Consider the following 113,833-nt stretch of genomic DNA (forward strand, 5'->3'; position numbering starts at 1 on the left):
CTCGTTTTCAGGATGAGTCATTTGGAGGACGCTGATAGTCGCATCATGGAGGCTTGCCCACGCGTTGTGGCAGGGTGATCACGGCCGTGCGCGAACCACACGCCACCCCACAGGTCGTGACCGGATCAAGTCGACAGGAGGTCATACGCATGAAGGCACGGTCGTTGGTGTTCGACCTGTTCGGCGACTATCTGCGCTACCGAGGTGGCGAGGTCCGACTGCGTGCGCTCGTCGCGCTGATGGAGTGCTTCGACGTCCCCGAGGCGACGGTCCGCGTGACAGCGACCCGGATGCGTAAAGAGGGGTGGCTGGACAGCAGGCGAGAGGGACGGGAAACCGTCTACGCGCTCACAGACACGGCATGGGAACTGCTCGACGAGGGGCGCGCCCGGATCTTCCAGCGGGCACGCGGCCCCTGGGACGGCCAGTGGCACATGATCGTCTACTCGGTCCCGGAGACCGAGCGCACACTGCGGGAGCAGTTGCGCAAGAAGCTCGCCTGGTTCGGCTTCGGCCCCCTCTCCTCGGCGATCTGGCTCAGCCCGCACGACCGGACCGACCACGTCCTGCGCGCCTTTGCCGACACCCCCGCCGCACAGCTGGACACGTTCCGCTCCCGATCGAAGGGCCTGGAGGCCGACCGGGACATCGCCGGACGCGCCTGGGAACTGGAGAAACTGAACCGCGACTACGCCGAACTCCTGGAGATCTACCGCCCGCGGCTGACCGAGTACCGGGCCGGGGCGCTTCACGGGCCGGCGGCCCTGACGGAACGCATGCAGCTGATCCACGACTACCGGCTCTTCCCGTTCCGGGACCCGGACCTGCCGCCCGAACTCCTGCCGACCGGCTGGCACGGACGCCTTGCCCACGACGTGTTCCTTGAGGCGCACGGACTTCTTCGGCATCCCGCCGAGACGTACATAGACGAGTTGATCAGCAGGGCCTGACCTGCACCGCACAGGCGCAGCACCTCGATTAGTTTCAACCTCTGGACGACCGTCGCATTTTTGACGTACGTTGGTGTTGCCTCGTCATGGCGGCGAAGTTACGCGGCCATGACGAGGTCCGGACGGCAAGGAGCGTGACGCCCATGCCTCAGCGCCAGTGCGGCATCCCCGTCGCTTCGCGACGCCACGACCGGGATCTTCAGCGCACCGCCCGGCGCCGGTCCTGCGCTCCGCCCGCACGCGGCCCAGACGGCCGTGGCGACCCATAACTCTCGTACCTCTCGTACCTCTCGTAAGGAGGCGACGATCGCATGACGACAGCCCAGCTCCCGCAGATCACCGAGGAAGAGAAGGCTCAGCTCGACGATCTGTACGCCCGCTTCGCCGAAGCCCACATGACTCCGCTGTGGACCCAGATCGGCGGGCTGATGCCCACCAGCCCCCGCCCCGACGCGGTGCCCATGCTCTGGCGCTGGTCGACCCTGCTGCCGCTGGCCGAACGTGCCGGTGAGCTCGTTCCCGTCGGCCGTGGCGGCGAGCGCCGCGCGATCGCCCTGGCCAACTCGGGGTTGCCCGGCACGCCCTACGCCACACCGACCCTGTGGGCCGCGATCCAGTACCTCGGCCCGCGCGAGGAGGCTCCCGCGCACCGGCACACGCAGACGGCGTTCCGCTTCGTGGTGGACGGCGAGGGCGTGTGGACCAATGTGGAGGGCGACCCGGTCGCCATGCGACGCGGCGATCTGCTGCTCACCCCCGGCATGCACTTCCACGAGCACCACAACACCTCCGACAGTCCCATGGCGTGGATCGACGGCCTGGACATCCCGCTAGTGCGCCAGATAGACGCCGGCTTCTTCGAGTTCGGCCCCGACGAGCTGTCCACCCGCGCCACTCCCGACAGTTCGCGCAACGAGCGGCTGTGGGGGCACCCGGGCCTCACTCCCGTCGGAGCTCCCGCTCCCAAGGCGTCGCCGTTGATGGCCTACCGGTGGGAACACACCGACGCCGCCCTCGCCGCACAGCTTGAGTTGGAGGACGAAGGACACCCCGGCGTCGTCGAGCCCGGCCACGCCGTGGTCCGCTTCACCAACCCGGCCACCGCCGGTGACTGTCTCTCCACCATGCGCTGCGAGATGCACCGACTGCGCTCCGGTACCCGCACCGCGCTGACCCGTACGGCCGGCTCGTCGGTGTGGCAGGTATTCGAGGGCTCCGGCACCGTCACGGTCGGCGACGACACCTACGAGGTGGGCAAGGGCGACCTGTTCGCGGTGCCCTCCTGGGCGGGCCTCTCCTTCCGGACCGACACTGGTCTCGACGCCTTCCGGTTCTCCGACGATCCCGTTTTCGAGGCCCTCGGCCTCGCCCGCACCTCCCGAGAGGCTGTCGCCCCGTGAAACTCGCCACCATCCGCACCGCCTCCGGCACCGCCGCCGTCCGCGTCGACGAGGACGCCGCGGTCGAACTCGGTGCCGTCGACCTCGGCGCCTTCCTGGCCCGGCCCGACTGGCGGGACACGGCGCGGACCGCCGACGGGCCCCGGCACGACCCGGCCGGTCTCGACTACGCGCCTCTGGTCCCCAACCCGGAGAAGATCTTCTGCGTGGGCCTGAACTACCGCACCCACATCCTGGAGATGGGCCGCGAACTGCCGCAGTATCCGGCGCTGTTCGCCAAGTTCGCCCGCGCCCTGGTCGGCGCGTACGACCCGGTCGTGCTGCCCGCCGGATCCGAACAGGTCGACTGGGAGGCCGAGTTGGGTGTCGTCGTGGGGGCCGAGGTGCGCCACGCCGACCGTGAAGAGGCCGCCGCCGCGATCGCCGGCTACACCGTCGTCAACGACGTCACCGCCCGCGACTTCCAGTACCGCTCGGTGGAGTGGCTGCAGGGCAAGACCTTCGAGCGCTCCACTCCGGTCGGTCCGTGGCTGGTGACCAACTCCGAGCCCGGCGAGATCTCCTGCGAGGTCGACGGCGAGACCATGCAGCGGGCCGACACCGCCGACCTGGTCTTCGACGCCGCCGCGCTCGTCTCGTACATCTCGCAGATCATCACCCTCGTCCCCGGCGACATCATCGCCACCGGCACCCCCGGCGGCGTCGGACACGCGCGCAAGCCCGCCCGCTACCTCGCGGAGGGCTCCAAGCTCGTCACCCGGATCGAGGGTGTCGGCGAGCTGAGCAACACCCTGGTCAAGGAGCAGTGACGCCATGCGTATCGCAGTGGTGGGCGGTGGGCCCGGCGGGCTGTTCTTCGCCGCTCTGATGCGGCAGGCCGATCCGTCTGCCGAGGTCACCGTGTTCGAGCGCAATCGCGCCGACGACACCTTCGGTTTCGGCGTCGTGTTCTCCGACCGCACTCTTGAGGCCATCCACGAGGCCGATCCGGTCCTGCGCGAGGCGCTCACCGAGCACGGCCGGCACTGGGACGAGATCGAGGTCCGGCTCAAGAGCGAACGCGTCCGCTGCGGCGGAAACGGCATGGCGGCGGTCGTACGCCGCACGCTGCTCCTCCTGCTCCAGGAGCGGGCCCGTGATGTCGGAGCCGGCCTCAGGTTCTCCACCGAGGTGACGCTCGACGACCTAGGCGGCTACGACCTCGTCGTAGCTGCGGACGGAGCGGGATCGAAGATCCGCGAGGAGCTCGGCCCCGGCCTGGGCACAGAGGTGGAGACAGCCACGGCGAAGTTCATCTGGTTCGGCACGGACTACCTCTTCGACGGGCTCACCTTCGTCCATGAACGCAGTCCGGACGGCGTCTTCGCAGTCCACGGCTACCCGATCTCCGACTCCTTGTCGACCTTCATCGTGGAAACCGACGAGGAGTCCTGGCGGCGCGCCGGGCTGGACGAGTTCGATGTCACCCAGCCGCCCGGCGTGAGCGACCTGAAGTCCAAGGAGTACCTGGAGAAGCTGTTCGCCGAGCAGATCGAAGGCGGGCAGCTGCTGACGAACAACTCCCGGTGGGGCAACTTCCGCACCCGGCGTACCCGGCACTGGCACACGCTCGATCCCCGGCCGGTCGCCCTGCTCGGCGATGCCGTGCACACCGCGCACTTCTCCGTGGGCTCCGGCACCAAGATGGCGATGGAGGACGCGGTGGAACTCGCACGTGCCCTCACCGACCATCCCGGCGACCTGCCCGCGGCGCTCGCCGCCTACGAGCGGACGGCCCAGCCCTCCGTACGCAAGATCCAGGACTCGGCGCGTCCCAGCCTGGCTTGGTGGGAACACTTCGGCCGCTACTACGACACCTTCCAGCCGTGGCAGTTCGCCTACCACTTCCTCACCCGCAGCATCGGCGACGCCCGACTGGCCCGTAGAGCACCGGAGTTCGTCGCCTCCAGCCACGGAGGCTGGATCACGGAGCACGGGACGGAGCCGTTGGAGACGCCGTTCGCCGGCGCCAACTGGAGCGCGCCGTGCCGGCTCGTCGATGTCGTGACCGACGTCGGGGGCACGCCCGTCGCCGTACGCGGAACGCCCGACCTGCCGCTGTCGGCCGGTCCGGTCGCCGGCGGCGGCTGGGGAGCGCTGCTGAAAGCTCCCGACACCGAAGCCGGGCTGGTCGAGGTGTTCGCGCGGCTCGCCGGGCTCCCCGGTCCGGACGGCCCGGAGCTGGTGGCCGTGCACGGTGGTACGCCGCTCACCCGCACCCTTGTCTGCGAGCGGGCCCGCATGCGGGAGAACCTCTCGGTCCTGTCTATCGAGCCCGAACCCGACCGCGACCTTGCGCTGACCAAGGTGCTCTCCGGCCGCGCCGACCTGGTGGGAGTCGCCCGGTGACCAGCACGCTGCCCACCGCTGTCAGCAGCGGTCTCCAGTCCTTGTTCGCCCCGCGCGGCATCGCCGTCGTCGGCGCCTCCCGCAACGCCGGGAAGCTCGGCGCCGCCATGGCCCGTTCGCTGTCCGGCTTCGCCGACGGCGGGAACTACCTGGCGCTCGTCAACGGCCGCGACGACACCATGTACGGTTCGGTCTCCGAGGCAGCCAGGTACGGGCCCGTCGACCTCGCGATGATCTGCGTTCCGGCGGCGGCCTGCCCCGACGTTCTGGCCGAGGCAGCCGCCGCCAGAGCGGGTGCCGCGGTGATCTGCGGCGGAGGCTTCGCCGAAGCGGGTGGGCCCGGTGTCGACTACCAGCACCGGCTCGCCGAAGTGGTCCGGGCCACGGGCATCAGGCTCCTCGGTCCCAACACCAGTGGTTTCCTCGCACCCCACGCCGGAGTGATCGCCAGCTTCGTCCCCGGGGTCGCCCAGGTCAGGCCCGGGAAGGTGGCCGTCGTCGCGGCGAGCGGCGGCGTCAACCACGCCCTGGCGTTCGCACTGACCGAGGCCGGCCACGGGCTCAGCCTCGCCGTGGGGCTCGGCAACGGTGTGGACATCACGGCGCCCGACGTCCTGGACCACCTGGCGGACGATCCGGAGACGGGCGCCGTCGCCCTGCACATCGAGTCGGTGCCCGACGGCCCTCGGCTGGTCGCGAGCGTGCGTCGGCTCGCCGCGCGGCGTCCGGTCGTCGCCCTGGTCGTGGGCCGGCACGACGTCGGTGCCTTCGCGGCCTCGCACACGGGAGCCCTCGCCACGTCCTGGCGCACCACGCGGGCCGCCCTGGCCCAGGCCGGCGCCGTGCTGGTCGACGACGAGCGTGAACTGGTCGACGCCGTGGGTGCCTTGGCGGTCACGCGGGCCCGGCCCGGTGCCGACCCGGGCGTCGGAGTGGTGACCGCGCAGGCCGGCCCGGGTCTGCTGCTCCTCGACGATCTGCGGGGGCGCCGCGCCCGCGTCCCGGAACTTACGGCCGGCACACAGGCCACCCTGGCCGGGCTGCTGCCGCCGCTGACCTTCCAACGCAACCCCGTCGACACCGGCCGCCCCGGTCCGGAGCTGGGAGCCGTCCTCACCGCCGTCGGCGCGGACCCGGGCGTCGACGTGATCGCCGGGTACGCGCTGCACGAACCCGACGCCGTGGACATCGTCGCCGCCGCGCGCGAGGGCAGCACCGTCGGTGTCCCCTTGGTGCTGGGCCTCGGCGGAACCGGTGAGGCGGTGGTACGAGGACGCAGGGCACTCCTGGAAGCAGGAATCGCCGTTGCCTCCGACCCGCGCGGAGTCGCAGCCGCTACCGCGGCCCTGCTGACGGACGCACGCGCCCGAAACCGCACAGCGCCCGCGACCGACCACACCGTCGTGCCCACCGGCATCACCGGCGGACACGACGAGGCCGAGGCGAAAGACCTGCTCGACCGGCTGGGAGTGGCGACGATGCTACGCCGGGCCTGCTCCGACCGGGCCGCCGCCCACACCGCGCTCGCCGAACTGGGCGGCTCCGTGGCGGTCAAGCTCCTCGACGCCGCAGTGCTGCACAAGACCGAGATCGGCGGTGTGCATCTGGGCATCACGACGCCCGCCGAACTGGACACGGCGCTCGACAAGCTCGATGCCGCGGGGGCGCGCCGCTACCTCGTCGAGTCGATGGCACCAGCGGGGGTCGACCTGGTCGTCGGCGCGCGCCGCGATCCCGTGTTCGGCCCCATCGTGCTGCTCGGCCTGGGCGGTACGACAGCCGAGGCACTGGCCGACGTCGCCATCCGACTCGCCCCACTCGCTCCGGCCGAGGCCGCCGCCATGCCCGAGGAGCTGGCCGGGCGGGCGCTGCTCGCCGGCTGGCGCGGCGGTCCCGTACTGAACCCCGACGACCTGGCCCGGACGGTTGCCTCCCTGGGCACCTTCCTGGCCGCCAACCCGCACCTCGACGAGGTCGAGATCAACCCCTTGCGTCTCACCGCGGACGGCCTGGTCGCGCTCGACGCCGTCATCATCACGAGGGAGGCCGACGATGCCCACCCCGATAGCTGAGAACACCGTCCCCTGGCCGGACGCGGCGGTAGCCCGCTACGTCGCCGAGGGGTACTGGGCGGGGGTGCCTCTGGGCACCCTGCTCCAGGAGGTCGCGGACCGGATGCCGGACGCCCCGGCACTCGTGGATCCCGTCGCGCTCGGCGGCGCCGGCGTCCGCCTCACCCACGCCGAACTCGCCGCACGGGCCGACGCCGCCGCCGTACGGCTACTGGAGCTGGGCATCGCGGCGGGCGACCGGATCGTCGTACAGCTGGGCAACGGCTGGGAGTTCGTGGTCCTCACGCTCGCCTGCCTGCGCGCCGGCATCGTGCCGGTGATGGCCATGCCGGCCCACCGGCGCGCCGAACTGGCCTATCTGGCCAGGCACGCCGAGGCGGTGGCGATCGCCGTGCCGGACGTCATGCGCGACTTCGACCACCAGGCACTCGGACACGAACTGGCCGCCGATGTGCGCGCCGCCACCGGCGCCGACTGGCACGTCCTCGTCGCCGGAGACGACATCGCGCCCGGCAGCATCGATCTCCGCGCCCTGTGCGGGCCCTCGCAGGACACGAAGGCCGACCGCGCACGCCTCGACGCGGCTGCCCCGGCACCCAGGGACGTGGCCGTCTTCCTGCTCTCCGGGGGAACCACCGGCCTGCCCAAACTCATCGCCCGCACCCACGACGACTACGCCTACAACGCCCTGGCGAGCGCGGAAGTGGCCGCTGTCGGGCCGGACGCGATCTACCTGGTCAGTCTGCCCGCGGGGCACAACTTCCCCCTCGCCTGTCCAGGCATCCTGGGCGTGTTGCTGGCAGGCGGCCGGGTCGTCACCCTGCCCTCCCCGGAGCCCGCCCGCGCCTTCGCCACCATCGCGACTGAGGGCGTCACCCACACCGCAGTCGTTCCCGCGGTCGCCGCCCGGTGGATGGAGTACGCGGCCGAGAACGGATCAGCCGCGCTCGCGAGCCTGCGGGTGTTGCAGGTGGGCGGGGCCCGGTTGGCGGATGAACTGGCGTACAAGGTGAAGCCGGTGCTCACGGCAACCCTCCAGCAGGTCTTCGGCATGGCCGAGGGACTGCTCAACTACACCCGGCTCGACGACCCCGACGACATCGTGTGCACGACACAGGGCCGACCCATGTGCCTGGCCGACGAGGTACGGATCGTCGACGCGTTCGACCAGGACGTCCCCGATGCGCAGCCCGGCATGCTGCTGACCCGCGGCCCCTACACGCCTCGCGGCTACTACAAGGCGGCCGAACAGAACGCGCGCGCCTTCACCCCCGACGGCTGGTACCGCTCCGGCGACATCTGCCGCCGCACCGCGGAGGGCAACCTGATCGTGGAGGGACGGGACAAGGACATGATCAACCGCGGTGGGGAGAACATCTCCGCCGAGGAGGTGGAGAACCTGGTCTATCAGCTTCCCGCCGTCAGCCAGGTCGCGGCCGTCGCCATGCCGGACCCGCGACTCGGCGAGCGCGTCTGCCTCTACGTCGTCCCACGGCCCGGCGAGACCGTCACGCTGGACGAGGTTCGTGACCTCATGGAGAAGATCGGAGTCGCCCGGTTCAAATTTCCCGAGCGTCTCGTGGTCGTCGACGAGTTGGCGTCCACCAAGGTCGGAAAGATCGACAAGAAGGCACTGCGGAACGACATCGCCGCGCGCCTGGCCTCGGAGGCAACGGTATGAGCGGCCCGCACAATCTCGAACTGACCCTGCCCTGGATGCGCGAGGGTACCGCCCGCTTCCTGGCCGCTGTCGGCAAGTTGACCGACGACGACTTCAAGTCGCCGAGCAAGCTGCCCCAGTGGTCCCGCGCCCACGTCGTGGGTCACCTGGCGCACAACGCCGAGGCACTCGGCCGACTCGCGGCCTGGGCCCGTACCGGCGTCGAGACCCCGATGTACGCGAGCCGCGATCAACGGGCCGACGAAATTGCCGAGTCGGCGACCCTCCCGGCTTCCGAACTGCGATCCAGGGTCACGGCGACCGCCCGAGACCTGGATGACGCCCTCCTCTGCCTCGACACCGGGCAGTGGAACGCCCAAGTACGAAGCGCGCTGGGCCGGGCGATTCCGGCAGCGGAGATCCCTTGGATGCGCGTCCGGGAGGTGTGGCTGCACGCCGTCGATCTCGATAGCGGTGTCTCGGTCGACGACCTGCCCTCGGGCGTGGTCGACGCGCTCCTGGACGACGTCACGGCCACCCTTTCCCTGAAGGACGCATGCCCCGCGCTCGTACTTGCGCCGACCGACCGCCGCGACACCTGGCGGATCGGAGCTGCGCAAGCCGACGGCTCCGGATCAACCGCCGAGCTCAAGGCGACGGCAGCGGCCACGGTGAGCTGGCTGACCGGCCGGATTCCGTCCTCGGAAATGCGGCAAGGACTGCCCGTGCTGCCTTCCTGGCTGTAGATCGGCGGTGGTCGGGGCGGTTAGGCCGGCCGGGTGCCGTCCAACCCTCCCGACAGGCAGGGGCTCTCGCAGCCGATCACGAAGACCTCCCCCTGGTCCTCGACCATGCCGGCATGCCCGTCGAACGCACACAGGACGCCCTCGGCCAGTGGAGGCGCGATCTCGCCGCGGTGGCCGCCGAGCCGAACACCATGGTCAAGATCTCCGCCCTGGGTACCGACGGCCTTCCCCGTCGACGAATCTGTATCCGATCTGCGGCCGTCTCTCCGACGCCTTCGCCGAGGTCACCGCCGTGCTCGACCGAACAGAACAGGCGCATCTTTCGACGGCTCGGCGCGTCAGTTCTACCGCGCCGAGGTGATGTCGAAGGCCTTCAACGCGGTCTTCCCTCGCATGGACCGACGGTCCAAGCCTGTGCCGACGCTGGGGAGGCCGTCGTCACCGGTCAGCATCACGACCTGAGAGAAAGGGACTTGACGCCCTTTCAGCGCAGGTAGACACGACCGGGGTCGACATCCCGGCGCAGCAGGCACAGTTCGTTCTCGGTCGGGGGCGCCACCGTGGCCACGGTTCCGGCGACCCGTAGGTCCCAGCCCGTGGCCGCACGGACCTGGTCCACAGTGACCCCGGGATGTATGGCCACCAACTGGAGTTCTTCGCCGGGGCCCTGCCTCGCGAGGATGCCCAGGTCGGTGATGACCCGGGTGACACCCGCACCGAGCGGACGGATTCCGTCGGCCAGGGCTCGGTCCGGTCCCGGTGAGGTGCAGAAGTCGAGCCGGTCGGGCAGCGAACGGGGCTCGTGGCGACGCATCACGATGAACACCTCACCGGCGTTGGCCATGACCTCCATCGCGCCACCCGAACCCGGAAGTCGGACCTTCGGATGCCCCCAGTCACCGATCACCGAGGAGTTCAGGTTGCCCCACCGGTCGATCTGGGCCGCCCCCAGGAAGCCGACGTCGATGTGACCGCCCTGCAGGACGTAGCCGAAGAGCGCGGGCATGGCCAGCACCGCTTCGGCGTCCGTGATCAGCACGGAGTCGGCGATGGTCTCGGGTAGGTGGGACGGGTGCGCTCCGCACACTCCCGACTCGTAGACGATCTCCAGCGTGGGCGCGACCGTCAGATGAGCCAGCGATGCGGACAGGGTCGGAAGACCGATACCGGCGAAGACGGTTCGCCTGCCGACGAGTTCACGCGAGGCGACGACGGCCAGCAGCTCCGAGGAGGTGATGGACCCGGTAGCGGCTTCCTCTGGCGGGGCGTTCATGTCCGGTGCTCCTCGGCTCGTCGTGCCCGTTCCGCGCATGCCGCTCGTACGGGGTCGGTGCTCGGGTCGGTCACAGCCGCCGCCCGTAGTTCACCGGGAGGCTCAGAGCCTCACCGACGGCGAGACGCGAGTCGAACTCGCCCTGGAGCTTGGCCAGGTACTCCGCGTGGTCGCGTGTGCCGTGGATCCACTCGGCCATCCAGTTCTTCAGGCGCACCGGGTCTCCGCTGATGTGCGACCAGGACCGGTAGAAGGCGTTGTCCCGGTCGTAGTACCCCTGCGCGAAGGAGGGATGGGCTCCCCGAGGACACTCGACGACCGCATCCACGGCGTGCGCGGGAATGACGGTCCGGTTCGGGTCGGACCGTACGACTTCGTCGGCGACGATCTCCTCCACTACGACGACGGCTCTACGCGCGGCGAAGACCGCCTCGGCCTGAACTCCGGTGAGCCCCCAGACCTGTGTGTTCCCGGCACGGTCGGCGCGCTGGGCGTGCACGATCGTCACATCGGGGTTGACCGGCGGCACCACGTAGATCTGCTCGGGTTCTCCGTCCGGGCCGGCGTAGGGCGACGTCACCTTGCGAATGGCCGGGTTGACCGACGGCAGGTCACTCCCGGCGTAGGAGCGCAGCGGGTACAAGGGCAGACGCTGGGCTCCCGCGAGATAGCGGCACACCATGCCGTAGTGGCTGTACTCCTCGAACTCCAACGGCTCGGGTACTCCCCTCTCGATCCGGCGCCGCAACTCCCCCAGTGATCCCGCCGAGGAGTTGCCGACGAACGAGGAGACCAGCTTCGAGACACAGCCACCGGCGAGCATCTGGTCCACGACGATGTCGGCGGTCATACGGACGACGGTGAGGTTCCTGCGCCCCTGCCGGATGATCTCGTGGCCGGCCGCGGTGGGGATGAGGTGGGTGAAGCCCTCCAGGCAGACGGTGTCGCCGTCGTGGACAAAGGAGTTGATCGCTTCCCGCATCTCCATCGTCTTGTCCCTGGCAGAGCGCGCGGCCTCAGCGGGCAGGGCATCCGGTCCCATGAGGTGCTCCTCGGCGTGGACGAGTGGTCCACCACACCTTGGCACCACTCATTGAGTAGGGTCCAATACCAAATTAGAGTCACACTGAGACTACGAATTGATATATCGAAAGCCGCAAGGACGGGAACGGCCATGGAACTGCGCCACGTGACAGCCTTCGTCGCCGTGGCAGAGGAACTGCACTTCGGGAGGGCCGCTCAGCGGCTGCAGATGGCCCAACCGCCACTCAGTCAGCAGATCCGGCGTCTGGAGAAGGAGCTCGGGGTCCAGCTGTTCGAGCGCAGCACCCGGTCGGTCCGGCTGACCAGCGCGGGCCGCTCCTTCCTGGAACCGGCGCGGGCTGTCCTCGCAGGCGTCGACATCGCACAGCGTGCGGCCCGGGCAGCCGGCCGAGGCGAGTACGGGCGAGTCACCGTGGGCTTCGCGGGCGCTTCCAGTCACGAGAGCCTGCCGCTCCTCACGCGGGCGCTCCGAGCGTCGCATCCGGGGATCGAGCTGATCCTGGAAGGGCAGACGTACGCGAATGTCGCCCTGGCGCGGGTCGCGGAAGGATCGCTCGATCTCGGCTTCGTCCGCCTTCCGGTCACCCGGCTCGGAGTCTCCACTCGTGTGATCGCCGAGGAGCAGTTGGTGTGCGCGCTCCCCCTCGACCACCCGCTGGCGGAATCCGAATCGATCCCGGTCGCCGCTCTGGCCGACGAGCCGTTCGTCAGCTTCCCCGGCAACGCCGGCTCGTCCCTGCGCGACGCCACCTTCCGCACCTGCGAGACCGCCGGGTTCACGCCCAGGGTGGTTCAGGAAGCGCCCGACTCCTACACCATCCTCGCCCTGGTGGCCGCAGGAGTGGGAGTGACGCTGACACTCACTTCGTGCCGACACATCCAGCAGAACGGCCTGGCCTACCGCCCGCTGGCGGGATCGGCCGTACAGCTGCAGGCCGCGCTGGCCTGGCGTACGGACAATCCGTCCGCGCCCTTGCGAACCGTTCTGTCCGTGGCTGCCCGAGCGCTGCCCACACCTCGGCCGCCCATGGACCGAGGCGCGGGTCCGTCACGTCAGACGTCGTTCGACGCCAGCTCGTAACGCACCGTCTGGGCCCTGATGAGGCCGTCCCGGATGACGAAGGTGTCGACACCGTGGGTCGCGCTGGTGTTCGCCGACGTCGCGGTCCATTCCAGGAAGAGAACCTCGCCGCCGAAGAGGGTGGTCTTCATCTCCCAGTCGGCCTTCGGGAGATCGGCGAACAGCCGGGTGAAGCTCTCCCGGACACCCTCCTTGCCACGCAGGACGCCCTTCGGCGTGACGACCACCGCGTCTTCCGCGAAATTGGCGGCAAGCTTGTCCAGATCCTCGGCGACCAACGCCGCACCATGACTGGCGTAGACCTCTTCGGGGGTACGGGTCTGCATCTCTCGCTCTTCCATCGGAACCACTTCTGTCTGAGGTCTGTTCGCGAGCTGACGGGTCGCGGACACTTGCCTCCCCAAGATACATCGAATCGCTATAGGCATCGAATCGATGTATACAGGCATCGAGCTCTCCGACGACTCGGTCCCGTCCTTCCGCAGCCACGCCTACCTCGTGCCCTACGAACGCCGCGCCGACGGATCCGCTCATCGAAGGCGCGAGCAGGAACGCCCGGGTGGACGATCAGAGTTCACCTTGGCCTGTCGGTGCAACTGGCCTGCCGGGTGCGCCCCACGTCGAGATGGTCGTCAGTATCCGGTGATCCCGTCCTGCAGCCGGGCACGGACAGGTCGACCTGCACCCAGTCCATGCCCTGCCGAGGCGGAACGCCCCGCTCCCCTGTCAGCCGCTCACCGTCCGGAACAACCGGCCGGTCTCCTCGCCCGGGTCCCTCGGGACGGTGTATCCCGTCTCGTCGCGGATCTCGTCGAAGTGGTCCCGGACGTCCTCCATCGACAGGGCCGGGTTGAAGTAGCCGTCCGTTCTGCCGACGAAGAACCGCGAGACGTGACCGGCGCCCACCGTGTACATCTCGCCGGAGACGGGACAGTCCTCGTGTGCGAGGTAGGCGACGGCCGGCGCGACGAGCGCCGGATCGAGCTTGTCGACGAAGGACTTCATGCGTTCCACGGTCATCGCCTGCCCGGCACGCCCGGGCTCTCGTTCGGGCTCTCGTTCGGGGGTCTTCCCCTGTTCTCCGGTCCGCGTCATGGACTGGGTGAGCATGCGGGTGAGCGCGATCGGGGCCACGGCGTTGACCTTGATGCCGTAGGCGGCCCCCTCGGCGGCCAGGACGCGAGTGAGGCCGATCAGGCCCGTCTTGGCGGCGCCGTAGTTGCTCTTGTTCGCGGTGCCCAGGAGTCCGGCTGCCGAGGTGGTGTTGACCAACCGGCCGTAGCCCCGCTCCCGCATGACGTCCCAGGCCGGCCGGGTGACGTAGAACGCGCCCTTGAGGTGGACGTCGAGGACGGGGTCGAGCAGTTCGGCCGTCATGTCGTGGAACGGTGCGTCGCGCAGGATGCCCGCGTTGTTGACGAGGATGTCCACGCTGCCGTAGGCGTCCAGGGCGGTACGGACGACGGCATGACCTCCCTCGGGTGTCGCCACGCTGTGCGTATCCGCCACCGCCTCGCCGCCCAGGTCGCGTATCTCCCGGGACACGCTCTCGGCAGGACCTTCGTCCGTCCCCTCGCCCGCCGTCGACCCGCCGGTGTCGTTGACCACGACACGTGCTCCGCGCGATGCGAGCAGCAGGGCGTACTCCCTGCCCAGCCCGCCGCCCGCGCCGGTGACGACCGCGACCCTGCCGTCGAACCCGAGGTCGGTCATGCGTGGTCCCAGGTGACCGGCATCCGCTCCGGACCGCGCGTGGACACGCCCGACTTCCACATGACGTCGTCCGCGGAGTCGGCGAACCGCAGACCCGGCAGCCGGGTCAGCAGGGTGTGGAGGGTGACCTGGAGTTCCATCCGGGCAAGGGGTGCGCCGAGGCAGTGGTGCGCTCCGTGGCCGAACCCGATGTGGGGGGCCTCCTTGCGCGCCAGGTCGAGTTCGTCAGGATCGGTGTAGACGGTCTCGTCCCGGTTGGCCGAGGACCTGTCGACGACCACGGGCTCGCCCGCGCGCACGGTCACGCCGCCCAACTCGACGTCCTCCAGGGCGTAGCGCGGCTGCGAGCTGCCCGCTCCGGCGGGGATGTAGCGCAGCAGTTCCTCCACCGCCCTGGGCACCAGGTCGAGGTCGGCGCGCAGGGCCGCGAGCTGGTCGGGGTTGGTGAGCAGCAGGTAGACGAAGTTGGGGATCTGTGTAGCGGTGGTCTCGTGGCCGGCCACGAGGATGGTCTCCGCCATCGTCAGCAGTTCCTCCTCGGAGAGGCGGTCCTCGGCGTCGCGGGCGGCGACGAGGGCGGAGAGGAGGTCGTCCTGCGGCTCCGAGCGCCGCTCGGCGGTGAGGCCGGAGACGTACTCCCTCAGCTGTGCGCGAGAGTCGGCCACCTGCTCCCGGGTGAACTTGCTGGTGGACAGGTAGGCGTCCGCCCATCGGCGGAAGTCGCCGCGGTCCTCGAAGGGCACGCCGAGCAGTTCGCACATCACGGCGATCGGCAGCGGCAGTCCGAAGTCGCGCACGAGGTCCGAGGGCGGGCCCTCGGTCAGCATCGTGTCGACGAGTCCGTCCGCGATCTGCTGGACGCGCGGCCGGAGTTGGTCGATGCGCCGCATGGTGAACGCTTTCGCCACCAGCCTGCGCAGCCGGCTGTGCTCGGGCGGGTCGAGGCTGATCATCGCTCCGGCGCCCGCCGGGTAGGGGCGGGAGCGGGGCTGGTCCCGGCCGACGGCGGCGGCCCGGCTGAAGCGCGGGTCGCCGAGGACGACCTTGACGTCCTCGTAGCGGGTGGCCAGCCAGGCCGGTTCGCCGTACGGCAACTGGACGCGGCACAAGGGCTGTTCGCGCCGCAACGCGGTGTAGAGCGGGTCGAAGTCGAGCTTCTCGGTGGCGAACGGATAGGCCCGGGGTTCTGTGACGGTCATGGGTGCCTCTCGGTGCGGTCGCGGTTCACCAGGTGACGGGCAGTTCGTGGACGCCGTAGATGCTCATGTCTCCGCGGAACCTCAACTCCTCGAAGGGGAGCGCCAGTTGGAGGTCCGGGAGCCTGCGCAGCAGGGTGGGCAGCGCGATCTCCAGTTCCGCGCGGGCCAGGATCTGTCCGATGCACTGGTGGGTTCCGTGGCCGAAGGCGACGTGTCCGCGGACATCGCGGCCGATGTCGAACTCGTCGGGTTCGGCGAGGAATTCGGGGTCCCGGTTGCCTGCGGGCAGATTCATGACGAGGCCCTCGCCCGCCTTGACGAGCTGGCCGCCGATCTCGACGTCCTCGACGGCCACGCGGGCGACCAGGCTGTGCACGATGCTCAGGTGGCGCAGCAGTTCCTCCACCGCGCCCGAGACCACCTTCGGGTCGTCGGTGTCCCGGATACGGGCGAGGTCGTCGGGGTGGCGGAGCAGGAACAGAGTGCTCAGGGCGATCATGTTGGCCGTGGTCTCATGGCCGGCGTTGAGCAGGAGATGGCCGTTCATGGCCACCGTGTCGCGGTCGATGTCCCCGTTCGCGACGTGTTCGCCCAGCAGCCGGCTGATCAGGTCGTCGCCGGGCTCCGCCTCCTTGCGCGCCACCAGTTCCCGCAGGTAACCGAACAGGGCCCGGCTCGCGGCGGTCCGCTCCTCCTGCGGGCGGTGCAGGCTCATCATGACCGACGTGTACTGCTGGAAGAGCTCGTGGTCCGCGTACGGCACTCCGAGCAGCAGGGAGATCACGAAGGACGGCACCGGCAGCGCGAAGTCCCGCACGATGTCCGCCGGTTGGCCCTTGGCGATCATCTGGTCGAGGAAGTCGTCCACCATCTCCTGGATGCGCGGGCGCATGGCCTGGACCCGCTTGACGGTGAAGTCCTTGGTCAGCATGCGGCGCAGCCGGGCGTGTTCCGGGTCGTCCATCCGCGGGAAGATCGGCGGCGCGCCCTCGCCCCGCTCCTCCCCCTGCAGCCGGCCGACGATGTCCGCGCTGACCCGGGGATCGGTCATGGCGGCCTTGATGTCCTCGATCCGGCTCACCACCCAGACCGTGTGGCCGTTCCACACCGCCCTGCGCAGCCCCTCCCCCTCCCGCCACTTCGCGTAGTCGGCCGGGGGGTCGAAGGGACAGCGGGCGGAACGCTCACCGGGATAGACCGGAAGATCAGCCGTTTCGTTCGCGTCGGTCACCGTGCTCATCGAGGCTCCTGGGTCGGTTCGGACGGGTTCTCACCGCTCTGGATCTCCGCCCTCATCCCGGCCAGCCAACCGCGCTCCGCGTCGATCCGGGCGATCCCGTGATCTAGCGCCAGGCGGCTCCAACGCTCCATCCGCACGGACGCCAGCGCGGCGACACGGTCGCGGTTGCGGACCAGCACCCAGTCGCGGGCCTCAAGTACGCGGAGTTGTTCCTCCGGGCTCAGCCAGGCGAAGTTCACCAGCCGCGCGTGGAACTCGCGCGACTGGTCCGCTCCCCCTTCGGGGAGCTCGGCCAGCATGTCGTGCAGGACTTCCCGCCCGACGTCGGTGATCGAGTAGACGTGCCGCGGCGGCTTCGCCTGCTGCTCCTCCGAACTGCGCAGCACCGCCCCGCCGTCTACGAACTGACGCAGCCGTGGGTAGAGGGAGTTGTTCGACAGGGAGTGCCCCGTCGCCGCCTCCACCTCCCTGCGCAACTCGTATCCGTGACGCGGCCCGCGGGCCAGCTCGGCCAAAAGGAGGATGTCGATCCACATACCGGTTACCGTAACCTAGGTCTCCGTAACCTAGCAATCGACACTCGCCCGACTCCGCCGAGAACGAGGACGAAAACCATGCATGTGGAAGTGGAACTCGACGAACCCAAGTGCGTCGCCGCCGGCCAGTGTGTCGTGGCCGCTCCGGACGTGTTCGATCAGCGGGACGAGGACGGGGTCGCCGTCCTGCTCGACGACCGGCCCGGCCCGGATCTCCTCGACGGTGTGAAGGAAGCCGCGGCGCTCTGTCCCGCGGCGGCGATCCGCCTGGTGGAGCGGTGAGGCGGATCGTGGTCGTCGGCGCCTCGGCCGCGGGCCTCGCGGCGACCGAGACGCTGCGCCGGGAGGGCTACGACGGGACGCTGACCCTCGTAGGCGACGAACCCCACCCGCCCTACGACCGTCCGCCCCTGTCCAAGCAGTTCCTCACCGGACAGTGGGACACAGGACAGCTGGCCCTGCGCACCGGGGCCGACCTGGACGCTCTCGGTCTCGATCTGCGTCTGGGCGTCGCCGCGACCGGACTGGATCCGGCCACCCGGTCGGTGCGACTGGCGGACGGTTCCACGGTGTCCTACGACGGTCTCGTCATCGCCACCGGAGTACGTCCCCGCCGGCTGCCCGGCAAAGACACGCAGGTACTGCGGTCGCTCGACGACGCGCTGGCGCTGCGGGACCGGCTGGGTCCCGGACGTCGGCTCGTCGTGGTCGGCGCCGGGTTCCTCGGCGCGGAGGCCGCGGCCGCAGCCGTGGGTCTCGGCGCCGACGTCACGCTGCTGGAACCCGCGCCGGTGCCCCTCGCGCACGTGGTGGGCCCCGAGGTCGGTCAGGTCCTCACCCGGGCCCATCTGGAACGGGGTGTGGACTTGCGTACCGGGGTGACCGTGTCGGAGGTGACCGGCACCGGAGTGCTCCTGGCCGACGGCGAACTGGTCGAGAGCGACGCGGTGCTGGTCGCCGTCGGGTCGCGGCCCAACACCGAGTGGCTGGCCGGCAGCGGGCTCGCCGTGGAGGACGGTGTGTCGTGCGACGCGTACTGCGAGGCGGCCCCCGGGATCTACGCGGCCGGGGACGTGGCCCGCTGGTACAACCCGTTGTTCACCGCCTCGATGCGGATCGAGCACCGTACGAACGCCTCCGAACAGGGCATGGCCGCCGCCCGCAACCTGCTCGCCGCACCGGAGGCACGCAAGCCGTTCGCGCCGGTGCCGTACTTCTGGTCGGACCAGTACGACATGCGGATCCAGGCATACGGACATCTCCGCAGTCATGACGAAGTCGCCGTGGTGGAAGGCGACTTGACGGGGCGTCACTTCGTGGTGGCGTACCGAAAGGACGACCGCCTGACCGGGATCCTGGGCGTGGGCGTCACGCCGAAGGTCCTCCGTGGCTGGCGGCAGGCACTGGCCGCGGGCACCTCATGGCACGAAGCAGTGGCGAACGAGACCCGCACACCGCACACCGCGGTGGGCACCGCGACCGTGCCGACGCGATGAGCCCCCACAGCACCCCCACCCCCGCTGCGTGGCCACCGGTTCCGGTCACGCACCCCGCACAAGCGACATCGGCTCTTCCGCGCTCCGCCCCCACACTCCGGAGGCCTGACCCATGTCCATCCCCTCGCCCCTGACATCCGAGGCCGAAGCCTCCGGCGGACGGAACGTGAACGTCCTGGTGACGGTTCTCGCCTTCACCGGCATCGCCGTGGCACTGGTGCAGACGCTCATCATCCCGATCATCCCCCACCTTCCCGAGTACCTGCACGCCTCCGCCGCCGACGCCGCCTGGGCGCTCACCGCCACCCTGTTGTGCGGCGCCGTCGCCACCCCCGTGATGGGCCGCCTCGGCGACATGTACGGCAAGCGCCGCATGCTGCTCATCGGCATCGCCGTACTGGTCACGGGCTCCGTGATCTGCGCGCTCAGCGAGTCACTGACCACGATGATCATCGGCCGCGCGCTGCAGGGCCTGGCGAACAGGGTCATCCCGCTCGGCGTCAGCATCCTGCGTGACGAGGTGCCCGCCGAGAAGCTGCCCGTGTCCACCGCTGTGATGCTCGGCTCCCTCGGTGTCGGCGGCGCTCTTGGCCTGCCCGCGTCCGCGATGATCGCCGACACGTTCGACTGGCACGTGCTGTTCTGGACGTCGGCCGCTCTGGGCGCGGTCGCTCTCCTGCTGGTCCTGCTGCTCATACCCGAGTCCAAGGCGCGCCCCGGCGGACGCGTCGACGTCCCGGGCGCCCTGGGCATGGGCATCGGTCTGGTCTGCCTGCTGCTCGGGGTCTCCAAGGGTGCCGACTGGGGCTGGGGCAGCGGCACCACTCTCAGTGTCTTCGCCGTGGCCCTGATCGTCCTGCCGTTGTGGGGCTGGTTCGAACTCCGCACCCCGCGGCCCATGGTGGACCTGCGTACCAGCTCGCATCCCCAGGTCCTCTTCACCCACCTCGCCGGGGTCGCGTTCGGGTTCTCGCTGTTCGCGCTCAACCTCGTGCTGCCACAAGTGCTCCAGCTACCGAAGATCACGGGCTACGGGCTGGGCGAGTCCCTGGCCACTGCGGGCCTGGCCATGGCCCCGCAGGGTCTGGTCATGATGGCCGTGGCCCCGTTCTCCGCCCGGGTCACCAGGACCCGGGGGCCGAAGACGACCCTGATGATCGGCGCCGTGGTCGTGGGCGTGGGCTACCTCCTCATCATGGTGCTGATGTCCGCCACCTGGACGCTGATCCTGGCCTCCTGCGTCGTCGCCATGGGTGTCGGCTTCGGCTACGCCGCGCTGCCGACGCTCGTCATGGACTCCGTGCCCGCCTCCGAGACCGCCGCGGCCAACAGCCTCAACACCCTGATGCGGTCCATCGGCACCACCACCTCCAGTGCCGTGGCCGGTGTACTGCTCGCCCATATGACGATCGATTTCCACGGCATCGAGGTTCCGTCCGAGAACGGCCTGCGTGCCGTCCTTGCGATCGGCGTCGGTGCCGCCACCGTCGCGCTGGCCGTCGCCTCCTTCATCCCACGGCGTCGCCCCGAAGCCGCTCTCCCTCCGGCGAACGCCCTTGCCGAGAAGGTCGGCCTGAGTCCGCTCCCCGACGTCGACTGAACCATCGCGGTCCGATGGCGGCGGGGCCCGACGCCGGCATCGGACCGGGCACTGTCCCGGAGCAGGTCGGCATTCCGGTCCGACCCGGACCGTCACCGCCGAGGCGTCTCCAAGGCGGATCCTGGCCGTCGTCGCCGAGGGGGCGCCTCACCTTCCGCACCTCACGGACGCCGTGATGTGCGGCGCGAATCAGACCGATGTCCGCGTCGCACGCTGAACGGCGGGATGCCAGTCGGGCCACCGATGCGTTGCTCCGACTGGCACCGGCCTCCTTCAGGACGGCCTCACCAGACCGGTGTCGTAGGCGAAAATGACGGCCTGCACCCGGTCGCGGGCTCCGATCTTGGCCAGGATCCGGCCGATGTGCGTCTTGATGGTCGACTCGGACAGGCAGAGGCCCTCGGCGATCTCACTGTTCGTCAGACCGGCCGCGATATCGGTCAGCACCTCGCGCTCGCGCTGGGTCAGCCCGGCCAGGCGCGGATCCTCGCCGGGGCCGCGCAGGGGGAGGTGCGTGGTGAAGACCTCCAGCAGGCGGCGGGTCATCGCGGGCGCGACCACCGCGTCACCGGCCGCGACCGCGCGGATTCCCGCGAGGAGTTCGTCCGGGCGGGCGTCCTTGAGCAGGAAGCCGCTCGCGCCGGCGCGCAGCGCGCCGTACGCGTACTCGTCCAGGTCGAAGGTGGTGAGCACGAGCACCCGGGAGCGACCGCCGGAGGCGAGGATCTGACGTGTGGCCTCGATGCCGTCCATGCCGGGCATGCGGATGTCCATCAGCACCACGTCCGGGTGCAGCTCGGCCGTCCGGCGCACCGCCTCCGCGCCGTGTTCCGCCTCGCCGACCACCGTCGTCTCCGGACTGCTGTTCAGCAGCATCCGGAAGCCGATGCGCTGCAGCGGCTGGTCGTCGACGATCAGCACCGTGGTCACGGGCACTCCTGAACTCCGGTCCGGTCCTTGGGGGCCGAGCGGGCACGCGCCGTCTGTGGATCGGTCTTCGTCCGCCCGTCGTGGTTCATGGGGAGCACAGCCCGTACGGTCCAGCCGCCGGCCCTGCGTCGGGAGACCGCGTGGCCTCCCACAAGTGCGGCGCGCTCCCTCATGCCGATCAGGCCCTGCCCCGGGGTACGGCTCCCGCCCGCGCGGTCCGGTGTCGCCTCCTCCACCGGTGGGCCGGTGTCGTCGACCTGCACCACGACCTCACCGGCACGGGCGTCGGCCGTCACCGCGACCCGCGCGCGGGTGCGTGGTCCGGCGTGCTTGAGGCTGTTGGTCAGGGACTCCTGGACGATCCGGTACACGGCGAGCTGAAGGCTCGCGCTGAGCGAGCCGAGGTCGCCCGAGGCGGTGTAGGTGACGGTCGGCCCGGCCGTCCGGATCCGCTCACACAGGGCGGCGAGTTGGGCGGTACCCGGCTGGGGGTGCAGTTCGGCGCCCGCGGCGTCGTCGGGCAGTCCGACCCGCAGCGCGCCCAGGGCGCGGCGGAGTTCTCCCAGAGACGTACGCCCGGTTTCGGCGATCGTCCGCAGGACTTCCGGACCCCGCTCCGGCTCCAGCTGGGCTTCGGCCGCGCCCCCGTCGGCCAGACCGACGATCACCGCCAGGGTGTGTCCCACGATGTCGTGCAACTCGCGAGAGACCCGCGCGCGTTCGTTGGCTGCGGCCAGCAGCTCACGTTGCTCGCGCTCGACTTCCAGGGTGGCGGCCCGCTCGGCCAGCGCGGCCAGCTGGGCCCGGCGCATCCGGCCGGCCAGGCCGAGGGCCGCCGCCGCGGTGGCCGCGCACAGCACGAAGAACAGGGACACCCACGGCTGAGAGTCCAGCGGCTGGACCCGGAAGGCCAGCAGTGCGCACACCGGCGCCGTGGCGATTGCCATGTTCCGCAGTGCCCGCGGGGAGGCGTACCGGCCGGCCCCGTACAGGGCGATCATGAGGCTGAGGTCGCTGCGCAGCGCCAGTCCCGCCGCCCACTGCGCCGCGCAGACCCCGAGCACGACGCCGAAGACCGCGAGCGGGGCGCGCCGCCGCCACACCAAGGGCAGCGCCAGCGCCGCCGCGTTGATGACAACCACCCAGGCCGCGACTCCCTGCACCCCGAACAGGCCGCGCTCCTCCTGCTCGAAGAGGTCGGCGATCGCGGCGGCCAGGACGCCCGCCGCGAGCAGCGAGTCCAGCACCTGCGGACGGGCCCGGTCCGCGGCGCGCAGGCGGATCCAGCCACTGGCCAGCGGCTGGTCCCACACGGGTTCGGCTACGGGGTTCATGGTGCGGCCTCGCGCAGGGTCGGTGGAGCAGGGATGCCGTCCGGTACGCCTGTCAGCTGTCGGAATGGTTCACACGGTACGCCGCCCCCACCACCACGGCCGTCACCCAGCCGAGCAGGACCAACAGGCCCGTACCGGGGCTGAGCATCGTGCTGTCCGTGTGCAGGGTGAAGACCGACTGGCCGGCGTTGGCCGGCAGGTACGGGGTCACGTCCGTCTTCCAGTTGCTGGGGAGCAGGTCGAGGAAGACCGGCATCAGCATCAGCGCACCGACCAGCAGACAGATGCCGCCCGCCGCGGAGCGCACCAGCATGCCCAGTCCCGCGCCCAGTACGGCCACCAGCGCCAGGTAGAGGGCGGCACCGAACAGGCAGCGCAGCACGCCGCTGTCCGACAGGGTCAGCGCGATCGGCTTGCCGGACAGGAAGCCCGCGCCCGCCAGGAAGGAGGCGACCGCACCCGCCGCCCCGACCACGAACACCACGCCGAAGTAGATCAGGCACTTTGACCAGAGAACCGGCAGGCGCCGGGGCACCGCGGCGAAGGTGGAGCGGATCATGCCGGTGGTGTACTCCCCGGCCGTGGCCAACACACCCAGGACACCCACCACGAGCTGGGCCAGGGTGATGCCGTCCAGTGACAGCGCGACCGCGTCGTGCTGGTCGGCGTGGACCGGGTCGTAGCGGTAGGCCGCCACCATGCCGATGACCACCGTGGCCAGTACGGCGACCGCGAGCGTGATCCAACTCGACCGCAGGGAGAGGAACTTCGACCATTCCGAGCGCAGCACCCTGGGGAAGGTCACCTTGTAGCGGGGGTTCGCGGTCGTGGTCGCCGCGGGGGTGGATGTGGTCTGGACGCCGGTCATGCCGCGACACTCCCCTTCGTTTCCGTGTCGGTGCTGCTGCGGTACTCGACGGCGTCATGGGTCAGGGCCATGAACGCCTCCTCAAGGGAGACCGCCTGCTGGGTGAGGTCGTAGACGGCGATGCCCGCGTCGGCGGCCAGGCTGCCGATCTCGCGGGCGCTCAGCCCCGACACCTGCAGGGTCTCGGTGCCGATCTCGCCGGTGACGGTGACGTCGGGCCCGGCCAGCAGCGCGCGCAGCCGCTCCGGGTCCGAGCTGACAACCTTCACGCTCTCGCCGCCCGCCTGCTCCACGAAGGACGCCACCGTCGTGTCGGCGAGCAGCCTGCCCCGGCCGACGATGACGAGGTTGGTGGCCGTCAGCGCCATCTCGCTCATCAGGTGCGAGGACACGAAGACGGTGCGTCCCTCGGCGGCCAGGCCCTTGAGGAGGTTGCGGATCCACAGCACGCCCTCCGGGTCGAGGCCGTTGACCGGCTCGTCCAGCATCACCGTCTGCGGGTCGCCCAACAGTGCCGCCGCGATGCCCAGGCGTTGCCCCATGCCCAGCGAGAAGGAGCCGGCCCGCTTCTTGGCGACCTTGCCGAGGCCGGCGAGTTCGATCACCTCGTCCACCCGGCGGCGCGGAATGCCATGGGTGTACGCGAGGGAGAGGAGGTGGCTGTAGGCGGAGCGGCCGGGGTGGACGGACCTGGCCTCCAACAGCGCGCCGACCTCCTGCAGCGGTGCGGTGTGCTGGGCGTAGTGCTTGCCGTTGACCGTCACACGGCCGCTGGTGGGCGCGTCGAGGCCGATGATCATGCGCATGGTCGTGGACTTTCCCGCCCCGTTCGGGCCGAGGAAGCCCGTCACCACACCCGGCTCGACGGTGAAGTCCAGGTCGTCGACAGCCGTCTTGTCGCCGTAGCGTTTGACGACGTGATGGATCTCTATCATCGGCGGGTTTCCCTCCACGATCTCGACCGGGCGCGCCGGGGATCCCGGCTGCCTTGCCAAGAACGCTAGGTGTGCCGCGACCGCCGCCGACGGCACCACGATGCCGACCCGATCACCGTCGTTCGTCCTGCGGTACTAACCGCTGTCGTCCGGGAGTAGCACGCTGTGCGCCGGTCGCGGGCACCACGTGCGAACTCCGGGTCTGCGCGGTCGACGCCTCTCTGACGGTGGGCGTCACCGGGTGCGTCAGCGCAGTCGGTACTCGCGCAGCTTCCGGTAGAGCGAGGAGCGCGAGATCCCGAGTGCCGTCGCGGCGGCAGCCTTGTTGCCGCCGTGCTCGCGCAGTGCGGTCGCAATGGCGTCCGACTCCGCGGTCTGCATGGCGGTCAGGTGACCGCGGGTGACCTCGTGGAGCCAGGCGGGCGGCAGGTCCGCCGCCGTGACGACCGGCCGGTTCTGGCGGGTCAACCATCGCCGGAACTCCTCCAGTTGGCGGTGGTTTCCGGGCCATGGGTGGCGCTGGACCGCCTGGATCGCCTCGTGCGAGAGCCTCGGCATGCCCACTCCCTGGTCGACCAGCCGGGCCAGGGCGTCGTCCGTGCGCTTGCGGAGTGGAGGAATCTCGAAGGTGAGCGGCGGGAACTGGTCGACGATTGCGCGCGGCAGCAGGTCGTTGTGGAATGCGGCGGCCGAGACCGTAGCCGCGAGCCGCAGGTCGGATCCGTCGATGCGCGGAGCACGGTCCAGGATCGTCGCGAGGGCTCGGCACGTACGGTCGTCGAGGTCGTCGAGGTGGGCGAGGACGAGGAGTTCGTCCACATGCTCCACCAGCGCACGGGCATCGGCCAGCCACTGCTCGTGACCGACCTCGTCGACCGTGGCACAGTCGAGTTCGCGGTATGCGATATCTGAGTCCGCGACCGCGGCCCGCAGGGCGGCGCGCTTACCGGTCCCGTGCTCGCCGACGACCAGAAGCCGGTCGGTCGTGGACGCGGTCGAGCGCAGTTGGGCGACGACTCGGATCCAGGGGCGTTCCTGGCGCCGCGGATCGCGGGCGCGCGTCGGCGTCGGCCGGACCACCGCCGAGGCGGGCATCTCCTCGGCGACGACCACGGCTCCGACCAGGACGCCGCCTCGGTGCACGGGGCGGCACACGGTGACCCGTGACCCGCTGGAGAGTTCGAGTCCGATGACGTCGTCGGGCCCGTCCTCGATCCGCTGCCACAGCGCCGAGTGATCAAGATCCATCGACGTGGCGAGGGAGTTGGCGATGACCACGTCCGCGCTGACGACCACCACCGCGCTCCGGGTACGCCGACGCTCGGCCAGGAAATGGCGCAGCATCTGGCGCTCGTGCATCGAGGTCTCCCCGTACAGCTCCTCCTCTATGTCGTGCGCCAGGCGAAGCAGGGTCGGTGCCATCAGAGGACTGGCGTGCTCGACAAGGCTGGCGACGCTGAGCACCCCGGTCACCCGGTGGGTGACCGGATGCCGGATGGGTGCCCCCGCGCAGGCGAAGTCGTGCAGGGCTTCGTTGAAGTGCTCTGTGCCGTTGACCGTCACGGCCCGAGCGGTCTCCAGGGCCGTGCCCAGGCCGTTCGTGCCGATGACGTCCTCGGACCAGCGGGTGCCGATCACGACGCTGCTGCGGTTCAGGCGGGAACGCAGCCGGCTGTCCTCGTCCCAGCGCCAGAGCAGGGTGCCGTCCGGCGCGCTGAGCAGGAGGCTGGTGTTGGCGCCGATCAGAACGTCGGCCATGGAGGTGAGAACGGGGATGGCGACCTTGGCCGTCCGGCTGTCGAGGCTGGGCTCGCCCTCGACGCACGGAACGCGGTCCGGGTCGACCCCGTTCAGCCGCGACCGCCGCCAGGACTCGACGATCTCGGTTCTCACCATGAGAGAGCCCGCTTCATCACCGGCGGAAAGGCCACGATGGGTGTCGATCACTGCTGGCCCCACCTTCCTGCCGCGGCAACGACGCTGTCACCTCTTCTCACACAACCACGAAGCGCATGCGCCGTCCAATACCAATCAAATACCCACTCATCCGCCGTCGGTAATAGTCGGACGAGGGAACTCCGGGCGTGGAAGCGGAGCTTCGGGCATGGACGCGCTCTTTGTCAGAGTGCGGCATAGACGATCATCCTGTTGCCCCAGGGATCGCTGATCACGACCCGGCGCTCGTGCGGGCCGTCGGCCGGGCCCTCGACGACCTGGCCGCCGACCGCCCCGAGCCGGTCGAGGAACTCGGCGATGTCGTCCACCTTGAAAGCGGCTGCCGCGACGCCTGCCACGTCCTCCGTGTCCGCGGCGACGGCGAAGGTGCTGGGCCCGGCGTCGAAGGCCGCGTAGCGCTCGCCGTCCACGAAGCGGGTGGGGAGTCCCAGCACGGTGCCGTAGAACTCGACGGCCTCGGAGACGTCGTCGACCGGGTGGACGACCTGGCGCAACTGCGCTCCAGGTACCGCGGACGGCGACGCGGCCGGGCGCCTGGGTGAGTCGTGTGTGGTCATGACCCCAGTCAACCGCCGCTTCAAGGGCCTGACTGTCCGCTCTTGGCACACCTCGGGGCGTCCCAAAGTTGCACAACCGTCGGCGGCCGGTGCGTGTTTCAGTCGTCACTGCGCGGCACCAAGCGACGCGTGCATCAACCCTCAACGAGGAGGACATGGCGATGGCGCTGAAGTTCGGGACCTTCATGGCTCCCTTCCACTGCCCCCCGGGCCAGGACCCGACCACGGCCTACGAGCGTGACCTGGCCGTCATCCAGCACATGGACAGGCTGGGCTTCGACGAGGCCTGGATCGGCGAGCACCACTCGGCCGGCCATGAGCTGATCCCGGACCCGATGTCGTTCATCGCGTGGGCCGCGCCGCAGACCAGGTACATCAAGCTCGGCACGGGCGTGCTCTCCCTGCCGTACCACAACCCGTTGTGGGTCGCGGACCGTGCGCTCTTCCTCGATCGTCTGCTGCGCGGCCGCTTCATGCTCGGCCTGGGCCCGGGCGCCCTGCCGACCGACGCCACCATGATCGGCATCAGCCTTGAGGAGCAGCGCACGGCGTTCGAGGAGGACGTCGACGTACTGATGGCCATCCTCCGGGGCGAGACCGTGACCGCGAAGACGAACCGCTACAACCTGGTCGACGCGCACACCCAGTACGCGCCGTACAGCGACTTCGAGATCACGGTCGCCGCGATCGCCTCCCCCACCGGCCCTCGCATCGCGGCCAAGAACGGCATCCATCTGATGTCGGTCGGCGCCACCAACCGGAGCGGCTTCGACGCACTCGCCCTGCACTGGGACGTGATGGAGGAGCGGGCGCCGCTGTTCGGCCACACCCCCGACCGGACCAAGTGGCGCCTGTGCGGCCCCATGCACCTCGCCGAGACCAAGGAGCAGGCCATCGAGGACGTCCGGTACGGCCTCGACGCCTGGTGCGACTACACCCAGGACGTGCTCGCCGCTCCCCACTTCCGGGCGGCGGGCAAGACCTTCGAGGAGCGCATCGAGTGGCTCAACGAGAGCGGCCTCGGGGTCATCGGCACCGTGGACGACGCGATCGCCCAGATCGAGCGGCTCGAAGGCCAGTCGGGCGGTTTCGGCTCGTTCCTGCTCATCCACCACGAGTGGGCCAGGCACGACGCCACGCTCAAGAGCTACGAGCTCTTCGCCGACCACGTCAAGCCGCGGTTCCAGGGCAGCGCGGACCGTCTCCTGCGGTCCCGGGACTACGCGGTGTCGCGTTGGAACGAACTGGACCAGCGTCAGGCCGACGCCATCCAGGCGGCGACCGCACGTCACGCCGAGGAGCGCAAGGAATCGCAGGGCGCCTCCGCCTGACCCTCCTCGCAGGCACCGCAGGAAGGAACAACAGAGATGATCCGCCTCCAACAGGTGACCTGCGGGGAGCAGTTGCGCCATGCCTTCGGGGCGTTCCCGTCCGGGGTCGCGGCCCTCTGCGCCCGCGTGGACCGCGTCCCGACAGGCATGGCCGCCAGTTCGTTCACCTCGGTCTCCGTGGATCCGCCACTGGTGTCGGTGTGCATCCAGAAGACGTCTTCGACGTGGCCGGTCCTGCGCGAGCGGCCACGGCTGGGACTGAGCGTGCTCTCGCAGTGGCATGACGTCGCGTGCCGCCAGCTCGCGAGCAAGCAGGGCGACCGTTTCGCCGGCGTCGAATGGGACGCGGGACCGCACGACAGCATCCTGATCCGCGGTTCGAGCGCGTGGATGGAGGTCTCGCTCTACGACGAGGTCGAGGCCGGCGACCACCTGATCGCCCTGCTGGAGGTCCAGGGCCTCGACACGGCTCCGTACACACCGCCGCTCATCTTCCACGCCAGCCGGTTCCGCAAGATCGCGCTGACACTCGACGAGGAGCAGCACACGAGCGCGGAGCAGTGGTGAGCCGCGCCTGCGGCGTCATGCCCGTTCCGCACCGAGATCCCACCGACCTGGAGGACCACAGAGGTGTACGCAACCGTTGATCCGATCACAGGTGCCGTCGCGTGCAAGTTCGCGACCCTGACGGACGCCGAGGCGGGCCAGGCCCTCGTCGCGGCCGCGACGGCGTATCGGACATGGTCCGCGACACGGCTCTCCGAGCGGGCCGCGGTCCTCGCGCGCATGGCCGCGCTGCACCGGCAAAAGGCCGACGAACTCGCCGCCCTCACCACGCAGGAGATGGGCAAGCCCGTCGCGCAGGCGCGGGCCGAGGTCGAACTCGCGGCCTCGATCTACGAGTACTACGCCACCTCGGGTCCCGACCTGCTGAGGGACGAGGTGCTCGACATCGCGGGCACCGGCAAGGCGTTGGTCCGCACCGCGCCCATCGGTCCGCTGCTCGGCATCATGCCGTGGAACTTCCCCCTCTATCAGGCGGCCCGCTTCGTCGCCCCGAACCTGCTGCTCGGGAACACCATCCTGCTGAAGCACGCGCCCAACTGCCCACAGCTCTCCCTCGCGATCGAGTCCGTCGCGGAGGAGGCGGGCGCTCCCGCCGATGTGTACCAGAACGTCTTCGCCACGCACGAGCAGATCGCCACGATGATCGCGAGCCCTCTTCTGCAGGGGGTGTCGCTCACCGGCTCGGAACGCGCGGGCCGGGTGATCGGAGCGCTCGCGGGGCAGCACCTGAAGAAGTGCGTGCTGGAACTGGGCGGATCCGACCCGCTGATCGTGCTGCCCCGAGCCGACCTGGAGCAGGCGGTTTCCGCGGCGGCGATCGGCCGCTTCTGGAACGCCGGCCAGGTCTGCACCTCGATGAAGCGGACCATCGTCGCGGAGCCGGTCTGGGACGAGTTCGTGACCCGCTTTCTCGCGGAGACGGCGACCTGGCACACCGGTGACCCCGCCGACGAGTCCACCCGCCTCGGTCCGCTGTCGTCCGTCGCCGCGCGCGACCAGGTCGCCGAGCAGGTCCGCGACGCCGTCGCCAAGGGCGCCGAACTCCACCTCGGCGGGGAGGTGCCCGAGGGCCCGGGCGCGTACTACCCCCCGACCGTGCTCTCGGGCGTCACTCCGGAGATGCGGGCGTATCACGAGGAGATCTTCGGTCCGGTCGCCGTCCTCTACCGCGTCGACTCCACCGAGGCGGCGATCGACCTCGCCAACAGTTCGCCGTACGGCCTCGGCAGCGCGGTGTTCACCGCGGATCCGGCCGAGGCGGAATACGTCGCCGACCGGCTCGACGTCGGAATGGTCGGCCTCAACATGCTGGTCCGCAGCTCGCCCGAGATGCCGTTCGGCGGAGTGAAGAACTCCGGCATCGGGCGGGAACTCGGCCGGTTCGGACTCGACGAGTTCGCGAACAAGAAGCTGCTCCGAAGCCCCTGACCCGCCTGTACGCGCCGCACCAGAACATGGAGGTATCGATGCGCGCAGCCATGTACTACGGGAACAGCAAGATCGAGATCGCGGACGTGCCGGAGCCGTCCCCCGGCGCCGGCGAAGTCAAGGTGAAGGTCCACGCGAACGGCATCTGCGGAACCGATCTTCACGAGTACTACGACGGGCCGATCTTCATCTCCCCCCGAGAACCGCACCCGCTCACCGGCAGGGCGATGCCCGTGATCCTGGGCCATGAGTTCTCGGGAACCGTCGCCGAGATCGGTGGCGACGTCACCGAGGTGTCGGTCGGCGACCAGGTCACCATCGAGCCGATCTACCGCTGCGGCGAGTGCCGCCCCTGCCGCACGGGCCACTACAACCTCTGTACGAGCATCGGGTTCCACGGGCTCATGGCGGACGGCGGCATGGCCGAGTACACCGTCGTGCCCGTCAACCAGGTCCACCGACTGCCGGAGTCCGTCTCCCTCGGCCTCGGTGCCCTCGTCGAGCCCATGTCCGTCGCCTACCACGCCGCCGCTCTCGGTGGCGTCGGCAACCAGGACTCCGCTCTGGTCTACGGCGCGGGACCGATCGGCATCGGGCTCTGGTTCGCTCTACGGGGCATGGGGCTGACGGAGATCGACGTGGTCGAGCCGTCGCACGAGCGACGGGCGGCCATCGAGCGGCTCGGCGCGCGCACCCTGGACCCGGCAGCGGTGGACGTGCCGGCGCTGATCGCGGACCGTACGAACGGCGACGGCGTCGACGCGGCCTTCGACGCCGCCGGCGTGGCGCCGGCCGTGGAGTCCGCGCTGGCCTCCATCGGCGAGCGCCGCCCCCTGATCAGCGTCGCGATCTACGACCGTCCCCTGCCCACGCCGCTCCTCAGCCTCGTCCTCCGGGAACGGCGTATCCAGGGCACCATCTGCTACACGGCCGATGACTATCGAGCCGTCATGGCCCTCATGGCCCAGGGGCACTACGACACCACCGGCTGGGTCGACACCATCCCCCTCAGCGACCTCATCGACGGGGGCTTCACCGAGCTTCGCGCCGGGCGCCGGATGAAGCTGCTGATCGACCCGACCGCCTGACAACTCCCCGCGTGGCAAGGAGCGACAGCCGTGCGGGACGGCTGCAACGGCCGGCCATTCATCGTCTGGCCGGCCGCAAAGCGCCGCGGATCGGAGGCGTGGGCGCTACGCCGTCGTCAGGGGCAGCGCGGCGAAGGCGTGGTGTTCCCAGATGCGGCGGGCGGCCTCTTCTGGATACGCGGTGACCGTCGGTTCGGTGTCGAGGACCTGGACGAGGCGCGTCTCGGCGTCGTACGCGGGCCAGCCCGGGTCACCCGTGGCGGCGAAGGCGGTCCACGCGGAGCGGAAGCGTGCGGAGAGCGCCTCGGTCTCCGGCGAGGGAACGGGCCCGGTCAGCATGGCACCCAGGCCTCCGTACACACCGAAGGTCAGGGGTACGTCCAGGCCGTGACAGGCACCCAGAACGCCGCCGTTGGCGGGTGCGGCCCAGGTCAGCTCGTACACGTGCGCCCGGCCGCCGCCTGCCACCTGCGCCTCCGCGATGTGGAGGGACGGCATGCGGAACAGCCAGTCGGACTGGACCAGTTCGAACAGGTACTCCGCCGAGGCGTCCGGGAACGCGGCACGGTAGGCCTGCCCGCTCTCCGGCGTCGGTGCGAACAGGCCCAGCGCCATCGCCGCCAGGCCCTCGTCCACCTGCCCCAGCAGCCCGCCCAGCATGAGGAAGAGGCGGTACTCGTCCCGGTTGTGCCCGGCGATCAGCTCCACGTCCCGCGCGGCGCCGCTCGCGAGGGCCTGCCACGGAGTGGTGGGCAGGACATCGCCGTCGACGACGGGCGAGAAGGGAGTCGGGGTCAGGGCGACCGGACCCCAGCGGTCCACGTACCCGCGCATCCCGGCGGTCAGTGCGGCTCCTGCCTCGGGCAGCTTGCGCGGGTCCACGCCGGACAGATCGGCGACCGTCGGGCGCAGTCCCAGCCCACCCGCCAGGACCTCGGCGATGTCACCGGCCAGTGCGGTGGAGAAGAAGGTCCCCGGCACGCTCTGTGTGATCGCCCTCCGGAACAGACCCCGTGCCCGCGGCATGGCCAGCAGCGCGGCGATCGACCCGGCGCCCGCGGACTCACCGAAGACGGTGACCTGATCGGGATCGCCGCCGAAGGCGCCGATGTTCTCACGCACCCACTCCAGGGCGGCGACCTGGTCGAGCAGGCCCCGGTTCGCGGGTGCGCCTTCGATGAGGGCGAACCCCTCGATGCCGACCCGGTAGTTGAGGGTGACCACCACCAGGTCGCCGTCACGGGAGAGCCGGCTGCCGTCGTAGGCCGGGTCGTCGGCAGAGCCGAACTTGTAGGCGCCACCGTAGATCCACACCATCACCGGCCGTCGTGCGGCCGAGTCCGTCTCCGGTGTCCAGATGTTGACCGTCAGCCAGTCGTCATCCGCCGGAAGGCCGACAACGGGCCCGGCTTGGGGGCCCATCGGCTCCTGCGGAGGCGGCGGACCGAACGCGAACGCCTCCCGCACACCGTCCCAGCCCGCCACCGGCCGCGGTGCCCCGAACCGCGCCTCCCCCACCGGGGGCTGTGCGAACGGGATGCCCCGGAACACCTCCAGGCCACTTTCACGACGCCCACGGACCACGCCCGCCACCGTCCCGACCTCCGGGAACTCACCACTGCTCATCGACAACTCCTCCAAGGACTGGCAACCGGGCAGGCAGCCCGTGCACGCGATTCACATCAGGTCAGCGGGCGGGCCATGTAGCCGACTCTGTTGACGTCGGCCAATCATCACCGAACCACTCTACGCGTGAACAATATTTCGTCAGACGAACCCAGTTGTCGAGGGGCGCGAATGATTCTCGGTATCACCGCGTGACCTCGGGGGGCACATCACCCAAGTCGGCAGGAACGCTCATGGCCACATCGCGGCACAAGAAGCCGGAGAACATGAGGAAGCACTTCCATCCCTCGGCGGAGGCGATCGCCGAGGTCACCAGCCTGCTCGCACCCGACGAGCGCAGACGCTGACCTCGACACGACAGGCCCGCGACCAACTTCCGTCCGTCTCTACCCGCCAAAGATTCCGGGCCGAGCAGACGCCGGCCGCCGGGCTCGCCGCCCGGCGACGTCGCCGGTCGGCCTCGGCCGTCCCGAGCTTGTCAGGTCCCCGTCGGTGGTGCGCTCATCGCTGCCGTCAGGAACGTGATCGCCCAGCGCCGGGCCGCCTCGCCCGCTACCGGGGACAGGCAGGCCGGGGAGCGCTGCTGGTAGACCTCGACGCGGTCCACGGCCGTTACGGCGAGGATCCCCCGCATCCGGAACCGCAGCTCCTCCGGGGAAAGGCCGGGCAGCGCGCGCCCGAAGGCCGCCAGGTAGCGCTCACGGACCTCATCCTCGGCCGGACCGGTCCAGCTGCGCACCTCCTCGGCCGGGTCGCTGAGGATCGTCACGATCAGCCGGGACGTCCGGGCACCGCCCTCGTCACCGGCTGGCATCTCGTCGAACAGCGGCCCCGCGAATGCCTCCACCAGTTCGGTGACCGCAGGGTCCGGGGTCCTGGCGAGCAGTCGGTCCAGCCCTGCGCACTGCGCGGCGTTGATGGGCTCGATCACGCGGCGGGCGACCACGGCCAGGAGTTCCGCCTTCGAGCCGAAGTGGTACCCGACGGCGGCCAGGTTCGCTCCGGCGAGGTCGGTGATCGCGCGGACCGAGGTGCCGCGGTAACCGCGCTCGGCGAAGAGGTGTTCGGCCGCGTCGAGGATCTGGGTGCGGGTGTCAGGTGGCGCCATGCCTGCGTACACTACAGACGTTTGATTAAAACGAACGTATGACTGAAACGAACGTACGAAAAGGGTTGCCATGAAACTGCTCGTGTACGGCGCCGGGGTTCTCGGCAGCCTGTTCGCCGCCCGCCTGCATGAGGCCGGGCACGACGTCTCGCTCCTCGCCCGGGGCGAGCGCCTGGCCGCCCTGCGCCGGCACGGCGTGCAGCTCGCCGAGGAAGACAGTCCGGCCGTCAGGCGGGTACCGGTGCCGGTGGTCGAGCACCCGGCCGGCGGGTACGAGCTGATCGCGGTCTTCGTCCGCACCCATCAGGTGGACACGGTGCTGGAGTCACTCGCCGGTCTCGAAGGCGACGTGCTGTTCCTGCTCAACTGGGCGGCCGGCGCGGAGCCGCTGGGCGCGGTGATCGGCCACGAGCGGGTGCTGCTCGGCTTCCCCATGGCCGGCGGCACGATGGACGGCGACGTGGTCCGCTATCGCGCGGCCAACTTCATGACCCGCCGGGTTGCGATGCCGATCGGCGAACCCGACGGCCGGACCACCCCGCGACTGGAACGGATCGTGGAGGCGTTCCGGACCATCGGGATCAGCGCCAAGACCGAGCCGAAGATGGATGCCTGGCTCAAGACACACGCGGCGTTCGAGGTCCCGCTCGGGCAGGCGGTGCACACGGCGGGCGGCCCGGTAGCGCTTGCCGACGATCCGGACGCGGTCCGGGGCATGCTCCGCCTCATACGGCAGAACCTGGCCGCCATGCCGACGCCGCCGGTCCCTCGCGGGTTCGCTGCGTTGCGGACCCTGCCGGAAGGACTGCTCGTGGCCACACTGCGACACTTCCTGCGAAGCCCGACGGCCGTACACAGCGGACTCAGCAACGCCTCGCCCGCGGCAGCGGCCGAACTCGCGCGGCTGGCCGAACAGATGCGCGCCTATACAAAACGCTGAGAAGGCTTAGAAGCTGCTGTCTTTGCGGGTGTGATCGGTGCGTTTCCGCTGGTCGGGGATTAGCAGTGGTGATTCCGCGGGAGTTGTGGCCTGTCGGGTCGTCGCTCCCCGGGAGGTCATGAATGCCGTCAGTCGTCGGACTGCTGGAACAGCACGAGCTCGCCGCTCGCCGTCGACTCAACGGGCTGCGGGAGGAGGCCGACCGTATCCAGGCCGAACTGGCCGCGGCCGAGCAGGAATGGCAGGAGTGGGCGATTGCTCGCAGGCGGGTCGACACGGTGCTGGCTCCGGACGACGGCAACACCGTCGGCACGGAGGCCACCGAGGATCCGCGGGATGCGTATGCATCGCCGGAACCCCGGGATGCGGCGAAGCCGAAGTCGCAGGTGCCGGTGTGGCGTGAGGGGCTGGCCTGGGAGGTGCTGTCGGGGGACTACCAGCGCATCCTTACCGCGCTCGTGGACCGGCAGCGGCTCCGTCAAGAGGAGCTGACCTGCTGCGGTCGAAAGCGAAGCGCCCGGTCGCGCGGGGCCGGCTGGCCGAGCAACAGCCGGGCCGGTTCACTCTCGCCCCGGGGCTGGCCGGGCAAGACGGCGTGTCATGAGCAGGGTCATCGACCAGTAGACCATCGCTTCGGCGCTGGTGGTGCGGTGTTCGAAGTCGCGCACCAGACGGCGGCTTCGCATCAGGTGGGCGAAGAGGCGCTCGACGATCCACCGCTTGGGCAGCACTGTGAAGCCGCGCGTGTCGTCGTTGCGTCTCACGATCGCCAGGACCAGCGCGAGCGTGGTGAGGCAGTGGGCGACGAGGCTGCCGGTGTAGCCGCCGTCGACCCAGACCAGCTCCAACCGGTGGTGCACGTCGGCGACCTGCCCGAGCAGCACGCGAGCGGCAGTTCGCTCGCCGGTGTCCGCAGCGGTGACCATCACGCCCAGCAGGGCCGAGCGTGTCGACCACGACGTGCCGCTTGCGGCCGTTGACGAGTTTGCCGCCGTCGAAGCCGCAGCTGTCCGTTCCGACGACGGCTTCCGCCTTGACCGACTGCGAGTCGATCACACCGGCCGTCGGCTCCGCATCCCGCCCTAGCTGTTCTGTCCACGGAGGTTAGGGACAGCGGCTGGTTCTGGGAGCCGCGTTGGATCGTTCTCACGGCGCAGGCCGGGCACACGGCGGCGGCCGCCTCCGGGCAGGCCGATGTCCTTGGGGTCGACGAGGTCACGACGCGCTCGGAGGTAGTTGCCGAGATGGTTGGCGCTCACCTGCTCCACGGTACGAGGCATTCCGCCCCAGCCTGATCTGCCCCGTCGGCTGATGATCTGTGGCTGGGTTTCCTGGTCCTGGCACTACCAGTGTTGAGACGGCCCTGGCTGGGGAAGAGGCGCGGAGTGACCATGGCAGGGAAAGGCCATGCGGAATGTTCTGGTTTCCGCGTCCATGGCCCTATCTGGAAGGTGGCCGCAGTGAGCAGCCCCGAACAACGGAGTCCGGCCGTCGGCTTCATCGGCCTGGGAGACCAGGGTGCCCCACTCCGTCTCCTGCCCATCCGTCGTCCTGCTTTTCAGGACTCCCCTTTCGAGCGGAAGGTTCAGCAATGACCACGATCACCACCGCTGACGGCACGGACATCTTCTACAAGGACTGGGGGCCGCGCGACGGCCAGCCGGTGGTTTTCCACCACGGATGGCCACTGAGTGCGGATGACTGGGACAACCAGATGCTGTTCTTCCTGTCGCACGGCTACCGCGTGATCGCGCACGATCGCCGGGGTCACGGCCGTTCCACCCAGACCTCGACCGGACACGACATGGACACCTATGCGGCCGATGTCATCGCGCTGACCGACGCTCTCGACCTCCAGGATGCCTTCCATATCGGCCACTCGACCGGCGGCGGCGAGGTGGCAAGGTACGCAGCCCGCGCAAAGGCCGGACGAGTGGCCAAGGCCGTGCTGGTCGGCGCGGTGCCGCCGATCATGGTTAAGTCCGCTAATAACCCGGACGGCACGCCGATCGACGTCTTCGACGGGTTCCGCGCCGCGCTCACCGCCAATCGCGCGCAGTTCTACATCGATGTCCCCACGGGCCCGTTCTACGGCTTCAACAGGCCGGGCGCGGAGGTCTCGCAGGGCCTGATCGACAACTGGTGGCGCCAGGGCATGATGGGCGCGGCCAACGCCCATTATGAGTGCATCAAGGCCTTCTCCGAGACGGACTTTACCGAGGACCTCAAGCAGATCGACATCCCCGTTCTGGTCTGCCATGGCACAGGCGATCAGGTCGTCCCCTACGAGGACTCCGGACCGCTTGCCGCGAAACTCCTCAAGAACGGAACACTCAAGAGCTACGAGGGCTACCCCCATGGGATGCTGCAGGTCCACCCGGACGTCCTGAACCCCGACATCCTCGCCTTCCTGGAGTCCTGAGGGTGCTCGTGTTCTGTCCACGGAGGTTAGGGACAGCGGCTGGTCCTGGGAGCCGCGTTGGATCGTTACGTACTGAGGGTGTCGGTGAGCTGGGCCAGTTTCTGTGCGGAAGGACTACCGGGATCGGCGTGATGTACGACGAGGAGCTGGCCGTCAGTGCCAGCGAGTAGGAGTCGTTCGTAATGCAGCTCCAGCCGTCCCACCTGGGGGTGGTCCAGCTTTGAGGCGCCGGCACCTCGGGGGCTGACGTCGTGGCGCGCCCATAGGCGGCGGAAAGTCTCGCTCTCTGCGGAGAGTTCGTTCACCAGCTCCCCGACGCGTGGATCGCTCTCGTTCGAGCCGATGAGGGCGCGCAGACTGGCGACGGCGCGGATGGTCATCTCTCCCCAGTTGAGGTACAGGGAGCGCATACGCGGGTCGAGGAAAGCGGACCGTATGGCATTGGTGCCTGGCTGGTTGCTGGGAGCCAGTGCGATGGCCAGGGAGTTGGCCGTGAGTACATCCATGTAGCGGTTCAAGACCACCGCAGGGGTGCCCGCCCAGGATGTGCTGATCAGTTGCTGAATGCCGAGGGGAACGCGCTCGTCGTCCAGGGGCGGGCGGCTATGCCGTGGAGTGGGAGTGACGAGGGCGTGCAGGTGCCGGGTCGCGTCCAGGTCAAGCTGGAGGACGCGGGCGAGGGCGTCCAGCACGGCCGGTGAGGGGTTTTGGTCGCGTCCTTGTTCCAGGCGTAGGTAGTACTCGCTGCTGATGCCAGCGAGCAGGGCGACCTCCTCACGGCGCAGGCCGGGCACACGGCGGCGGCCGCCTCCGGGCAGGCCGATGTCCTTGGGGTCGACGAGGTCACGACGCGCTCGGAGGTAGTTGCCGAGATGGTTGGCGCTCACCTGCTCCACGGTACGAGGCATTCCGCCCCAGCCTGATCTGCCCCGTCGGCTGATGATCTGTGGCTGGGTTTCCTGGTCCTGGCACTACCAGTGTTGAGACGGCCCTGGCTGGGGAAGAGGCGCGGAGTGACCATGGCAGGGAAAGGCCATGCGGAATGTTCTGGTTTCCGCGTCCATGGCCCTATCTGGAAGGTGGCCGCAGTGAGCAGCCCCGAACAACGGAGTCCGGCCGTCGGCTTCATCGGCCTGGGAGACCAGGGTGCCCCTATGGCCCAGGCGATCGGGGACCGTGGTTTCGACCTCCACGTATGGGCCCGGCGCCCGACGTCGCTGGAGGCGATGGCCGGCATCCCGCACACCGCTCATGCCACGGTCGTCGATCTCGTGGCCGCCAGCGACATCCTGGCGCTATGCCTGCGCGATGACGGCGACATCTGGGACGTCCTGAACACCCCTGGGGTACGCGAGCACCTCCGGCCGGGGACGGTGGTCGTCAATCACGGCACCGGAGATCCGGGCGAGAACGTGACGATCGCCGAGTCGCTGTACGGCCTCGACGTCTTCTACCTGGATGCTCCGGTCAGCGGCGGCGGCCCAGGGGCGCAGGCCCGCACCCTGACCACGTTCGTCGGCGGCGACGCGGTCGCCTTCGATCGGTGCACACCGGTACTCGCCACCTTCTCCACCCGCGTCAGCCGCATGGGTCCGGTCGGGACCGGTCAGATGACCAAGCTCCTCAACAACGCGATGACGATGTCGAACCTGAAGAACGCCGTGGACCTGGTCCGCCTCGCCCAACAGCTTCACGTGGACATCCCGGCCCTCCTCGACGTGATCCGCGACAGCAGCGGTGGCAGCGCCTCACTGCGCGCGCTCGGCACCGTCATCACCCCCGAGAACGCCCTCCACCTGCAGGGCCTGATGCGCAAGGACATCGAGCACTTCGCTGACACCGTACGGGCCCACGGCCTCGACGCGGAGGAACTGCGCCGCCGTGCACTGGCCGGCGCCGACGGCCTGGTCGATGCGGTCACCCTCGCGACCTCACCAGCCCACCCGGCCTGTCCCTCCCCATGACCTCTCTGATGCCCTCCCCGCGCTGAGCCCCCGGGTACCTCCCGTCCCGCGCATTCTCGCGAAAGAAATCTGATCATGACTCGCATCACGACCCCCTTCGGCTTCTCCACTACGGCTGACGAAGTAGCCCGCGGCATCGACCTCTCCGGACGGCGGGCGATCATCACCGGCGCCACCTCCGGCATCGGCATCGAGACCGCCCGGACCCTGGCAGCCACCGGCGCCCAGGTGACGCTGGCCGTACGCAACACGGCAGCAGGTGAAGCAACCGCTGCCGACATCACCGCGACCACCGGCAACAAGGACATCCACGTCACCCGCCTCGATGTCGCGGACCGGGCTTCGGCGGACGCCTTCGTACAAGCGTGGGACGGGCCGCTCCACCTCTTGGTCAACAACGCCGGAATCATGGCCACGCCCGAACTCGAACGCACCCCCGAGGGCTGGGAGATGCAGTTCGCCACCAATCACCTCGGTCACTTCGCCCTGGCCACCGGCCTGCACGACGCACTAGCCGCCGACGGCGACGCACGAATCGTGGCTGTCAGTTCCAGCGGACATCTGATCTCCCCGGTGGTCTTCGACGACATCAACTTCCACTACCGCCCCTACGATCCGTTGCTGGCCTACGGGCAGTCAAAGACCGCCACCGTGCTCTTCGCCGTCGAAGCCACCCGCCGCTGGGCAGCCGACGGCATCACCGCCAACGCCCTCATGCCCGGAGCCATCGCCACCAACCTCCAGCGCCACACCGGCGGCCTCAGGACCCCGCCCGAGCGCCGCAAGACGCCCCAGCAAGGCGCCGCAACCTCCGTGCTGCTGGCCACCTCTCCTCAACTGGAGGGCATCGGCGGCCGCTACTTCGAAGACTGCAACGAAGCCGTCCCGGTCACCGACGGCAACGGCTGGGCCGGTGGAGTCGCAACCTACGCACTCGACACCGCCAACGCAGAACGCCTCTGGGAGGAGTCCCTCCGCCTCCTGTCCTGATCCCCTTCTCCACCCACTCGCGGTCGGTCGCACCAGCGCGCCCGGCCGCCGCTATGTGCTGATTCAGAAAGACGTTCATGCCTCACCGCAATGCGCCCCTGACCGAAACCGGCCGCCTCCGACTGGCTCTCTGCGTCATACGAGATGGCTGGCCGCTGAGACGGGCAGCCGAACGCTTCCAAGTCTCGCCCACTACCGCTAAACGATGGGCGGACCGCTACCGAGAGGAAGGCGAGGTCGGCATGCGCGACCGGTCCAGTCGCCCCCACCACAGCCCGCGCCGTACTCCGACCCGTATGGAGCGGCGCATCATCAAAGTCCGTGTTCTACGCCGCTGGGGCCCAGCCCGCATCGCCTACCTGCTCGGCCTCAATCCCTCCACCGTGCACCGAGTCCTCAGCCGATACCGCATCGCCCGCCTGTCGCACCTGGACCTTGCCACGGGACGCGTCATCCGACGCTACGAGCACACCGAACCAGGCGACTTGGTACACATCGACATCAAGAAGCTCGGAAACATCCCCAACGGCGGCGGCCATCAAGTGCTGGGCCGCCAGGTCGGCCGCAAGAACCGTATCGGCGGGGGCTACAGCTACCTCCACAACGCAGTAGACGACCATTCCCGCCTGGCCTACAGCGAGATCCTCGCCGACGAGAAGAAGGAGACCGCCTCCGCATTCTGGGCCCGAGCACAGGAGTTCTTCATTCGGGCCGGGATCACCGTCCAGCGCATCCTGACCGACAACGGCTCCTGCTACCGCTCACGCACGTGGGCAACCACACTGGCTGATGCGGGGATCGTGCACAAACGCACCCGCCCCTACCGCCCGCAGACCAACGGGAAGGGCGAGCGCTTCAACCGCACCCTCCTCGACGAATGGGCCTACACCAGGCCCTACCTGAGCGAGCAGGAACGCCGCGACGCGTTCCCCGTCTGGCTGCACAACTACAACCATCACCGGCCACACACCGCTCTGAAGGGGCTACCACCCGCCAGCCGCGTCCCCAACCTCTCGGGTCAGTACAGGCACTACCCGCCGCTTGATCCCGTTGTCCACGAGATACCGGATTGCATCGAGCATGGCCCGGTGGCGGTACCCCTCCGATCGGCCGCCCCGGCCACGCATCCAGCCCGGCACCGGAAGTAGCGGGCGGACCACGGCCCACTCCCCGTCCGTCATGTCCGTCGGGTAGCGAGGCTGCCGCGTCCCGTTGCCGGCGGCGTTTCCGAACCGGTGAGCCAGACAGTCGCACTCCCAGGTGACCGCGCTGGACTGCCCGGCCATCGGCACGCACGACTGCTGCACCAGGCCTCCTGCTGCTCGGCGATTCGACACCAACGAGCTGTTCAGGAGGCCCTGTTCCTATGCGCCCAGCGCCCCGCGACCACCCGATCGGGATTCCCGTTCGACGCGCATCTCTCAAAATCGAAAAGACAACAGCTTCTTACCTTGATCATTAACCTCGCTGCTGTTTCAGGCGGACGTGTTCGGTAAGGGTTTCGATTCGTTTCACGGTCTTCCCAGGTTCGTGACGTGGGGCTGACCTGCGGTTCTTCGAGCCGGGTGGGCGTCCGGGTCCGGGCTTGGAGGGTCTGGGCACGTCGGCGGGACGGGCGGTCTTCACGCGGAGGTGGCGGAACCCCCGGCGGACCCGGGCAGGGGTGAGCCGACGAGGCTGCGCCGGCCGCTCCCAGGGCCGACGAAGATCCTCGGCGAGGGGCCGGGCAAGGCGGAGTTGGGTGTGGGCGGCGATGATCAGCCACGTCCACAGGTCGGCCGTGTGCGGATCGCGGACCTTGGGGACGGTCCAGCCCAGGGTCTGTTTGAACAGCCGGAAGGTGTGTTCAAGATCGAACCTGCGGAGGAACGCCTGCCAGCGCAGGTCGATGTCTGCGCCGGTAATCCCGGTGCGTGAGGACCACAGCCACACCGGCTTCGGGTCGCGGTCACCGGGCAGGTGCTCAACTTTCAGCCGGATCAACGTGCCGTGGATCAAAGGGAGTTCACCGCAGTGGTCGAGCCAGGGGCCACGGGCCTGCAATCGGGGGTGCATCCGGTCCCAGGCGAGGGCTTCGGCCGTGCCGTAGCGGGTGGTGTCGCACGTCGTGGCCTGGTCGGGGGTGTGCCAGGACTCCGGCTTGGAGAAGGTGAGGACGCCGCCGTGCTTGCGGGGCTGTCCGCCGCGCGGGGTGGAGCGGCGTGGGCCGGCGTCCCGGAGCATGACGCGGTCCGAGCGGAGTCGGCCGACCAGCTCGACGGGCAGGTCGGCAAGGACGTAGGCGAGGCGGGTGACGTCGTAGCCGGTGTCCATGACGACGAGGATGTCCGCGTCGCCCGGCCGCCACTGCCCGGCATGCACCAGCCGGGTGATCACGTCCCGCAGCTGGGTGGCGGTCACCGCGGTGGCATCGTCGCACGGCCCCAGCCGGACCGCGTCCAGCACGGCCGTCCACGACGTGCGTCCCGTCTCCAGCGCGGCGACGAAGGAGTAGGGCCAGCCGGGGATGAACTGATCCGCGCTGCGGCCCCGTCCGTAGACGTGGCAGAACAGCAACTCCGGGCTGGTGGGGGCATCGGGCCGCAGCCAGTTGCTCACGTCCACCGCGAGGACGATCCGCCCGTCGGCGGCACGCGGCAGCGGCGTGGAGGCCAGCAGCCTGCGCAGACGGCGCGGTTCCACCCAGCCGTGGTTGACCGCGTCGTACATCGCTCCGTGCCCGCGCCGGTGCTCGGCCGTGAGCGTCAGCTCGACCAGCGAGGTGACCGGGCCGTCCGAGCACAGCACCGCGTCGGTGAGCTCGAAGAGCGCATCCGCCCGGGTGTAGAGGCAGTCGTAGAACTGGACACGAAAGTGGGACAGGACACCCAACGCGGCGTCAGTGGACTGTTCAGCGGCGAGACTCTTCACCAGCGGCCGTTCCTTCACGCGACGTTGCTCGACACCTCGAAGCGTGAAGAACGGCCGCCCTGCTGTCCCGGGAACGAACCAAGATCAGCGGGTCAGGTGAACGGCCGAGGTTAAACACCAAGCTTACTGAGCGTTTGGTCCGGTCTCGGCCGAGTCGGGGCCGTTTCCAGAGTCCTGCGGCGCCGGGGTGGCTGTGCTTGACGGGGCGGTCGACCCGTCCGCGACGCCCGGGAATCGTTTCGTTCCGACTGCTCCTGTCTGCTCCCAACACGCCCCCGAGCGCCGCCTTTTGACCGCTGGCAGGGCCGGCCGCGGTCGGCTACTTCGCAAACACGACCCCGCGCGGCCCCTATCCCAGAGACCTGTCGGACGCCCGCCGGGAACTGATTGAGCCCGTCCTGACATCCTGGCGGGACCAGCGCCGCGCCCGCGCACTGGACATCGGCCGACCGCCCGAACACGACCTGCGCCAGATCATGAACGCCATCCTGTACGTGGACCGCACCGGCATCCCCTGGCGCTACCTCCCGCACGACTTCCCGCCCTGGGCCACGACCTACGGGTACTTCGCCAAGTGGCAACAGGACGGGGTGTTCGAGCAGCTCACCGGCCTGCTGCGGCGCCTGGTCCGCGAAGCCGAGGGCCGAGGCGCGGAGCCGTCGGCCTGCGTGCTGGACTCCCAGACCATCAAGACCTCCGCCAACGTGCACCTCGCGGACCAGGGCACGGACGCCGGGAAACGGATCATCGGGCGCAAGCGCCACCTCGGCTGCGACACCCTCGGCCTGCTGCTGACCGTGCTGGTCACCGCCGCCAGCGTCTCCGACACCGCAGCCGGCGTGACCCTGCTGTCCCGCATCGCCGCCGCCCACCCGCACATCACGAAGGCCTGGGTGGACGCGGGCTACCGCACTACTGCCATCGAGCACGGAGCCCGCCTCGGCATCGACGTCCACCCCGTCCAACGCCCGCCCGGCGCCCGCGGGTTCACGATCATCCCGAGACGGTGGACCATCGAGCGCAGCATCGGCTGGCTCATGCACCACCGACGCCTCGCCCGCGACTACGAGACACACCCGCACCGCTCCGAAGCCATGATCCACCTCGCCATGATCGACCTCATGGCCCGCAGACTCACCGGCGAAGCCACCCCGAACTGGCGCGGAACCTGACCCGAAACCAAACACGAATCACCGGACCAAACGCTCAGTTAGCGCACTATCTGACATGGATGTTCCTCAACCCCCGCCGAGCAGGCCCACGGCCCGACTGCTGGGTCGTTCGTCACCACCCGCGCGACCCGAAGCCGCCACATCTCCTTCGGCCACGATCCGCACGTGTGCCCCGGTGCGGCCCTCTCCCGCCTGGACGCAGGAGTGGCCCTGCCGGCGCTTTACGCCCGTTTCCCCGACCTCGCGCTCGCGGTCTCCCGCCGTGAACTGCGCAACAAGCCTGTGGTGACGCAGAGCGACCTCTACGAGCTGCCGGTGCGGCTGCGGCAGCTCTTCCGAGATCCGCCAAGAGGAGGATTCCGATCCGCATAGGACACCGTTACAGTGACCTAAGTCTTCGTAACCTAAGGCGCTGTAAGTCCTGGTGTCGTCCCACGCCCTCCCAAGCCCCCACAGGAGTAGCGGTGAACACTCCGCCCGGAAGCCACGGCAGCATCGAACTCCCTTCCTTCCCCGGACTACGCTCGTCCGCCTGCCCCTTCGATCCCCCGGCCGAGTACACGCAGTGGCGTCTCGACACGGGGTTACCGCGCGTGCTGACCTCGCACGGCAGGACCGCCTGGGCGGTGACCCGCTACGAGGACGCCAGACTGGCGCTGGGCGACCCGCGGATCAGCGCGGACGTCCGCCGGTATCCCGTGATGGCGCCCAGCGCCCAGGACGCAGAAATGCCGCCGGCGTTCCCGCGCCAGGACGACCCCGACCACGCCCGCACCCGACGGATGCTCACCGGCGAGTTCACGGTCAAGCGCATGGAAGCGATGCGGCCACAGCTTCGCGATCTGATCGACCGCGTTCTCGAAGAGATGACCGCCGAGGGACGACAGCCGACCGACCTCGTGCGCGCCTTCGCGCTGCCCGTACCCTCGTTGGCGATCTCACTGCTGCTCGGAGTGCCGTACGAGAACCACGCGTTCTTCCAGGAGCACGCCGCCACCCTCGCTCGTCTCGACGCGAAGGAGGACGAAAGGACGGCCGCGCGGCGGGAACTCTTCGACTTCATCGTGGCGCTGGTGAAGCACAAGGAGCGCGAACCGGGCGACGACCTCATCAGCCGGCTGCTCGTGGAACGCGTCGCCACCGGAGAGCTGAGCCACGAGGAAGTGGCCATGATCGCCCAGATCCTGCTGCACGCCGGGCACGAGACCACGGCCAACATGATCGGTCTGGGCACCCTGGCCCTGCTGTGCGACCCCCACCAGGCCGCCCGGATCCGCGACAGCGACGACCCGGGTGTGGTCGCGGGCGCCGTCGAAGAACTCCTGCGCTATCTGACCATCGCCCAGGACATGGTGTGGCGGGTGGCTGCCGAGGACCTCACCATCGGAGGCCAACTCGTGCGAGCCGGGGACCTGTTGACCATCAGTCTTCCCGCCGCCAACCGGGACGGCTTCTTCCGGAACCCCGACGACCTCGACATCGGCCGCAACGCCCGCGGCCACCTCGCCTTCGGCCACGGCATCCATCAGTGCCTCGGACAGTCCCTGGCCCGCGTCGAACTGCAGGAGGCCTTCCCCGCACTCCTGCGGGCGCTGCCGGACCTTCGCCTGGCGGTACCGCTCGAAGAGGTCGAATTCCGGCACGACATGGCCACCTTCGGGGTCCACGAACTGCCCGTCCGCTGGTGACCTGATCCGCGGCGCCTCCCGGCGCGAGAGTTTCCCCTGATCGTCCATTCCGTACGGCCGTCGCAGGCGGCTCCCCCACACGGAGGCCTGATCCATGTCCCCCTCGAACCCCGCACTCGCCGGCACGGCGAAACCCGCCCACTTACGCACGAACACCCTGGTGGCGGTGCTCGCCTTCGCCGGGATCACGGACGCCCTGACGCAGGCCCTGGTCTTCCCGATCGTCCCTCGCCTCCCGCAGTACCTGAACGCCCCCGCGTCGGACACCGCCTGGACCGTCACGGTCATCCTGCTGTGCGGTGCCGTCTCCACACCCGTGATGGGGCGGCTCGGCGACATGTACGGCAAGCGCCGCATGCTCCTGATCAACATGGGGCTGCTGGTGGCGGGTTCGGTGATCTGCGCCCTGAGCGACTCCCTCACCCCGATGATCATCGGTCGCGCGCTGCAGGGCCTTGCGAACGGGATCATCCCCCTCGGCGTCAGCATCCTCCGCGAGGAGACCCCGGTCGTGCGCCTCCCCATGGCGACCGCCGTGATGCTCGGCTCTCTCGGGGTGGGCGCCGCCGTGGGGCTGCCCACCGCCGCGCTCATCGCCGACAAGGTCGACTGGCACCTGCTCTTCTGGATCGGCGGCGCCCTCGCGGCCGTAGCAACCCTGTTCGTCGTCCGGTACATACCCGAATCGAAGGTACGCACGGGCGGACGCGTCGACATCACCGGCACGGTCGGCCTGGCAACCGGCCTGGCATGCCTGCTCCTCGCGGTCTCCAAGGGCGAGGACTGGGGCTGGGACGACGGCACCACGCTCGCGCTGTTCGCCGCGGCCGCGATCGTCCTGCCGCTGTGGGGCTGGTTCGAACTCCGCACGCCGCACCCCATGGTGGATCTGCGCACCGCCGCACGCCCCCAGGTGCTGTTCACCAACCTCGCGGCGGTGGCGATCGGTTTCACGCTCCTGGCCATGCAGCTGGTCCTGCCGCAGGTCCTCCAGCTTCCGAAGGCCACCGGCTACGGGCTGGGTACCAGCCTGGTCGTCACGGGCCTGGTCCTGGCCCCACAGGGACTGATGCTGATGGCCGCCTCCCCGCTCTCCGCCCGCGTCACGAGGACCAGGGGGCCGAAGTTCACCCTCATGCTCGGCTCCACGGTCATCGGACTCGGCTACCTGCTCTCCATGGTGATGATGTCCGAGGTCTGGCAGCTCATCGTCGCCTCCTGCGTCGTCAGCGTCGGAACCGGTCTCGCCTACGCCGCCCTGCCCACGCTCATCATGGGCGCGGTGCCCCTGTCGGAGACCGCCGCCGCGACCAGTCTCAACACGCTGATGCGGGCGATCGGCAACACGGTCGCCAGCGCCGTGGCAGGCATGGTCATCGCCCACATGACCATCGGCTTCCATGGTGTCGAACTGCCCTCGGAGAACGGGTTGCGGGCCGTGCTGGCCATAGGTGTCGCCGCCGCGGCCGCGTCCTTCGCCATAGCGGCCCTCATTCCGCGCTCATGGGCGGCCAGCGCCACCCCGACCCCTCGTTCCGTCGTGGAGACAGCCGTGGGAGGGCCGACCCCTGACGGTGCCTGACGGTCGGCGGGAGGTCGAGTGGTGACGGTCCGTCAAGCACCGATCAGGGCCGCCGGGGGCCGCGGTCCCCGGCCCGGGTCTGCTCATGCGTCGGAGTGATCCCGTCGTTCCGTTGCGCGCCATCGGCGACCGGATCGCCGTCGGCACGGGTCGGCTTGGACAGGGCGTGCGCGTCCTGTCCGGCCAGCGGTTTCGCGGTGCGCGCCGCGACGTATGCGGTGCCCAGGGGCGCGAGGATCGCGGTGACCACAACGGAGGCGGCGACCAGCACCGTGGCGGAGGCGGCGGCTTCCCGGTAGGCCGGATTGACCTCGGCGACGATCGCGGGCACCACGATGGCGCTGCCGGCCGTCGTCGCCGCCGCGACCCCGGCCACACCGGTTCCGCCGGTGAGCCGGTCGACCGAGAAGAGGAACAGGCCCGTCCACAGGAACACGAACACGCCGAGACCGATACCGAGGACACCGGCCTTCCAGACGGCACCCAGGTCGATCGTGCTGCCCAACGCGAAGGCGATCAGGGGGACGAGACCGCCACAGACAGGTGAAAGCCAGTCGCGCATGCCGCGGTCGATGTTGCCCAGGACCGCGCCGACGACCAACGGCAGCACCGCACCCAGCATGGCCTGCCACGGGAAGGCGGCGAGTCCCGCCGCGCCCAGGGTGAGCATGGTGAAGAACGGGCCGGACTCGATGGACATCACGCCGTAGGCGGCAGCGTCCTTGGACCGGCCGAACTGATGCATCAGCGTGACGAACATGGTGCCGTTCGTGTCGTTCATCGACGCGACCAGAGCGAGCACCGACAACCCGGCGAAGGCGCCGGAGGAGATCTCGCCCTCTCCCAGGAACCTGGCCGCCACCACACCGACAACCAGGGCGCTGAGGATCTTCGCCCCCAGCAGGGACCCGCCCTTGATCAGGATCTGACCGGTGGATCTGAACTCCAACGTGGTGCCCAGGCACACGAAGAAGGCCGCGGAGAGCGGAACGGCCCCGGACAGCAGACCGCCGGTGAAGGAGCCGAAGAAGCCGCCGGCCGAGGGCCAGACGGTATGGCCGACGGCGCCGACGAACAGCGGGACCACCATGGTGCCGCCTGGTATCCGGTCGAGCGTGGCCTTGATGGGTATCTGCATGGCGTGCTCCCCTCTCTCGTCGAGGTGGAACGGCAGGGTGTGGGTCAGCCGCGTGTCCGCGCCGACCGCGGCCGGGCAAACGGGTGGTCTGAACGTGCATGGCGTCGCGGGGCAGACGGGAATGTGACGACAGGGCCTAGGCAGGAGCGACGCCCACCGTCATGCCGCCGCAGACGTAGAGGGTCTGGCCGGTGACGAATCCCGCCCGCCCGCTGAGGAAGAAGCAGGCGGCATGGGCGACGTCTTCCGGGGTGCCGACGCGTCGTACCGGCACGGACCGCACGATCGCCTTGGTGCGTGGCGCGTCGGCCGGATTGGCGCGGTTGAACAGTTCGGTGGCGATGGGGCCGGGACCGATGGCGTTCACGGTGATGCCGTGCTCACCCAGCTCCAGGGCCCAGACGCGGGTCAGTCCGATCAGGGCGGCCTTGGAGGCCGCGTACGCGGTCCGCAGTTCCTTGCCGAGCGCGGCGCGTGAGCTCATGTTGACCACACGGCCGAAGCCGGCCGCCTTCATTCCCGGCAGCACGGCCTGGGTGCACTGGACGGCGCAGCGCAGGTTGAGCGCATGGGCCGCGTCGACCTCGCCGAGTGTCGTCTCCTCCAGTCGCTGCGGGAAGACGGCACCCACGTTGTTCACCAGGCGGGTGACGGGCCCGCCGGCCAGGACTTCCGCCAAGGCGTCCGCGGTGGCGTCGGGGTCGGACAGGTCCGCGGTCACCGACTGACCGGCCGGCGCCCGGTCCCGGTCGATGACCGCGACGTCCCAGCCGAGGGAAAGTCCCTCCTCGACAATGGCGCGGCCGATGCCGGACGCTCCGCCGGTGACCAGGAGCCGTTCGGTGGACTGTGTCATGTCAGACCGTCGCAATCGGGGTGACCGGGGAGCCGGTGGCGCGGGGCAGGCGCAGAGGCGGTGCGGTGAGCAGGCAGCGTGAGCGACCCGTTCGGCGCAGGTGCCGGGCCAGGTCGGACAGCCACCACAACTCTCCGAGGTGGATGCCCAGTTCGAACAGGCAAAGGCGGTGCAGGGGCAGCACGGGCCGCCCCGGCTCCGCTTTCGGATCGGGGAAGGCTTCGACGGCGTGGTTGTCGGCCGCGATGGCCGCCACACCGCTGTCGCGGATCCATGCCCGCAACCGCGGGTCGCTCCCGTCCAGGACGGCGCAGTCACCAGTGGCGTCAGGCCGCGGTCGGCCGCTCCCGTCGATCAGGTTGCGGGTGAAGCCCGTGTGCAGGAGGAGGATGTCGCCCGCCTCGACCGTCACCCGGTCGAGGTCCAGGACGGCCGCGAGCTCCTCGTATCCGATGGCGGCGCGGGTGGTGCCGTAGTGGGCCTCAAGGTCGACGAGTACGGCGCGGCCCTGCACTCCGTGGCCGGCGAGGTGGCTGATGTCCACGGGACCGGCGTCGGAGCTGGAGGCCGTGCCCTGCGCGATGCCCTCGATGTCGGCGAGGCTGGCCGCGCCTGCCCGAGCGGCGCCGACCGGTCCGGTGACGTCCGTGCCCGCCCGCCATCCGTTGTAGTAGACGGTCTCGGGTGTGCCGTCGCCGTCGGCGTCGAAGCAGGCTCCGATGTGTCCGAGGGCGTCCCACTGGGTGGAGTACTGGGTGTGCAGGACGACCAGGTCGTCGTTGACGACGTCCGTGGCGCCGGGGTGGGCCACGCCCATGCCGCAGTTGAAGTTGACCGCTCCGGAGCGAAGGGTGGGACGGACCACCGGGGGAAACCGGTTCGGGCCCAGGACCGTGCCGCCGGGCTGGTCGAGGGCCAGCGACAGGCAGAAGGTGATGCCGTCGTGCACCTCGGCGAGCCCCTTGCGCACCTGCTCGGGACCGACCAGGTTCATCCGTCCCAGAACGTCGTCCGGGCCGAAGTCTCCCCAGGTGGAGCGGTCCGGTCTGGTGCGCCAGCGGTTCTCGGGCGTCCGTCCGGCGGGAGCGGTGGATGGGTGGGACACGGCGTCAGTCCATCAACTGGTGGATCTCGATCACGTTGCCTGCCGGGTCGGTCAGGAAGATCTGGTCCCAGCCCTTGACCGCCCACTCGCCGTAGTCGGCGAACGGAACGTTGTTTTTGGTCAGGTGCTCGCGCACCTCGGCGATGTTGTCGGTGCGGAATGCGAAGTGCCCGGTCAGCAGGGGGTTGATGGAGTGCCCCATGCGGGGACCGAGATAGGCCTGACGACGGCTGGCGTGGATCTGCAGTTGGTCGCGGCCGCCGTCGCCGGCCTCGAAGAAGGCGACGTTCTGCCGCCAGGCGCCCTCCCCCTGGGACTCGTCCTCGTCGTGACCCTCGTGGTCGATCATCGGCGGCAGGGGCGACATGGGCAGGCCGAGCACCTCCGAGTAGAAACGGTGCAGCTCGCCCATGTCGTCGGAACACACGTTCACATGCTGCAGACGAAGATCCATGCCGGTCTCCTTCTCCTCGGTTCCGCGATGCCGGGCCGAGAGCTCCTGCCCCCGGTGAGAGGCATCCTCGCCCAGGAGAATTAACGGGTCCAATACCAATCAGCTCATCACTTGTAACCTATGGATATTAATGAGGGGAGTGGAATCGTGGACTTGCGTGACCTGGAAGCCTTCGTGGCGGTGGCCGAGGAACTGCACTTCGGACGGGCCGCTGCCCGACTGCACGTTGCCCAGCCGCCCTTGAGCAACCGCATCCGGCGCCTGGAGACCGAGCTGCGTCTGCAGTTGTTCGAGCGCAGCACCCGTACCGTGGCGTTGACCGACGCAGGGGTGCGGCTGCTCGATCCGGCGCGTCGCACCCTCGTCCAAGCCGCCATGACCCGTGAGATCGCCGCGTCGATCGTTTCGGGCGAAGAGGGGCGCGTACGCACCGGCTTCGCGGGCGCGTCCAGCCAGCGTCTGTTGCCGCTCCTGGCCACGGCCGTGCGCCGCACCCACCCGCGCATCGAGCTGGTACTCCAGTCCCAGACCTACGTCTACACAGCCCTGGAGGAACTCCTCTCGGGTGCGCTGGACCTGGCGTTCGTGCGTCTGCCCATTGCCCATCCGGAGCTCAGTTCCCGCGCCGTCGAGCTGGAGGAACTCGTGTGCGCGCTGCCCGCCGACCACCCGTTCGCCGACCGCGAGCGCATCAGGCTCGGTGATCTCGCCCGGGACGACTTCGTCAGCCTGCCGCACGACCAGGGCTCGATGCTGCAGTCGACCATGGTCTCACTCTGTCACTCGGCCGGCTTCCGGCCGCGCATCGTCCAGGTCGCACCGGACTCCAGCACCGTGCTCGCGCTGGTCGCCGCGGGGGCCGGTGTCACCATCACGCTCAGCTCCGTGTGCCCCGTCCAGTCGGTGGGTCTGGTGTACCGGCCGTTGGAGGGCATCCGGCCCAGTCATCTGGTCTCCGCCCTCGCCTGGCGGACCGACAATCCGTCGACCGCCCTGGCGCGAGTCGTCGAGGTCAGCGAGTCGGCGCTGCCCACACCAGATTTTGACGGGTTGGGTATTGATACATCGCTCATTGGTATTGGCCAGGTTTAGATAGGCGGGCGTAGCGTCCCTGTCACCCGGAGCCCCGTAGACCAGGCGTCTGCACGAAGGAGCGATCGATGGCGACGCAGCGACCGGACCCGGCATCCACGACCGACGCCGGCACATCGTGCGTGACGGTGACCTTCGTCGGCGTCGGTGCGATAGGACTGCCCATGGCGTGCCGTCTGGCCGCCGCCGGATTCGCGGTCACGGCCGTCGACCCGAGTCCGCGGACACGCGCACTCGCGCAGGCCGTCGGCCTGCGGACCGCACCCGACATCCCGTCGGTCTCCCTGGGCGATGTCGTCCTGGTCATGGTCGCCACGGGCAGCCAGTTGTTGGACACCATCGCTGCCGCCACCGCCCGCGGCCCGCTGACCGGCCAGACCTGGGTCATCGGATCGACAGTGGGCCCCGAGGACGGGCGCAGGGCCGCCGGTCTGCTGGCCGACGCCGGTGCCCACGTCGTGGACGCCCCTGTCCTGGGCGGCGTACCCGGTGCCGAGCAGGGCAGGCTGCGTATTCTCGCCGCGGGCAGTCCGGCGGCGCTCGACCGGGTCCGCGACGTCCTCCGCCCCCTGGGCGAGATCGCCGAAGTCGGTGACCGGCCCGGCGACGGACAAGCCGTGAAGGTCGTCAACCAGCTGTGCAGTTCGGTGCACTTGGCCGCGGCCGCGGAAGCGCTCTCGCTCGCTTCCCGCCTGGGCCTGGACCCGGCACGGATCGTGCCGATCCTCAGCGGCAGCTCCGGTTCGTCCTGGTTCTTCGAGGACCGCGGCCCGCGCATGGCCACGCCACCCGTCGCCGAGGACGCGCTCACCCGCCTCGCGATCCTCGCCAAGGACAACGACCTGGTCGTGCGAGAGGCGGAGCGGGCCGGTGCCCGCGCGCCACTCGCCCGTGCAGCGGCCGGCCAGTACCGGCGAGCCGCAGAAATGGGACTCCTCGACCTGGACGACAGCCAGATCATCAGAACTTATCTCGCGTCGCAGTAGGTGGCGGCGCCTGTTCTGCCGTGCCGACGGACCCGTACGAGGTCTCCGCTCGCCGACGCCACACCGACCGGCCCTTCGACCGCTGCCGAGTCCGCGCTCGGTCCGCGAAAGGAAGACAATGAAGATCACCAAGATCGAAGCCGTCCCTTTCGCCATCCCTTTCCGCAAGTCGCTCACGTTCGCCAGCGGCGAGGTGCACGTCGCGGACCATGTCCTTGTACGCGTGCACACCGACGAGGGGCTGATCGGCACGGCGGAGGCGCCGCCACGCCCCTACACCTACGGCGAGACCCAGGAGTCGATCGTCGCGGTGATCGGCAAGGTCTTCGCGCCGCAGATCACCGGGCTGTCAGCCCTGGAGCGTGAGGTGATCCACGCGCGCCTGGATCGGACGGTGGGCAATCCGACGGCGAAGGCCGCGATCGACATGGCCGTGTGGGATGTCATCGGACAGGCCGCCGGAATGCCGGTCACCGAACTCCTCGGCGGCTGGTCGGACCGCATGCGGGTCAGCCACATGGTCGGCTTCGCTCCCACCGAACAGATGGTGACCGAGGCGGAGCGGGTTCGGGACACGTACGGCATCACCACGTTCAAGGTGAAGGTGGGTCGCCGGCCCTACCGGCTGGACGTCGAGGCGTGCCGGGCTCTGCGCACGGCGCTGGGCGACGATGTCGAGCTCTACATCGACGGCAACCGCGGCTGGAGCGCCTCCGAGTCCGCGCGCGCTCTGCGGGAGATGGACGATCTCGACCTGGACCTCGCCGAGGAACTGTGCCCCGCCGACGACGTGTTGGGCCGGCGGTGGCTCGTATCTCAGACCCGGATTCCCTTCGTCGCCGACGAGAGCGCACCCACCCCTGCCGATGTAACCCGCGAACTCCTGGGTGGCGGCGCGACCGCGATCAGCATCAAAACGGCCCGCACCGGCTTCACCACCTCGGCGCGCGTGCTCAACCAGTGCGAGGCGATGGGCGTCGAAGTGGTGATCGGCAACCAGATCGACGGGCAGATCGGTACGTTGTGCGCGGTCGCCTTCGGCGCCGCGCACCGGGCCACCACCCGCCGGGCCGGCGAGCTGTCCAACTTCCTCGACATGGCGGACGACCTGCTCACCGAGCCCCTGGTCATCGAGTCCGGAACACTGCGTGTGCGTGAGGGAACCGGCCTCGGGCTGACCATCGACAGCGACAAGCTGGCGCACTTCCGTCTGGACCGCTGAGGCGGGGCCCGGGTCCACGCCCCTGGCGAGAACCGCGCCTGTGGCGAAGGTTCCCCGGCAGTCGCTCAGAGCAGAGTGAGCTGGACGGGTCCGTTTGTGTCCCCCTGACCCTCCGGAGGCGTAACTCGCCACGGGTCGTCCTCCCTACGGACACGGATGCCGAACTCCTCGGCCAGCTGCGTCACCTGACGGACGATCCGCTTCTGGTACCACCTCGGTGCGTACGGCCCGGCGGCGTACATCTGCTCGAACCGAGGCGCCCAGGACGGGTGGTCCCGCCGAACACACTCCATGAACCACTCGCGGGCTCCCGGTTGCAGATACAACACCGCAGGCGTCAGCCACGCGGCACCGCTGGCCGCGATCGCGCGCACCGTTCGGCGCAACTGCCCCGAAGAGTCGCCGAGGAAGGGAATGATCGGCATCATCAGCACGCCGACCTCGATCCCGGCGTCGGCCAAGGTATGGACGGCGTCAAGGCGGGCCGACGGCGGCGGGGTTCCCGGTTCGGCCGTGCGCCACAGGTGGTCGTCGGTGAACCCGACGGACACCGCGACATGAACCCGGGTGACCTGGGACGCCTGCCGCAGCAACTCCAGATCGCGCAGAACGAGGGTGCCTTTGGTCATGACGGAGAAGGGATTGCTGCGGTCCCGGAGGGCCGCCAGGATGCCTGGCATCAGACGGTAACGGCCCTCGGCTCGCTGGTAGCAGTCGACGTTGGCGCCCAGTGCGATGTGCTCTCCGCGCCAACGGCTCGAACCCAGACAGCGGCGCAGCAGCTCCGGGGCGTTGGTCTTCACCACGATCTGCGAGTCGAAGCCGGGGCCCGCGTCCAGATTCAGGTAACGGTGACTGCCACGGGCAAAGCAGTAGGTGCAGGCGTGCGAGCAACCGCGGTAGGGGTTCACGGTCCAGTCGAAGGGCATCTCGGAGCCTTTCGGCACCCGGTTCACGATCGACTTCGCGTGCACCTCGTGAAAGGTGATGCCTCGGAAGTCCGGGGTGTCGAAGGTTCGGGTGCGGACGACCTGTATGCCGAAGAGTCCGGCGCCGCCGGCGGATTCGGTGAGTTCATCCCAGCGCACGATGCCTCCCTACCAAGTCCACTGCGCGAGTTCGATGTTCAGGTCGGGGCCGTCCCATCCAAGGCTGGAGCTGTGGCGATTCACCGCGCTCACCCTCGGCCGCCGGGCCGGGGCATCTTCCCGGAGGGCTCGCGGCTGGTCATGTCCTGTGCCCCTCAAGGTTTCCTCCGTTGCTCGGTCGGCGGGCAGGAACAAGCCGCGAAGGTGCCGTCTCCGGCAGGCGCCAGAGAATGGGCAGGGCCAGGAGAGCGACGCCGGCGACCATGATCCCGGGGACGAGACGCCATCCGGTGCCGTCGATCAGAGCCTGGGAGGCGTACGGCGTCAGGCCGCCGAAGATCGTCGTAGCGACCGTTGCCACGGCGAGCCCGCTGAGCCGACCGGCGACCGGGAACTGCTCCGGAGCGGAGGAGGCACCCACGGCGCTGACACCGCCCGCCACGAGAGCCAGGACCACGGCTCCGACGAGGGCGAGCACGGCATGTCCGCCGGTCATGAACGCGAACATCGCCACCGGCAGGACCAGCGACAGAACACCGAAGACCACGAGAGTGGGCCGCCGCCCGAGGCGGTCGGCCATCACACCGGCGAAGGGCGTGACGACGATGACTGCGGCGGAGGCCAGTGTCGCCAGCCACAGTGCGTCACTTTCCGCGAAGCCGCCCACGGACGTGAGGTAAGTGGGGACGTAGGTGATACCCACGTAATAGGTGATGGACCCCAGCGCGGAGATCGTGAACGTCCGGTACAGCGCCGGGCGTTGGGTTCGCAAGGTCTGCCTGAGCGGGCCGCGGTCGGCGCCGTGCGCCTGCTGGAGCTGCTCGAACGCCGGGGACTCCTGCATGGTGGAGCGCGCTATCAGGGTGCCCGCCGCGAGCAGGGCGCCGAAGAGGAACGGGATGCGCCAGCCCCAGGAGTCCAGCGCCGGGCCGCTGGTCAGCGCGGTGGTCAGGGCGGCTGCGCCGACGGCGAGGAGCGCGCCGACCTCACTGGCGGCGGAGGCCAGGGACGCGACGAGGCCGCGCCGCCGGGGAGGGGCGCCTTCGACGAGGTAGGTCATGACGCCGGTGTACTCGCCGCCCACCGAGAAGCCCATGACGCAGCGCAGCAGCAACAGCAGGACGCCCGCCGTGGAGCCGATCTGCTCGCGCGTGGGCAGCAGGGCCGTGACCAGCATGGCCACCGTCATGACGGACATCGAGGCCAGCAGGACCCTGCGCCGCCCAAGCCGGTCTCCGACGTGACCGAAGACCAGCGCGCCGAACGGGCGCATCACGTAGGCGATGGCGAAGACCGCCAGTGCGGTGAGGACGGACGAGGCTCCCGAGCCGAAGAACACCCTGGACAGCACGGTGGTCATGAACAGGTACAGCGTGAAGTCGTACCACTCGACCACAGTCGAGAACGCCGCGACCGCCATGGAGGAACGCGGCAGCCCGGCTGCGTGGCCCTCCTCGCGCGGCAGAGCGGGCGAGGTCACCGGCGGAACGGCGGCAGAGGATGAATGAAGGTCCATGGTTCGGGGCTCTCGGGGAGGTCGGCGGCGTCCCGGACGGGGCGCGCCTGCGGGGACGAGCTGAGCTGCGGGACGTGCGGGCCTCGACGGTGAGGCGAGCCGTCGTCGACCGTAACATCGATTCGATGTGAATATCGATTCGATGACACATGTGAGAAGATGGCCGCATGCTGGAACTCGCGATACTGGGCTTCCTGGCCGAGGGCCCCCTACCGGGCCATGAGCTGCGCCGACGTGTTTCGGACCTGACCGGCTACACCCGGCCGGTCAGTGACGGCACCCTCTACCCGGCCATCAACCGCCTCGCGAAGGCGGGCCTGCTGGAACGGCGGGCCGATCCGCGCGCGGGTGCAGGCCGCTACATGCTCAGCCTGACCGAGGCCGGCCGCGCCGACATGCTGGAGCGCCTGCGCAAGCCGGCCGACCACGAGATCACCGACTTCACCCGCTTCTACACGGTGCTGTCCTTCCTCTCGCACCTCCCTGACACCGCCGAACAGCACGCGGTACTACGCCGCCGCCTGGCGTTCCTGGAGGAGCCGGTGAGCTTCTTCTACGACGGTGACCGGCCCCTGCGCGCCGAGGAGGTCGCCGACCCCTACCGGCGTGGCCTGCTCCTCACCGCCCGCGCGACCAGCCGCGCCGAACGCGCCTGGCTCCGCGAGGTCCTGGGCGAACAACCGCCTGAGAACCCCTGAAAGACCCCGGAGGCACATCCATGCTCGCGTCCTGGTACGACCGGCAGGGCTCCGCCGCCGATGTCCTGCACATCGGTGAACTGCCCGACCCCCACCCCGGCCCCGGCGAGGTGCGGGTCCGCGTGACCGTCTCGGGCGTCAATCCCGGCGACACCAAGAAGCGGCGTGGCTGGCTGGGCTCCTCGATGCCCTATCCGAGGGTCGTCCCGCACAGCGACGCCGCCGGCGTCATCGACGAAGTGGGCGGCGGCATCGACGCCCACCGCGTGGGAGAGCGGGTGTGGGTGTACGGCGCGCAGTCCTACCGGCCCTTCGGCACCGCCGCCCAGTACACCGTCGTACCGGATCAGCAGGCCGTACGTCTCCCCGACCACCTCACCGACGAGCTCGGCGCGAGTCTGGGCATCCCCGGCATCACCGCTCACCGCGCCGTTTTCGCGGACGGCCCGGTCGACGGCCGGATCGTCCTCGTCCACGGTGTGCTCGGCGGCGTCGGCTCCCTGGCCGCCCAGCTCGCCCGCTGGGGCGGCGCCACCGTCATCGGCACCGTCCGCCATGGCGACGACCTCGCCCACGTCGACGCGACCGCCGTCTCCCACGCCGTCGCCCTGGATTCGGCCGACCCGGCGGCAGCGATCCGCTCGTACGCGCCGGGCGGCGTCCACCGTGTCGTCGAGGTGTCGCTGTCGGCCAACGCCGACCTCGACAACGCGGTCACCGCGCTCGACGCCGTCATCGCCGCCTACGGCACCCACGCCGACCGTACGGAACTCCCCTTCTGGCCTCTGCTGTTCAACAACGTCACCCTGCGGCTGCTCGGCAGTGACGACTTCCCCGCCGTGGCGAAGCGACAGGCCGCCCGTGATCTGACCGCGGCCGCCGCGGCCGGCGCCCTCACCGTCGACGTCGCGGACCGCTACCCGCTGGAGGACATCGCCAAGGCCCACGAACGGGTCGACGCGGGCGGGCGGGGCAGGGTGGTGGTCAGCGTCCCCGGGTGACGGGAGCACAGCCGATCGCCGCGTTTTCAGGGGAGGGGCATTAGTCCTGCGGTACTAATCGCGGCCCGTCGATTCGATGCCACAGGGGGCAGGAAGCGTGGAAACCCGCACCTAGCTTGAGATCAAGGGTCGATCAGGCCCTGCTCACGTAATGATCTCTTCTCCTGGTGGGAGTACCCCGTGGCCACCTTCCTCTATCGACTGGGACGGCTCGCCTTCCGGCGACGACGCCTGTTCCTGATGTTGTGGATCGCCGTCCTGGCCGCCGTAGGCATCGGCGCCATGAGTTCCACCGGCTCCACCTCGGACAGCTTCACGCTGCCCGGCACGCAGTCCCAGAAGGCCATCGACCTGCTGGGGAGGGAGTTCCCCCAGGCAGCCGCCGACGGCGCCGACGCGCGGGTCGTGATCGAAGCCCCGAGCGGGCAGAAACTGACCTCCGCCGCAAACAAGACCGTGGTCGAGTCCATGGTCGCGAAGCTCGAGAAGTCACCGCAGGTGTCGAGTGTCTCCGACCCCTTCACCAGTGGGCAGGTCAGCAAGTCCGGCAGCATCGGCTACGCCGGAGTGACATACAAGGTCGCCCAGGCAGACGTCAATGACGCCGCTCATGCCGTCCAGGACGACGTCGTCGCCCAGGGTGAGCAGGCTGGCCTCACAGTGAGCTTGGGTGGCGACGCCGTCAAGGAGAAGGCCGCCAGCAAGGCGGCGGAGCTGATCGGTCTCGCCGTCGCCGCCGTCGTCCTGATGATCACCTTCGGCTCGATGATCGCCGGCGGGCTGCCCCTGCTCACCGCGATTCTCGGCGTGGGTGCGGCCATCCTGTCAATCACCATCGCCACTCAGTTCTTCGACATCGCCTCGCAGGCCTCCACCCTGGCACTGATGCTGGGCTTGGCGGTCGCCATCGACTACGCCCTGTTCATCGTCTCCCGCTACCGCAACGAGATCCGCGACGGCCACGACCCCGAAGAAGCCTGCGGACGAGCCCTGGGCACCGCCGGCTCGGCGGTCGTCTTCGCGGGCCTGACCGTGATCATCGCGCTCGCGGGTCTGAGTGTCATCGGCATCCAGATGCTCACCTCCATGGGCCTGGGCTCCGCTTTCGCGGTCGCCATCGCCGTGGTGATCGCGCTGACGCTGCTGCCCGCCATGCTCGGCTTCGCCGGTACTCGGGTCATGAAGGGCAAGCTGCAGACCCGCCGCATGAAGGCGCTGGAGCGCGGCGAGGGCGAGTCGATGGGCGTGCGGTGGGCGAAGTTCGTCACCCGCAACCCGGTCAAGGTCCTGGTCACCTCGGTGATCGGGCTCGGACTGCTGGCCATCCCCGCCCTGTCGCTGCGTATGACGCTGCCTGACGACTCCATGAAGCCTCCGCACAGCACCCAGCGCCTCGCCTACGACACCCTCAGCAAGGGCTTCGGACCCGGCTTCAACGGCCCGTTGACCGTTGTCGTCGACGCCCGCGACAGCAACGACCCCAAGGCTGCCGCCGCGGACGCCACCGCGGTGATGGGCAAGCTGGACGATGTCGCATCAGTCCGTGACGCGGCCTTCAACAAGGCCGGTGACGTCGCCATCATCGGCGTCATCCCCGACAGCGCCCCCACCAGCCAGGCCACCAAGGACCTGGTCAAGAACATCCGCGACCACAGCGCCGCCCTGCAGAAGGACACCGGCGCCGACCTGATGGTCACTGGAACCACGGCCGTCAACATCGACGTCTCGACCAAGCTCGCCCAGGCCCTCATCCCCTACCTGGCCATCGTCGTCGGCCTGGCCCTGGTCCTGCTGCTGCTGGTCTTCCGCTCGATCCTGATCCCGCTCAAGGCGACGCTCGGCTTCCTACTCACCATCGCCTCCACCCTCGGCGTCCTGGTCGCGGTCTTCCAGTGGGGCTGGCTCTCGGACATCTTCGGCGTCGACCAGACCGCGCCCATCGTCAGCGTCCTGCCCATCCTGCTGATCGGCGTCGTCTTCGGCCTCGCCATGGACTACGAGGTCTTCCTCGTCACCCGAATGAGGGAGGAGTACGTCCACGGAGCCGAACCCACCCAGGCCATCATCGGAGGCTTCCGGCACAGCGGACGGGTAGTCACCGCCGCGGCGATCATCATGATCTCCGTGTTCTCCGGGTTCCTCCTCGACGACGCGGCCCTGATCAAGTCGGTCGGCCTCGGCCTCGGCTCCGCCGTGTTCTTCGACGCCTTCGTGGTCCGCATGACCATCGTCCCCGCGGTGATGACCCTGCTAGGCCGCCGCGCCTGGGCGCTGCCCAAGTGGCTCGACCGGATCATGCCCGACGTGGACGTGGAGGGCGAGAAGCTGCGCCAGTCGTTGGACACCGACAGCACGAGCACCGCGCCCGAACCTGTACTCGCAGGCGTGGCCGCCGGGGGCCACCCGGGCTCGGACAGCTACAGCTCCCCGCACACCTTCACCAGCGGTTCCGGCTCCGACACCTCCGATACTGCTGCGTCCACGTCGCCGCTTCCACGGCATCACCACGGCAGGACGCGGGGAATGTCCGGGCTCAAGCAACGTTTCGCACGCGCCGACGACGCCACCCCGCCCGGCGACACGAGCAAGTCGAAGGCCACAACAATGAGGGGGATACGAAAGAAGATGTTCCGCAAGCGCTGACCGGAACGAGCCGCAGCGACAAGCTGCCGACCACCGCCCGGTCGGCAACGGGAGCGGCCCCCTCCCACCGGCCGCCGCCCCAGCCCCGCCCGCCGGTCCAATCCCCCGGGACCGGCGGGCGGCCTCCCGACCTATGAAGGACCCCCGTGACCACACCGAGCGCCCCCGCGGCCCCCAGCCCGGACAACCGCCGGGTCCTGGAGACCCTGACCAGCGATTCCGAACAGCGTGTGATCGCCTCGGTCATCTTCCGGCTGGCAGCGCTGCGCCGGGCCGACCGGGCCCATCCCAAGGTCCGGTACTGGGGGGTGCCGGCCTTCTGCGCCGCGCTCGGCATCAACTCCTACCTCAATCCCTACAACACCGGCGACGTCCCGGCGCAGCTGGCGCTCATCGTCGCGTTCACCCTCCCCCTCCTGTGGCGGGAACGCCGGCCCATGCTGGTCTTCGCCCTGACCACCGCCGCCTCCATAGTGGCCCTCCCGCTGGGCGTGTTGACCGGAGCCGAGTCCGCACGGGTCGTGGCCCTCTTCAACGTCGGCCGCTACAGCACCCCCCGGCAACTCGCTCTAGCCGTCGGCATCACCACCGTGCAGCTCGGAGTGTGGGCCGCCGTCTTCTGGCGGGGCGGCCAGCTGGAACACGCCACACGCCCCGAGGTCGTGACCCTGTTGGCGATGACCGCGATGGCGGCGTTCGCCGCGCTGGGCCTGCTCAGCCGACTGGCCAGTGCTTATATCGACGCCCTGAGGAAGGAACGCGACCAGCAGGCCCGCCTGGCCATAGCGCAGGAACGTGCCCGGGTCTCCCGGGAGATGCACGACATCCTCGGCCACACCCTCGCCGTCATCGTCGGTCTCGCCGACGGCGCCGCCGCCCTCACCGAGAAGAAGCCGGAACGCGGGGCCCAGACTCTCCGCATCATCAGCACCAGCGGCCGTGACGCACTGGCCGAACTGCGCCGCCTGCTCTCCGTCATCGGCGAGGAGGACGACCGGCCGGGCGACATGCCGCTCGCCCCGCAGCCCGGCCTGACCGACCTCGACTCGCTGCTGGACCGCGTCCGCGCGGCCGGTCCCACCGTCACTCTGGACGCCCGCGGCAGCCTCACCGACCTGCCTCCCGGGATCCAGCTCTCCGTCTACCGCATCATCCAGGAGGCCCTGACCAACACCGTCAAGTACGCCGCCCCCGACACCTCGGTCCAGGTGTCCCTCACCGCCGACCCGGACGCCGTGCGCGTCACCGTCGAGGACACCGGCCCGTCCCGCACACCCTCGGCGAACCGTCCCCGCGCGGGCGGCGGCCGTGGCCTGGTCGGCATGCGCGAACGCGCCGCCCTCTACCAGGGCACCGTCACCGCAGGCCCCAACGCTCACGGCGGCTGGTCCGTCCGCGCCCTCCTCGTCCCCAGCCCGCAGCCCAACTCCCCGGAGAAGCACCCCTCATGACCACCGTCCTCATCGTCGACGACCAGGCCCTGCAACGGATGGGCTTCAACATGCTCCTGGAGGCCCAGTCCGACATGAACGTCGTCGGGGAGGCCACCAACGGCGGTGAAGCGGTCCGTATGACCGCCGAACTCCGGCCCGACGTCGTCCTCATGGACGTCCGGATGCCCGGCATGGACGGCATCGAGGCCACCCGCCGCATCGTGGAGTCCGGCGGCCGTTCACGCATCCTGGTGCTGACGACCTTCGACCTCGACGAATACGCCTACGACGCCCTGCGAGCCGGAGCCAGCGGCTTCCTGCTCAAGGACGCCCAGCCCGACGAACTCGTCGCCGGGGTCCGGGCCGTGGCCGCCGGCGACGCCGTCATCTCGCCCGGCCTCACCCGCAAACTGATCGACGCCTTCAGCGACCGCCTCCCCGGGCACAGTCCGCAGCAGCAGCGCCGCCTCGACGACCTGACCCAACGCGAGTGCGAAGTCCTCACCGCCATGGCCACCGGCTGGACGAACCAGGAGATCGCCGAGCGTCTCCACCTCGCCGAATCCACGATCAAATCCCACATCGGCCGCATCCTCACCAAGATCGACGCCCGCGACCGCGTGCAGGCCGTCATCTTCGCCTACGACACCGGACTCGTCCGCCCGTCGTAAACCGCCCCGCCCCGCTCGCCCCCACGGGCCGCACCGACACCGCTCCTTGTGTACCGCCACGTCCCCGCAACCCAGCATCCACAACGAAGAACAGGACACAGCAATGGGACCGTTGGCACGAACCGGCATGGGCATGGCCCTTGCCTGCGGGGTACTGGTCACCGCCGTCAGCATTGGACAGAGCTCCGACAGCAGCAACAAGAGCAACCAGAGCAACCAGAGCAACAACAAGGAGATATCCAAGGGGCCGTACGTCGCACTCGGCGACTCGTACACCTCGGGCCCCAAGATCTCTCCTCAGACCGCCACTCCGGCCGGCTGTGACCGCTCCGGTCGCAACTATCCGGCCCTGGTCGCCAAGGAACTCGGTCTCAAGGCGGCCGACTTCCGTGACGTCAGCTGCAGTGGCGCCACCATCTCCGACCTCACCACCCCTCAGTCCACCGGCAACGGCACCAACCCCGCACAGCTCTCCGCGCTGACCACCGACACGCGGCTGGTCACGCTCGGCATCGGCGGCAACGACATCGGCTTCAGCTCAATGATCACCAAGTGCGTCGGCACGGGAACGCTCTTCAAACTGGCCGAGCGCATCACTGACATCACCGACAAGGCACCCTGCGAGGAGAAGTACACCTCCGGCGGCACCGACAAGGTGGCCCAGAAAATACGCACCGCGGGTGACCACCTCGCCCAGGCACTCAACGAGATCCAACGCCGTGCGCCCGAGGCCCGGGTCTACGTCGTCGGCTACCCGTCGATCCTGCCCGCCAAGGGCACACGCTGCGGTCGCGGCCTGCCCATCGCGCCCGGCGACGTCACGTTCCTGCGCCAGAAACAGCAGGAACTCAACACCATGCTCGGCGAACGCGCGCGAGCCGCGGGGGCCACGTACGTCGACACCTTCACCCCGTCCGCCGGCCACGACGCTTGCTCCCCGGCGGCCACTCGATGGATCGAACCCCTCAAGCCCAGCAGTCCCGCCGCAATGGTCCACCCCAACGAACGGGGCGAACAGGGCATGGCCACCGCAGTCCTGAGCACCGTCAAGAGCTGAGGACGGCAACAGTCACAGAGCAGCGAGGCCTTCGGGCAGGCCGCCCCGGCCTCCTTCCTCCTGCGACCCGCGACTCCGGTCGCGCGTACTCAAGCGGAGCGCGCGTCCGGTCCGCGCCGGCCGTCCGTGGGGACAGGCGCCCGGTGCGGGTGAAGGACCCGGCCACGATCCGAAAAATCCCAGGATCCGTGGCTGGGTCCGCGCCCCCCCACACCATCACCGCCCCAACCATCGCCGGCCGAACGCCTCCAGGGCCCGGTCCGCCGGGAGAGCACCCGCATGACCACCGTTCTCATCGTCAACGACCAGGCTCTGCAACGCCTCGGCCTGCGGATGTTCCTGGAAGCCCAGTCCGACCTCACGATCGCGGGCGAGGCGACCGCCTGCGCCGAGGCAGTCCGACTCGCCGACACACTCCGGCCCGACGTCGTCCTCATGGATATGGGTCGGCCGGACGAGAAGCACATTCAGGCCATCCATCGCATCACGCGGCCCGCCGAGGATTCGACGGCACCTCACGCCGACGGGACAGACACGCTCCCCCCGCGGGTACTGCTACTCAGCCCCTCCGACGCCGACGAATCCGCCTGCGCCGCGCTGCGCGCCGGTGCCGACGGAGTCCTCCTCAAGGACGCCCTCCCTCACGAATTGACAGCGGCTATCCACGTCATCGCGCTCGGGGGTGCCGTCCTGTCTCCGCACCTCACCCACGCACTCGTCGACGCGGTCCGTGAGCAGAGCCGAGCCGACCTCACCGAACGCAGGCACCGGCTGTCCCATCTCAGCGAGCGCGAATGCGAGGTGCTCGCCGCTCTCGCCTCCGGCTGGAGCAGCAGGGAGATCGCCGAACGCCTCTCGATAGCCCCGACCACGGTCAAGAGCCACATCAGCAGCATCCTCACCAAGATCGGCGCCCGCGCCCGCGTCCAGGCCGTCGTGTTCGCCTACGAGACCGGTCTCGTCAGGCCGCCAAGGCAGCGGCCCTACTCGACCGACACGGACTTCTCGGATCGGTCAGGATGAGGGATCCGGTCCGCCCTGCAGGACGGTAGTAGTCCGGTTCACCCAAGCCCGAAGACCCGCGTCACGTCGTGGTGCAGCCGCTCTTCCTCGACACGCTTCGGTAAGGGGCGAGTCGGCGACCTCCTCATTGACTACGGCTCCCGCGTCACACACGGCCGGCCTGGCGTCATCACCGACCACGACGAGGGCAAGTGGGCTTGTCGGCCGCCGTGGGACCTGGACCAGCTACTGCCAAGTCCGCCCCAGTGGGCTCCACCGTTCCCTGTCCAAGCCGCGGTCGCAGGCCGACACGCACCTGCCTATGTCGGACACGATCTTGGCCAGGCAGGTGGCACGTGGTGGCGGTTACAGAGGCGTCCGGAGGACGAGAACTCGAGCCGGGAAGGCAGCCGCCGCCGAGGACATGCAGGGACACCCCCCACGCTGCCTTCGGCAAGACCTACGGCACCCGCAGGATCCACCGCCAACTGCGGCGCGAGGACGGACTGGCGAACGTCGACGCCGCCGCGTCCGTGGGCTCCGTCGCTGACTCGTACGACAACGCGATGACCGAGGCACTCAACGGCACCTTCAAGGCCGAGCTGATCGAACACCAAGCCCCCTGGCGAGACGCCGACCGGGCCCGAAGGCGCCATCGGGCAGTAGGTGGGCTGATACAACACCGGGCGCCTGCACTCCGCTCTCGACCTCCTCCCGCCCGAGGAGTTCGAGGTGGCTCACCACCGTTGCCTGGCCGCTCCGAACGCAGTCTGAGACACACAAGATCGGCCGCCACAGGACTCGGGCCAGCTCAGAGGGGCTCCCGGCTAAGTGTCAGGCCGATGGCCCGCAGTCCCAGGGCTCGCCTGAACCGAAGCGGTGGACAGGTGAACGGGCCCACCCCTGTGCGGCGCCCTTGCCCGATGCGCCTACGACGGCGCGCCCCGCCACCCCCTCTTGGGTTCTAATGAACGTCGCAACACCCCCTGTGTTGCGACGATTTGTTGAATCCGCCCCTTGAGGGTGGTGGGGCGCGCCGCTCTCCCGCGGTGGCGCCGCCGACTTCCCGGCAGATCCTCCCGTGCCGGAATCAGTTTCGGCAGTCCGAGCTGTTCACCGCTCGGTCGTAGGCCACGTACTTACCGGACGGCTTGCCCTGGGAGTTGAGCACGTTGGCCTTGGCGTCGTAGTAGGCGCCACGCGAGCTGATCTCGTTATAGCTGCGGCCACGCCAGGTGGTGGTGTTCTCCTGACCACCGCCCGACTTGCCCCACGAGTACTTGTCGACGTGGAAGACCGGGTTGCTGCGCACCGTGCGCATCTCCGGGCGCAGCACCAGCCAACCCGTCCGGCGCGGGTTCACGGTGAGGGTGGTCGACACGGACCAGCCCGACTGCTTCGCGTACGACCAGCTGTGCTCGTAGCTGGCGCCGGCCTGGACCGAGAGGACCTTCTCCAGGATGGTCCAGTCGATGCCGATCGAGCCGGAGACACTATTGGTCGTGGTGCTCGTGGTGCTTCCGTTCGCCTGGACGGTCTGGCTGAGTCCCGAGCCGTAGGCGCAGTTCACCAGGGGTTCGGTAACCCCCGTTTCCGAGCCAGTCCAGGTCCAGGTCGACGACTGCGGGTAGTAGCACGATCCCTCGAAGCGCTCGAGGCCCGACTGGAGGCTCTTGGCCGGAAGGCCGTTCGTGGTGTCCTTCGACACCTGGCCGGTGTTGACGTTGATCCACCAATACGTCTTGCTGGTCGAGCCTGTGCACAGACTCATCAACAACTTGTCCGTGCTCCACGATTCGGTGCCTCTGATGTCGGTCGCGGCGCTCGCGGGCGAGACGAAGGACAGCGTCGAGGCGAGGGCCAGCGCGCCGACGGTGGCGATGCGCTTGATCGGGGCGCTTGTGCGGGCGGGGGCCCTGTTCGTCTTGGAGGACGACTTGAACGGGGGGTGCATGTGGTGGCTCACTCCTGGTGCCCAGACCGGCAGCGGCGTGCCGGTTGTACGCGATGAGGGGAGGCGAAGAACTGCTTGCAAGTTCAAGCAGATTCACCGCACCCTGGCAGGGATCTGTGTCCTGAAGTTGAACTCACGGTGACGGGTGTGCTTCTGGCGCTTCGAAACCCTTTCGGAAGGCCGGGGCATGAGGTACGCGCGGGGCGGCGGGCTGGCGCCGAAGAGGCGGGCGGCCCGTGAATAGCTGAGGCTGGAAGCCGCGGAGTGGTTCGCACCTGGGTCGAAGACCAGGGACGCCACGAGTGGGCTTCGGGGCGGAAAACGTCAGGGGGAGAAGTGACGCGAGGATGGGCGGAGACGCGGGTGACGTCGACGAAGCCGGCGCCGTCGAGCCAGTGCAGCACGGCGCCGTGCGGGCGGCCCCAGACACCGGCCCGGGACCAGATCAGGAACCGGCGGTGAGCCGTCGACTTCGATATGTCGAAGCAGAGCGGCACCCGGCGCCAGCCGCAGCCGCAGCCGCAGACCAGAGAGACGATGGCCGCAAACAGCGTCTCATCAGGTGTGCCCTGCCTTCCGCCGCCCTGCGGCCGCACCCTCTGCGCAGGGATCAGCAACTTCGCGATCCTCCACAGCCCGTCCAGAACAATCCAACTCGTCGAAGCCGGTGATTCCATTCGTCTTGTCCTGCACCCGCAGCGGGGTAACAGTGAGGTCGGCGGTGCCCCTGCCAGCAGATGGGCGGCCGAGATCTCGCCGTGGTGCGATCCCCCGGCGTTCGTGCCGTCCACCATGAGGGCTTCGGCCCCCGTCGGATCGATCCGAGCAGGTCTGCCATACCACCGGGACAGGCGGCATTCAGCACCCGGCGGGTGGTCGCTGCGCTCGGTGCGATCCGCGCATCGAAGACTGTCGGGGCGAGGGCTCCGAGCCGAGCGAGCGCGTACCACGGGGCGCTTCGTGCCCACTGTCCGATCGCGGCGAACGGGCGCGCCCCGGTCAGCACCGCCCAGCAGGCAGTCAGCAGGATATTCACGAACGAGTGACGCCTGCCGCGCCGATGCCGCGAGTCGGCCGGCGTCTGCAGCCGCAGGCTCGGCGGCCTGATCAACCGATGCTGCTGGGTGGGCAACTTGACCAGACAGATGCCGACGAACTGACGGCACATCGAAGCCCCGGGCAATACAGGCTGCTTGATCGGTCACCGGCATCAACCTGAGCTTCGTTGCCTACGGACCGGGCCGACCACCCATCGACCTACCGTCGCGACCTGCACATCACGTGATCACCGGGACTTTGAAACCGCCTGGATGGCGACGGGTGCGCCGACACGTCAATACACAGTGAACCGCCCCTCTGCGAAACACTTTCGAAACGCGCTGGTGACACGGATGCCCCACGCCCGAATAATTGGCCCATCCCCGCCCCCCGTCGGGGAGTTCAGAGGAGGTGATGGGGTTGCCTTGTTCGCGATGGTACGAAGGCATCGGAACTGCGTTACAACCGCAGCCGGAACGGCAGGCTGCCCGCCTCTTTTGAACGGACCGCCACCCATCCGGTCCGCGTCGTCCGCGAAAGCACCGACAGAGACGTGACATCAGCAATTCCCCTGTCACTGTCAACAGTTGAGGAAAGCGCAACCCCGCCTTCCTCTGCGAACAGCTGTCGCGGACAGGTCGCTCGACTCCCCTCGGATTTCACGCACTTCGTGCCCTCGACGGAATCAGGCGCGATGGGCGAATACAGCAGAGCGGTGGACGCATGCGTACGCCATAAGCCGTGAATTCTCCCACTCGCCAACCAGGAAAACTGATACCCCAGGGCCCAACTCAACTACGCCGATCCGCAGGCTCAGTCCGCGACTCGAACGTTTGACTTCCCCCCTTGCCATGGCATGGACGGGCCGCTCCAAATACCTGGGGGAAGACAAACTCACCTCCGCTTTGGCGCCGCCAAGCCGGAGAGGAACCACCGGCCGCCGGCATACGGATCCCGGATCGCTCCGGACTCCAAGATCCGATCTTGTCTATCTTTTCGGGAGGAAAGATGAAAAGCACAAGACATCCGCGTAAAGCTTTGATCGTTGTTCTGGCTATAGCCGCGGCGCTGTGGACCTTCGTGACGCCTGCGCAGGCGTCCACACCGAATCCCGCCACCCTCTACCAGCTCCCGAGCAACGCATCCTGCACGAAGGCCACCAACAACTGCGCGCTGTACCCGAAAACGGCCGTGCTGCCGAGCGGAAGGATCGTCGCGGCATTCGAGAAGTCGACGGTAGCCGCCTCGGGTTCGGCCGACGGCCAGACAATGCCGGTGTACAAGAGCGACGACAACGGCACGACCTGGCAGCAACTGGCAGACGTCAAGGCACCGGCGTACGCGTCGTCGAACCCCGCCTATTCCGCGTACGTCAGTAACTGGACCAACCCGTATCTGTACGTGCTGCCCCAGGCAGTCGGAAATCTCGCATCCGGCACACTGCTGATGGCGACCGTCGTCTCGGGCGACGACTACAACTACCTCGACCAGAAGGCAGCCAACTCCAGCTACACGCCGACGCACGACGGCGACCGCAGCAACACGGCGATCGCGCTCTACTCGAGCACCGACTCGGGCGCGACGTGGAATGTCGTCAACGTCATCACGACGGGCAGCTGGTCCAACGGCGCGAACTACCCGGCCACCGAGAACACCAACCACCAGAACGACCCCGTCTGGGAGCCGTACCTGATGGTCTACAACAACCAGCTCGTCGCCTACTACTCCGACGAGAACGACTACACCGGCTACGACTCGTCGACGGGCGTCCCGACGCTCGACCCGAACAACGCCACGACTCCGGATCCCTCCACACAGATCCTCGCGCACCGGACCTGGGACGGCGTCAGCTCGTCGTGGAGCAGCCCGGTTGTCGATGTCTCCGGGACGACGGTCACCAATTCGTCCGGTTACAGCGAGATCGGCGGCGGCCGCCCCGGCATGACCAATGTCGTCCAGACCAGCGACGGCAAGTGGATGATGACCTACGAATACTGGGGTGGCGGTGACAACGTCCGCTACAAGATCGCCAGCGATCCGCTGCACTTCTACTCGGTGGGCGGTACCGCGGGTACCGGCGTCACCTCGCTCTCGGTGACATCGGGCTCCAGTGCCCTGTCCCGTGGAGGCAGCCCGGTACTCATGCGCATGCCGAACGGGCGGATCCTCTTCAACGCCGCGGGCAGCGGGGACGTCTGGACGAACGCCAGCGGAAGCAGCACCGGTGCGTGGACGCAGCAGCACACGACGATGGCGTCCTCCTACAGCCGCAGCCTCACCTACATCCCCAACACGGGCCGAGTCGAGATCGTCGGCGGGACGACCACCATCTCCTACGCGGACATCGACTTCGGGAACTCCACCGGCGCGTACTACAAGCTCGTCAACGCCAACAGCGGTAAGGCCCTCGGCGTGTACGCCGCGGACCTGCACGACGGGCAGAACGTCGTGCAGTGGACCGACAACGGGTCGGCCGACCAGTTGTGGCACGTCACGGATGTCGGCAGCGGATACAGCACGCTGCTCGACAAGAACAGCGGCCGAGCCCTCGGCATCCTGGCGGCCAGCACGGCCAGCGGCGCGAGCGCCGTGCAGTGGGTGCAGAACAGTGGCAACGACCAGCAGTGGCAGGTGGTCGCCGTCGGCTCCAACTACAAGCTGGTGAACCGCAATTCGGGTCTCGCCCTCACCGTTTCCGGAGCAGCCACCACCGACGGCGCGCAGATCGTCCAGCAGGCGTACACCGGCGCCACCTCTCAGCTGTGGTCCCTGGTGCTGGTGTCCTCCTAGACACCAGCACGCCTCAATGGGCGGCGTACTGGGCGGGAGCCCGGCCAACGGCCGGGCTCCCGCCAGGGAGTACGTGAAACACGTTCATGGGCCGGCGCGCGGTGTGGCGCCGGCCCTTCGGCATCGGTCGAGCGGGGCATCACCTCGGCCCCCGACGGACACGCTCGCGCCGGGCCCACTCGCCACTTGTCGGCGCACCGCCCTCGGGATACCCGATGCCTCGCCTTTCGGCCCGACGCGGCCCGCATCCACCGCGCCCATGCAGGCGGGCTGCGACCCGGCCCTTGAAGATCTGGACATGGTCCACGACGCCCGCCTCAGCACGGACAGGTTGGGCAAATTATTGTACGTACAGTACGTAACGTATGGACAGGATGGGTGGGACCGCCTACCGTGCTGGGTGTTCGCCGGTGCAGGGACACCACCGGCGGCCTGTGTGGCTGGGTTCTTTGCTCAGCGCGAGCCGGTGAGAGGACGCGACGATGCGTGCGGTAATCCTGGATGGACGGGGACCCACTGAGATCCGAGAGCTGCCTGATCCTGAACCCGGCCCCGGCGAGGTCGTGATCGCTCCCGCCGCGGTCGGCATCTGCGGCACGGACCTCCATCTTGCCGAAGGGGACTACCCGACCGGCCGCTTCCCGGTCGTGCCCGGTCACGAGTTCGCCGGCACGGTGGTGTCCGTCGGCCTCGGCGTCGAACGATTCGCTGCCGGAGACCGCGTGTGTGTGGACCCGAACGTCGCGTGCGGAGTGTGCGAGCAGTGCCAGGCCGGGGCGACGAACCTGTGCCCGGAGCTGATGGCGATCGGGGTGACCATCGACGGGGCCTGTGCCGAGTTGGTGCGTGTTCCGAACAAGGTGGTGTACCGGCTGCCGGAGGGGCTGGACTTCGCCACGGGAGCTCTGATCGAGCCGCTGGCCTGCGTTCTGCATGCCGCCTCGCGTATCCGCCAGCTCAAGGGTCTGCGCGTGCTGGTCTACGGGGCCGGCTCGATCGGCCTGCTGGCCGTGGCCTACGCCAAGGCCCAGGAGGCCCAGTCCATCGGTGTCATCGAGCCGAGCGCGGTGCGCCGCGACGCGGCCGTGGAGTTCGGTGCCGATGCGGTGCACGCACCGGGTGAGCGGGCCGCCGGTCATGACGTCGACCTGGTCATCGAGGCGAGCGGTCATCCTTCGGCCGTGTCGGACGCGCTGGAGCGGCTGGCCAAGCGCGGGACGCTGCTACAAATGGGCGTGGTCAGCCCCGAGGCGTCGATCGACCTGTTCCCCTACGACCTGTTCGACCGTGAACTGTCCCTGGTGGGCTCGCAGTCGCTGGCGACCGCCTACCCCGACGCGGTCGCTGCGGTACTGGACCTTCCGCGCCTGTCGGAGGGCATGGTCACCCATACCTTCGGCCTTGAGGACTACGCCGCTGCCCTTGAGGCTGCCCGGTCCGACGCCGCCCGCAAGGTTCACGTCCTTCCGCAGCGGTGATGCCACACGCTTGTCGAGACGATTGAAGACGCTCATGTCCGCATCTGTTTCGCCGGCCCGCAGTGAGCAGGGCCTGATCGACCGGCTCGGCCTGCCACGTCCGTTGGTGTGGGGGTTCGTCGGTCTGCTGTTGTTCATGATCGGCGACGGGGTCGAGTCCGGCTACATCTCCCCCTACCTGGCCGACCACGGCGCCGGCTCGGAGACCAGGGCCGCGGTCGCCATCACCGTCTACGGCGCGGTGGTCACGGCTGGGTCCTGGCTTTCGGGGGCCCTGTCGGATGTGTGGGGGCCGCGCCGGGTCATGTGGCTGGGTCTTGCCGTCTGGGGCAGCCTGGAGGTCGTCTTCCTGGCCGTCGCCCTGCCCACCGAGAACTATCCCCTGATGCTGGTGGCCTACGGCCTGCGCGGTTTCGGCTATCCCTTCTTCGCCTACGGCTTCCTGGTGTGGGTGCTGGCGGGCAGTCCCGCGCACCGGCTCGGCTCGGCCGTGGGGTGGTTCTACTTCGCCTTCACCGGCGGCCTGCCGACCCTCGGCTCACTCCTGGCCAGCGGCAGCGAACCGCTGATCGGCGAATACGCGACCCTGTGGATCTCCCTCGTGCTGGTCGTCACGGGCGGCATCATCGCGCTGACCGGAATCCGTCACGCGACAGGCGGCGAGCGTCTTGCGGCGCCGGAGGTGTCCGCGGGGCGCAGCATCGCCAACAGCGTCGCCATCCTCTTCTCCCAGCCGCGCATCGCGATCGGTTGCCTGGTGCGGATCGTCAACACCGCACCGCAGTTCGGGTTCCTGGTCTTCCTGCCCACGGTGTTCTCCGACGACCTGCACTTCGGCACCTCGGGATGGCTGCAGTTGGTGTTCGTCCTGGGCGCGGCGAACATCTTCGCCAATCTCTTCTTCGGGGTGCTCAGCGATCGTCTGGGCTGGCACCGCACCCTGCGTTGGTTCGGCTGCGTCGCCTCCGCCGTCAGCTCGCTGTGCCTGTACTTCCTGCCCGCCCACGTCAGTGACCGGTACTGGGTGGCTGTGCTGTGCGCGGCGCTGTACGGCATCACCCTGGCCGGTTTCACACCGATCTCGGTACTGATGTCGCTGATGGCCCCCGGGCAGAAGGGCAACGCCATCGCGGTGCTCAACCTCGGAGCCGGTGCCGCCACCTTTGTCGGGCCGCTGATCGTGACGGTGTTCCTGGGCCTCATCGGCCCCGGCGGGGTGACCGTCATCTTCGCCTGCCTGTACGTGCTGGCCGGGATCGCGGTCCGCTGGCTGCGGGTTCCCGAGGAATCGCAGCAGGCGGTGGAAGAGGGTCTCCCCTTGGCGCACGTCACCGCCCCGGCGGCCGAACGGGCCAACGCGTGACACAGACCCCGAACGGGGAAGAGCGGCGGCCACCGTGCGGGTGCACGGTGGCCGCCCTCTGCCGGATCGCATCGGCGGTGCCGGGGTTCAGGAACTGCCGGTGGCGTCCACGTTGACTTCCAGAGGAACGATGTCGCTGCGGACCCAGGTGTCATAGACGTCGAAGTGCTGCCCTGTCGGAGTCCACGAGGTGGAGCGGATGTGCAGGGTGGGCGTGGTCGGCTTGATGTCCAGGGCGGCGGCGATCTCGGGGGACGGCGCCACGGCCCGTACCGAACGGTGGGCGCCACCGAGGCTGTATCCGGCGGCCGCGAGCGCCTGGCTGAGGGAGGCCTGGCCGTCGAGCACGTCATGGGCTGCGGCGATCGCGGGAACCAGGTCCGGCGGGCTGTAGTTGATGCTGTACAGCGCGGGCACACCGTTGAGGGTGCGCAGCCGGACCAGTTCGTAGCCGGCGGTGTTCTCCGGCACCTTCAGCTGCTGGCACGCGAACGCGGGCAGGATGGTCGGCCCGTGGCGCAGCACCTGGGTGGTCACGGAGGTGTTCTGGTGGCTGAGGGCGTTCTCCAGGAAGCCCTGGGGCTGCTGGATGGTCCAGCCCTCGTCCTCGGCAGGCGGCTGGGTGGCGAAGACGCCCCGGTTGGTCACCCGCGTCACCAGACCCTGGGACTCCAGAACCTGCAACGCCTGGCGGACCGTCGCCCTCGACAGCCCGAACTCCTTGCCCAGCTCGTTCTCGCTCGGAAGCCTCTCGCCCTGCGGGATCTCACCACCGGTGAGCCGGTGCTCCAGTGCTTCGACGAGCTGCTGGTAGTAGGGCGTCGAGGACTGCCGGTCAATGGCCCCCGATAGCGTCACGGTGCGCTCCCTCCGCTGACCCCGGCAGTGACGGCAATGCCGGGGTTCTTCATCGTAATGCGCCGTCTGTACTGTCCGGACCATCCAGTCAATGTGACCCGCCGGAGCGATAGAAGACAGTGGGGGTGGGGCCACGTACGGCCGCACCCCCGCTGTACACGGTGCGTCAGGCGTTGATCCAGCCGGTGTCCAGGCCCGGGCTGGCGGTGGACTGCGCGGCGGCCGCCGCCTGGAGCACGATGGCGGCCGCGGCCGCCCCGGGATCAAGCACCCCGCGGGCCACCTCCCCGACATAGCTGGCGCGGCCCCGCTTGGCGACCAGGTCGGCTGTGCTGCGCGCACCCTCGACGGCTGCCTGCGCGGTGCGATCGAGTGCCTGGACCGGATCAGTGCCGGGCAGGAGCGATTCCAGAGTCCGGGCGGCGGGCACGAGCGCGTCGATCATGGTCTTGTGGCCGACCTCGGCCTTGCCGTAACGCTGCACCGTGGCCGCGGCGGCGGTCAGCCCATTGGAGAGTTCGCCGAGGGTGGGCTCGCCGTCGTCGGAGCAGTGGGCGAGGTCGCGGAAGAACATGCCGAACAGCGGGCCGCTGGTGCCACCGGTGCCGAGAAAGCCGCGGGAGACGGCGGTCAGCCAGCCGCGGTAGTCCTGCGGCTCCTCCGCGTCGATGCTCTGCTGGGCCCGCCGGAGGGCGGAGGTGATGTTGTTACCGAAGTCGCCGTCGCCGGTCAGTCGGTCGAGTCGGCCGAGGTCCTCGGCGCGGCCCTGGAGGAAGGTGCTCAGCAGGATCTCGGTCCAGCGGTTGCCGAAGCCGTCGGCCAGCGTGATGTCCACGGATGTGTCGGTCATGGTGCGTCCTTGTCTTGTCACCAGGTCAGGGCGGGAGTCCGCACGGGGGCGTCCCACAGGGGAAGCAGGTCGGCGTCGGCGGGCAGCAAGGTCACCGATATCCCGTGCATGTCCAGGGAGGTCACGTAGGAGCCGGCCAGGGAGCGCTCGATCGTGACGCCCAGGGCACCGAGGTGATGGTGGACGGTGCGGGCGGCCACGGACAGGTCCAACGGGGATGTCCCGCCGAGGCCGTTGACGATGGCGATCACCGCCGAGCCCCGCCGGAGCCCGAGAGCGGCGACGACAGGGTCGACGAGCTGGGCGATGAGGGTGTCTGCGTCCGCGAACGGGATACGACCCCTGCCGCGTTCGCCGTGGATCCCCACGCCGAGTTCGACCTCGTCGTCGGGCAGGACGAAGGCGGGTTCGTCGGCGCCGGGATGGGTGCCCGCGGTCAGTGCGAGGCTGAGGGTGCGGGCGCTCCGTGCGACCCGCCGGCCGAGGTCGGCCACTTCGACCAGATCGGCCCCCGCCTCCGCGGCCGCGCCGCAGATCTTCTCCACGGCGAGTACGGCGGCGGTCCCGCGCCGGCCGGGCCCGTCGTCCTCCGCATCCGTGGCGAGGTCGTCGTCGACGAGTACGACCTCGGTCTTGACCGCGTCGTCCTGGGCGAGTTCGCCGGCGATCTGGAAGTTGAGGACATCGCCGGTGTAGTTCTTCACGATCTGCACGACTCCCCGCCCGGAGTCCGCAGCGACCGTGCCCGTATGGACCTGCAATGCCGTCGGACTGGCGAACAGGGCGCCGGGCACTGCCACATCGAGCATGCCGGCGCCCACGAATCCGGCGTGCAGCGGTTCATGGCCCGAGCCGCCGCCGGAGACCAGTCCGACCTTGTCCCTGGCCGGCTGTGCCCGCGTGACGATGCCCGCCGCGCGGTCGTAGGCGAGCAGTTGCGGATGTGTGAGAGCGAGCCCCTCGAGAGCTTCCTCTGCGGCGTGCTCAGGGCGATTGACGATGTGCCGGTGCATGGCGCCGTGCTCCTTTGCTCGGGTCTTGACCGGTCTCACGCTAGAGCCTACTGTTCGGACAGTCCAGACTGTACGTACAAGTTAGTGGTAGGCGAGACCGCACCCCGCCCGACCAGCGGATCACGCGCTCACGACGAGAGGGACAAGACAGCCATGTCCATGGAATACCGGATGCGCCGCACGCTCCCCAGCGACCGGGTCGCCATCATCATGCCCGTCGACCACGGGCTGATCTTCAACCGCATCGAGGGCCTGGAGACCCCTTCCGCGCCTTTCGCCACGTGGGGCGACAAGGACGTCACCGGCTTCATGATGACCCCTGGCCAGGTCAAGCAGACCGAAGCCTTCTTCGCCCGCAACCCGCACCTGACCCGCGTACTGACCATCGACACCTTCTACGACTACGCCCAGAACGACGGCGGCGGCTCCCACGGCCTCATCACCACCGTCGAGGAGGCTGTCCGCATGGGCGTGGACGCCGTCAAGATGCTCTTCCCCTGGAACGTCTCCCGCGTCGAGCAGGCCGCCCTGTGCAAGCGCGTCGGCGACGTAGTCACCGCCTGCGACGCCTGGGACATCCCGCTGATCCTCGAACCCGTCCTCATCGGTGCCCCGCGCACGGAAGAGGTCATCGTCGAAGAGGAGAAGATCGCGCGCATCGCCTATGACCTCGGCGCCCACATCATCAAGATCGCCTTCCCCGGGGAGGAGCGCACCCGCCGCCTCGTCGAAGAACTCAAGGTGCCCCTCGTGATCGCCGGCGGCCCGCTCGCCGGAGAGCCTTCCGAGACCGTCGACGCCATCGCCCAGACCATCCGCGCCGGTGCACGTGGTGTCATCGTCGGACGCAACATATGGCAGCGCGAGACCGACGTCGCCGAGAAGCTCCTGTCCGAGGTCGCCGCCCTCACCCGCAGCGTCAGCTTCGACGACTGATCCGCGCCGCAGGGACATGAGCCGCCGCGTCGATCGAAGGAGATGACAAGCGCGTGGGAACCTCGCCGCAACGGGCGGATGCCGTACTCGGTATCGACATCGGCAGCACGAACGTCAAAGTGGTGGCGCTCGACTCGGCCGGCCACGTCGTCACCCGCATACGCCGCGCCACCCCGAGGTCCGTCGACGATCCCTCGATCGACGCGGCACGGCTCTTCGAGTGCCTCGAAGAGATGGCCGTCGAGGCCTGTGGGGAGCGCTACGCCATCGCAGCGCTCTGCGCTGCCGGCATCGGTGAGGACGGTGTTCTGACCGATGCCTCACTCACGCCCCTCACCTCGGCGCTGGCCTGGTTCGACCCCCGCCGCACCGATCTGTTCGGCGAGCTGCGGCACCACCTCGACCCCGCCGACGACGTCGGCACCTCCACCGACGCCGCCCGCACACTGGTCGGCTGGGCCTGGGCCCGCGGTCAGCCCGGAGCCGATCGAGCGGCGGCCTGGCTCGCCCTGACCGACTACGCCGCCTGCCGCTGGAGCGGCACGGCCTTCCTCAGCGACACCCTCGCCGCGCGCACCGGGGCCTGGCGCCCGCTCGCACGCACCTGGCACACCAGCCGCGTGCAGGCGACTCTCGGCGCCTCCGAACTGCTGCCCACGGTCGTGCCGACGGGAGCCGTCGTCGGCCACGTACGCTCCGAGCGGCTGCGGAACGCCGGCGTCCTCAGGCCCGGCGCCCTCGTGGTGGCCGGAGGGCACGACCACCCCGTCGGCGGCTGGGGCGTCCATCAGCTACGCCCCGGAGCCGTCCTCGACTCCATGGGCACCGCGGAAGTCGTCGTCGCGCAGACACATGCTCCGCCCGGCCATGTGCCTGGGGCCGTCGATGTCTCACCCGGCATTCACAACGCCTTCGGAGCCACCGTTCTCCACGTGGAGGAACTCGCCCGGAACGTCGCATGGGCGTCGCAGGATCCGGCCGTGGCCGATGCCCTCGACCGTCTGATCTCCGGCAACGCCACACCCGACGATCATCTGTTCTCGGACACCTTCCACCCCGGCGCGGCGGGCGGCCACACGCCCTTCTACGCGCCCCGTTCCGCGTCCGACCCGCACTCCAGGGCATCTGCCGTACTCGGCGCACTGGCGCGACGCGGTGGCCTTGCCATCGCCGCCGTACAGGCCCTCGCCGAGCCGGACGCGCCTGTCTACACCGCGGGCGGCTGGGCCCGCTCCCGCGGCTGGCTCGACATCAAACAAGCGGTGACCGGCACAGCAGCCCACGTCATCGTGGAACCGGAAGTAACAGCCGTTGGCGCGGCGCTCCTCGCCGCCCGGGCCCTTGGCTGGAAGCCGTCCGTCGCTGCCGCACTGACCCCCGGGGCAGAGGCAGAACTGCGAGGTGCGGCAGCCGGTCGATAAGCGAGCAGGTCACCCCAGCACCCACCGCAGGCACCGGCCATTCAGCAGGCTGCTGTGCTCGCGCCCCTCCGACGGCCGGATACGCGAGCGCAGCAGCCCCTTTCAGCACGTGAACTGGCAACGGCCACACGCGTGTTCGCTCCAGCGTGCCCACGGCACCGGTGCCGGCGGGCGTGAAGCCACCATCCGAACCACGAGAACGCGCACGGACACCGGACAGTCGTCGATGACCTGGTCGGCCGTGCCCCTGTTCCACGGCTTTCTGCCCGCTGCCGCGATCGACGCAGCGGGCAGAAGCCTGTCCGTGTCCCGTGAGGGATGCGCCGGCTGCGCCCTCCACAACCCTGCCGTGCAGACGAAGACGGGTACGCGGAGGCCGCGTCGGAGCTCCGGGCGCCACACCGATCCGCGTCGCGAAGTGCGTCGCCATCGCCTCCTCGGCAGTCCCTCATTTTCGTAGTTAACAGACTCTTGACGCGGCCGAAAACCAATGCATACAGTCCGGACTGTCCGGGCTGACCGGCCTGTACGTACAAGACTGCGGGACCTTGAGTTCTGGAGCACCTCATGAGCGGATCGAACAGCGCTCAGGCCATCGATCGCATTTCGGCTGAGCCGTACTACCTGCAGCTTGCGGAGCGCATCCGTGACCAGATCTCGACGGGTGCCGTAGCCGTCGGTGACCGACTGCCCAGCGAGGGTGAACTGGCCGCCACCTGGAACGTCTCCCGCGCCACGGTCCGAGAGGCCCTGCGGTTGCTGGAGGAGGAAGGCTGGGTCGCCCGCATCGCGCGGCGAGGGGCCTTCGCCTCGATGCCGCCGCGCCGGGGGTGGCTGTTGCAGGGCCGGGAGGGCTTCTTCGAGAACGAGGTGGCGGGGCACCAGCGACGGGTCACCACCCAGGTGCTGCGTGCCGAGAGGGCGACACTGCCGACGCACTCGGCCGAGGAACTTCACATGGCTCCCGGCAGCGACGGCTACATCCTCGAACGGCTTCGCAAGCTCGACGGCAAGGTGGCGCTCTTCTCCGCCAACTACCTGCCCCCGGCGGTCGGCGAGCTGGTGTCACGCAGCGACGTTCCGGCAGGAGAAGGCTCTCTCAACTACACGCTGAGCAAAGGCGGTTACACGGTCGCGGGCGCGTCCCGCACGGTCGAGGCCGTCACAGCGCGGGGGCAGGTCGCCAACCTGCTCCAAGTCCCGGACGGCGCACCGCTGTTGAAAGTCAGGTCGACCTCGTGGGACACGCACCTGGTGCCCTTCGAGCACCACGAGGTCTGGGTCCGCAGCGACGTGGTGCACGTCGAGATCCAGGTCGGCACTCCCGCCCCGACCCGGGCCGAATCCCCCTCCCCAGAGATCGGCCGGCTCGTCAGCCCCTGATCCGCCCAGACCCCACATGATCCCCCACCCGCCCCGACAGAACGAAGGCGGCAGTTCTGCCCTTCCGGTCCTCAAGGAGAGACTTCCATGCCCCGCAACGGACGTAGACAACTCATCACGGCGACAGTCGTCGTCGGCACACTGACCGCGGCTGCCGCCTGCTCCGACCCCTCGGCCGGGCAGGACGCCTCGGGCAACACCACGATCACCGTGGCGCTCGCGGCGAACCCTCAGATGAAGACGGCCGAGAGCCTGATCTCCGACTTCGAGAAGAAGAACCCGGGGATCAAGGTCAAGTTCACCACCCTGCCGGAGAACGACCTGCGCCCCGCCGTCACCAAGGACGTCGCCACCAAGGCGGGCCAGTACGACGTGGCCATGATCGGCAGCTACGAGGTGCCGATCTGGGCGAAGAACGGCTGGATCGTCCCGCTCAGCAGCTACGTCTCCAAAGACACGGCATGGGATGCGAGCGACGTCCTGCAGCCGATCAAGGACATCGTCTCGGCGGACGGCAAGCTGTACGCCGCCCCCTTCTACGGGTCGAGTTCCTTCCTCTTCTACCGCAAGGACCTGGCGAAGAAGGCCGGAGTCACGATCCCGCAGAACCCGACCTGGCAGCAGGTCGCCGCGGCCGCGGCCAAGATGGACGACAAGAAGAGCGGAGTCTCCGGCATCTGCCTGCGCGGTCTGCCCGGCTGGGGCCAGAACCTGGCATCCCTCACCACGGTCATCAACACCTTCGGCGGCCGCTGGTTCGACGAGAAGTGGCAACCGCAGCTCACCTCGCCCCAGACCGAGAAAGCCGTGAAGTTCTACGTCGACCTCCTGCGTGCGCACGGCCAGCAGGACGCGGCCAAGGACGGCTGGGAGGGCTGCCTCCAGCAGATCACCCAGGGCAAGACCGCGATGTGGTACGACGACACGGTCTTCGCCGGATCCGCCCTGCAGGAGGCCACCGCGCAGGTGAAGAACAACCTCGGGTTCGCGATGGCGCCCGTGGATCAGACCAAGGCGTCCGGCTGGCTGTGGTCCTGGGCGCTGGGCATCACCCAGTCCAGCAAGCACAAGGACGCCGCCTGGAAGTTCATCTCCTGGGCGACCGGCAAGGAGTACATCAAGCTCGCCGGTACCAAGGCCGGCTGGGACTCCGTCCCGCCCGGCTCGCGCACCTCGACCTACTCGATCCCGCAGTACCAGAGCGCGGCCAAGTCCTACGCCGATCTGACCCTGGCCTCGATCAACGCCGCCAACCCGAAGCAGCCGACCGTCGATCCGGTGCCCTACACCGGAGTGCAGTACGTGCAGATCCCCGAGTTCACCGACATCGGTGACTACGTCTCGCAGCAGGTCGCGGGAGCCATCGCCGGCACCCAGAGCGTGCAGCAGGCGCTGAAGAAGTCCCAGTCCTACACCGAGTCCGTGGTCAAGAAGGCCGGCTACCTCAAGTAGCCGCAGCTGGGCGGCGTGAGAGGTGAAACAGCCCATCACGCCGCCCGACTCTCAGGAGGAAGTGAGCCATGACCACCATCAGCCAGCCGGCTGTCCCGGTGAAGCCACCGGCCCGGCGCGGGTCGTGGAGCCGACGCGCCCCGCTGCTGCCGGCACTCGTCATCACGCTCGTGCTGACACAGATCCCGTTCGCCCTGACCATCTGGTACTCGCTGCAACGCTGGAACCTGCTCGACCCCGGCCAGAAGGGCTTCGCCGGCCTCGACAACTTCCGGGCCACCTTCGGCGACGACACGTTCTGGAAGGCCATCAAGAACACGGTGGTCCTCACCGGCGGCGCGACGATCGCCAGCATGCTCGTCGGGCTGGTCCTGGCGATGCTGCTGCAGAAGAAGTTCCCGGGGCGCGGCATCGCCCGCACACTCGCCATCACACCGTTCTTCGTCATGCCCGTGGCGGTCACGCTGTTCTGGCGCAGCGCCATGTTCGACCCCTCCTTCGGACTCCTCGGCTGGCTCACCGACTCCGTCGGGCTGCCGCGCGTGAACTGGCTGAGCGAGCAGTCGATGCTCTCCATCATCATGATCACCTCGTGGCGGTGGACACCGTTCGCGATGCTCGTGCTGCTTGCCGGACTGCAGGCGCTGCCAGATGACCAGTTGGAAGCCGCACGCGTCGACGGCGCGAACTGGTGGCAGCAGTTCCGCAACGTCGTCCTCCCGCACCTGCGGCCCTTCCTCGAACTGACCGCGCTGCTGCTCAGCATGAACATCATCCAGACGTTCGGCGAGATCGCCCTGCTCACGGCCGGTGGTCCCGCGTTCGGGACGACCAACATCACCTACTACGTGTATCTGCGTGCGTTCAACTCGTTCGACTTCGGCACCGCTTCGGCATACGGGCTGGTCACGTTGGTGCTCACCATCGCACTCGCGATGCCCGCGCTACGCCTTCTGTCCGGCATCTTCCAGAAGGAAGGACGACGATGACCGCCACGGCCCTGCACCCCTCGGACAAGAAGACTGTCTCTCCCGAGCCACGCAACCGCCCGCGCCGGCGTCGGCGTCGACCTGCCAACGACAAGGCCAGTTGGCCCGTGGCCGTACTCGGCTGGCTCGGATCGCTCGTGCTGTTCTCGCCGATCGCGTACATGCTGCTCAAGAGCTTCCAGACCGAGACCGATGCGGCGTCGCCCTCACCCAAGCTCGTGTTCCACCCGACACTGGAGCACTACCGGAGCACGTTCCAGGCAGGCTTCTGGGCATACGCGGGCAACTCGATCGTCGTCGCCGTCGTCTCGACGATCCTGGTACTGCTGCTGGCCACCCCTGCCGCGTACGCCCTGTCGGTGCGGCCGGTCCGTAAGACGCAGGACGTGCTGTTCTTCTTCATCAGCACCAAGATGATGCCCGTCGCCGCGGGCATCATCCCGATCTACGTGGTGGCCCAGCACCTGCACCTGCTGAACACCGTGGTGGTGCTGCTGATCCTGCACCTGGGCATGAACCTCCCGCTTGCCGTATGGATGATCCGCTCGTTCCTCCAGGAGGTACCCGGCGAGGTACTCGAAGCCGCGGCGATCGACGGGGCCGGCCGGACACGCATCATGCGCAGCATCGTGCTTCCGCTGGTCCGACCCGGCCTGTGGTCAACGGCCCTGCTGTGCTGCGTGTTCTCCTGGAACGAGTACTTCTACGCGGTCAACCTCACGACGACCACCTCCACGCTGCCCCTGTTCATGCAGAAGTTCCTGTCGTTCGGTGAGCTCTACACCGCCCAAGTAGCCGCCGTCGCCACCGTGGTGAGCATCCCCGTCGTCATTCTCGGCTGGGTGTGCCAGCGCAGTCTGGTGCGTGGCCTGTTGTTCGGAGCGGTGAAGTGACGCGTGCGGTCCTCGACTCCCGAATGACAACGCCTTCTCGATCTCCTTGCTGGTGCGGTGTTCCGGACAGCCGCGTTCAGGTCCGCGGGCGGATCCGCAGTCCGTGCATGCCGCCGTCGACGGCGAGATCGGTGCCGGTGGTGGAGCCGGAGAGCGGACTCGCCAGGTAGGCAATGGCCGCGGCGACCTCTTCCGCGCTGACCAGGCGGCCCATGGGCTGACGGGCGTTCAGGGCGGCGCGTTCGGCCTCGGGGTCGGCGGCGCTGTCCAGCAGGCGCCCGACCCAGGGAGTGTCGGCGGTACCGGGATTGACGCAGTTGACGCGGATTCCGGAGTGCACCAGGTCGGCGGCGCTCGCCCGGGTGAGGGAGAGGACAGCGCCCTTCGTGGCCGAGTACAGGGCCCGGTCGGGCAGCCCCGCCGTGGCCGCGATGGAGCAGGTGTTGACGACGGCCGCGCTGTGCGAGCGCCGCAGGTGCGGCAGCGCGGCACGGGTCACCCGCACCATGCCGAAGACGTTGACCTCGAAAACGCGACGCCACTCGTCGTCGGTGTTGTCCTCGATCGTGCCCTGGGCGCCGATCCCCGCGTTGTTGACGAGGATGTCGATGCCCCCGAGCCTGCGGGCGGCCTCCTCGACGGCCGTCCGTACGCCGGTGTCGTCCGCCACGTCGGCCTGTATGCCGATGAGGGGTTCGGGCACGTCGTCCGGCTTGAGATCGAGGCAGGCGACGCGCGCCCCACGTGCGGCGAGCAACTGCGCGGTGGCCAGGCCGATGCCGGAGGCGCCACCGGTGACCAGCGCGGTCAGCCCGGCGAACTCGTTCGTGCTCATGTCCCGGCCTTCGCTTCCCACACCGGGCCTTCGGGGTAGCGGTGGGCCGCCACGGAGTCCGGGTGCAGTTCGGCGCTGATACCGGGGGCGGTCGGCGCGAGGTAGTGGCCTTGCCGGATTCGTACCGGATCGGTGAAGTGCTCGTGCAGATGGTCGACGTACTCGATCACGCGGTTCTCGGTGGTGCCGCTGACGGCGACGTAGTCGAACATCGCCAGGTGCTGCACCATCTCGCACAGGCCGACCCCGCCGGCGTGTGGACAGACCGGGACGCCGAACTTGGCGGCCAGCAGCAGGATGGCGACGTTCTCGGTGACGCCCGCGGTGCGGCTCGCGTCCATCTGGAGGATGTCGAGCGAGCCGGCCTGGAGCAGCTGCTTGAACATCACCTGGTTGTGGGTGTGCTCACCGGTGGCCACCTTCACCGGCGCCAGCGCCTTGCGGATGGCGGCGTGGCCGAGGATGTCGTCGGGGGAGGTGGGTTCCTCGATCCAGTACGGGTCGTAGGGCACGAGCGCCCGCATCCAGTCGATGGCCTGCTGGACGCCCCACGCCTGGTTGGCGTCGACGGCGATCCTGATGTCCGGGCCGACCGCCTCGCGGGCCAGCCGCATGCGGCGCTCGTCGTCCGCGCGGTCGGCGCCGACCTTCAGCTTGATCTGGGAGAACCCGTCGGCGACCGCCTCCTTCGACAGCCGCACCAACTTCTCGTCGTCGTAGCCAAGCCAGCCGGGTGTCGTCGTGTACGCCGGATAACCGTGCTCCAGCAGGTGCGCGGCGCGTTCGGCGCGGCCTGGTTCGGCGCGGCGCAGGATGTCCAGGGCCTCGTCACGGGTCAGCGCGTCCTGCAGATAGCGGAAGTCGACCAGGTCGACCAGCTGCTCCGGGGACAGTTCGGCCAGCAACTGCCAGACCGGCTTCCCCGTACGGCGGCCGTACAGGTCCCACACGGCGTTCACGATCGCCGCGGCGGCCATGTGGATGGCCCCCTTCTCCGGGCCCAGCCAGCGCAGTTGGCTGTCGCCGGTCAGCCGCCGGGAGAAACCGCCGAGGTCGTTCAGGACCTCTTCCACCGAGAGGCCGACCACCAGCGGGGCCAGCGCACGTACGGCGGCGACCTCCACGTCGTTGCCGCGCCCCACGGTGAACGCGAGCCCGTGGCCCTCGTCGCCGCCGCTCGTACGGATCGTCACATAGGCGGCCGAGTAGTCGGGTTCGGGGTTCATCGCGTCGGAGCCGTCGAGTTCCAGAGAGGTCGGGAACCGTACGTCGACCGCGTCGACGGCGCTGATCAGTTCACTCATGGTGCCCGGCCTTCGCGGCCGGGAGGCCGAAGTGTCGTTTCGGGGTCATGGCAACCACCCATCGTCATGTGTATATGGCATGTCTGTTCTGCAGCAGCCTCCAGACATGGGATGGATTTTTAGTCTCTGTTCGCCCCCGTGTCCATAGCCGGAACGAAAGAAGTCGGACACTTCCGCCGCTGACCTGCGACGTAGACGAAATTTTCGTGGTTGCGGTAACGGATTCAGCCATCCCATGTCTTCCTACGTCATGGGATGTATTGCTACGGTGCCGCTGCGCACGCAATGACGAGGGGCAGCCACACATGTCACTGACCGACAAGGCCATCGACCGCATCAGGGACCTCATCCAGTCGGGCGAGCTGCTCCCCGGGGCCAAACTTCCGCCCGAGCAACAGCTCGCCGCGGAGTTGGGTCTGTCCCGCAACCTGATGCGGGAAGCGGTGAAGGCACTGGTCGTCGCGCGGGTGCTGGAGATCCGGCGCGGGGACGGCACCTACGTGACCAGCCTGGAACCGGAGCTGCTGCTGAGCAGCATCGGGTCCGCGGTGGAGTTGCTGCGTGGCGACACGTTGCTGGAACTCACCGAGGTGCGCCGACTGTTCGAGCCGGTCGCCACCGCGCTGGCCGCCACCCGGATCTCGGCCGCCGAGCTCGGCGAGGTGGAGCGGCACCTGGAGGCGATGCGGGCGGCCCGCGACGACGTGGAGCGCCTCAACGAGCATGACGCCGCCTTCCACCGGGCCGTGGTCGCGGCCACCGGTAATGCCACGCTGGCCACCCTCCTGGAGGGCATCTCCGGCCGGACGCTGGGCGCCCGTGTCTGGCGGGGACTGGTCGACGACAACGCCGCCGGCCGCACCCTCGCCGAACACGAGGCGATCTACCAGGCGCTGGCCGACGGTGACGCCGTGCTCGCCCAGGCGGCGGCGCTGATGCACGTCAGCACCACCGAGCGGTGGCTGCGCGAGCACCTGGACCGGGACGGTCGGCTCCCCGGGAACGGCTCGGCCGTGTAATGACCCCGAGCACTGTTGCGCGCTTTCTCCCCATTCATTCCTGATGTCTCGCTCCCGGGAGCCGAATCGCCGGTCACCGGGCGGCATGTTTACCTCACCAAGGAGTACCGATGAGATTTCTGCGCGTGGGCCCGGCGGGCTCCGAGCGGCCCGTGGTCCTGGATTCCGACGGCACCGCGAGAGACCTGAGTCCGCTGACCGTCGACATCGACGGAGCGTTCCTGGCCGAGGGCGGCGTGGAACGCGTCCGTGCCGCCCTGGCGGAGAACGTGCTGCCGCACACGGACATCGGCGGCCTGCGGGTCGGCGCCCCGGTCGCACGCCCCGGCAAGGTGGTGTGCATCGGGCTCAACTACGTCGATCACGCTGCGGAGACGGACACACCGCCCCCTGCCGAACCGGTCGTCTTCATGAAGGCCGCCAACACGGTCGTCGGCCCCGACGACACCGTGCTCGTACCGCGGACCAGCGAGAAGACGGACTACGAGATCGAACTCGCCGTGGTCATCGGCCGCACCGCGCGCTACCTGAACTCGCCGGAGGCGGCCGACGACGTCGTCGCGGGCTACGCGATCGCCGACGACGTCAGCGAGCGGGCCTTCCAACACGAGCGGGGCGGGCAGTGGGACAAAGGCAAGTCCTGCGAGACCTTCAACCCGCTCGGCCCCTGGCTGGTCACGCCCGACGAGACCGGCGACCCGCAGGGGCTGGCCATGCGGCTGTGGGTCAACGGCGAACTACGCCAGGACGGCCACACCAAGAACATGATCTTCGGGGTGCGCCACATCGTCTGGTACCTGAGCCAGTTCATGGTGCTGGACCCCGGAGACGTGATCAGCACCGGCACTCCGGCCGGCGTGGCCTTCGGCGCCAACGACTTCCCCTATCTGGTCGCCGGTGACGTGGTCGAGGTGGAGATCGACCGGCTCGGCCGCCAGCGCCACGTCCTCGGACAGGCCTGATGACCTCCGCGAGCCCGCCCTGGTTCACCGAGCGCGTCCCGCTCGGCCGCTCCGGGGCCACCGTCAGCCGTCTCGGCCTGGGCACCGCACCGCTGGCCGGGCTGTTCTCGGCGGTCGGCGACGAGCAGGCCACCGCCACGCTCGACGCCGCCTGGGCGGCCGGTGTCCGGTACTTCGACACCGCCCCGCACTACGGCGCCGGGCTCGCGGAACGGCGGCTGGGGACCTTCCTCGCCGATACCGGCCGCCCGCGCGCCGAGTTCACCGTGTCCACAAAGGTGGGACGGCTGCTCGTGCCGGGCGACGCCGCCCTCGGGGACGAGGCGTTCCACGGCGAACGGGGGCTGGTCCGGGTACGCGACTACAGCGCCGAGGGCGTCTACCGTTCGCTCGCCGAGAGCCTTGAGCGGTCCGGTCTCGAAGCCTTCGACACCGTCCTGATCCACGACCCGGACGACCACTGGGAGGACGCGGTCACGGGGGCGTACCCGGCACTGGCCCGGCTGCGCGACCAGGGAGCGGTCCGGGCGATCGGCGCGGGCATGAACCAGACGGCGATGCTCACCCGCTTCGTCACCGAGACCGACCTCGACTGCGTACTCGTCGCCGGCCGCTACTCGCTGCTGGACCGCGGCGCGGCCGACGTGCTGCTGCCGCTGTGCGCCGAGCGCGAGGTGGGCGTCCTGGTCGGCGGCGTCTTCAACAGCGGCATCCTCGCCGACCCGTCCCCGGGCGCCACCTTCGACTACGCCCCGGCCCCCGACGACGTGCTGCGCCGCGCCCGGTCCCTGTCCGAGCGGTGCGCAGCCCACGGGGTGCCGCTGGCCGCCGCCGCGCTGCAGTTCCCGCTGCGCCACCCGGCGGTCACCGGTGTGGTCCTCGGCGCGCGCAGTCCACTGGAGGTCACGGAGAACCTCGCGCACGCCACGGCGGAGATCCCCGCGGAGCTGTGGGCGGAACTCGACGCCCTGGCGGGGGCCCGGCCATGACACGGATCGACGCACACCACCACGTCTGGCGGCCCCGGCCCGCGACGCCTGTGGCAGAGACGACTCCGAGAGCGCCCAGGACCGCTTCCGGCCCGAGCCGTCGCCCGCACGGCTGGCTGGACGCCCCCGACATGGCAGCCGTACGCCGTGACTTCACCCTCGACGACCTCGCACCGGAGGCCGAGGCGGCGGGCATCGACCGTACGATCCTGGTCCAGGTCCTCCCCGATGCCGACGAGACGGCGGAGTTCCTGTCCCTGGCGGGGGCGGCGGACCTGGTCGCCGGTGTCGTCGGCTGGGCGGACCTCACCTCGGACCGCCTGACGGACACACTGGCCGCGCTGCGGACGGGCACCGGAGGTGAACTCCTGGTAGGGGTCCGGCACTTGGTGCAGGGGGAGGCGGACCCGGGCTGGCTGAACCGGGGGGACGTCCGGCGTGGACTGGGCAGGGTGGCGGACGCGGGTCTCGCCTACGACCTGCTCACCCTCCCGCACCAACTCCCCGCCGCCATCGCCACCGCACGGGCCCTGCCCGAGCTGGTCTTCGTCCTCGACCACCTGTCCAAACCGCCCATCTCCTCCGGCGAACTGCACCCGTGGGCCGCGCTGATCCGTGAACTGGCCGCCGAACCCAACGTGTTCTGCAAGCTGTCCGGCATGGTCACCGAGGCGGACCGCACCGGCTGGACCGTCGCGGATCTGCGGCCGTACGCCGATGAGGTGCTGGACGCCTTCGGCCCGTCCCGTGTGATGTTCGGCTCCGACTGGCCGGTGTGCCTGCCGGCCGCCTCCTACGAGGAGGTCGTCCGCGCGGCCGAGGAAGTGACCGACCGACTGACCGCCGCCGAACGTGCCGAGGTCTTCGGCGGCACGGCGGCCCGCGCCTACCGACTGCGGAAGGAAAACCTGTGAAGATACGTCTGGCCTACGGGCAGTCGGGGCTCGACATCGAGGTGGATCCGCGGACGGCCACCGTCGTCGAACCCGTTCACCACGAGGCCGCCGCGGACCAAATGGCCGTACTGCGCGAGGCGTTGCGCGCCCCCGTCGCAGGCCCCCCGCTGCGCGAACGGGTGCGACCGGGGCAGACGGTGGCGATCTCGGCCTGCGACGGCACCCGCCCCCAGCCGCGCCATCTGATGATCCCCGCCGTCCTCGCCGAACTCGAAGGGATCGTCCGTCTGGAGGACGTGGTGATCCTCGTCGCCACCGGCACCCACCGGGGCAACGGCGAGGCGGAACTGCGCGAGATGTTCGGCGACGAGGTCGTGGACGCCGTACGCATCGTCAACCACGACGCCCGCGACCCCGGACAGCTGACCTGGATGGGGACGCACGGCAACGGCGTCCCGGTCTGGCTGAACCGTGCGTGGGCCGAGGCGGACGTCCGCATCACCACAGGCTTCGTCGAACCGCACTTCTTCGCCGGCTTCTCGGGCGGTCCGAAACTCGTGGCCCCCGGCCTGGCCGCGCTGGAGACGGTCCTCGTCCTGCACGACGCGGCCCGCATCGGCGACCCACGCGCCACCTGGGGCAACATCCACGGCAACCCCGTCCATAACGACGTACGGGCCATCGCCGAAGCAACCGGAGTCACCTTCTCGCTGGACGTGGTGCTCAACCGGGACAAGGACATCGTGGCCGCCTTCGGAGGCGATCTGGCGCGGATGCACGCCGCGGCCACGGCCACGGCGAAACGCATGGCGATGCGGCCGGTCGAGGCGCCGTTCGACGTCGTCGTCACCACCAACTCCGGCTTCCCGCTGGACCAGAACCTCTACCAGGCGGTCAAGGGCATGTCCGCCGCCTACCAGGTGGTCAAACCCGGCGGCGTGATCGTCTGCGCGGCCGAGTGCCGCGACGGCTTCCCCGACCACGGCTCCTACCGGGAGGTGCTGGCCTCCGCTCCGTCCCCGCAGGCGCTGTTCGACGACATCAGCGCCCGCACCGAAACCGTGCCCGATCAGTGGCAGGTGCAGATCCAGGCACGTATCCAGTCCGGCAGCCGGGTCGTCATGCACACCGGTTTCCTGAGCGACGCCGAACTGGCCACCGCCCACCTGCGACAGACCCGCGACATCTCGGCCACCGTCGCCGAGGCGCTGGCCGCGGCGGGCCCCGGCGCCCGTCTCTGCGTCCTGCCCGAAGGGCCGCAGACCATCCCGTACGTCGACAGGAGCGGGGCATGAGTGGAGTACTGGACCTGGGCTTCGCCCGGCTGGACCTCGCTCGCGAGGCCCGGCAGGGACTCCCCGAGGTCGTCTACGGGCCCGGAAAGACGGTCGAGCAGATCAGCGGCATCGTCACCGGGCTGCTGGAACACAACACCGGTCCTGTCCTCGTCACCCGGATCGAGGCGGAGACCGCCGAGGCCGTCATGGCACGGCTGGATCCGGGCGTACACGACGAGGAGACGCGACGCCCGGGGCCGTACGGCGGGCAGCGACACGGCCCGCGAACCTACGACGGTCAGCCACACGACGGCCCGGGAACGTACAACGGTCAGCCACACGGCCCGGCAACGTACGACGCCGAGGCCCGGCTGCTGTACTGGCGGCCGTCTCCGGCCGGGGACTTCTGCGTGACGGTGGTGGCCGCGGGCACCTCGGACCGGCCCGTTGCCGCCGAAGCCACCGCCGTGGCCGCCGCCGTCGGCCTGGACACCACCGCCATCCACGACGTGGGGGTGGCCGGCCTCGACCGGATCCTCCAGGTGCGTGACCGGCTCCAGGCCGCCGACGCGTTGATCGTCGTGGCCGGGATGGAGGGCGCCCTCGCCAGTGTCGTGGGCGGTCTGGTGCGCGCACCGGTCGTCGCCGTGCCGGTCTCCACCGGGTACGGCGCGTCCCTGGAGGGCGTCACCGCACTGCTCGCCATGCACGCCTCCTGTGCCGCCGGGGTGACCGTGGTCAACATCGACTCCGGCTTCTCGGCCGCGATGGCGATTCACCGCATCGCCCAAAGCCTTGCGAACACACAAAGGCGTGTGAACACACCCGGAGGCGCCCGGTGATCGTCTGGATCAACCCGTTCACCGGGCTCGCCGGAGACATGCTCCTGGCCGCCCTCATCGACGCCGGAGCACCGCTGGACGCGATCCGGGCCTCGATCGCCGCCACGGGTCTCACCGGTTGGGAGCTGACCGCCGAGCGCGTCACCGACCACGGGCTGGCCGCCACCCGGGTCCACGTGGACGTCACCGACCCGTGCACCGAGCGGCAGGCCGCCGAAGTCATCCGCCTCGCCTCGCAGGCCACCCCCGAACCTGTCGCCGCCCTCGCGGTCGCCGCCGTGACCGCCGTTGCCGAGGTGGAGGGCCGCCTGCACGGCGCCGACCCCGCCACCGTCCACCTCCACGAACTCGGCGGCCACGACACCCTGGTCGACATCGTCGGCGTCGCGGCCGCCCTGCATGCCCTGGGCGTCACCGACGTCTTCAGCGCACCGCTCCCGCTGGGCAGGGGGCGGGTGACCTCGGCGCACGGAGTACTGCCCTGCCCGGCACCCGCCACGCTGGCGCTGCTCGCCGGAGCGGCCGTCATGGGAAGCGATCTGCCCGGCGAGACGGTGACACCCACCGGCGCCGCACTGCTGCGCGCGCTCGGGGCGCGGTACGAACCGCCGCCCCCCATGACCCTGGGCCGCACCGGGTACGGGGCGGGCACCCGCCGCCTGCCGGACCGGGCCAACGTCACGTCGGTGACCCTGGGAGTCCCCGCCCCTGCAGCTTCGAGTCAGGACCCTCCGGCGGAGGACGTCGTCGTTCTGGAGACCAACCTCGACGACGTCACCGGCGAGGTCCTCGGACACACCATCACCCGGGCGATGGAGTCCGGTGCTCTCGACGCCTGGGTGACGCCCGTCGTGATGAAGAAGAACCGTCCGGCGCACGTGCTGCACGTCCTGACCACCCGACAGGACGAGCGTCGGTTGCGCAACCTCGTCCTGTCGGAGACCGGCAGTCTCGGCATCCGCCGCGTCGATGCCACCCGCACCGCGCTGCCGCGACACTTCGAGACCGTGCACGTGGACGGCCACCCGGTTCGGATCAAGCACGGTCCGCACGGTGCCAAACCCGAACACGACGACCTCGCCTCCGTTGCCGCAGCCCTGGGCGTACCCCTCCGAACCGTCGCGGCACGCGCACTCGCGGGGAGCGACCGCACCACCGCCCCTCGGCACACCGACCTTCTCGCAGGAGGACAACCATGACCGTCACAGACGAGGGAGCGGCCGCACTCGCACACGCCGACGCGCTCGCCGACCGGCTTCTGGACCGCATGCGCTCCATCGGCGCCGTCGCCGTGGCCTATTCGGGCGGCACGGACTCCGCCCTCGTGCTCGCCGCCGCCGTACGTGCCGTCGGCCCGGAGCGGGTTCTCGCCGTCACCGCCGTGTCGGAGAGCCTGGCCGCCGGTGAACTGCCGCACGCCCGCCGCCTGGCCACAGCCCTCGGCGTCACTCATCTCACCCCGCGCACCAGCGAACTGACCCGTCCCGGCTACCGCGCCAACGGCCCCGACCGCTGCTACTTCTGCAAGTCCGAGGTCCTGGACACCATTACCGTGCTCGCCCACGACCACGGATACGAGCTGGTGGCCACCGGCACCAACGCGGACGACGCCCGGGACCCCAACCGCCCAGGCATCAGGGCCGGCCGGGAACGCGGCATCCACACCCCGCTCCTCGACACCGGCCTGACCAAGGCGGAGGTGCGCCTGCTGAGCAGGCACTGGTCACTGCCGACCTGGAACAAACCCGCGACGCCCTGTCTGGCCAGCCGGATCCGTTACGGCATCGAGGTCACCCCTCACCGCCTGGCCCGCGTCGACCGGGCCGAGACCGCGGTGCGCGCGCTCCTGGCCGACGCGGGACTGACAGTGACCGACCTCCGGGTCCGCGACCTGGGGGACACCGCCCGCCTGGAAGTGGATGCCTCACTCGTCGACCGGATCTCCGCGCTCCCCGGGCTCGCGGGGGCACTGTCGGACGCGGGCTTCGCCGAACTGCCCCACCAGGTGGAGCCCTTCCGATCAGGACGGCTCAACTCCGAGACCTCAGGCCTTGGCGCGGCGCCCCGCTCGACAGCGGATCGGCCCGTCACGTGAGGCGTGTCGTCGTCGTATGACGTCGTCCCCCAGTGAGGACCCGTTCGCTGAACCGATGGTCCAGCGCTGAGTGCGCGCATTGCAGTCTGTCGGCATCGGCTGAAAAGTGGTCGACGAGCGGCCTGGGGAAACCTCACCCCGCGTTCCCGTTCGCATCGCCTGCAAAGGCATCGAGTTCAGCGAACGGCTCGGCAGCCGCTGGTGGGATATCGAGCGGACTATGTCCTCTCCCCTCACCCGCGGGGGTGGTCCCTGATGCGTGTGGATTGCGCGGGGTGCCCGCCTTCTGCCCCCGCTCGCGGGGAACATCCCCGTGTCATGCGCAGCCTGTACGCCAGCGTTCCCTACTCTCCGCACCCACAGAGACAGTCCCGATCCCGGGAACTTCCGACGCGCTGAAGCAGAGGGTCTCTGTCTGCGGAAGAAGGCCCTCCACCCACCAAGATCTGGACCAGGAGCGGACCAACTCCACCTCACGTGCGGCAATTTCACTCATTTCTACAGATCAGGAGCCGTCGGACTCGTGTACCACCAGCAGACCAAGAACCTGCTGACGGTTCAGCCCCTCGACACCAGTCCCACGTCGGCCCGAGGCGTCGACAGTCCCTAGATCCCTCTTAAAATTGCAGGTCAACAGCTACTAAGGCATTACTAAGCCGCTACGGACTCCCCGCGCGATAACCATCCGCCCCCGCCTGACATCGCGCCTTCACCCGCTTCGGAAAAGCGCACGAGCCAGGAAGAACCAACCCGCCAGCGGCAACCTTCGCCGCTCCAAGCGCCGCACGACTCTGCGGCGTCCCTAGCGGCGTACAGCATGGACCCCCTTGTCGACCGCCGGGACGCCTCCGGCCCGCAGGACGGCGACCAGTGCGCGCGATCGAGCGGCACCGATATGCAGGCATTTGCGGAGTGTTTCCGCAGAAATCGGCCGCCGGTGAGTCTGCCAGTGCCGGGCGTCTTCCACCCGAGCCCGGTCCAGAAGATCATCGGTGGCGTCGTCCCAGCTGCCGTATTCGGCCACCGGCACGCCGTACAGTCGCTCTCCGGTGCGGCCGAAGCTGCTGCGTGGCAGTGTCGTCACATCGTCAGCTCGGATACCGCTGATGGCCTGCAGCAGGCCGGGGCCGACCTCGGCCCAACCGATCAGCAGCAGCGGGCCCACGGCGTCGAAAGCCGCGCGCCCGTACGCGCCCGCGAGCAGCGGCTCGGTGACGTTGAGGGCGAGGGTGAGCAGACTGGCCAGAAGCAGCAGCCTGCGGGCCGGGCGCAGCGCGGTCTCGGGGGCGCCGTAGAGGGCGAGATACCGGATCGCCAACAGCAGCGCCAGGACCGAAAGGTCCACGGCGGGTGCCACGAGCGGGGCCACCCATGCGGACACGCCCAGCCGCAGAGCCAATGTCCAAACGTTGCCGAAGCCGAACAGGAAAGCGAGGCCAACCACCACTCCCGTGATCGCGGTAACAGCACGGAAGGCCAGCTGCTGCTCACGTACGGCACCGCGCCGCGCGAGGAGCTCACCAGGTTCAGACATGATCACCGACCCCGAACCGCTGATGGGTTTCCTGGGCGCGTTCGGCAGCGGCGCTGGCGCCGTAGCGGCGGGGCATCTCCTGCGACGTCCAGCCGAGCAGCAGCATCAGGTCGCCGGTGTCGCCGCCGGCGCGCTTCCACTCATGGGCAAAGGTGTGCCGCCACCGGTGCGCGTGCAGCTTGACCAGTCCGGCCTCAAGGCCCCGCCGCTTGAGCATGATCTTGATGCCGTTGGGGGCGAGCGGGCGCATCCCGCGCTCGGCCAGCCACAAGTCCGGCAAGTCAGCCGCCTTGTGCTTGGCACGGGCCCGCAGGTAACGGCTGACGGCCCGCGCGGTCCTCGGCCCGAAGCGCACCCGCCGGTCCTTGCTGCCCTTGCCGTGGAAGTGCACCGACTCGGTGTGCATGTCGACGTCGTCGACCAGGAGGTTGCCGACCTCGGACAGGCGCGCTCCCGTGTTGCAGTACAGGCGGATGATCGCCTCGTCCCGCAGTTGGGCGAACTGCCTGCCCTTGCACGTAGCCAGGACCTTCGTGGTCTCGTCGCCCCGAATGACGGGGATCAGTTTCTGCGGCATCTTCGGCTGCCTGACCCGCTCCATCGGCGAGCGGTCGATCTCGCCCTCGTCGAGCATCAGCCACTTGAAGAACTGCTGCAGTGCCTTGTGTTTGTTCAGCGCCGTCGACGCCGACCTCGTCTCGATCATCCACGCCTGGAACGCCTCAATGTGCGCGCGGCTGATGTCGGTCGGATCCTCGGCCGCGTCGTCGGCCTCCGGGTCCGGCGAATACTCCCCCAGGTAGCGGCCCAACTGGGCGGCCGCCAGCAGATAGTTGTAGCGGGTGGTCTCCGGATAGTTCCCCGACCGCAACGAGCGGTCCCAGTCCCGCAGAAACCCCGACCAGGCCTTCGACAGACCCGCAGTGATCTTGTCCAGGTCCAGCAACGGCATTTCGCCGGCCTCCGAGCAAAGGTGCCGATGAGCGGCATGCTCAACCTCGAAGACCGGAAACGACCCACGCGAAAAGGGCCCCCGCAAGCTCTCGCCTGCGAAGACCCTTCGCACTGTCGGGACGACAGGATTTGAACCTGCGACCCCTTGACCCCCAGTCAAGTGCGCTACCAAGCTGCGCCACGTCCCGTTGCCCATCTGACCTGGGGTTTCCCCTGGTCGAACGCGCATGGAAACAATACCGCACTCGCGTCGGTGATCGCGCACGCCTTTATCGGGGGCCGGCTTCCGGCCGACTCCCCTGCGACGCTTGACCTGAAGTTTGGTTGAGGTTGCACGATCGTCCGCATGACCATCACCGCGGAACACAGCCACCCGTACACGCACGGCGACCTGCCCCGGCTCATGGGCCTGATGACCGGTGACGAGAAGCACGGTCCGGCGGCGACCTCGACGCTGGACGTGCTGTGGGTGCTCTACGACCGGGTGCTGCGGGTCGGCCCGGAACGGATGGGCGACCCGGAACGGGACCGGTTCCTGCTCTCCAAGGGGCACGGGCCGATGGCGTACTACGCCGTGCTCGCCGCCAAGGGATTCGTCCCGGTGGAATGGCTCCCGGGCTTCGGCTCGTACGACTCCCCGCTCGGGCACCACCCCGACCGGGTGCTGGTGCCGGGCGCCGAGATCGGCAGCGGGTCGCTCGGGCACGGGCTGCCGATCGCCGTCGGGACGGCGCTGGGACTGCGCGCGCAAGAACGCACCGAGCCCCGGGTCTGGGTGCTGGTCGGGGACGCCGAACTGGACGAGGGCAGCAACCACGAGGCCATCGCCTTCGCCGGGCCCGCCGGACTGGACCGGCTGCACACCGTCGTCGTCGACAACTCCTCCGCCGGTCACGCCCGGCCCGGCGGCATCGCCGCCCGCTTCGAGGCCGCGGGCTGGTCCACGGTGACGGTCGACGGCCGCGATCACGACGCGCTGTACGCCGCCTTCACCGCGCCGCATCCCGGCCGACCGCATGCGGTCGTGGCCCAGGTGGAGCCCAAGTCCGACTGACCGTCCGTCCGTTCAGCCGTCCGTTCAGCAATCCAGTCGGCCATCCGCTCAGCAGCGGCTCAAGAAGGGCTCCCTCTCCATGGACACCATGCGTGACCGTTTCGTCCCGGTCGTCTCCCGGCTTCTCGACGAGGACCCACGCGTCGCGGTCGTCCTCGCCGAAATCGGCGCGGTCGGTCTCGCCGAGGCGCAGCTCCGCCACCCGGAACGGGTGATCAACGTCGGCATCCGCGAGCAGTTGCTCGTCGGGGCGGGCGCGGGACTCGCGCTGACCGGGATGCGCCCCGTCCTGCACACCTTCGCCAGCTTCCTCGTCGAGCGGCCCTTCGAGCAGGTCAAGCTGGATCTCGGGCACCAGGGCCTCGGCGCGGTGCTGGTGAGCGCGGCGGCCTCGTTCGACTGGCCCGCCGGCGGGCTGACGCACATGGCTCCGGGCGATGTGGCGCTCCTCGACACGCTCGACGGCTGGACCGTGCATGTGCCGGGCCACCCGGACGAGGCCGAGACCCTGCTGCGGCACGCGGTCGCCGCGGGCGACGACAAGGTGTACGTACGGCTGTCCGTCCAGTCGAACGCCGACGGTCTCCCGGTCGACGGCGAGCGCTTCCTCCCGGTCCGTGAGGGCCGCTCCGGTGTGGTCGTCGCGGTCGGGCCGATGCTCGACGCAGTGCTCGACGCGACCGAGGGCCTCGATGTCACCGTCCTGTACGCCACGACCGTACGGCCCTTCGACGCGACCGCGCTGCGCCGTGCCACGCGGACGGCCGGGACCGATGTCGTCCTCGTCGAGCCGTATCTCGCGGGCACCTCGACGGCCGCCGCGAACGACGCACTCGCCGACGTGCCCCACCGGGTACTGGGGCTGGGCGTTGCCCGCCCCGAACTGCGGCGCTACGGCACGGCCGAGGAACACCTGGCCGCCCATGGGCTCGACGCCCGGTCACTGCGCGCGCGAATCGGCGGTTTCGTCGGGGGCGGGCACGCCGGTACGCGGGGCTGAGACCCGCCGCCCAACTCCGCGCCGCGGCAGTTCAGTCGGCGGACGGCAGGCCCAACTCCGGGTAGGACTCCAGGAGTCGGGGCGGGGCCGCCTGGCGCCAGGAGTCGGCGAGGATGTCACGCAGTTCCTCCTCGCTCTCCAGCGCGGCGAGCCGGGCCCTGACCCAGGCGAAACCCGCCTCGTGATCGGCGACCCAGAACTTCTCGGGCTCGGCCAGGACGAGTTCCTCGCGCTCCTCCTTGGGGCAGCGCACGGCGATGGAGGTCTCCTCCTCGGGCAGCGTGACGAACATCTTCCCGGCGACCCGGAACGTGGGCATGCTCCAGGCGGTCTTCTCCGTCGTGTCCGGGAGGGAGAGGGCGATACGGCGTACGTCTTCGGCATCCGGCATGACACGCAAGATAGCGGCCGGCACTGACAATCACCTGGTCGGAGTGCGTGCCCCCGTCCCCACCCTCTTGTAGTAGAGCGTCGTCGGCCGCAGCACCCCGCCCGGGCTCGCCGCGTAGTCGGGGATGACGCCGGCGCGGGTCCAGCCGGCCGAGTCGTAGAGGTGCTCGGCGGCGCTGTCCGTCTCGGTGTCCAGGTGGAGGAGGGTGATGCCGGCCGCCACAGCCGCGTCCTCGGCGACGGTCAGGAGTTCGCGGCCGAGGCCCCGGCCGCGGGCGTCCCGGTGCACCATCAGCTTGACCAGTTCGGCGCGGTGGCGGCTGTTGGGCTTGTCGGCGAAGGCCAGGCTCACCGTGCCGACGACCCTGTCGCCGTCCCGCGCCGCCCACACGGCGAGCCGCCCGGCGCCCACCCCGTCGGCACGCTCCCGCCACCAGGCGACGGCCGCCGTCCGGTCGAGCGGTGCGAGGAATCCGATCGACGCTCCGTCGTGCACGGTGTCGGTCAGCAGGTCCGCCAACTCCTCGACCACCGCGAGCAGTTGGGGCGCGTCCAGCCGCTCCGTCCTCATGGCAGCACCACCGCCAGTACGTAGCGGACCCCGTCCGGACCCGGGCACCGGAACCGTGTCGGGCCCCACACCCGCAGCCGTAGACAGTCGCCGGTGTCGAGATGGTGCTCGACGTCCCGGGCCGTCACGTCGAGGGTGCCTTCCAGGACCCAGATGTGCTGTTCGAGGCCGGGGACGGGCGGCCGGTCGTAGGCGATGTCGGCGCCCGCCGTGAGCCGTCCCTCGACGAGTTCGCCGCGCAGGCCGGTGTGCGGCGGCGACACGGAGCGTCGTACGAAACCGGAGGTGCGGTCCTCCCACAGGGATTGGTCGGCGGCGCGCAGCAGTGGAGTGGGCTCGGCCTCCACCTCGCTGAGGAGTTGGGACATGGTGCGGCCGTAGACGCCGCACAGGCGGTTGAGGAGGGAGGCGGTGGGGCTGGTCTCGGCGCGTTCGGCGCGGGACAGGGTCGACCGGCTGATCCCGCTGCGCTCCGCCAACTCCCCCAGGGACCAGCCGTGTTGGGCCCGCAGTTCGGCCATGCGGGCGCCGAGGCGGGCGTCCACCGGGTCCGGAGCCTCGTCTTCTCGCTTCATATCTGGGACGGTATCCCTGATATGAAACGGCGAGGTTACGTCCGGGCCACTTCCGCCAGCGCGTCCAGCACCGGGCGGATCAGCGGATGCTGCTCCGTGCCGCGCCGTACGGCCGCGAAGACCCGGCGGGTCGGCGCCACCCCGTCGACGGGCCGGACGACGACTCCCGTCAGGTCCATGCCGCGCAGGGCCGAGCGGGGGACGAGGGCGACGCCCGCGTCGGCCGAGGCGAGGGCGACCACGGCTCGGAAGTCGTCGGAGGAGTGTTCGAGGCGGGGCTGGAATCCGGCGTTCTCGCAGGCCAGGACGACGACCTCGTGGCAGGGGTTGCCGGGGTAGGGGCCGATCCACGGGTCCTTGGCCAGTTCGGCGAGGGGGACCTCGTCGGCGTCGGCGAGGCGGTGGGCGACCGGGACGACCGCGTCGAAGGGCTCGGCGTAGAGCGGGACGTGGATGAGGCGCGGGTCGTCGGCGGGCGGGGCGCCGCGGTACTCGACGGCGACCGCGACGTCCACCTGCCGGTCCAGCACCATCGGCAGACTGGCGTCGCCCTCGGCGTCCTGGACGCGGATCCGGATGCCGGGCGCAAGCCTCGCGAGTCGGGTCACTGCCGGTGCCACGACCTGGGCGATGCCGGTCGCGAAGGCGGCGACGGTGACCGTGCCGGCCTCGCCCGCGCTGTAGGCGGCGAGTTCCGCCTCGGCCCGCTCCAGCTGGGCCAGGACGACGTTGGTGTGGCTCAGCAGGATCTCGCCGGCCGGGGTCAGCCGTACCCCCTTGGCGCCGCGCTCGACCAGGCGGTGGCCGGTCTCCTGCTCCAGGGCGGCTAGCTGCTGGGAGACCGCCGAGGGGGTGAGGTACAGCGCGGCGGCTGCCGCCGTCACGGTGCGGTGGTCGGCCACCGCACGGAGGATATGGAGCCGCCGCGCTTCGATCATGGGACCGATTATCGCAATATGTCCAGGCTGTTCGGTCCCCTCGGGTTTCTCGGGTTTCCAGCCGCTCTCAGGCGTCCAGCTCCGCGCGGGCCGCGACGAACGCGTCCACCGCCCGGTGCACGTCGTCCGTCGAGTGCGCGGCGGACAGCTGGACCCGGATCCGGGCCTTGTCCTGCGGGACGACCGGGTACGAGAAGCCGATCACGTACACGCCCCGCTCCAGCAGCAGCTCCGCCATCCGGCCCGCCACCGCCGCGTCGCCGATCATCACGGGCGCGATGGCGTGGTCGCCGGGAAGGATGTCGAAGCCCTCCTCGGTCATCCGGCGGCGGAACAGGGCGGTGTTCTCGGCGAGTTGGACCCGCAGGTCGTCCGCCGACTCCAGCAGGTCGAGCACCTTCAGCGAGGCCGCGGCGATCACCGGCGCGAGGGTGTTCGAGAAGAGATACGGCCGTGAGCGCTGGCGGAGCAGCGCGACGATCTCGCCACGGGCGGCGACATAGCCGCCGGAGGCGCCGCCGAGGGCCTTGCCGAGGGTGCCGGTGATGATGTCGACGCGGTCCATGACGCCGTGCAGTTCGGGGGTGCCCCGGCCGCCGGGGCCGACGAAGCCGACGGCGTGGGAGTCGTCGACCATGACCATCGCGTCGTAGCGGTCGGCGAGGTCGCAGATCTCGCGCAGCGGGGCGACATAGCCGTCCATGGAGAAGACGCCGTCGGTGACGATCAGCTTGCGCCGGGCGCCCGCCGCCTCCTTCAACTGCTGTTCCAGGTCGGCCATGTCACGGTTGGCGTACCGGTAACGGCGGGCCTTGGAGAGGCGGATGCCGTCGATGATCGACGCGTGGTTCAGGGCGTCGGAGATGACCGCGTCCTCCGGGCCCAACAGGGTTTCGAAGACACCGCCGTTGGCGTCGAAGCAGGAGGAGTAGAGGATCGTGTCTTCCTGGCCGAGGAATGCGGAGAGGCGGGCCTCAAGTTCCTTGTGCACCTCTTGAGTTCCGCAGATGAAGCGCACGGAGGCCATGCCGTAGCCCCAGCGGTCGAGGGCCGTGTGGGCGGCGGCGACGACCTCGGGGTGGTCGGCGAGGCCGAGGTAGTTGTTGGCGCAGAAGTTGAGGACCTCGCCGGGCCGGCCGCCCGCGGTGACCTGCACGGTCGCCGACTGCGGGGAGCCGATCACGCGCTCGGGTTTGTGGAGTCCGGCGGCGCGGATCTCGTCGAGGGTGGCACTGAGGTCGTCGCGCACGGAGTCGAACATGGGGGAAGCTCCTAAAGTTCCTTCGCCGAAAGGGAGTTACGCGGTCCAGTCGAGGATGACCTTGCCGCCGCCTCCGCTCGCCGCGTCCGCGAACGCCGCCTCGAAGTCGCGATGTGGGTACCGGCCGGTGATCACGGGCGCGAGATCCAGGCCGCCTTCCAGCAACACGGACATCGCGTACCAGGTCTCGAACATCTCACGGCCGTAGATGCCCTTGATGGTGAGCATCGAGGTGACGACGCGGGACCAGTCGACGGGGAACTCCTGGGAGGGCAGCCCCAGCATCGCGATCCGGCCGCCGTGGGTCATGTTGGCGATCATGTCGCGCATGGCCTCGGGGCGGCCGGACATCTCCAGGCCGATGTCGAAGCCCTCGCGCAGGCCCAACTCGCGCTGGCCATCCGCGATCTGAGCGTCCGTCACGTTCAGGGCGAGGCTCACGCCGATCTTGCGGGCCAGGGCGAGGCGTTCCTCGCTGACATCGGTCACCATGATGTTCCGCGCGCCGGCGTGCCGGGCAACCGCCGCCGCCATCAGGCCGATCGGGCCCGCCCCGGTGATCAGTACGTCCTCGCCGACGAGCGGGAACGACAGCGCGGTGTGCACGGCGTTGCCGAACGGGTCGAAGATCGCGGCGACATCGAGGTCGACGGGGGCGCGGTGCACCCATACGTTGGCGGCGGGCAGCGCGACGTACTCCGCGAAGGCGCCGTCCCGGCCGACGCCGAGCCCGACCGTGGCGCGGCACAGGTGGCGGCGCCCGGCAAGGCAGTTGCGGCACTTGCCGCACACCAAGTGGCCCTCGCCGCTGACCAGTTCACCGACGGCGATGTCGCTGACGTCCCGGCCGGTGCCGACCACCTCGCCGACGAACTCGTGCCCGAGCACGAGCGGTGTGCGGATCGCCTGCTGCGCCCAGCCGTCCCAGGCCCGGATGTGCAGGTCGGTGCCGCAGATCCCGGTGCGCAGCACCTTGATCAGTACGTCGCCGGGTCCGACGGCGGGCTCCGGGACGTCCACGAGCCACAGCCCGGGCTCCGCCTTCTCCTTGACCAGCGCCTTCAACGCTACGGCTCCTGTGCGTGAGGCCCGGGCGCGGGCACGGCAAGCGTGCCCGTTCCGGGTGGGGGGTGGATTGTGCTAGCAATCTGCCCTACCGGAACGCCCGGGTCCATCGAGGTTTTCTTAAGCGGTGTCGCAGCTTTCCTTCACACCTGTCACTCGGCCAGCCGCGAGACCTGGTAATGGGCGATGTACCAGCCCTCCCCCAGCCGCCGCACCAGGACGGCGAGCTTGACGTCGACCGGCGGCCGGTCGGTGAACGTGAACTCCGCGTCCAGGTAACCGAGTACGAGATCGTCGGCGTATCGGCGGGTCTCCAGGACCTCGTAAGCCGCCTTCATACCGAGGGGCTGGGAGGCGTAGTACTCGGCGACACCCGCCCGGCCGACGCCGTAGGGGTGCAGACCCTGAAAGATCGCGTCCTCGGTGAAGAGCCGGGCCACCTGCTTCGGCTCGTGGGCGTCTACGGCCGCTTTCCAGGGGTCCAGGACACCGCGCAGGACGAGTTCGTCGTCGTTGCCGCTGTTCATCTCCGTCGACCTTTCTCAGTGACCGGCGCTCATGCCGCCGTCGACATGGAGGATCTCGCCGGTGACGAAGGGAGCGTTCTCCAAGAAGAGCACGGCGTCGACGATGTCGCTCACCTCACCCATCCGGCCGACCGGGTGCAGGGCGGAGAGGAAGTCGTGGGTCTCCTCCGCGTGCATCGGAGTCTTGATGGTGCCCGGCGACACGGCGTTGACGCGGATGCCCCGGGTGGCGTACTCGATGGCGAGGGACTTGGTGGCGGACTGGATTCCGCCCTTGGTCAGCGAGGCCAGGACGGAGGGGACACGGGCGTCCGCGTTGTCGACCAGGCTGGTGGTGACGCTGACGATGTGGCCGCCGCCCTGGGTGAGCAGGTGCGGAACGGCCAGCTGGGTGAGCCGGAAGAACCCGGCCAGGTTGATGCCGAGCACGCTCGCGTAGTCGTCGGCCGTGTAGTCCGTGAAGGGCTTGGCGACGAAGACGCCCGCGTTGTTGACCACCGTGTCGATACGGCCGAACCGCTCGATCGCGGCGGCCACGACCCGCTCGGCGGTGGCCGGGTCGGCGATGTCGCCCTGGACGGTCAGGATGTCCGCGTCGTCGGCGGGGGCGATGGTGCGCGAGGTGGCGACGACGGCGTGGCCGAGCTTGCGGTAGGCGTCGACGACGCCCGCTCCGATGCCCTGCGAGGCGCCGGTGACGATCGCGACCTTCTGGTTCCGAGTGCTCATGGGACGACCTTCTCCGAAGTGCTGGTGCTTGCCTTGGTGCTTCCGGTCGAGCCGCTAGCCGACCGGTCGCCTATTCGAGAAGGTAAGTGACCTCATGCAATGAAAGCAAAGGTCAGAGAGGCTTTGCCCAGGACCGGAATCCTCGCTGCTGGGAGGCCTGGCCTCCCAGTCCACGTCAGCGGTGCGGGTCGCCCGCGGGCAGCCAGGCGTCCGGGGCGCGCAGCCCGAGATCGCCGACGCCCTCGCACAGCGCGTCCACGGCGGCGAGGACGGCGGCACGCGTCTCGCCCTCGCGCCACACCAGCGACCAGGTCCAGTGGACCGACGGTTCGACGACCTCTCGTCGTACGAGGTCGGGCGGCAGCGGAGTGGTCTGTCCCTTGGGCGAGTTGACGACCGGGCGACGGCTGCGGCGGACGTGGTCGAAGAAGGCGGGACCGGTGATCCCGCCGTCGGAGATCGGCGCCGCGTGCGCCCCGGTGTCGTGGGCCAGCTGCTCGGCGTAGACGTTCCAGGACGACCAGGACTGGGTGTCGTCGTCGAGGAGGACGGAGGTGTCCCGGGCGCACACGTCACCGGTGTCGGTGCCCGTGGCCACCGCGTACAGCCGGTCGGCGCCGAGCAGCCGGGCCCGCAGGCCGTGCCGTTTCAGGTCCTCGTCCCGTACCCAGCACACCGCGAGGTCCAGGCTGCCGTCCGCGACCCGGGCGGCCTGCGTGTGCGAGGGCGCGATCCAGGCGTCCACATGTACCTGGGCCACACCGGCGGTGCGCGCGGTCAGGTCCGCGGGGAGCCAGTTGACGTAGCCGAGCCGGACCGCCTCCGAGCCCGCCAGCCGGCCGGCCCGGCGCCGGAGGTCGTCGGCGCGCTCCAGCAGGGCGCGGGTGTGCGGGAGCAGGGCGGCACCGGCGGGGGTGAGGGAGACCGAGCGGCGGTCGCGGTCGAAGAGCCGTACGCCCAGATCGCGTTCGAGGGCCTTGATCTGCTGGGAGAGGGAGGGTCCTGCGATCAGGAGGCGGTCGGCGGCCCGGCCGAAGTTCAGCTCCTCGGCGACGGCGACGAAGTACCTCAGTTGGCGCAGCTCCACGCCCGTCATGCTACGCGGGCTGGGAGGCCGGAACTCTCAGCAGGGAGCAATCCTGTCGTGGCGCCCACGCCGGTCCCGGGCCACCATGAGGGCCTGGAGACCCGGCACCCCGTCGCCCCGCCGGGCGGGCCCGAACGGAGCGAGGTCATGCGAGAGTTCCTGGTCGAGATCACCACCACCGTCCCCGAGGGCACCGGCAAGGACGAGGTCGACCGGCGCCGCGCCGCCGAGGCCGTCCGCTCCCGCGAGCTGGCCGCCACCGGTCACCTGGGACGGCTGTGGCGCCCGGTCGGCGAACGGCGCAGCATCGGCATCTGGCTCGCGGACGACGAGGACCAGCTCCACGAGAAGGTGCTCGGCACGCTGCCTCTCGCCCCGTGGATGACCTTCGCCGTCACTCCGCTGGAGCGGCACCCCAACGACCCCGGCCATGCGGAGTAACTCGCCCTGCCTGCAATGGATTTGTCCGTCATGAGCCCCGGCGCTCCGGTCCCCTCGGCCCGGGCGGACGGCCCCCTCCTGTCGCCCTGGGCGCATGTCGCCCGGGTCGCCGCGGCGCTGGCGGCGGGCATGGGGGTCGGCCGCTTCGTCTACACCCCGATCCTCCCGCTGATGCACGCCCAGGCCGGGCTGTCCACCGGCGCCGGCGCCCACCTGGCCACCGCCAACTACGTCGGCTACCTCGTCGGCGCGCTCGCGGGCACCCTCTCCCCCGCCCTGGCCCGCTCCCGCGCGGCCCTGCGTGGCGCGCTCGTCCTGCTGATCAGCACACTCGCGGCGATGCCCGCCACGCACAGCACCGAGCTGTGGCTCACGCTGCGGCTGCCGGCGGGCGCGGCGAGCGCGCTGATCTTCGTCGTCGCGGTCAACTCGCTCCTCGGCCACCTCCGGGACCACCCGCCGCACCTGCCCGGCTGGGGCTTCGGCGGCGTCGGCGCAGGCATCGCGCTCTCCGGCCTCCTGGTCCTCGCCCTGCGCCCGGTCGCGGACTGGCGGACCGCGTGGTGGGCATCGGCCGCGCTCGCCGTCGTCCTGGCGGCGGCCTCGTGGAATCTACGGCCGGAGGTGTTGGCCGCGCCCGTGTCGGCCAACCACATGCCGTCGGGGCACATGTCGACCGCGCACGTGTCGACCGAGCGCATGTCGTCGCCGCACATGTCGGAAGCCGCTACGCCGACGGTCGACCGCCGCTTCGCCGCCCTGTTCGTCAGCTACACCCTGGAGGGCGTCGGCTACATCGTCGCCGGGACCTTCCTGGTCGCCGCGATCGCGCAGGGCTCCCCCGGCTGGATCGGCGGCGGCGCGTGGGTGCTCGTCGGGCTGGCCGCCGTACCGTCCTCCGCGCTCTGGGCCCGGCTCGGCCGCCGCTGGTCGCGGCCCGGACTGCTGCTGGTGGCGCTGGTGATCCAGGCGGTCGGCGTCGCGCTGCCCGCGCTGGTCGGCGGGGTGGCCGCGGCCCTGGTCTCGGCGCTGTTGTTCGGCGCGACCTTCATCGGTGTCAGCACCCTCGCACTGGCCACCGGGACCCAGTTGCGCTTCCCGCGCTCGGTGGCGCTGCTGACCGCCGGATACTCCGTCGGCCAGATCCTCGGCCCGCTCACCGTCGCCCCGCTGCTGCGCCACGGCTACCGCCCGGCACTGCTGCCGGCCGCCCTGGTGGTCCTCGCCGCGGCCGTCGCCGCCGCCGTCCTGCGGGCCGGCTTCCCGCACCATGCGGTGGCGGTACGACACTCCGTGCCGGAGCAGGCGCGGCGGACCGCGCCCACGGACGCCGGCCGCTGATCAGACGGAGTGGGCGGCCCGGGCGCCGAGCAGGGCGAGGCAGTTGGCCCAAAGGGGGCTCAGCCGCCCGGTGTTGTTGTAGAGCTTGGCGAACATGACCTGACCCTCCAACTGCGCGACGACGGACCGCGCCGCCTCCCGGGTGTCGGTGACGGTGACGTCCCCGCGGTCGCGGGCCTCCGTGACGACCGCGTCGACCATCTCGACCTGGGCGTCGAAGATCTCCTGGAGCCGGGTGCGGACAGCCTCGGTCTGGTTGCTCATCTCCAGGCTGAGATTGCCGAACAGGCAGCCCAGTACGGTCCCGCAGCCCTGCTGTCCGGCGCGCAGACCGCCCTCCGTCTCCTCGAACAGCCGCCGCAGCCGCTCCAGCGGTTCGGCGTCCCCGCCGGCGGGGCTCAGGACGCGCGTCCACTCCCGCCGCTGGTCCGCCCAGTGCTCGTCGACGACGGCCAGGGCGAGGGCCTCCTTCGACTCGTAGAAGTAGTAGAAGCTGCCCTTCGGCACCCCGGCCGCCCGGCAGATCTCAGCCACTCCGAGCGCCGAGTAGCCGCGCGCCTCGAAGAGCGACCGCCCGGCGGCGAGGATCTTCTCTCCGGCATCACTGGTCCTACCCATACGGCAACTATACGACCGGTCGGCTATGGGCCACCGAGGTGCTCCAGCCGGGCCACCAGCTCCGCCGCGGTCGACTTGATCGTCTCCAGCCCCGGCTTTCCCCACGGCCGCGGCTCCGTGTCGACGACACACACGGTGCCCAGCACCATCCCCGTGGAGTCGATGAGCGGTGCCCCCAGATAGGAACGGATGCCGAACTCGTCGACGACCGGATTCCCCGCGAACCGCGGATAGTCGCAGACATCCTCAAGAACCAGCGCTTTACGTCTGACCACCACATGGGGGCAGAACCCGTATTCACGCGCCAACTGCCGGCCCACCTCGGGCTTGGCGTGCTCCCCTCCCGTGACGGCCCGGAGCAGCCCCGCACCGCCCGGAGTGTGCAGACCGGCGAAGAACTGCCGGTTCTCGTCAATGAAGTTGACCATGGCGTACGGAGCTCCGGTCAACTCGGCGAGCCGGTCCGCGAAGGCGTCCAGCGCCGGGTCCGGGTGCTCCCCCAGACCCAGCCCCCGCAGCCGTCGCATCCGTTGGGGTGCCTCCTTGTCCTCGGGCGTGAGCAGCAGACGACCGGCCGGACGCGGCGGGTCGTAGCTCATGGGCGTACTCCGTCCCTGTGGACGTATGGCATAGAGGAACTCCGTGAAGGGTGTGCGGGGATCACATGTGGGCACCATGGCTCGGCGCGTGCGCCGGGGCGTGCTCGATGAGATGGCGTACGAGGGTCAGCAGGGTCTGCACCCCGGAACTGGAGATCCGCGCGTCGCAGCGCACGACCGGGATCCCGGGGTCGAGATCTATGGCGGCCCGCACCTCCTCGGGGTCGTAGCGGTAGGAGCCGTCGAACTCGTTGATCGCGACGATGAATCCGAGGCCGCGCTGCTCGAAGAAGTCGACGGCGGCGAAGCACTCCTCCAGGCGCCGGGTGTCGGCGAGGATGACCGCGCCGAGCGCGCCCTCGGACAGCTCGTCCCACATGAACCAGAACCGCTCCTGTCCGGGCGTGCCGAACAGATAGAGCACGTGTTCCGGGTCGAGGGTGATCCGGCCGAAGTCCATCGCCACGGTCGTCTCGACCTTGTTCTCGATGCCTTCGAGATCGTCGGTCGCGGCACTGACCGTGGTGAGCAGCTCCTCCGTACTGAGCGGCGCGATCTCGCTCACCGCGCCGACGAAGGTCGTCTTGCCGACGCCGAAGCCGCCCGCCACCAGGATCTTCAGTGCGGTGGGGAAGGGATCGTGGCCGCTCTCGTAGTCAGAGCTGTCGTCGTAGTCCATCGAGCACTGCCTCCAGAAGAGACCGGTCAGTGGGGTTGTGGTGGAACTCGGGCGGCTTGGTGGTCAGGGCCCCGCAGTCGACCAGGTCCGACAGCAGCACCTTGGTGACCACCGCCGGCAGCTTCAGGTGGGCGGCGACCTCGGCGACCGAGACGGGCGCGCGGCACAGGTCGAGCGCCTGCGCGTGCTCGGGGCCGAGATAGCCGAGGGGGGTGGCGCCGGTGGCCATCACCTGCGACAGGAGGTCGAGCGCGACGGACGGCCGGGTACGGCCGTTGCTGACCGTGAAGGGGCGCACAAGACGTCCGGCCGCGTCGTCCAGCCAGGGCCCGTCGCCGGCCGTCGCCACGCTCAAGGCCTCATCGCAGGGGATTCGACGGCGTGCTGGCGGGGCGCGGTGACGAGGTAGGGGCGGACGCTCTTGACCAGCATCGCCATCTCGTAGCCCAGCACGGCCGCGTCGGCCTCGCGGCCTGCCAGCACGGCGAGACAGGTGCCGGAGCCGGCGGTGGTGACGAAGAGCAGCGTCGCGTCGAGTTCGACGACGACCTGTCGGACGTCCCCGCCGTCACCGAAGCGGACGCCCGCGCTCCGGCCGAGGGAGTACAGGCCGGAGGCCAGAGCCGCCATGTGGTCGGCGCTGTCGGGGTCGAGGCCGTGGACCGACTTCACGAGGCCGTCGCAGGAGAGCAGTACCGCGCTGGTGGTGTGCGGTACGCGCTGCACGAGGCCGCTCATCAGCCAGTCGAGATCGGATACATGGCCGGTCGGCGCGTCGCTCGCCATGGTGGATCGACTCCTTGGGGTACGAAGGTCTGCGGGAGCGCGGGTGGGGGCGTGCGTGGTCATCCGGCTGATGCGCTCCCGTCGTGCCGGGCGGTGAGGTCATGACCGGGTGCATGCGCGTGTGCTTCGGGTATGGGTGCCGCGTCCATGTGGGGGGCGAGGGTGAGGGGTGGCATTTCTGTGTGGGCTGCGGGGGTGTGGTCCGAGCCCATGGGGGGCGTGGTCATGTAGACCCCGCCTGTGTGCACTTCGGTCGAGCGCGGGAAGTCCGTGTGCTCTGTCTCCATGTGGGCCGACTCCATGTGCGGCCCGTCAATGAGCGTCTCCTCCACGTGCGGTACATCCACATGTGGTGACGCCATGTCGGTCCCCTCCACCAACTCCTCCGCCTCCATGTGCTGTTGTGCCTCCGCCAGGCCGATCCCGCGTTGGAAGGCCGCCATCAGGCCCGGGTCGTGGGCGGCGGCGTGCTCGGAGTCCTGGCGGGGTGCGGGGCCGCCGCGGAGTTGGGGTGCGATGTGCTCTTGGGCGCGGCGGCGGGGCAGTTGGGGCGGCTTGCCCATGGTGCCGCGTACCGCGCCGCCTCGCGGGACGGGCGGCGTGGTCGCGTTCGTCGCCACGATGTGCCGGTCGTCGGGCCGGATGCCGGGTACGGCCTCCGCCGGATTGGCCCGCTCCACGTGGGCGCCACGCACGGGCAGCGGCACCGGTCCGCTGCCGTTCGGCGCGGGCGCGACGGGCGGTGCGGTGTCCCGTCGTTGATGCCGTCCCGGTGCCCCGGCCTCACGCTGGGGCCGCCCCGGCGCGGCAGGCGTCGCCGCGGGCGCACCCCGCCCGCCGACGGCCCGCTGACCGCCCTCGGCCCCACCCGAAACCCCGCCCGTCCCGCCCTGCGGAGGCAGGAGCGGGCGCCCCCCGCCCATGGTGTCCTCCGGCTGCCCTACGGCTCCGGGGGCGCCCGGCGCCGTACCCAACAAGGCCTGCGGCACGACGAGTACGGCCTGTACGCCGCCGTAGATGTTGCTCTGAAGGCGGACGTGGATGCCGTGGCGGCGGGCGAGTTGGGAGACCACGAACAGGCCGATGCGGCCGTCGGCCAGCAGGCTGGCGACGTTGACCTGGTCGGGGTCGGTGAGCAGGGCGTTCATCCGGCTCTGTTCGCCGACGGGCATGCCGAGTCCGCGGTCCTCGACCTCGACGGCCAGTCCCGAGGTCACGAGGTTGGCTCGGAGCAGGACCTGGGTGTGCGGGGCGGAGAACACCGTGGCGTTCTCGACGAGTTCGGCCAGCAGGTGGATCACGTCGGCGACGGCGTGGCCGCGCAGGGTGCCGTCGATGGGCGGCACGAGTTTGACGCGGGAGTACTGCTCGACCTCGGCGATGGCGGAGCGCAGCACCTCGGTCATGGAGACCGGGTTGCTCCACTGTCTGCGGGAGACCGCGCCGCCGAGGACGGCGAGGTTCTCGGCGTGGCGGCGGATGCGGGTGGCGAGGTGGTCGACGTGGAAGAGGCCCTTGAGCAGATCGGGGTCCTCGATCTCGTTCTCCAGCTCGTCGAGGATGGAGATCTCCCGGTGCACGAGGGACTGAAGGCGCCGGGCGAGGTTGACGAAGACCTCGACCTTCTGTTCGCTGCCGGCCTGGCTGGAGAGCTGGGAGGCGGACACGACGGCGGTGACGGCGCCGTCGTGGGCGCGTGCCAGGTCGGCGGCGAGCAGGTCGAACTCGTCGGTGTCCCCCGGCGGCCGGCCGCGCGGCTTGCGCTGGGGCGGGCCCTCGCCGCGGCGCAGCGCCTCGACCAGCTCGCGCAGATCGGCCTCGCCGCGCGCGCTGTCGCGGCGCAGGGCGCCGACGCGGTCGCTGACGGAACCGGCCGCGCGGCCCGCGGCCACGGCGGCGATCAGGATGCCCGCGCAGGTCACGGCCGTGGCTCCGGCGAGGACACCCCAGAGGGTGAGGCCGGTTCGTGCTCCGGTGGAGCGGACGGTGAACAGGACGGCCGCGCCGGCGCTCAGCGCGACCGCGACGGGCGGCAGCACGGCGAGACGCAGGAGTTGGGATCGTATGTGCGTCTCGGGCAGTGCGGGCACGGGGCGGGCGGCCGGTCGCCCGTGCCGGCCGCCCTCACGGCGGTCTGCGCGTGCGGCCGGTGCACGGAGTTGAGACATCTGCGTCCTCGTACTGGTGCGTCGGACCTGTTTGCTCGCGCGGGGTGCGCGATTCGGGCATACGCCATCGCGGTGCCGGTCGGGAGAGCCGAAAAAATCGGCCCTGCGTCGCCCGGCGGACACTCACAGTAGTCGTCAACGCATCAGGTGCGGTGGGCAGTTGACAAAGTCCCCCGGGGAGCGTCCCGCTCTGGTATGAGGCTTCGCACGACAGACCGATAACTCTGGCGGCCGTATGCCGAAGAAGGACAAAGGATCGATCGCCCCTGATCGGAACCGGTCACGAACGGGCGCTGGGGGTCGGGGAGTTCGATGCCGCCCGGCTCCGCCGTTCGCCCGCGCCGGGCCCGGCGGCCGGGTCGGCGGAGCGATTTCAGGGGATCCGTCCCGGCCCCTGCCGCGGCCCCGGCACGTCACAGGCAGTGTCCGCCGGAGGGCGTCCGCTGAGCGTGCGGAACCGATCCTGTCCAGGCGTTGTCCGGACAGGAGTGGCGTCTCTTCTGTTTCTGATCCTGGTTCTCTCGCCGTTCGTGACACCGTTCGTGTTCGTGGCCGCCGCCGTGGCGCTCGCCTGGCGGGCCTGCCATCGGCAGCCGGGGAGCGGGTGGTGGCACCTGCCGAGCGTCGAGACCTGTGTGCTGGTGGCGGTGATGGCCGGCTCGGCGGCGCTCGGCGCGTACACATGGGGCGCCATGTCGGGGTTCTACATCCTGGACCCGGACCAGATGTGTGCGGCGAAGGGTGTGCAGGGCGATCACGTCGTGACGCGGATGACGTTGCCGGTCAGTTCGCAGTGCGTCACGTCGGACGGCGTGGGCACCGAGTTGGTGCCGGACTGGGTGAACCCCGTGATCTTCATGGGACTCCCCCTGCTGGCGCTCGCCCTCACGACGGGGACCTGGGCGGGAGTACGGCGGCTCCGTGCCCTGCGGTGAGACGTCCCTTCGACGACGCGGCGAACCCGGCCGTCGACGCCGTCGACGCCGTCGAGGGGACTGTCGCCCGTGTCAGCGCTCGTTGGCCAGGTCGAGTTCCGCCGGAGTCGCCGCCGGCTTCGGCCCCGACTCCAGCCCCACCGGCTCCGCACCCCGCCAGGGACGCGCGAGCGTACCCCCGTGAGGCA

105 protein-coding genes, 1 tRNA gene and 5 pseudogenes (1 of these 111 cut by a window edge) are annotated in these 113,833 nt (G+C 69.6%); 58 read left to right on the plus strand and 53 right to left on the minus strand.

Translation table 11 applies throughout. The annotated features are described in order from the left end of the window. Positions 1-149: 149 nt before the first annotated feature. The 8 genes from OH768_RS07885 to OH768_RS07920 all read left to right on the plus strand — a co-directional run bounded on the left by OH768_RS07885 (position 150) and on the right by OH768_RS07920 (position 9,713). Positions 150-950, plus strand: coding sequence for a PaaX family transcriptional regulator C-terminal domain-containing protein (locus tag OH768_RS07885; protein WP_406451434.1), 801 nt, complete (start codon positions 150-152; stop codon positions 948-950). 311 nt (positions 951-1,261) lie between these two features. Further along, a complete protein-coding gene (locus OH768_RS07890; RefSeq protein WP_406451436.1) occupies positions 1,262-2,350 on the plus strand; it encodes a cupin domain-containing protein in 1,089 nt (362 codons plus the stop codon). Continuing rightward, positions 2,347-3,159: a fumarylacetoacetate hydrolase family protein gene (locus tag OH768_RS07895; RefSeq protein ID WP_406451438.1), complete on the plus strand. Its 813-nt coding sequence runs from the start codon at positions 2,347-2,349 to the stop codon at positions 3,157-3,159. Before OH768_RS07890 ends, OH768_RS07895 begins: the two co-directional genes overlap by 4 nt. A 4-nt stretch (positions 3,160-3,163) precedes the next feature. After that, positions 3,164-4,738, plus strand: a complete 1,575-nt coding sequence (locus OH768_RS07900; protein ID WP_406451440.1) for an FAD-dependent monooxygenase — start codon at positions 3,164-3,166, stop codon at positions 4,736-4,738. Then, positions 4,735-6,810, plus strand: a complete 2,076-nt coding sequence (locus OH768_RS07905; protein ID WP_406451442.1) for an acetate--CoA ligase family protein — start codon at positions 4,735-4,737, stop codon at positions 6,808-6,810. Before OH768_RS07900 ends, OH768_RS07905 begins: the two co-directional genes overlap by 4 nt. Further along, a complete protein-coding gene (locus OH768_RS07910; RefSeq protein WP_406451444.1) occupies positions 6,791-8,491 on the plus strand; it encodes a (2,3-dihydroxybenzoyl)adenylate synthase in 1,701 nt (566 codons plus the stop codon). Before OH768_RS07905 ends, OH768_RS07910 begins: the two co-directional genes overlap by 20 nt. Next, positions 8,488-9,216 (plus strand): maleylpyruvate isomerase family mycothiol-dependent enzyme, encoded by a 729-nt coding sequence (locus tag OH768_RS07915; RefSeq protein ID WP_406451446.1) that lies wholly within the window; start codon positions 8,488-8,490, stop codon positions 9,214-9,216. The genes OH768_RS07910 and OH768_RS07915 overlap by 4 nt, the downstream gene beginning before the upstream one ends. Continuing rightward, positions 9,207-9,713 carry an amidohydrolase family protein gene (locus OH768_RS07920; protein WP_406465185.1) on the plus strand — a complete coding sequence of 169 codons (507 nt, stop codon included), beginning with the start codon at positions 9,207-9,209 and terminating at the stop codon, positions 9,711-9,713. The genes OH768_RS07915 and OH768_RS07920 overlap by 10 nt, the downstream gene beginning before the upstream one ends. Here OH768_RS07920 and OH768_RS07925 read toward each other — a convergent pair. Further along, on the minus strand, positions 9,701-10,489 hold the full coding sequence (locus OH768_RS07925; RefSeq protein ID WP_406451448.1) for a CoA-transferase subunit beta: 789 nt from the start codon (positions 10,487-10,489) through the stop codon (positions 9,701-9,703). The two genes, OH768_RS07920 and OH768_RS07925, sit on opposite strands and share 13 nt — an antisense overlap. 70 nt (positions 10,490-10,559) lie before the next feature. After that, on the minus strand, positions 10,560-11,531 hold the full coding sequence (locus OH768_RS07930; protein WP_406451450.1) for a CoA transferase subunit A: 972 nt from the start codon (positions 11,529-11,531) through the stop codon (positions 10,560-10,562). Between the two features lie 132 nt (positions 11,532-11,663). On the opposite strand from OH768_RS07930, the gene OH768_RS07935 reads away from it, so the two are divergent. Next, on the plus strand, positions 11,664-12,614 hold the full coding sequence (locus OH768_RS07935) for a LysR family transcriptional regulator (RefSeq protein ID WP_406451452.1): 951 nt from the start codon (positions 11,664-11,666) through the stop codon (positions 12,612-12,614). Here the strand turns inward: OH768_RS07935 and OH768_RS07940 are convergent. The 5 genes from OH768_RS07940 to OH768_RS07960 all read right to left on the minus strand — a co-directional run bounded on the left by OH768_RS07940 (position 12,587) and on the right by OH768_RS07960 (position 17,302). After that, positions 12,587-12,940 carry a nuclear transport factor 2 family protein gene (locus OH768_RS07940; RefSeq protein ID WP_406451454.1) on the minus strand — a complete coding sequence of 118 codons (354 nt, stop codon included), beginning with the start codon at positions 12,938-12,940 and terminating at the stop codon, positions 12,587-12,589. The genes OH768_RS07935 and OH768_RS07940 overlap by 28 nt on opposite strands. Positions 12,941-13,340: 400 nt before the next feature. After that, positions 13,341-14,327 carry an SDR family NAD(P)-dependent oxidoreductase gene (locus OH768_RS07945; RefSeq protein WP_406451456.1) on the minus strand — a complete coding sequence of 329 codons (987 nt, stop codon included), beginning with the start codon at positions 14,325-14,327 and terminating at the stop codon, positions 13,341-13,343. Then, entirely contained in the window at positions 14,324-15,526 is a 1,203-nt protein-coding gene (locus tag OH768_RS07950) for a cytochrome P450 (protein ID WP_406451458.1), read from the minus strand. The genes OH768_RS07945 and OH768_RS07950 overlap by 4 nt, the downstream gene beginning before the upstream one ends. Before the next feature lie 25 nt (positions 15,527-15,551). Further along, on the minus strand, positions 15,552-16,766 hold the full coding sequence (locus OH768_RS07955; protein WP_406451460.1) for a cytochrome P450: 1,215 nt from the start codon (positions 16,764-16,766) through the stop codon (positions 15,552-15,554). Then, entirely contained in the window at positions 16,763-17,302 is a 540-nt protein-coding gene (locus OH768_RS07960) for a PadR family transcriptional regulator (protein ID WP_406451462.1), read from the minus strand. The genes OH768_RS07955 and OH768_RS07960 overlap by 4 nt, the downstream gene beginning before the upstream one ends. 78 nt (positions 17,303-17,380) lie before the next feature. Between OH768_RS07960 and OH768_RS07965 the strand changes: the two genes are divergently transcribed. From OH768_RS07965 to OH768_RS07975, 3 genes are all read left to right on the plus strand, one after another. Continuing rightward, a complete protein-coding gene (locus tag OH768_RS07965) occupies positions 17,381-17,584 on the plus strand; it encodes a ferredoxin (protein ID WP_406451464.1) in 204 nt (67 codons plus the stop codon). After that, the gene (locus tag OH768_RS07970; RefSeq protein ID WP_406451466.1) at positions 17,581-18,798 is read left to right on the plus strand and encodes an NAD(P)/FAD-dependent oxidoreductase; all 1,218 of its coding nucleotides are present in this window, start codon (positions 17,581-17,583) and stop codon (positions 18,796-18,798) included. The genes OH768_RS07965 and OH768_RS07970 overlap by 4 nt, the downstream gene beginning before the upstream one ends. Before the next feature lie 112 nt (positions 18,799-18,910). Then, positions 18,911-20,398, plus strand: a complete 1,488-nt coding sequence (locus OH768_RS07975) for an MFS transporter (protein ID WP_406451468.1) — start codon at positions 18,911-18,913, stop codon at positions 20,396-20,398. A gap of 273 nt (positions 20,399-20,671) precedes the next feature. Here the strand turns inward: OH768_RS07975 and OH768_RS07980 are convergent, their stop codons facing one another. The 6 genes from OH768_RS07980 to OH768_RS08005 form a co-directional block, all read right to left on the minus strand. Beyond that, entirely contained in the window at positions 20,672-21,328 is a 657-nt protein-coding gene (locus tag OH768_RS07980) for a response regulator (protein WP_406451470.1), read from the minus strand. After that, positions 21,325-22,662 (minus strand): sensor histidine kinase, encoded by a 1,338-nt coding sequence (locus tag OH768_RS07985; RefSeq protein ID WP_406451472.1) that lies wholly within the window; start codon positions 22,660-22,662, stop codon positions 21,325-21,327. The genes OH768_RS07980 and OH768_RS07985 overlap by 4 nt, the downstream gene beginning before the upstream one ends. Positions 22,663-22,714: 52 nt before the next feature. Then, positions 22,715-23,530 (minus strand): ABC transporter permease, encoded by an 816-nt coding sequence (locus tag OH768_RS07990; RefSeq protein ID WP_406451474.1) that lies wholly within the window; start codon positions 23,528-23,530, stop codon positions 22,715-22,717. Further along, a complete protein-coding gene (locus tag OH768_RS07995) occupies positions 23,527-24,465 on the minus strand; it encodes an ABC transporter ATP-binding protein (RefSeq protein ID WP_406451476.1) in 939 nt (312 codons plus the stop codon). The genes OH768_RS07990 and OH768_RS07995 overlap by 4 nt, the downstream gene beginning before the upstream one ends. Positions 24,466-24,711: 246 nt before the next feature. Continuing rightward, on the minus strand, positions 24,712-26,361 hold the full coding sequence (locus OH768_RS08000) for a sigma-54-dependent Fis family transcriptional regulator (RefSeq protein WP_406451478.1): 1,650 nt from the start codon (positions 26,359-26,361) through the stop codon (positions 24,712-24,714). Between the two features lie 224 nt (positions 26,362-26,585). Beyond that, entirely contained in the window at positions 26,586-26,978 is a 393-nt protein-coding gene (locus OH768_RS08005) for a VOC family protein (RefSeq protein WP_317771774.1), read from the minus strand. A gap of 161 nt (positions 26,979-27,139) precedes the next feature. On the opposite strand from OH768_RS08005, the gene OH768_RS08010 reads away from it, so the two are divergent. From OH768_RS08010 to OH768_RS08025, 4 genes are all read left to right on the plus strand, one after another. Then, positions 27,140-28,309: an LLM class flavin-dependent oxidoreductase gene (locus OH768_RS08010; protein WP_406451480.1), complete on the plus strand. Its 1,170-nt coding sequence runs from the start codon at positions 27,140-27,142 to the stop codon at positions 28,307-28,309. Between the two features lie 36 nt (positions 28,310-28,345). Beyond that, on the plus strand, positions 28,346-28,876 hold the full coding sequence (locus tag OH768_RS08015; protein WP_266879978.1) for a flavin reductase family protein: 531 nt from the start codon (positions 28,346-28,348) through the stop codon (positions 28,874-28,876). Positions 28,877-28,939: 63 nt separating this feature from the next. Then, positions 28,940-30,304 carry an NAD-dependent succinate-semialdehyde dehydrogenase gene (locus OH768_RS08020; protein WP_406451482.1) on the plus strand — a complete coding sequence of 455 codons (1,365 nt, stop codon included), beginning with the start codon at positions 28,940-28,942 and terminating at the stop codon, positions 30,302-30,304. A gap of 38 nt (positions 30,305-30,342) precedes the next feature. Further along, on the plus strand, positions 30,343-31,392 hold the full coding sequence (locus OH768_RS08025; RefSeq protein WP_406451484.1) for a 2,3-butanediol dehydrogenase: 1,050 nt from the start codon (positions 30,343-30,345) through the stop codon (positions 31,390-31,392). Positions 31,393-31,497: 105 nt separating this feature from the next. Here OH768_RS08025 and OH768_RS08030 read toward each other — a convergent pair whose 3' ends face one another. Both OH768_RS08030 and OH768_RS08035 read right to left on the minus strand, forming a co-directional pair. Continuing rightward, positions 31,498-33,018 carry a carboxylesterase/lipase family protein gene (locus OH768_RS08030; protein ID WP_406451486.1) on the minus strand — a complete coding sequence of 507 codons (1,521 nt, stop codon included), beginning with the start codon at positions 33,016-33,018 and terminating at the stop codon, positions 31,498-31,500. A gap of 478 nt (positions 33,019-33,496) precedes the next feature. After that, complete coding sequence (locus tag OH768_RS08035; protein WP_406451488.1) at positions 33,497-34,126, minus strand: TetR/AcrR family transcriptional regulator; 630 nt, start codon at positions 34,124-34,126, stop codon at positions 33,497-33,499. 70 nt (positions 34,127-34,196) lie between these two features. Between OH768_RS08035 and OH768_RS08040 the strand changes: the two genes are divergently transcribed. Together OH768_RS08040 and OH768_RS08045 are read left to right on the plus strand one after the other, a co-directional pair. Beyond that, the gene (locus OH768_RS08040; protein WP_406451490.1) at positions 34,197-35,066 is read left to right on the plus strand and encodes a ketopantoate reductase family protein; all 870 of its coding nucleotides are present in this window, start codon (positions 34,197-34,199) and stop codon (positions 35,064-35,066) included. 122 nt (positions 35,067-35,188) lie between these two features. Then, positions 35,189-35,670: pseudogene (locus tag OH768_RS08045) on the plus strand (hypothetical protein). Here the strand turns inward: OH768_RS08045 and OH768_RS08050 are convergent. Beyond that, complete coding sequence (locus OH768_RS08050; protein WP_406465186.1) at positions 35,627-36,004, minus strand: transposase; 378 nt, start codon at positions 36,002-36,004, stop codon at positions 35,627-35,629. The pseudogene OH768_RS08045 and the gene OH768_RS08050 sit on opposite strands and share 44 nt — an antisense overlap. A 207-nt stretch (positions 36,005-36,211) precedes the next feature. Continuing rightward, positions 36,212-36,346: pseudogene (locus OH768_RS08055) on the minus strand (transcriptional regulator); the annotation flags it as partial. 311 nt (positions 36,347-36,657) lie between these two features. Here OH768_RS08055 and OH768_RS08060 point away from each other — a divergent pair. Beyond that, a complete protein-coding gene (locus OH768_RS08060) occupies positions 36,658-37,488 on the plus strand; it encodes an alpha/beta fold hydrolase (RefSeq protein ID WP_406451492.1) in 831 nt (276 codons plus the stop codon). 65 nt (positions 37,489-37,553) lie between these two features. Here OH768_RS08060 and OH768_RS08065 read toward each other — a convergent pair whose 3' ends face one another. After that, on the minus strand, positions 37,554-38,375 hold the full coding sequence (locus OH768_RS08065; RefSeq protein ID WP_406451494.1) for a helix-turn-helix domain-containing protein: 822 nt from the start codon (positions 38,373-38,375) through the stop codon (positions 37,554-37,556). A 201-nt stretch (positions 38,376-38,576) separates the two neighbouring features. Between OH768_RS08065 and OH768_RS08070 the strand changes: the two genes are divergently transcribed. The 3 genes and pseudogenes from OH768_RS08070 to OH768_RS08080 all read left to right on the plus strand — a co-directional run. Further along, the gene (locus tag OH768_RS08070; RefSeq protein WP_406451496.1) at positions 38,577-39,452 is read left to right on the plus strand and encodes an NAD(P)-dependent oxidoreductase; all 876 of its coding nucleotides are present in this window, start codon (positions 38,577-38,579) and stop codon (positions 39,450-39,452) included. 75 nt (positions 39,453-39,527) lie between these two features. Then, a complete protein-coding gene (locus OH768_RS08075; protein WP_406451498.1) occupies positions 39,528-40,442 on the plus strand; it encodes an SDR family NAD(P)-dependent oxidoreductase in 915 nt (304 codons plus the stop codon). Positions 40,443-40,519: 77 nt separating this feature from the next. After that, positions 40,520-41,467: pseudogene (locus tag OH768_RS08080) on the plus strand (IS481 family transposase); the annotation flags it as partial. On the opposite strand, the gene OH768_RS08085 reads toward OH768_RS08080, so the two are convergent. After that, positions 41,426-41,728 carry a transposase gene (locus tag OH768_RS08085; RefSeq protein ID WP_317880310.1) on the minus strand — a complete coding sequence of 101 codons (303 nt, stop codon included), beginning with the start codon at positions 41,726-41,728 and terminating at the stop codon, positions 41,426-41,428. The pseudogene OH768_RS08080 and the gene OH768_RS08085 sit on opposite strands and share 42 nt — an antisense overlap. Before the next feature lie 172 nt (positions 41,729-41,900). After that, complete coding sequence (locus OH768_RS08090) at positions 41,901-43,352, minus strand: NF041680 family putative transposase (RefSeq protein WP_406451500.1); 1,452 nt, start codon at positions 43,350-43,352, stop codon at positions 41,901-41,903. A gap of 296 nt (positions 43,353-43,648) precedes the next feature. Here OH768_RS08090 and OH768_RS08095 point away from each other — a divergent pair, with 296 nt between their 5' ends. From OH768_RS08095 to OH768_RS08110, 4 genes and pseudogenes are all read left to right on the plus strand, one after another. Continuing rightward, positions 43,649-44,524 carry an IS5 family transposase gene (locus OH768_RS08095; RefSeq protein ID WP_406465187.1) on the plus strand — a complete coding sequence of 292 codons (876 nt, stop codon included), beginning with the start codon at positions 43,649-43,651 and terminating at the stop codon, positions 44,522-44,524. Between the two features lie 78 nt (positions 44,525-44,602). Next, positions 44,603-44,896 (plus strand): annotated as a pseudogene (locus OH768_RS08100) (hypothetical protein); the annotation flags it as partial. Between the two features lie 92 nt (positions 44,897-44,988). Continuing rightward, entirely contained in the window at positions 44,989-46,212 is a 1,224-nt protein-coding gene (locus OH768_RS08105) for a cytochrome P450 (protein ID WP_406451502.1), read from the plus strand. A gap of 94 nt (positions 46,213-46,306) precedes the next feature. Beyond that, the gene (locus OH768_RS08110) at positions 46,307-47,794 is read left to right on the plus strand and encodes an MFS transporter (protein WP_406451504.1); all 1,488 of its coding nucleotides are present in this window, start codon (positions 46,307-46,309) and stop codon (positions 47,792-47,794) included. 43 nt (positions 47,795-47,837) lie between these two features. Here the strand turns inward: OH768_RS08110 and OH768_RS08115 are convergent, their stop codons facing one another. The 4 genes from OH768_RS08115 to OH768_RS08130 form a co-directional block, all read right to left on the minus strand. Then, the gene (locus OH768_RS08115; RefSeq protein ID WP_406451506.1) at positions 47,838-48,932 is read right to left on the minus strand and encodes a 2-keto-3-deoxygluconate permease; all 1,095 of its coding nucleotides are present in this window, start codon (positions 48,930-48,932) and stop codon (positions 47,838-47,840) included. A 136-nt stretch (positions 48,933-49,068) separates the two neighbouring features. Next, entirely contained in the window at positions 49,069-49,788 is a 720-nt protein-coding gene (locus tag OH768_RS08120; RefSeq protein WP_406451508.1) for an SDR family oxidoreductase, read from the minus strand. A gap of 1 nt (position 49,789) precedes the next feature. After that, positions 49,790-50,893: a cyclase family protein gene (locus tag OH768_RS08125; RefSeq protein WP_406451510.1), complete on the minus strand. Its 1,104-nt coding sequence runs from the start codon at positions 50,891-50,893 to the stop codon at positions 49,790-49,792. A gap of 4 nt (positions 50,894-50,897) precedes the next feature. Then, on the minus strand, positions 50,898-51,347 hold the full coding sequence (locus tag OH768_RS08130) for a VOC family protein (RefSeq protein ID WP_266880000.1): 450 nt from the start codon (positions 51,345-51,347) through the stop codon (positions 50,898-50,900). Positions 51,348-51,494: 147 nt separating this feature from the next. Here OH768_RS08130 and OH768_RS08135 point away from each other — a divergent pair, with 147 nt between their 5' ends. The 3 genes from OH768_RS08135 (at position 51,495) to OH768_RS08145 (ending at position 54,647) form a co-directional block, all read left to right on the plus strand. Beyond that, the gene (locus OH768_RS08135; protein WP_406451512.1) at positions 51,495-52,439 is read left to right on the plus strand and encodes a LysR family transcriptional regulator; all 945 of its coding nucleotides are present in this window, start codon (positions 51,495-51,497) and stop codon (positions 52,437-52,439) included. Positions 52,440-52,507: 68 nt separating this feature from the next. After that, positions 52,508-53,425, plus strand: coding sequence for an NAD(P)-dependent oxidoreductase (locus OH768_RS08140; protein ID WP_406451514.1), 918 nt, complete (start codon positions 52,508-52,510; stop codon positions 53,423-53,425). A 118-nt stretch (positions 53,426-53,543) separates the two neighbouring features. Continuing rightward, positions 53,544-54,647 (plus strand): mandelate racemase/muconate lactonizing enzyme family protein, encoded by a 1,104-nt coding sequence (locus tag OH768_RS08145; protein ID WP_406451516.1) that lies wholly within the window; start codon positions 53,544-53,546, stop codon positions 54,645-54,647. Positions 54,648-54,712: 65 nt separating this feature from the next. Here the strand turns inward: OH768_RS08145 and OH768_RS08150 are convergent, their stop codons facing one another. Together OH768_RS08150 and OH768_RS08155 are read right to left on the minus strand one after the other, a co-directional pair. Beyond that, the gene (locus tag OH768_RS08150) at positions 54,713-55,735 is read right to left on the minus strand and encodes an Rv2578c family radical SAM protein (protein WP_406451518.1); all 1,023 of its coding nucleotides are present in this window, start codon (positions 55,733-55,735) and stop codon (positions 54,713-54,715) included. Positions 55,736-55,874: 139 nt separating this feature from the next. Then, positions 55,875-57,215, minus strand: a complete 1,341-nt coding sequence (locus tag OH768_RS08155; RefSeq protein WP_406451520.1) for an MFS transporter — start codon at positions 57,213-57,215, stop codon at positions 55,875-55,877. Positions 57,216-57,418: 203 nt separating this feature from the next. Between OH768_RS08155 and OH768_RS08160 the strand changes: the two genes are divergently transcribed. The 7 genes from OH768_RS08160 (at position 57,419) to OH768_RS08190 (ending at position 65,777) form a co-directional block, all read left to right on the plus strand. Next, positions 57,419-57,949 carry a PadR family transcriptional regulator gene (locus tag OH768_RS08160; RefSeq protein ID WP_363093907.1) on the plus strand — a complete coding sequence of 177 codons (531 nt, stop codon included), beginning with the start codon at positions 57,419-57,421 and terminating at the stop codon, positions 57,947-57,949. 20 nt (positions 57,950-57,969) lie between these two features. After that, on the plus strand, positions 57,970-58,950 hold the full coding sequence (locus OH768_RS08165) for an NADPH:quinone reductase (RefSeq protein WP_406451523.1): 981 nt from the start codon (positions 57,970-57,972) through the stop codon (positions 58,948-58,950). Between the two features lie 180 nt (positions 58,951-59,130). After that, positions 59,131-61,593, plus strand: coding sequence for an MMPL family transporter (locus OH768_RS08170; RefSeq protein WP_406451525.1), 2,463 nt, complete (start codon positions 59,131-59,133; stop codon positions 61,591-61,593). A gap of 146 nt (positions 61,594-61,739) precedes the next feature. Beyond that, a complete protein-coding gene (locus OH768_RS08175) occupies positions 61,740-63,044 on the plus strand; it encodes a sensor histidine kinase (protein ID WP_406451527.1) in 1,305 nt (434 codons plus the stop codon). Further along, on the plus strand, positions 63,041-63,697 hold the full coding sequence (locus OH768_RS08180) for a response regulator transcription factor (protein WP_043666117.1): 657 nt from the start codon (positions 63,041-63,043) through the stop codon (positions 63,695-63,697). The genes OH768_RS08175 and OH768_RS08180 overlap by 4 nt, the downstream gene beginning before the upstream one ends. Positions 63,698-63,800: 103 nt before the next feature. Next, positions 63,801-64,754: an SGNH/GDSL hydrolase family protein gene (locus OH768_RS08185; RefSeq protein ID WP_406451529.1), complete on the plus strand. Its 954-nt coding sequence runs from the start codon at positions 63,801-63,803 to the stop codon at positions 64,752-64,754. A 279-nt stretch (positions 64,755-65,033) separates the two neighbouring features. Next, positions 65,034-65,777 carry a LuxR C-terminal-related transcriptional regulator gene (locus OH768_RS08190; protein WP_406451531.1) on the plus strand — a complete coding sequence of 248 codons (744 nt, stop codon included), beginning with the start codon at positions 65,034-65,036 and terminating at the stop codon, positions 65,775-65,777. A gap of 1,069 nt (positions 65,778-66,846) precedes the next feature. On the opposite strand, the gene OH768_RS08195 is transcribed toward OH768_RS08190, so the two are convergent. The 3 genes and pseudogenes from OH768_RS08195 to OH768_RS08205 all read right to left on the minus strand — a co-directional run bounded on the left by OH768_RS08195 (position 66,847) and on the right by OH768_RS08205 (position 68,878). Beyond that, entirely contained in the window at positions 66,847-67,710 is an 864-nt protein-coding gene (locus OH768_RS08195; RefSeq protein ID WP_406451533.1) for a hypothetical protein, read from the minus strand. Between the two features lie 341 nt (positions 67,711-68,051). Further along, positions 68,052-68,387 (minus strand): annotated as a pseudogene (locus OH768_RS08200) (transposase); the annotation flags it as partial. Then, positions 68,321-68,878 (minus strand): transposase family protein, encoded by a 558-nt coding sequence (locus OH768_RS08205; RefSeq protein WP_406451535.1) that lies wholly within the window; start codon positions 68,876-68,878, stop codon positions 68,321-68,323. The pseudogene OH768_RS08200 and the gene OH768_RS08205, both read right to left, overlap by 67 nt. A 908-nt stretch (positions 68,879-69,786) precedes the next feature. On the opposite strand from OH768_RS08205, the gene OH768_RS08210 reads away from it, so the two are divergent. From OH768_RS08210 to OH768_RS08220, 3 genes are all read left to right on the plus strand, one after another. After that, a complete protein-coding gene (locus OH768_RS08210; RefSeq protein WP_406451537.1) occupies positions 69,787-71,538 on the plus strand; it encodes an RICIN domain-containing protein in 1,752 nt (583 codons plus the stop codon). A 482-nt stretch (positions 71,539-72,020) separates the two neighbouring features. Further along, on the plus strand, positions 72,021-73,016 hold the full coding sequence (locus tag OH768_RS08215; protein ID WP_406451539.1) for an alcohol dehydrogenase catalytic domain-containing protein: 996 nt from the start codon (positions 72,021-72,023) through the stop codon (positions 73,014-73,016). A 34-nt stretch (positions 73,017-73,050) separates the two neighbouring features. Next, positions 73,051-74,379, plus strand: coding sequence for an MFS transporter (locus tag OH768_RS08220; protein WP_406451541.1), 1,329 nt, complete (start codon positions 73,051-73,053; stop codon positions 74,377-74,379). Positions 74,380-74,466: 87 nt separating this feature from the next. Here OH768_RS08220 and OH768_RS08225 read toward each other — a convergent pair whose 3' ends face one another. The 3 genes from OH768_RS08225 to OH768_RS08235 all read right to left on the minus strand — a co-directional run bounded on the left by OH768_RS08225 (position 74,467) and on the right by OH768_RS08235 (position 77,100). Further along, positions 74,467-75,237 carry a GntR family transcriptional regulator gene (locus OH768_RS08225; RefSeq protein ID WP_317881306.1) on the minus strand — a complete coding sequence of 257 codons (771 nt, stop codon included), beginning with the start codon at positions 75,235-75,237 and terminating at the stop codon, positions 74,467-74,469. Positions 75,238-75,403: 166 nt separating this feature from the next. Next, a complete protein-coding gene (locus OH768_RS08230; RefSeq protein WP_406451544.1) occupies positions 75,404-76,087 on the minus strand; it encodes a DAK2 domain-containing protein in 684 nt (227 codons plus the stop codon). Between the two features lie 17 nt (positions 76,088-76,104). After that, positions 76,105-77,100: a dihydroxyacetone kinase subunit DhaK gene (locus OH768_RS08235; RefSeq protein ID WP_406451546.1), complete on the minus strand. Its 996-nt coding sequence runs from the start codon at positions 77,098-77,100 to the stop codon at positions 76,105-76,107. Positions 77,101-77,253: 153 nt separating this feature from the next. Here OH768_RS08235 and OH768_RS08240 point away from each other — a divergent pair, with 153 nt between their 5' ends. The 6 genes from OH768_RS08240 (at position 77,254) to OH768_RS08265 (ending at position 84,174) form a co-directional block, all read left to right on the plus strand. Then, entirely contained in the window at positions 77,254-78,036 is a 783-nt protein-coding gene (locus OH768_RS08240) for a class I fructose-bisphosphate aldolase (protein WP_406451548.1), read from the plus strand. 53 nt (positions 78,037-78,089) lie between these two features. Then, entirely contained in the window at positions 78,090-79,457 is a 1,368-nt protein-coding gene (locus tag OH768_RS08245; protein WP_406451550.1) for an L-fuculokinase, read from the plus strand. Between the two features lie 567 nt (positions 79,458-80,024). Beyond that, on the plus strand, positions 80,025-80,840 hold the full coding sequence (locus tag OH768_RS08250) for a GntR family transcriptional regulator (protein WP_406451552.1): 816 nt from the start codon (positions 80,025-80,027) through the stop codon (positions 80,838-80,840). An 87-nt stretch (positions 80,841-80,927) separates the two neighbouring features. After that, on the plus strand, positions 80,928-82,292 hold the full coding sequence (locus OH768_RS08255; RefSeq protein WP_406451554.1) for an ABC transporter substrate-binding protein: 1,365 nt from the start codon (positions 80,928-80,930) through the stop codon (positions 82,290-82,292). A 68-nt stretch (positions 82,293-82,360) separates the two neighbouring features. Further along, positions 82,361-83,281 carry a carbohydrate ABC transporter permease gene (locus OH768_RS08260; RefSeq protein ID WP_406451556.1) on the plus strand — a complete coding sequence of 307 codons (921 nt, stop codon included), beginning with the start codon at positions 82,361-82,363 and terminating at the stop codon, positions 83,279-83,281. After that, on the plus strand, positions 83,278-84,174 hold the full coding sequence (locus OH768_RS08265; RefSeq protein WP_406451558.1) for a carbohydrate ABC transporter permease: 897 nt from the start codon (positions 83,278-83,280) through the stop codon (positions 84,172-84,174). Before OH768_RS08260 ends, OH768_RS08265 begins: the two co-directional genes overlap by 4 nt. Positions 84,175-84,250: 76 nt before the next feature. Here the strand turns inward: OH768_RS08265 and OH768_RS08270 are convergent, their stop codons facing one another. Then, a complete protein-coding gene (locus OH768_RS08270; RefSeq protein ID WP_406451560.1) occupies positions 84,251-85,009 on the minus strand; it encodes an SDR family NAD(P)-dependent oxidoreductase in 759 nt (252 codons plus the stop codon). Next, positions 85,006-86,313, minus strand: a complete 1,308-nt coding sequence (locus OH768_RS08275; protein ID WP_406451562.1) for an L-fuconate dehydratase — start codon at positions 86,311-86,313, stop codon at positions 85,006-85,008. Before OH768_RS08275 ends, OH768_RS08270 begins: the two co-directional genes overlap by 4 nt. A 305-nt stretch (positions 86,314-86,618) precedes the next feature. On the opposite strand from OH768_RS08275, the gene OH768_RS08280 reads away from it, so the two are divergent. The 8 genes from OH768_RS08280 (at position 86,619) to larE (ending at position 94,393) form a co-directional block, all read left to right on the plus strand. Beyond that, entirely contained in the window at positions 86,619-87,332 is a 714-nt protein-coding gene (locus tag OH768_RS08280; protein WP_406451564.1) for a FadR/GntR family transcriptional regulator, read from the plus strand. Positions 87,333-87,442: 110 nt separating this feature from the next. Then, a complete protein-coding gene (locus OH768_RS08285) occupies positions 87,443-88,294 on the plus strand; it encodes a fumarylacetoacetate hydrolase family protein (protein ID WP_406451566.1) in 852 nt (283 codons plus the stop codon). After that, positions 88,294-89,283, plus strand: coding sequence for an aldo/keto reductase (locus OH768_RS08290; protein WP_406451568.1), 990 nt, complete (start codon positions 88,294-88,296; stop codon positions 89,281-89,283). Before OH768_RS08285 ends, OH768_RS08290 begins: the two co-directional genes overlap by 1 nt. Then, positions 89,280-90,197, plus strand: a complete 918-nt coding sequence (locus OH768_RS08295) for an amidohydrolase family protein (RefSeq protein WP_406451570.1) — start codon at positions 89,280-89,282, stop codon at positions 90,195-90,197. Before OH768_RS08290 ends, OH768_RS08295 begins: the two co-directional genes overlap by 4 nt. After that, a complete protein-coding gene (larA, locus tag OH768_RS08300) occupies positions 90,194-91,474 on the plus strand; it encodes a nickel-dependent lactate racemase (protein ID WP_406451572.1) in 1,281 nt (426 codons plus the stop codon). The genes OH768_RS08295 and larA overlap by 4 nt, the downstream gene beginning before the upstream one ends. Continuing rightward, positions 91,471-92,298: a nickel pincer cofactor biosynthesis protein LarB gene (gene larB, locus OH768_RS08305; protein WP_406451574.1), complete on the plus strand. Its 828-nt coding sequence runs from the start codon at positions 91,471-91,473 to the stop codon at positions 92,296-92,298. Before larA ends, larB begins: the two co-directional genes overlap by 4 nt. Next, positions 92,295-93,497, plus strand: coding sequence for a nickel pincer cofactor biosynthesis protein LarC (gene larC, locus OH768_RS08310; RefSeq protein WP_406451576.1), 1,203 nt, complete (start codon positions 92,295-92,297; stop codon positions 93,495-93,497). Before larB ends, larC begins: the two co-directional genes overlap by 4 nt. Beyond that, on the plus strand, positions 93,494-94,393 hold the full coding sequence (larE, locus tag OH768_RS08315) for an ATP-dependent sacrificial sulfur transferase LarE (protein ID WP_406451578.1): 900 nt from the start codon (positions 93,494-93,496) through the stop codon (positions 94,391-94,393). The genes larC and larE overlap by 4 nt, the downstream gene beginning before the upstream one ends. An 802-nt stretch (positions 94,394-95,195) precedes the next feature. Here the strand turns inward: larE and OH768_RS08320 are convergent. The 3 genes from OH768_RS08320 to OH768_RS08330 all read right to left on the minus strand — a co-directional run bounded on the left by OH768_RS08320 (position 95,196) and on the right by OH768_RS08330 (position 97,069). After that, on the minus strand, positions 95,196-95,927 hold the full coding sequence (locus OH768_RS08320) for a SpdA protein (RefSeq protein ID WP_317883223.1): 732 nt from the start codon (positions 95,925-95,927) through the stop codon (positions 95,196-95,198). Next, the gene (locus OH768_RS08325) at positions 95,920-96,879 is read right to left on the minus strand and encodes a tyrosine-type recombinase/integrase (protein ID WP_406451580.1); all 960 of its coding nucleotides are present in this window, start codon (positions 96,877-96,879) and stop codon (positions 95,920-95,922) included. The genes OH768_RS08320 and OH768_RS08325 overlap by 8 nt, the downstream gene beginning before the upstream one ends. A gap of 116 nt (positions 96,880-96,995) precedes the next feature. Then, a tRNA-Pro gene (locus OH768_RS08330) sits at positions 96,996-97,069 on the minus strand. Between the two features lie 158 nt (positions 97,070-97,227). Here OH768_RS08330 and OH768_RS08335 point away from each other — a divergent pair. Both OH768_RS08335 and OH768_RS08340 read left to right on the plus strand, forming a co-directional pair. After that, complete coding sequence (locus OH768_RS08335) at positions 97,228-97,935, plus strand: transketolase (protein WP_406451582.1); 708 nt, start codon at positions 97,228-97,230, stop codon at positions 97,933-97,935. Between the two features lie 79 nt (positions 97,936-98,014). Next, complete coding sequence (locus OH768_RS08340) at positions 98,015-98,935, plus strand: transketolase family protein (RefSeq protein WP_406451584.1); 921 nt, start codon at positions 98,015-98,017, stop codon at positions 98,933-98,935. A gap of 31 nt (positions 98,936-98,966) precedes the next feature. Here OH768_RS08340 and OH768_RS08345 read toward each other — a convergent pair whose 3' ends face one another. The 9 genes from OH768_RS08345 to OH768_RS08385 all read right to left on the minus strand — a co-directional run bounded on the left by OH768_RS08345 (position 98,967) and on the right by OH768_RS08385 (position 106,087). Continuing rightward, on the minus strand, positions 98,967-99,326 hold the full coding sequence (locus tag OH768_RS08345; protein WP_406451586.1) for an MmcQ/YjbR family DNA-binding protein: 360 nt from the start codon (positions 99,324-99,326) through the stop codon (positions 98,967-98,969). 30 nt (positions 99,327-99,356) lie between these two features. Continuing rightward, positions 99,357-99,896, minus strand: coding sequence for a GNAT family N-acetyltransferase (locus OH768_RS08350; protein WP_406451588.1), 540 nt, complete (start codon positions 99,894-99,896; stop codon positions 99,357-99,359). After that, on the minus strand, positions 99,893-100,471 hold the full coding sequence (locus tag OH768_RS08355; RefSeq protein ID WP_406451590.1) for a helix-turn-helix domain-containing protein: 579 nt from the start codon (positions 100,469-100,471) through the stop codon (positions 99,893-99,895). Before OH768_RS08355 ends, OH768_RS08350 begins: the two co-directional genes overlap by 4 nt. Positions 100,472-100,506: 35 nt before the next feature. Then, a complete protein-coding gene (locus tag OH768_RS08360) occupies positions 100,507-101,409 on the minus strand; it encodes a LysR family transcriptional regulator (RefSeq protein WP_406451592.1) in 903 nt (300 codons plus the stop codon). Between the two features lie 67 nt (positions 101,410-101,476). After that, a complete protein-coding gene (locus tag OH768_RS08365) occupies positions 101,477-102,670 on the minus strand; it encodes a glycine C-acetyltransferase (protein ID WP_406451594.1) in 1,194 nt (397 codons plus the stop codon). 36 nt (positions 102,671-102,706) lie between these two features. Further along, positions 102,707-103,735: an L-threonine 3-dehydrogenase gene (tdh, locus tag OH768_RS08370; RefSeq protein WP_406451596.1), complete on the minus strand. Its 1,029-nt coding sequence runs from the start codon at positions 103,733-103,735 to the stop codon at positions 102,707-102,709. Between the two features lie 152 nt (positions 103,736-103,887). After that, positions 103,888-104,262, minus strand: coding sequence for a YybH family protein (locus OH768_RS08375; RefSeq protein WP_406451598.1), 375 nt, complete (start codon positions 104,260-104,262; stop codon positions 103,888-103,890). A 15-nt stretch (positions 104,263-104,277) separates the two neighbouring features. Beyond that, positions 104,278-104,991, minus strand: a complete 714-nt coding sequence (locus tag OH768_RS08380) for an SDR family NAD(P)-dependent oxidoreductase (protein WP_406451600.1) — start codon at positions 104,989-104,991, stop codon at positions 104,278-104,280. Between the two features lie 175 nt (positions 104,992-105,166). Then, complete coding sequence (locus OH768_RS08385; RefSeq protein WP_406451602.1) at positions 105,167-106,087, minus strand: LysR family transcriptional regulator; 921 nt, start codon at positions 106,085-106,087, stop codon at positions 105,167-105,169. 138 nt (positions 106,088-106,225) lie between these two features. Here OH768_RS08385 and OH768_RS08390 point away from each other — a divergent pair, with 138 nt between their 5' ends. Next, a complete protein-coding gene (locus tag OH768_RS08390; RefSeq protein ID WP_406465188.1) occupies positions 106,226-106,519 on the plus strand; it encodes a muconolactone Delta-isomerase family protein in 294 nt (97 codons plus the stop codon). Between the two features lie 30 nt (positions 106,520-106,549). Continuing rightward, positions 106,550-107,860 carry a YbfB/YjiJ family MFS transporter gene (locus OH768_RS08395; RefSeq protein WP_406451604.1) on the plus strand — a complete coding sequence of 437 codons (1,311 nt, stop codon included), beginning with the start codon at positions 106,550-106,552 and terminating at the stop codon, positions 107,858-107,860. On the opposite strand, the gene OH768_RS08400 is transcribed toward OH768_RS08395, so the two are convergent. From OH768_RS08400 to OH768_RS08425, 6 genes are all read right to left on the minus strand, one after another. Beyond that, positions 107,861-108,478 carry a TetR/AcrR family transcriptional regulator gene (locus tag OH768_RS08400; RefSeq protein WP_406451606.1) on the minus strand — a complete coding sequence of 206 codons (618 nt, stop codon included), beginning with the start codon at positions 108,476-108,478 and terminating at the stop codon, positions 107,861-107,863. 23 nt (positions 108,479-108,501) lie between these two features. After that, the gene (locus tag OH768_RS08405) at positions 108,502-109,077 is read right to left on the minus strand and encodes a GAF domain-containing protein (RefSeq protein ID WP_406451608.1); all 576 of its coding nucleotides are present in this window, start codon (positions 109,075-109,077) and stop codon (positions 108,502-108,504) included. A 61-nt stretch (positions 109,078-109,138) separates the two neighbouring features. Continuing rightward, positions 109,139-109,756: an ATP/GTP-binding protein gene (locus OH768_RS08410; protein ID WP_355920057.1), complete on the minus strand. Its 618-nt coding sequence runs from the start codon at positions 109,754-109,756 to the stop codon at positions 109,139-109,141. Continuing rightward, positions 109,734-110,105 (minus strand): DUF742 domain-containing protein, encoded by a 372-nt coding sequence (locus tag OH768_RS08415; protein ID WP_019062160.1) that lies wholly within the window; start codon positions 110,103-110,105, stop codon positions 109,734-109,736. Before OH768_RS08415 ends, OH768_RS08410 begins: the two co-directional genes overlap by 23 nt. 2 nt (positions 110,106-110,107) lie before the next feature. Further along, positions 110,108-110,542 (minus strand): roadblock/LC7 domain-containing protein, encoded by a 435-nt coding sequence (locus OH768_RS08420; protein WP_406451610.1) that lies wholly within the window; start codon positions 110,540-110,542, stop codon positions 110,108-110,110. Positions 110,543-110,601: 59 nt separating this feature from the next. Next, positions 110,602-112,710, minus strand: a complete 2,109-nt coding sequence (locus OH768_RS08425) for an ATP-binding protein (RefSeq protein WP_406451612.1) — start codon at positions 112,708-112,710, stop codon at positions 110,602-110,604. Positions 112,711-113,240: 530 nt separating this feature from the next. On the opposite strand from OH768_RS08425, the gene OH768_RS08430 reads away from it, so the two are divergent. Next, positions 113,241-113,645 carry a hypothetical protein gene (locus OH768_RS08430; RefSeq protein WP_406451614.1) on the plus strand — a complete coding sequence of 135 codons (405 nt, stop codon included), beginning with the start codon at positions 113,241-113,243 and terminating at the stop codon, positions 113,643-113,645. Positions 113,646-113,717: 72 nt separating this feature from the next. Here OH768_RS08430 and OH768_RS08435 read toward each other — a convergent pair whose 3' ends face one another. Then, a protein-coding gene (locus OH768_RS08435; protein ID WP_406451616.1) for an MBL fold metallo-hydrolase crosses the window boundary here: on the minus strand, positions 113,718-113,833 show its final stretch. Its footprint extends 1,093 nt past the window's final position; the window shows 116 of its 1,209 coding nt (coding positions 1,094-1,209); its start codon lies off the right edge, out of view — the gene reads right to left on this strand; the stop codon is at positions 113,718-113,720.

The organism is Streptomyces sp. NBC_01622 (assembly GCF_045209635.1).
Lineage (GTDB): Bacteria > Actinomycetota > Actinomycetes > Streptomycetales > Streptomycetaceae > Streptomyces.

What these genes read in the sequence shown, in the direction of transcription:
- OH768_RS07885 (WP_406451434.1), top strand. Translation starts at nt 150, where the DNA reads ATGAAGGCACGGTCGTTGGTGTTCGACCTGTTCGGCGACTATCTGCGC.
- OH768_RS07890 (WP_406451436.1), top strand. Translation starts at nt 1,262, where the DNA reads ATGACGACAGCCCAGCTCCCGCAGATCACCGAGGAAGAGAAGGCTCAG.
- OH768_RS07900 (WP_406451440.1), top strand. Translation starts at nt 3,164, where the DNA reads ATGCGTATCGCAGTGGTGGGCGGTGGGCCCGGCGGGCTGTTCTTCGCC.
- OH768_RS07910 (WP_406451444.1), top strand. Translation starts at nt 6,791, where the DNA reads ATGCCCACCCCGATAGCTGAGAACACCGTCCCCTGGCCGGACGCGGCG.
- OH768_RS07915 (WP_406451446.1), top strand. Translation starts at nt 8,488, where the DNA reads ATGAGCGGCCCGCACAATCTCGAACTGACCCTGCCCTGGATGCGCGAG.
- OH768_RS07925 (WP_406451448.1), bottom strand. Translation starts at nt 10,489, where the DNA reads ATGAACGCCCCGCCAGAGGAAGCCGCTACCGGGTCCATCACCTCCTCG.
- OH768_RS07930 (WP_406451450.1), bottom strand. Translation starts at nt 11,531, where the DNA reads ATGGGACCGGATGCCCTGCCCGCTGAGGCCGCGCGCTCTGCCAGGGAC.
- OH768_RS07935 (WP_406451452.1), top strand. Translation starts at nt 11,664, where the DNA reads ATGGAACTGCGCCACGTGACAGCCTTCGTCGCCGTGGCAGAGGAACTG.
- OH768_RS07940 (WP_406451454.1), bottom strand. Translation starts at nt 12,940, where the DNA reads ATGCAGACCCGTACCCCCGAAGAGGTCTACGCCAGTCATGGTGCGGCG.
- OH768_RS07945 (WP_406451456.1), bottom strand. Translation starts at nt 14,327, where the DNA reads ATGACCGACCTCGGGTTCGACGGCAGGGTCGCGGTCGTCACCGGCGCG.
- OH768_RS07950 (WP_406451458.1), bottom strand. Translation starts at nt 15,526, where the DNA reads ATGACCGTCACAGAACCCCGGGCCTATCCGTTCGCCACCGAGAAGCTC.
- OH768_RS07955 (WP_406451460.1), bottom strand. Translation starts at nt 16,766, where the DNA reads ATGAGCACGGTGACCGACGCGAACGAAACGGCTGATCTTCCGGTCTAT.
- OH768_RS07960 (WP_406451462.1), bottom strand. Translation starts at nt 17,302, where the DNA reads ATGTGGATCGACATCCTCCTTTTGGCCGAGCTGGCCCGCGGGCCGCGT.
- OH768_RS07965 (WP_406451464.1), top strand. Translation starts at nt 17,381, where the DNA reads ATGCATGTGGAAGTGGAACTCGACGAACCCAAGTGCGTCGCCGCCGGC.
- OH768_RS07975 (WP_406451468.1), top strand. Translation starts at nt 18,911, where the DNA reads ATGTCCATCCCCTCGCCCCTGACATCCGAGGCCGAAGCCTCCGGCGGA.
- OH768_RS07985 (WP_406451472.1), bottom strand. Translation starts at nt 22,662, where the DNA reads ATGAACCCCGTAGCCGAACCCGTGTGGGACCAGCCGCTGGCCAGTGGC.
- OH768_RS07990 (WP_406451474.1), bottom strand. Translation starts at nt 23,530, where the DNA reads ATGACCGGCGTCCAGACCACATCCACCCCCGCGGCGACCACGACCGCG.
- OH768_RS07995 (WP_406451476.1), bottom strand. Translation starts at nt 24,465, where the DNA reads ATGATAGAGATCCATCACGTCGTCAAACGCTACGGCGACAAGACGGCT.
- OH768_RS08000 (WP_406451478.1), bottom strand. Translation starts at nt 26,361, where the DNA reads ATGGTGAGAACCGAGATCGTCGAGTCCTGGCGGCGGTCGCGGCTGAAC.
- OH768_RS08005 (WP_317771774.1), bottom strand. Translation starts at nt 26,978, where the DNA reads ATGACCACACACGACTCACCCAGGCGCCCGGCCGCGTCGCCGTCCGCG.
- OH768_RS08010 (WP_406451480.1), top strand. Translation starts at nt 27,140, where the DNA reads ATGGCGCTGAAGTTCGGGACCTTCATGGCTCCCTTCCACTGCCCCCCG.
- OH768_RS08015 (WP_266879978.1), top strand. Translation starts at nt 28,346, where the DNA reads ATGATCCGCCTCCAACAGGTGACCTGCGGGGAGCAGTTGCGCCATGCC.
- OH768_RS08025 (WP_406451484.1), top strand. Translation starts at nt 30,343, where the DNA reads ATGCGCGCAGCCATGTACTACGGGAACAGCAAGATCGAGATCGCGGAC.
- OH768_RS08030 (WP_406451486.1), bottom strand. Translation starts at nt 33,018, where the DNA reads ATGAGCAGTGGTGAGTTCCCGGAGGTCGGGACGGTGGCGGGCGTGGTC.
- OH768_RS08035 (WP_406451488.1), bottom strand. Translation starts at nt 34,126, where the DNA reads ATGGCGCCACCTGACACCCGCACCCAGATCCTCGACGCGGCCGAACAC.
- OH768_RS08040 (WP_406451490.1), top strand. Translation starts at nt 34,197, where the DNA reads ATGAAACTGCTCGTGTACGGCGCCGGGGTTCTCGGCAGCCTGTTCGCC.
- OH768_RS08060 (WP_406451492.1), top strand. Translation starts at nt 36,658, where the DNA reads ATGACCACGATCACCACCGCTGACGGCACGGACATCTTCTACAAGGAC.
- OH768_RS08075 (WP_406451498.1), top strand. Translation starts at nt 39,528, where the DNA reads ATGACTCGCATCACGACCCCCTTCGGCTTCTCCACTACGGCTGACGAA.
- OH768_RS08085 (WP_317880310.1), bottom strand. Translation starts at nt 41,728, where the DNA reads ATGGCCGGGCAGTCCAGCGCGGTCACCTGGGAGTGCGACTGTCTGGCT.
- OH768_RS08110 (WP_406451504.1), top strand. Translation starts at nt 46,307, where the DNA reads ATGTCCCCCTCGAACCCCGCACTCGCCGGCACGGCGAAACCCGCCCAC.
- OH768_RS08115 (WP_406451506.1), bottom strand. Translation starts at nt 48,932, where the DNA reads ATGCAGATACCCATCAAGGCCACGCTCGACCGGATACCAGGCGGCACC.
- OH768_RS08120 (WP_406451508.1), bottom strand. Translation starts at nt 49,788, where the DNA reads ATGACACAGTCCACCGAACGGCTCCTGGTCACCGGCGGAGCGTCCGGC.
- OH768_RS08130 (WP_266880000.1), bottom strand. Translation starts at nt 51,347, where the DNA reads ATGGATCTTCGTCTGCAGCATGTGAACGTGTGTTCCGACGACATGGGC.
- OH768_RS08140 (WP_406451514.1), top strand. Translation starts at nt 52,508, where the DNA reads ATGGCGACGCAGCGACCGGACCCGGCATCCACGACCGACGCCGGCACA.
- OH768_RS08145 (WP_406451516.1), top strand. Translation starts at nt 53,544, where the DNA reads ATGAAGATCACCAAGATCGAAGCCGTCCCTTTCGCCATCCCTTTCCGC.
- OH768_RS08160 (WP_363093907.1), top strand. Translation starts at nt 57,419, where the DNA reads ATGCTGGAACTCGCGATACTGGGCTTCCTGGCCGAGGGCCCCCTACCG.
- OH768_RS08165 (WP_406451523.1), top strand. Translation starts at nt 57,970, where the DNA reads ATGCTCGCGTCCTGGTACGACCGGCAGGGCTCCGCCGCCGATGTCCTG.
- OH768_RS08180 (WP_043666117.1), top strand. Translation starts at nt 63,041, where the DNA reads ATGACCACCGTCCTCATCGTCGACGACCAGGCCCTGCAACGGATGGGC.
- OH768_RS08185 (WP_406451529.1), top strand. Translation starts at nt 63,801, where the DNA reads ATGGGACCGTTGGCACGAACCGGCATGGGCATGGCCCTTGCCTGCGGG.
- OH768_RS08190 (WP_406451531.1), top strand. Translation starts at nt 65,034, where the DNA reads ATGACCACCGTTCTCATCGTCAACGACCAGGCTCTGCAACGCCTCGGC.
- OH768_RS08195 (WP_406451533.1), bottom strand. Translation starts at nt 67,710, where the DNA reads ATGCACCCCCCGTTCAAGTCGTCCTCCAAGACGAACAGGGCCCCCGCC.
- OH768_RS08205 (WP_406451535.1), bottom strand. Translation starts at nt 68,878, where the DNA reads ATGTGCCGTCAGTTCGTCGGCATCTGTCTGGTCAAGTTGCCCACCCAG.
- OH768_RS08215 (WP_406451539.1), top strand. Translation starts at nt 72,021, where the DNA reads ATGCGTGCGGTAATCCTGGATGGACGGGGACCCACTGAGATCCGAGAG.
- OH768_RS08220 (WP_406451541.1), top strand. Translation starts at nt 73,051, where the DNA reads ATGTCCGCATCTGTTTCGCCGGCCCGCAGTGAGCAGGGCCTGATCGAC.
- OH768_RS08230 (WP_406451544.1), bottom strand. Translation starts at nt 76,087, where the DNA reads ATGACCGACACATCCGTGGACATCACGCTGGCCGACGGCTTCGGCAAC.
- OH768_RS08235 (WP_406451546.1), bottom strand. Translation starts at nt 77,100, where the DNA reads ATGCACCGGCACATCGTCAATCGCCCTGAGCACGCCGCAGAGGAAGCT.
- OH768_RS08240 (WP_406451548.1), top strand. Translation starts at nt 77,254, where the DNA reads ATGTCCATGGAATACCGGATGCGCCGCACGCTCCCCAGCGACCGGGTC.
- OH768_RS08250 (WP_406451552.1), top strand. Translation starts at nt 80,025, where the DNA reads ATGAGCGGATCGAACAGCGCTCAGGCCATCGATCGCATTTCGGCTGAG.
- OH768_RS08255 (WP_406451554.1), top strand. Translation starts at nt 80,928, where the DNA reads ATGCCCCGCAACGGACGTAGACAACTCATCACGGCGACAGTCGTCGTC.
- OH768_RS08260 (WP_406451556.1), top strand. Translation starts at nt 82,361, where the DNA reads ATGACCACCATCAGCCAGCCGGCTGTCCCGGTGAAGCCACCGGCCCGG.
- OH768_RS08265 (WP_406451558.1), top strand. Translation starts at nt 83,278, where the DNA reads ATGACCGCCACGGCCCTGCACCCCTCGGACAAGAAGACTGTCTCTCCC.
- OH768_RS08270 (WP_406451560.1), bottom strand. Translation starts at nt 85,009, where the DNA reads ATGAGCACGAACGAGTTCGCCGGGCTGACCGCGCTGGTCACCGGTGGC.
- OH768_RS08275 (WP_406451562.1), bottom strand. Translation starts at nt 86,313, where the DNA reads ATGAGTGAACTGATCAGCGCCGTCGACGCGGTCGACGTACGGTTCCCG.
- OH768_RS08280 (WP_406451564.1), top strand. Translation starts at nt 86,619, where the DNA reads ATGTCACTGACCGACAAGGCCATCGACCGCATCAGGGACCTCATCCAG.
- OH768_RS08285 (WP_406451566.1), top strand. Translation starts at nt 87,443, where the DNA reads ATGAGATTTCTGCGCGTGGGCCCGGCGGGCTCCGAGCGGCCCGTGGTC.
- OH768_RS08290 (WP_406451568.1), top strand. Translation starts at nt 88,294, where the DNA reads ATGACCTCCGCGAGCCCGCCCTGGTTCACCGAGCGCGTCCCGCTCGGC.
- OH768_RS08295 (WP_406451570.1), top strand. Translation starts at nt 89,280, where the DNA reads ATGACACGGATCGACGCACACCACCACGTCTGGCGGCCCCGGCCCGCG.
- larB (WP_406451574.1), top strand. Translation starts at nt 91,471, where the DNA reads ATGAGTGGAGTACTGGACCTGGGCTTCGCCCGGCTGGACCTCGCTCGC.
- larE (WP_406451578.1), top strand. Translation starts at nt 93,494, where the DNA reads ATGACCGTCACAGACGAGGGAGCGGCCGCACTCGCACACGCCGACGCG.
- OH768_RS08320 (WP_317883223.1), bottom strand. Translation starts at nt 95,927, where the DNA reads ATGTCTGAACCTGGTGAGCTCCTCGCGCGGCGCGGTGCCGTACGTGAG.
- OH768_RS08325 (WP_406451580.1), bottom strand. Translation starts at nt 96,879, where the DNA reads ATGCCGTTGCTGGACCTGGACAAGATCACTGCGGGTCTGTCGAAGGCC.
- OH768_RS08335 (WP_406451582.1), top strand. Translation starts at nt 97,228, where the DNA reads ATGACCATCACCGCGGAACACAGCCACCCGTACACGCACGGCGACCTG.
- OH768_RS08340 (WP_406451584.1), top strand. Translation starts at nt 98,015, where the DNA reads ATGGACACCATGCGTGACCGTTTCGTCCCGGTCGTCTCCCGGCTTCTC.
- OH768_RS08345 (WP_406451586.1), bottom strand. Translation starts at nt 99,326, where the DNA reads ATGCCGGATGCCGAAGACGTACGCCGTATCGCCCTCTCCCTCCCGGAC.
- OH768_RS08350 (WP_406451588.1), bottom strand. Translation starts at nt 99,896, where the DNA reads ATGAGGACGGAGCGGCTGGACGCGCCCCAACTGCTCGCGGTGGTCGAG.
- OH768_RS08355 (WP_406451590.1), bottom strand. Translation starts at nt 100,471, where the DNA reads ATGAAGCGAGAAGACGAGGCTCCGGACCCGGTGGACGCCCGCCTCGGC.
- OH768_RS08360 (WP_406451592.1), bottom strand. Translation starts at nt 101,409, where the DNA reads ATGATCGAAGCGCGGCGGCTCCATATCCTCCGTGCGGTGGCCGACCAC.
- OH768_RS08365 (WP_406451594.1), bottom strand. Translation starts at nt 102,670, where the DNA reads ATGTTCGACTCCGTGCGCGACGACCTCAGTGCCACCCTCGACGAGATC.
- OH768_RS08375 (WP_406451598.1), bottom strand. Translation starts at nt 104,262, where the DNA reads ATGAACAGCGGCAACGACGACGAACTCGTCCTGCGCGGTGTCCTGGAC.
- OH768_RS08380 (WP_406451600.1), bottom strand. Translation starts at nt 104,991, where the DNA reads ATGAGCACTCGGAACCAGAAGGTCGCGATCGTCACCGGCGCCTCGCAG.
- OH768_RS08385 (WP_406451602.1), bottom strand. Translation starts at nt 106,087, where the DNA reads ATGACGGGCGTGGAGCTGCGCCAACTGAGGTACTTCGTCGCCGTCGCC.
- OH768_RS08390 (WP_406465188.1), top strand. Translation starts at nt 106,226, where the DNA reads ATGCGAGAGTTCCTGGTCGAGATCACCACCACCGTCCCCGAGGGCACC.
- OH768_RS08395 (WP_406451604.1), top strand. Translation starts at nt 106,550, where the DNA reads ATGAGCCCCGGCGCTCCGGTCCCCTCGGCCCGGGCGGACGGCCCCCTC.
- OH768_RS08400 (WP_406451606.1), bottom strand. Translation starts at nt 108,478, where the DNA reads ATGGGTAGGACCAGTGATGCCGGAGAGAAGATCCTCGCCGCCGGGCGG.
- OH768_RS08405 (WP_406451608.1), bottom strand. Translation starts at nt 109,077, where the DNA reads ATGAGCTACGACCCGCCGCGTCCGGCCGGTCGTCTGCTGCTCACGCCC.
- OH768_RS08410 (WP_355920057.1), bottom strand. Translation starts at nt 109,756, where the DNA reads ATGGACTACGACGACAGCTCTGACTACGAGAGCGGCCACGATCCCTTC.
- OH768_RS08420 (WP_406451610.1), bottom strand. Translation starts at nt 110,542, where the DNA reads ATGGCGAGCGACGCGCCGACCGGCCATGTATCCGATCTCGACTGGCTG.
- OH768_RS08425 (WP_406451612.1), bottom strand. Translation starts at nt 112,710, where the DNA reads ATGTCTCAACTCCGTGCACCGGCCGCACGCGCAGACCGCCGTGAGGGC.